We start from the raw sequence: 115,343 nt of genomic DNA, 5'->3' as shown, positions 1-115,343 counted from the left end.
CTTTAGGCTTTGTTCCTGTTTCGCCCGTAGAAAGATTGCTGCAAAAGCTGTAATCTCCAAAATTCAGCTTAATGAAAGCAAAATCGCTTAGCATTTCGCACATATTGGGACAATATTCTGTACAAGCGTAAAATCCGTACTGCCCAGATTCTGTTGCCGTATAAGAGTCACCTGTTTCTCCCGGAATGATACACGGATCTGATGGCGACGGCGGATTGCTCCCCGGAACACATTTAAACCAAGTATGAACTCCGTAAACCAATGGAAATCCGTCATTAAGCTGTACAGAAGCTCCGTTACAAACGTTGTATTCTCCATTCACTTCCTCGAAGGTTCCCGGCTGGAAATCTGCCATCAAAAACGGAAGTCCATAAGCGTAACCATCCGCTAAAATCGACGTACTTTCCGCTGTACAGTCTCCCTCAGTAACTTCAACTTTAAAATTATACAGCATATCATCATTTCCATTAATGGTTAAGTTCTGAGAAGTAGCTCCCGCAATCGGAACCCACGGATTTGGATTTGGAGATTGCCAATACCATTCTTGCTTATACCATTGATAAGTTGCATAAGTCTGCGTTGTAGAAAGCGTTTCCGATTCCGAGGTACAGAAAACGACTTTGTCGGGAAACATTGTTCCCAATCTTGGACTTGTGATTACAGGTGTGCATTGCTGTGCTTTTAGATTTAAAAAACTTAAAACCAAAAGGCTGAAAAAAATTAGTTTTGTCTTCATATAGAGTAAATATTTGTGGTTTGGTGTTATGAATTGCTTTAAAATTTCAAAATGTAAAGGCAAAATTTTCCTGAACTCATTAAAATTTAATGGGTTTAAAATCTTCTCGACTTTTATTTATCCGAAATTAATCTAGCAATACTCTGATCCCGAATTTCAAATTGAAATTGACCGGTTTCTCCTTATAAATAGTATTCAATGAACTCTTATCATTGAAGTGATACCCAACTCCCGGTTCTGCATAAATCCCGATGTTTTTTATTACTTTTAATTGCAATCCGACACCGCCATTTACCGAAAATTGGGTTGGTTTTTCACTTATATCTTCGGTTGTTTCATCTTTTGAAACGCCTTCAACAACATATTGGGTTTTGATATTTCCTGAAACGGCTTTTTCTACCATTCCTCCTGCTGTAACATAGCCTGTAAAAGCACCTTTTTCAATCACATTATAATTTACCTGCACCGGAATTCCCACATAATGAATCTCCTGATCGCTTTTAATGAAATTGGAACTACTTCCGGTAGTGAGTTCAGACGAAAGCTTTGTGTAATTTACACCTGTTCCAACGGATAATTTCTTGCTTAATTTATAATTCACAGAAGCTCCGAAAGTGATCGGCGTTTTATGTTTTATCGTTGCATCTACTTTTTTGTCCTGATTCTTTAAAAGGATTGCCATTAAAGGATTTTCTCCATACTCTTCCATACCCCAGACTTCGGGAAGGCTTAGTGTTGTTCCGTTTAAAGTAGCATATCCGGGAAACTGTTCTGTCGAGTTGGAGGAAGCATTTCCGGTCAGTACCCCTACCGACCAGGCTTTATTTGTTTTATGATTAGCTAACTTCCTATCTGCTTTCTCAAGTTGCTCCTTCCATTCTCTTTCCTCCTTCGTTAGGAGTGGATGAGTTTCTGTCTCTTCATTCTGTTTCGTTCCTTCAATAGCATTCCTGTTTTGTTCCTGAGCAATGTTTTCTTTGTTCTGATTGAATAAATTCTCTGCTGTATTTTCTTTTTTATTCTCAGGAATTATATTTTCCCAGACATCGGCTCCGGTATTTTTTGTTTTATTAATTATTTCTTCAAAAATATTTTTGACCAGATTTTTGTTTGAAATATTTGAGTTAATCTTCTCTAAATCACTTCCTTGTTTAAGAGAATTCTCAACAGCTGTTCTCTTTTCTTCATTTGATGGATTTTGAGGGTAAGAACTCGTTTCTGATGGTCGGTTTTGGGTTTGGTTCGCATATATTGGCTTTTTTGAGGGTTCTTTTTCACCATTAAAGTCCAGTAATTTTCCTACTGTAAAGAACATTGCAATCACAGCTGCAACCCCACCAATACGATATCCCCAAGATTTATAATTAAATTTCGAAACAGCTTTTTCCTTTGCTTTTACATCATTTATTCCAACAACAACTCCCTTCGCATCATCCTCATTGAATAATTCGTCTTTGATATCATCCCACAATCCTTCAGGAACCTGCTCCTGATGATCTTCCATTTTACTGCGCAGATCATTTAACCAATCATTACTCATATTGCGCTGTTTTTGACATTTTGTATTCTTTTATTTTCCGGGCAAGAATTGCTTTTGCCCTATGAAACTGCGATGCCGAAGAATTTTCTGCAATTCCCAGCGTTTCCGCAATTTCTTTATGACTTTTCTCCTCGAAAACATACAGATTGAAAACCGTTCTGTAGCCATCGGGAAGAGACTGTATCATTTTCATAATAGTTGCCTGAGATATTTCCTCAAAATTTGGCTCTTCATCTTCCTGTACATCAGCAATTTCAAAATCATCTGAAACAGTTTTCAGTTCCGTGTTTTTTTTGATGTGCTTTAAAGATTCATTCACCACTATTCTTGTAATCCACGCTTTCAAAGAACCATTACCTCTATATTCAAACATCTCGATCGATCGAAACATCTGAATAAAACTATTTTGCAACACATCGTGAACATCTTCTTTATCAATCACATATCGTGAACAGACATAGGTAAGACTGCCTGAATAAACCCCGAAAAGTTCTTTCCAAGCCGCTTCTTCCTTTTTCAAAAGGCGGTTTACCAAAATCTGCTCCTTACTTTCTTCCATGTATTAATTAAGATAGCATCCCAACATATTCATCGACTAACTACTCTGCAAAGATAGGCAGCCTCAAATTGAGGCTAAACCTACTTGACAAATAACCATTACTTAATTTTTAACACTAATCGGGATATCATACTTAATCGTCTGATAAGGGGTCAACTCTACTCCGTCAACGGTTATTTTTTCTGCTTCAAAACCAAATCTCATCGACCAGTCGTAGCCCACAAAGAAGCCTTTTTGTTTAGCAACCAGTTTCACAACTGCATTTTTTGTCGTTCCGTCTACCGGAATCTGGATGGCTAAAGTTTTTGGCTCAAAAGTAAGTTCTACAACATTCTGGTCTGTATTTAATTTAGATTTATAATCCAATTTATATTCTACTTTCCCGATGTGCGCCAAAGCTGTGTCTGCTTTTACGGGATCCGTCACAATTGTTTTTACAATTTCTCTCACTGGAAAATCCTTGAAAGTGACAATTGTATCTTTTGCTGTAAAATCAATGATCTTTTCATTAAATTTTCCTCCCTGTGAAGTTACCAATCTTGCTTTGTAAGTTCCGTTTACATCACTCAGCTTCACCGGAATTGGCTCATATTTATCATCATTGCAAGACGTTAGAGAAAATCCAAGAACTGCAATTGCCGTCATCATTAAAGATTTAAGTACCGTTAATTTCTTCATTATATTATTTTTAGCATTAAACATTATTCCTTTGAGTACTCATTTATATAAATCCTCTTTTTGAAGAATCTTGCACCGAATTTTAAAAAAAGTTTAAAATAATTTCATAACTAATTGATTTTTAAGTTGAAAAAAAATTCATTTAATTAAAAGCGTTTTATTTTTATTATAATTTTTTAACTACAAAAGAAACAAAAGATTAACACTCAAGTAATTTTAAGTTGAATATGAAACTTTAAATAAGAACACTTAAGTTTATTGATTTTTTATTCTTTGATAAACTTTTGATTACTATTTAATTAAACTAAGAATCCTATAATGACTTTTGTATCTTTTGTGGTAAAATAACTTTACGCCCTTCGATTTCAAACTTTAAATTTTAATACATTTGTTTAAACCTATTTGAGATGAATTTCGAACAAATCAATTGGCATCTTAATGCTTACAAAGAGCACGACCAGATTATTGATGCGGCAAAATACCTTATCAGCTCCTTCAATTTGGAGCATGAAAACTTTGCCGGATTTGGTTTCAGGGAAGAACTTTCCCCGACTTCAATGCTTTTAACGGCAGAAGGTGAGCTGGGAGGACCTCAAAAAGTAATGATTCCAAGGAATTTATTTGATTTTGATTTACATTTAGTCTTGAATATGGTCGCTCATGAAATGCTTCACGTAAGGCAAAAAGCACCCGGACAAGTCATTGAGGATAAAAATGAAAGAGAATTTCAGGCGTATTATGAAATGCTTTTTCATAAAGTTTTCCCACAAATTCCTGATGTTTCCGATTTTCATAAAAAATTCTTCGGTGGTAAGGCTTTAGAATACTACAGAAGAATGGGCGAAGGCTCTGAGCTTCAACACAAATATGCGGAACAAAAAATAGAAGTAGAACAGTTAATCCACGCACTATCATGACAATAAAACCCGAAATCTCATGGGCAGATTTTGAAAAATTAGATATAAGAACAGGCACCATCATTTCCGTAAATGATTTTGAAAAAGCGAGAAATCCGTCTTATCAACTAGATATTGATTTTGGAGATTTAGGTATCAAAAAATCTTCCGCGCAGATTACTTCATTATATCAAAAAGAAGATTTAGTCGGAAAACAAATTTTAGCCATCGTCAATTTTCCTAAAAAGCAGATCGCCAATTTTTTCAGTGAATGTCTGGTTTTGGGAGTTTATGGTGAAGATAAAAAAGATGTTACCCTTTTAACACCTTCATTGCCGACAAAAAACGGAATGCAGGTTGGTTAATTTAATTATAATTTAATAAAAATTGATTTAAACTAAATCTATAGATTTTGGATTCTATCAGGTTTAAATTTGATCGATTAAAGAAGAAATTTAATGATACAAAAAATTCCAATAGAAAGAATTTTATTCCTTGATATTGAAACAGTTCCAGGCTTCGAAACATGGGAAGCTTTATCCGAAACCGAGCAAATGCTTTGGGATAAAAAGACAAGATTTCAAAGAAAAGATGAAGTTTCCGCAGAAGAATTTTATCCGGAAAGAGCCGGAATTATGGCAGAATTCGGTAAAATTATCTGCATCACCATCGGAATGGTCGAAAAAAATGACACGCTGAAAATCAAAAGTTTTGCAGATGACGATGAAAAGAAGATGCTGTTAGAATTTGGTGAAATATTTAACAGTCAGAGACTTCGTGATGTGATTCTTTGCGCCCACAATGGAAAAGAATTTGACTTTCCATGGATTGCAAGGCGGTATTTAATTAATGGAATTATGCCTCCGACTCCTTTCCAGATGTTTGGGAAAAAGCCTTGGGAAATACCTCACATTGACACCATGGAACTTTGGAAATTCGGAGACTATAAAAGTTTTGTTTCGCTGGAATTACTGGCACATCTTTTCGGAATTCCGACTCCTAAAGACGATATCGACGGCTCAATGGTTTCATCAATCTACTACATAGAAAAAGACTTGCAAAGAATAGTTGACTATTGTGAAAAAGATGTCTTAACTTTGGCAAATGTTTTCCGACGTATGCGTCAGGAAGATTTGTTGAAAAGGTATATCAATTTAGATTAAAAAATGAAATTTACAGACGATCAGATTGCTGACATCGGTGAGGAAATCATCGGTGTTTTAAAAACTGTGTATGACCCTGAAATTCCGGTAGATATCTACGAATTGGGTTTGGTTTATGATGTTCAGATTTCCGATGATGCGGATGTGAAAATTATAATGACACTTACAACACCCAACTGCCCCGTTGCAGAGACACTTCCACAAGAAGTAAAAGACAAAGTTGCAGAGGTAGAAAACGTGAAAAGTGTTGATCTTGAACTTACTTTCGAACCAAGCTGGAATAAGGACATGATGAGTGAAGAAGCCAAATTTGAGCTGGGAATGCTTTAATTTTGGATTAAAAATAAAATAGGCTGTCAGTTTTGGCAGCCTTTTATTTTACTTTCAAACAATATTTTTTTGAAAATTTTAAATTTCTTTAATTTAAACCATTAAGATCAATTAAGTTGTTAAGAATATTAGGTGATTTGCTTAAATAAACTTAACTTCTTAAACCATTCCTTAATGGTTCAAATATTTCTATTAAACCTCTCTCGCAATCTCTTTTCCTTCCCTTCTACTCCATTCGCTCCAGGATCCGACGTATAAATTCGGTATTGGGAAACCTGCATAATTCAAAGCTAAAATAGTGTGGCAAGCCGTTACTCCCGATCCGCAATGAATGATTAAATTTTCCGGTTTATCTTTCAATAATTCTGTATATTTTTCTTTTAAAATTTCCGGTTTTAAGAAATTTCCATGTTCATCCAAATTTTCAGAAAAAGGAATGTTGATTGCTCCAGGAATGTGTCCTGCGATCAAATCAATAGGTTCAGATTCTCCATTGTAGCGATAAGCATCTCTTACATCAATTACCGTTGATGAATTGTTTATTAATTCATTTTCAACAGTTTCCAAAGTTGAAGTAGGAAGAAGCCAGTTTTCTTTTTTTATTACTTCTGATTTTTCGAAAATTTCTCCACCTGCTGAAAACTCAACATTTTCTTTTTCAGCATTTTGAAATCCACCATCTAAAACCTGAACATTTTTTAACCCAAAAGATTTCAACATCCACCAAGCTCTTGCCGCAGCATTTGAACCGTTTTTATCATCATATACAACAACATGCGAATCTTCTGAAATTCCTAGATTGGAAAGTGTTTCTGCAAATTTTTCCACACTCGGAAGCGGATGTCTTCCACTAAAAGCAGCATCCTCGCCAATTTCCGCCAAATCTTTATCTAAATCGATGAATCTTGCACTTTTAATATGCTTATTCAAATAATTTTGATGAGCATCTTTCCCTACTCTTGCATCTAAGATGATGAGATTTTCGGTTGGGAGGTTTTTAAATTCAGATGGAGTGATTATTGGTGACATTTTGTTGATTTTTTTGGTGGTTTTAAATATATTTTGGCTAAAGCCTATTTGTGTTGTAATAATAAAGCGGACTAAAGTCCGCTCCTATTGATTTTTATTCACTTAAAATATAAAACCTCAGAAAAGCTCTAAGGTTTTAAAATATTTACTGATAAATGAAAATCATGGTCTGTACCAAATCCGGATGAAGACTTTTCGCAACAGGGCAATTGTGCGCCGTTTCCTCTATAAAAGCTTTCTCTTTATCTGAGTATGAGCCTGAAAACACAAAATTGCATACAATTTCACCAATTCTTCTTGGTTCAGTTTTCATAATCTTTTGAAGGTTGCAATAAGCTCCGTCGATATTGATATTTTTTTCTTTACCTAAAATGGCAATGGTTGTAAGTGCACATTCCGCCAAAGAAGTCGCGCACAGATCGGTTGGAGAAAACTTTTCTCCTTTTCCGTGGTTGTCTGTCGGAGCATCACTTTCAATAAGAGTTCCGGATTGTAAATGCTCTGCCGAACATCTTAAATCTCCGATATATGTAACTTTTGAAGTCATTTTTATAATTTTAATTAAAATTCAAGAAGACTATGTCTTAAAAATGAAAAATATCTTTCGCTTTATTGTATGAACTTTCGAAATTCAGCAAATTCAATTTATGAGGAGCCTTTTCCACACTCATAAAATTGATCACCTGTTCTGTCGGCATATTTCCAACCAGATCATCTTTTGCCATCGGACAGCCTCCGATTCCTTTGATTGCACTGTCGAATCTTCTGCAGCCCTTATCATAAGCCGCTTTCAATTTAGAATAAGAATCTTCATAACGATTATGAAAATGTCCTCCAAAATTAATCTCAGGATATTTTGAAGGTATTTTCTCGAACAAAAGAGAGATCGTTTCTGGTGTCGCAACTCCCGTTGTATCAGACAATAAGATATCTTTAATTCCAATTTCCGAAAATCTCTGTGCCCAGAAATCTACATCTTCCCATTTCCACATTTCGCCATAAGGATTCCCGAAAGCCATTGAAAAATAGATGTTTAATTGTCTGTTTTCACTTTTTACCAGCTCCAACATTTTAATAATTTCCGTAAAAGCTTCCTCCTGATTTTTATTGGTATTTCTATGTTGAAAAGTTTCGGAAATAGAAAACGGGAAACCGATGATATCTACCGATTGATGCTTTAAAGCTTTTTCAGCACCTCTGTAATTGGCTACAATCGCGGAAACCTTTGTATTAGATCTGGATTTATCGATATTTTCAGCAACCTCATCAGAGTCTGCCATTTGTGGGATCGCTTTTGGAGATACAAAACTCAGACAGTCCAATACATCAAAACCAACATCCATCAAAGAGTTGATATAATCTATTTTTTTATCTGTGGGGATAAATTCGCCCCAACCCTGCATTGCATCACGCGGACATTCAGTAAGAAACATTTTACTTTTAGATTTTCTCAAATATAATAAAACTAAACAATTTAGTATACGACATACACGAATCTAACATTATTTTGATTCTCAAATGTTTATATGTGATTTATAATTTCGATCATAAATATTCAGCGCCGAATACATTCTCTGAAATCACAATTCCGTTAAGAAATCTTAATTAATTTAATTTCTTAAAGAAAATGTATACTTTTGTTGCATGAACATTCTCAGACTGTTGCTTACTATTTACTTTATGGTGCTATCTTTAGTACCATGCAGTGATGTTCATGCCCAGTCTCCGAGCATTAATGAAGTTTTGCAGGTGACTTTTCAGACGGATACGCATTCGAAAGATAAAAGTGATGTTTGTTCGCCTTTATGCTCTTGCAATTGCTGTCAAATTACAGTAACCTCTTTTAAATCTGACCCTCTTATTGAGTTTCCTGAGCAAGTTCAAGCTTATTTTTCTAAGAAAATTCTTTTCCGGAAGAACAACTTCGCATACCAAGTCTACGATCACATTTGGCAACCGCCTAAGATTTAATCAATTGATTTTAAACATTTCATGAAACTTTGCAATATCGTTGCAGAGATCTTCGTGATATTTTTGCATCCTATTACTTTTAATGATAGAGATTGCACTTTCAATTAAAATTAATTGATTGTCTGCTTTTTACATCTTTGTTAAGCGAAGCGCCTTTGTGAACCTAAAAACAAATTAGCTGTTAAAGAAAATCTTCGTGTCCTTTGTGTTCAAAAAACAGACAATCACAAATTAAATCTCAATTTGTGTTAGATAAAATTATAAAATTCAGTATCAAAAACAAGATTGTCATTGGTATTATGACCTTGTTATTAATTATTTGGGGAACCTGGAGCACATCCAAATTACCCATCGATGCTGTACCTGATATCACCAACAATCAGGTTCAGATCATTACCGTATGTCCCACTTTGGCAGGTCAGGAAGTAGAACAACTGGTTACTTTTCCGATCGAACAAAGTATCGCTAATATTCCTGATATCGAGGAAACCAGAAGTATTTCAAGATTCGGATTATCCGTTATTACTGTTGTTTTTAAAGAAAATGTTGATGTTTATTTTGCCCGACAGCTCATTAATGAACAATTAAAGCAAGCCTCAGAAGAAATTCCGAAAGGTGTGGGAACTCCTGAATTGGCTCCGGTAAGTACCGGTCTTGGCGAAGTTTATCAGTATATTCTTCACCCGAAAAAAGGAAGCGAAAAAAAATATAACAGTAAAGAATTGAGAACCATGCAGGACTGGATTGTCCGCAGACAACTCAATGGAACACCCGGAGTTGCAGAAATCAACAGTTTTGGCGGTGAATTAAAACAATACGAAGTCGCTATCAATCCCGATCGTTTGAAAGCAATGGGAATCAGTATTACAGATATCTTTACGGCTTTGGAAAAAAATAATCAAAATACCGGTGGAGCTTATATTGATAAAAAGCCAAACGCGTATTTCATTCGCGGAATTGGGATGGTGACTTCGTTGGAAGACATCAAAAATATTGCGGTAAAAAATGAAACAGGGAGTGTTCCGATTTTCATTAAAGATGTTGCGAATGTTGGTCTAGGTCACGCTGTTCGTTATGGTGCATTGACTTACAATGGAGAAGTAGACGCTGTTGGCGGTGTTGTTATGATGCTAAAAGGAGCAAACAGCAACGAAGTGGTTCAAAAAATCAAAGAAAAAATTCCGACCATTCAGAAGTCGCTCCCCGATGATGTTGTGATTGAACCTTTTTTAGACAGAACAGATTTGGTAGGAAGAGCCATCAATACTGTCGAAAAAAACTTAATTGAAGGCGCTCTGATCGTCATTTTCGTACTCGTTCTTTTCCTCGGAAATTTCAGAGCAGGATTGATTGTAGCTTCAGCCATACCACTTTCTCTTTTATTTGCCTTGGGAATGATGAATGTTTTCGGAGTGAGCGCTAATTTGATGAGTTTAGGTGCGATCGATTTTGGGCTAATTGTCGACGGAGCTGTGATTATCGTTGAAGCCACTTTGCATCATTTAGGTTTAAGAAAAAGTGCCAAAATTCTTACGCAAGCTGAAATGGATGAGGAAGTTTTTCTTTCTGCCTCAAAAATTCGAAGCAGTGCAGCGTTTGGAGAAATCATTATTTTGATTGTTTACATTCCTATCTTAACATTGGTTGGTGTTGAAGGGAAAATGTTTACACCAATGGCAAAAACTGTAGGATTTGCGATTTTGGGAGCATTGATTCTCTCATTGACCTACATTCCGATGATGAGCGCTTTGTTTTTGTCTAAAAAAGTATCAAACAAAGAAACTTTTTCGGATAAAATGATGGATAAACTGCAGAAAATTTATCAGCCTTTATTAGAAAAAACATTAAAAGTAAAATATTGGCTGGTTGGTGCAACCGCAGCTTTATTTGTTCTTACTTTATTCATTTTCAATAAAATGGGTGGTGAGTTCATTCCTCAATTGCAAGAAGGAGATTACGCTTTTCACTGTATTTTACCGCAAGGAAGTTCGTTGACTCAAAGTATTGAAACTTCGATGCAAGCCTCCAGAATTATTAAACAATTTGATGAAGTAAAAATGGTCGTTGGAAAAACCGGAGCAGCCGAAGTTCCAACCGATCCGATGCCGCCTGAAGCCAGTGACCTTATTGTTGTATTAAATCCTCAAAACGAATGGAAAACTAAAAAATCCTATGAAGAATTAGCAGACGAAATTTCCGAAAAACTGGAAACCATTCCCGGAGTATTTTTTGAGAAAAATCAGCCAATCCAAATGCGTTTTAATGAATTAATGACCGGAATTCGGCAGGATGTTGCCGTGAAAATTTTTGGCGAAAATCTCGATTCTTTAGGAATTTATGCAGATAAAACAGCCAAAGTGATTCAATCTGTAAAAGGAGCAACTTCTCCGCAAATTGAAAGAGTGAGCGGACTTCCGCAAATTAATGTGGAATACGACAGAACCCGAATGGCAAATTACGGATTGAATATTGAAGACGTAAATAATGCCGTAAGCACCGCCTTTGCAGGACAATCCGCAGGTCAGGTTTTTGAAAATGAGAGAAGATTTGACTTAGTTGTAAGATTAGACAGCCTTCACCGAACGAATATTGATGATGTGAATAATCTGATGATTTCTACGAATTCCGGAGCGCAAATTCCGCTTTCACAGGTGGCGAATATCAGTTATAAATTGGGTCCGGCGCAAATTAGTCGTGAAGCAGGAAAACGAAGAATTGTGATCGGTTTTAATGTAAAAGATCGTGATGTAGAAAGCGTTGTAGAAGAAATTCAGGAGAAATTAGACAAAAAAATCAAGTTGCCTTCCGGATATTATTTTACCTATGGCGGACAATTCGAAAATCTGAAAGCAGCCAGCAAACGATTGATGATTGCAGTTCCGGTTTCGTTATTATTGATTTTCATGCTGTTGTATTTCACTTTCCACTCCTTCAAACAAGCTGCATTGATTTTCACCGCGATTCCGATGAGTGCAATCGGAGGTGTGTTTGCTTTGTTGTTGAGAGAAATGCCTTTCAGTATCAGTGCGGGAATTGGGTTTATTGCATTGTTTGGAGTTGCGGTTCTCAACGGAATTGTTTTGATCGGAACTTTCAATCAGTTGGAAAAAGACGGCGAAACGAACATTTTAAACCGTGTTTTAGAAGGAACAAAAACCCGATTAAGACCAGTTTTAATGACCGCAACCGTGGCTTCATTAGGCTTTTTACCGATGGCGATTTCCACTGGCGCAGGTGCGGAAGTTCAGAAACCATTGGCAACCGTTGTCATCGGTGGTTTGGTAACCGCAACTTTCCTTACGTTGTTTGTTTTACCGATGTTGTATATTATTTTTAATACAAAAATTAATTTTAAAAATAATTTTAGAAAACCTTTTGCATCGATTGTTATTCTAGGTTTTTTAAGTTTAAGCCAGACTTTTAAAGCACAACAAGGAACGTCTTTAACGATTGAAGAAGCAACACAAATGGCATTGAATAACAATCATTTAATTAAATCTAAAGACCTCGACATTCAATCCACGGAAGCGTTGAAATCAACAGCGAACGAGCTTCCGAAAATGAATTTTGATGCACAATTGGGGCAATATAACAGTCGCAAATTTGACCAGTCTTTTTCGATTTCGCAGAGTATCCCGTTTCCTACTTTGTTTAAAGCCAGAAAAGAGTTGATAAATGAAGAAATTAAAGGCAAGCAAATCAACAAAGAAATTTCGGTGAATGAATTGGCAAAACAAGTTCGAACTTATTATTATCAGATTGAATATCTGCAGTATAATCAATCAAAATTGAAAAATTTAGACAGTCTTTATCAGGATTTTATCCGAATTGCGACGGTAAGATTTAAAGCCGGAGACATTAAAAAGATTGAAATTAATACGGCTGAAACGCAAAAAGGAGAAATTAATTTACTGCTAAAACAAAATGAAGTGTATTTGATGAATGCCTATAAAAATTTAAAGACAATATTAAATACAAACGAAAATATTGAAGTTCCCTTTAATCGAAATTATGAACCCTTGAAAGCTGATTATGTTCTAGATAGCGCTTCAATTGCAAAACATCCTACTGTGAAAGCTTTTTATCAGGAAATGGAAATTGCCGAAAAGAATAAAAATGTCGAAAAATCGCAAGGTCTTCCTGAATTTACCATCGGATACACCAATCAGTCTTTGATTGGTTTTCAAAATGTAAATGGGATGGAACAGTATTTCAATGGCGGAAATAGATTTCATTCCGCGACAATTGGTGTTGCGATTCCTTTGACTTTCGGAGCGACAAAAGCGAGAATGCAGTCATGGGAACTTCAAAAACAAATGGCGGAATCCAATGCCAAACTTCAGCAAAAACAATTGGAGACTCAATTGGAAAATGCTTTCAACCAATATCAGCAAGATGTAAAACAGTATGAATATTACGTAAATCAAGCCATTCCAAATGCTGAAAAAATTACAAAAGCAGGACAATTGGGTTATAAAACCGGCGAAATTTCTTATGTGGAATATCTTTTTGCACTGCAAACCGCAACCCATATTCAACTTAAATATCTGGAATCTATTCAGAAAGTGAATGAGTCCGTAATTATCATCAATTCAATAATTAATCAATAAAATGAACATCAAATATCATATTTTATCTCTCGTTTTCATCTCTTTTTTTGCCGTGAGTTGTGGAAAAAAGGTAGCATCAGAAGATCAGGGAGAATTAAAAACCGAACAAACAGAAGCTAACCACGAAGAAGCACCGCAAACCATCGCTTCTCTTACCGAGGAGCAGATGAAATCGGTCGGAGTGACGTTACAAACCGTCGAAATGAAAGAATTAACCTCAACCATCAAAGCCAATGGGTTGTTGAGGGTTCCGAATAACAGAAAAGCAACCGTGACTTCTCTGTACGGCGGAGTTATTAAAACCATCAATGTACAGATTGGGGATTTTGTGAGAAAAGGTCAGGTTTTGGCAACGATCAGCAATCCGGAATATATTCAGTTACAGGAGCAATATCTTATGGCAAACAGCCGAATTGCCTTTGCCGAGCAGGAATTCAGAAGACAAAAAGAACTTTTCGATAACGATGCAGGAGCGAAAAAAAACCTTCAAAGTGCGGATGCAGAATTGAAAAGTTTAAGAACTCAAAAATCATCGTTGCAGAGACAGTTGCAGATGATGGGAATCAGTCCGGGGAAAGTAAATAATAGAAATCTGCGATCGGGTTTGGTGATTACCTGTCCAATTAGCGGAACGATTAGTAATATTAATGCACAAATTGGAAGCTATGTTGATGTTTCTTCGCCTGTTTTAGATATTATTGATAACAATTCGATTCATCTTGATTTACAAGTTTTTGAGAAAGATTTACCCAAAATGAAAGTCGGACAGATCGTTCATTTTAAACTCACCAATAATCCTGAAACAGAATATGATGCAACGATTTACAGCATTGGTTCTTCATTTGAAAATGAGAGCAAAACAATATCCGTTCACGCCAATGTTACGGGAAATAAATTGGGTTTAATCGACGGAATGAATATCACCGGAATTGTAAGCTTAGACAAAAGCACAACTCCCGCAATTCCTACGGATGCTATTGTAGAAGCAGATGGAAAATATTATGTTTTTGTTCAGACCAATAAAAAAGCGGAAGAACATTCCGAGGAAAAGGGCAACGAAAAAGAATCCCAAGAACATTCAAAAACAATGAATTTTGAGAAGATTGAAGTTGTGAAAGGTTCATCGGATATGGGTTATACGGCAATTACTGCGGTAAATTCAATTCCTGACAATGCTAAAATTGTGGTAAAAGGTGCTTTTTTTGTGAATGCAAAACTGACGAATTCGGGAGAGCATGAACATTAAGAATAGTTAAAGCTAAGAACTTTTTACGTTGTATATTTGTAAAAATTTAATCTAATAATGAGCGCAATAGAATTCAACCCATTGTGGAAAGAAAAATTACTGAATCGTTTTCTTAGTTATGTAAAAATATATTCAACGAGTGACGCTGAGAGCGAAACAACGCCTTCTACGGAAAGACAGTGGGATATCGCAAACTACATTGTTGAAGAACTGAAAACGATCGGTCTTGAAAATGTATCGATTGATGAGAACGGTTATATCATGGGTTACGTGCCTTCAAACCTTGAAAATGATGACAAACCGACGATTGGATTTATTTCACATTATGATACTTCACCGGATTTCAGCGGGGAAAATGTAAAACCGCAGGTTTGGGAAAATTATGACGGAAATGATTTGGTTTTAAATCAAACAACAGGATTTACTTTATCTCCTTCAAAATTTGAAAGTTTAAAAAAATATATCGGTCAGACTTTAATTACAACTGACGGAAACACTCTTCTTGGAGCAGACGACAAAGCGGGTTGCGCAGAAATCGTGACTGCTGCGGAATATCTGATTGCTCATCCTGAAATTAAGCACGGAAGAATTGCCGTTGGATTTACGCCTGATGAAGAAATAGGAAGAGGTGCACATAAATTTGATGTGGCTAAATTCGGAGCAGAATTCGCTTATACAATGGACGGTGGAGAAGTTGGAGAACTGGAATACGAAAACTTCAACGCGGCTGGAGCTGTTGTGAAAATCCACGGATTGAGCGTTCACCCAGGTTATGCGTATGGAAAAATGATCAATGCTGTTCTTTTAGCTGCTGAATTTGCTCAATCTCTTCCAGCAAATGAAACTCCGGCAACAACAAAAGGTTTTGACGGGTTTTATCATTTAATGGACTTAAATGCAGATATTTCTGAGGCTAAGTTACAATACATCATCCGTGATCACGATGCTGATAAATTTGAGGCAAGAAAGAAATTCATGGAAGAAAAAGTTGCTGAATTTAATGCAAAACACGGAGCTGGAACGGCTGAAGTTGAAATTAAAGAGCAATACAGAAACATGAAGCAGCAGTTTGAAGGAAAAATGCACATCATTGATATTGCAGCAGAAGCGATGAAAGAAGCCGGAATCGAGCCGAAAATCAAAGCAATTCGAGGAGGAACTGACGGAGCGCAATTGTCTTACATGGGACTTCCTTGTCCGAATATTTTTGCGGGAGGAATTAACTTTCACGGACCTTATGAGTATGTAGCTTTGGAAAGTATGGAGAAAGCAATGGAGGTAATTTTGAATATTGCGAAAGCGTAATATTATTCTATAAAAGTTAAAAGGCTGTCTTTGAGACAGTCTTTTTTATTTGCGATCATAACAAAGTAAAAATATTACAATTCATTTAAAAAATTATGGTCTGATTTTTGAAAACAAACTATAAAACAAAAATTTAAAAAATGAAAAAGAGATTATTTTCAGCTGCAGTGATTCTTTTATTTGGAATTGGTGTATCTGCACAAAAAACCGAGCCAGTAAAGCAAGAAATAAAAAAAGATGCTAAAAAAGTAGGAACAGCCGTTAAAGATGGCGCAGAATGGACCGGAAAAACAGCCGAAAAAGGCTATGATGCCACAAAAAAAGGTGTAAAAAACGCAGCAAACTGGACTAAGAAAACCGCTAAAAAAGGAGCAAATGCTATAGATAAAACTTATCAGGACGCAAAAGCGGATATTAAGAAAAATTAATGATCAAATAAATCTGATCATAAAAAAACCACTGCAATTGCAGTGGTTTTTTTATATTTAAATTAGGATAAATCTATCCCTGCTGATTTCCCAAAAAAGCATCCCAACCCTGCGCCGTCAAAGCAACTAACTGATTAGAACCTCTCGCAACCATAAAATTACCATCCTCTTTTTCAACGGCATGACCAATAATGGTAAAATCCGGGTGATTTTTAATTTTATCAAAATCATTTGGTGAAATCGTGAACAATAATTCGTAATCTTCTCCTCCACTTAAAGCCGTCATGACAGGATTTAAATTAAATTCATCCGCCGTCGTGATCGTCAGATTATCCATCGGAACTTTTTCTTCGTACAATCTGAAACCAACATTTGACTGATCCGAAAGGTGTAGAATTTCCGAAGCCAACCCATCCGAAATATCAATCATAGAAGTTGGTTTAATGTCTAATTGCTCCAGAATTCCCTTTACATCTGTTCTTGCTTCAGGCTTTAGCTGTCTTTCAAGAATATAGTCATACCCTTCCATTTCAGGCTGCATATTCGGATCTGCCAAGAAAACTGCATGTTCTCTTTCCAAAATCTGAAGCCCCATATAAGCACCTCCCAAATCACCTGTTACCACAAGCAGATCGTTTGGTTTTGCTGTACTTCTTCTAACAATATTTTCTTCGTTCTCGATTCCGATTGCCGTGATGCTCATTACAAGTCCTGCATTAGAACTCGTTGTATCACCACCGATTAAGTCAACTTTATATATTCCACAAGCCGCTTGAATTCCGGAATAAATTTCTTCCAAGGCTTCCACCGGAAAACGATTTGAAACGGCCAAAGAAACCAAAATCTGTGTCGGGGTTGCATTCATTGCTGCAATATCGCTAAGATTCACAACAACTGCTTTATAGCCTAAATGTTTCAACGGTACATATCCCAAATTGAAGTGCACACCTTCTGCCAGAACGTCCGTCGTTAAAACAACTTTTTTATTTTCAGGATTAATGACTGCTGCATCATCTCCCACTCCAAGTTCCGAAGATTCATTGGATAAAGGAAAAAATTCGGTTAGATGTTTAATTAAGCCAAATTCTCCTAATTTGGAAATCGGCGTTAATTCCTGTTCTTTATCTTCAAACATATCTTTTAATTAAAATAATGAGTAATTGGTAATGAGTCATACTAAACTCAAAACCCTTCTAAGCAAACACCGACGGATCAATATTTTCCGGACGGAAAGGCAATTTTTTGAAATCTTCTCTCGTCAGAACCACCGTGTTCGGAGTTTTATATTTATTGATCGCTTCTACCACATCATCCGGCGGGGTTGTCATTTTTCTCAGCATCGTATCGATCCAAACACCTGTAGCTTCAGAAGTTGCACAGTGTTCTCCTTCCGGAGTGTAAAATTTGTGAACAAAACGATAGATAGAACAATCTTCCGCACATGCATCCACCTCAAGGCTTACGATAACCGTTTGATCTGCAAATATTTCTTTGAAAAAAGAAAATCTTTCGTGCATAATCACAGGACCAATTCCCCAACGACTCATTTGCGTAACTCCCATTTTTTCCAGCTTCATGAAAGCCATTCTTGTTTGTGCACAATATTGAACGTAAGATGAATTTGCTAAATGTTTGTTGGCATCGAGATCACTCCAACGAACTTCGAATTTATGGTAGAATATCATTTAAATTTTGTTTTAATAATGAACTTTAAATTTCTTCACCACAAAAGTCACAAAAGTTTTTTAACACTTTAGAACAAATAAGTTAAATTAAATCGCATAGAAGTTCACATAAGAAGAAAATCAAAGATTTTCAAAACTAATGTGTTCTTTTTTACTATTAAAAAGCAACTTAAAAAACTTTTGTGACTTTTGTGGTTAATAATTTTCAGCGTTATGATTCATAAAAATTATATTCTTCAAAATTACTCAAATAAGATGGTTTATAAAAATTGTAGTTTTGTAAAAATAATCTTGAGCATAAGATTAATAAAAATATGAAACGAATTATCATTATCGGAGGCGGTGCAGCGGGATTTTTTGCGGCATCCAATCTAGACGAAAAAAAATATAAAATTACCATTCTCGAACAGAATTCAGATGTCCTTCAGAAAGTTAAAATTTCGGGGGGAGGTCGTTGTAATGTGACTCACGCTTGTTTTGATCCGAAAGAACTGGTTCAGTTTTACCCTCGTGGAAATAAGGAATTATTGAGTGTTTTCACCAAATTTCAACCTGGAGATACGATGGATTGGTTCGATCAACGTAAAGTTTCGTTGAAAATAGAAAATGACAACAGAATTTTTCCGGAAAGCAATTCTTCACAAACAATTATCAATACTTTTTTGAATGAAATTCAGAAAAAAAATGTTGAAGTAAAAACAAAATGCTCTGTCAAGGAAATAGAAAAAATTGATGAAAGATATTTAGTTAAGACAAGCTTAGGCGATTTTGAAGCCGATTTTGTGATTTACACAACCGGAAGCTCTCCAAAATCATTAAAAATGATCGAAAATTTAGGTCATAAAATTGTTGATCTGGTTCCGTCTCTTTTTACATTTAATATTAAAGATGATTTGCTAAAGGACATTGCTGGAACAAGTTTTGAAATGGCAGAAACCTCTATTCCGAAGCTGAAAACAGAAGAGAGCGGACCTATGATTATTACACATTGGGGACTTTCGGGACCTGCCATTTTGAAAATTTCCGCGTGGGAAGCAATTAATTTGGCGAAAGTAAAATATAACTTTGAAATCGCGGTTAATTTCATTTCAAAATCGATGGATGATGCAGAAGAATTGTTTCAGAATTTTAAACAATCGAATCCAAAGAAAACCATCGGACAATCGAAAATTTTTGAGGTGACGAATCGTTTTTGGCAGAGAATTTTGGAAGTTTCTAAAGTTGATTTAAATAAACAGATTGCTCAGATTTCAGGAAAAGAAATGCAGACGATTCTTGAAAACTTGTGTAAAAAGAAATTCAATGTTACCGGAAAATCTACTTTTAAAGATGAGTTTGTGACTGCGGGAGGTGTTGATTTAAAGGAAATTAACTTTAAAAACATGACTTCAAAAATTCTGCCTAATTTTTACGTTGCCGGAGAAGTCCTTAATATTGATGCGGTAACCGGCGGATTTAATTTTCAGGCTTGCTGGAGCGAAGCTTGGTTGATTGCGCAGGATTTAAACAACTTATAATAAAACAAATATGAAAAAAATTATTTTACTTTCATCACTAGTATTGTCATTCTTTGTATTCGCTCAGAAGAAAAAAGTGTCAGATTGGACTTCACTTGTACAATCTTTAAATGTGGAAAATAAACAAAACTGGAAATTCCGTGCTTCGGCAAAAATCAGAAGAGATGAAAGAGGAGATTCTCAATGTGCGATTTGGGCAAGAGTTGATAAACTGGATAATACTGTTGGATTCTTTGAAAATCAGGCTTATTCCAATATAAATGTTACTCCTGAATGGAAAAAATTCACCATTGAAGGTACGATTGATTCGAATGCAAAAACTTTAAATATCGGTGCTTATACAAAAGGCAACGGTGATTTTTATTTTGATGATTTTCAACTTGAAGTAAGCAGTGGAAAGAATAAATGGATTCAAGTTCCATTGAAAAACAGTGGTTTTGAAGAGGATCTAGCTGTTGATAATATTTGGTCTGAAGGAATTGGAAGAAATAAAATCGTAAATGTGAAAAACTTCACGATTACAACTTCAGAAAATAAACCTTTTAACGGAAAAAAATCATTATTGATAAAGGGCGAAAATATTATCGGAAGCATGCCTAACGGGAAGTTTGCAGACGTAAACGGGATCAAAATGTACTATGAAACCTACGGTGAAGGAGAACCTCTGTTGATGCTTCATGGAAACGGACAGTCTATCAGCGCATTTATGAATCAAGTCGACGATTTCTCAAAAAAATATAAAGTAATTATCGTTGATTGTAGAGAAAGGGGAAAATCTACCTATGATAAAACGAAAGAGCTAACTTTTGATATTCAGGTGGAAGATTTGAAAAAATTTTTAGATCAGCAAAACATTAAAAAAGTAAAAATTCTTGGCTGGAGTGATGGCGGTATTTTAGCAATTTTAATGGCATTAAAGTATCCTGATTTAATCGACAAAATTGCTTGTTCTGGAGCAAATATTTTTCCGGAAGGTCTGAAAGATGACGAGATAAAAGATCTAAAAGAAACTTTAGCTCGACTTATCAAGGAAAATAAGGATCATAAGAATGATGTGTATATTGATCTTTATAATTTGGACCTTAAATATCCAAATTTAAAATATGAAGATTTGAAAGCAATCCAATGTCCATCATTAATAATGGCTGGGGATAAAGATGTCATAAAAACAGAGCATACAGTAAAAATTGCAGAATCGATTCCTAAAGGTCAATTGGCAATTATTCCGAATTCATCACATTCTGTGGTTGTGGAAAAGCCTGAGCTTTTCAATTCGCTAGTGATGGATTTTTTTGATGATAAATAATAAACACTAAATGATCTCAGTCAAAAAAAATATTTCGAACACTTTAAAAATCCTTTTAATCATTGGGTTCGGATATTTTTTTTGGCTGATGCTAAAAATTACTTTAGAATATATTCCGATTAAAAAGAGTGTCAGTTTTTTGATGATTAAACAATCAGAAGTTACTGCCAGAAAAGAATATCTTTACTTTTTCTACACTCATGTTTACACAAGTATTTTTGTTTTACTGACCGGATTTTTGGCCATTCTCAGAAAAGATTTTAGATTAAAGAGTTTTCATAAAAATGCAGGAAAGATTTATATTTTTATGATTTTACTTTTTGCTGCTCCATCGGGAATTTATATGGGATTTTTTGCAAATGGCGGAATATACTCCAAAATTTCTTTCCTGATTTTGGGTTGTCTTTGGTGGTTTTCAACATTTAAAGCTTACCAATTAGCACGACAGAAAAAATTCAAAGAGCACAAACAATGGATGTGGCGAAGTTTTGCGCTTACGATTTCAGCTATTACATTGAGAATGTGGAAAGTAATTATTGTATATTTATTTCACCCGAATCCTATGGATGTTTATCAAATCATTGCTTGGTTGGGCTGGATTCCCAATATTATTTTAATTGAATATTTAATCATAAAAAAATATCTATGAAATCGCTTTTCTATTTCTTTTAAAGCAACTTGTCATTAAGCGATTACATGTAACTATTAAAAATTAAAAATCAATAACAAATTACATATGAAAATTTTAAAATTAACATTGATTTCTTTATTTACGATCACTTTAATCGGTTGTAAAAAAGATGGAAAAACAACAGATTCTTCGAAAGATAGTCTTACAGCAAAGAAAGATTCGGTTGTAGCTCCGGAAATTCATAAGGAATATTATGGAATTTACATGGGAGAATTTGCAGGAAAAGCCATGCTGCAGTCCGAAGATGGCGAAGAATATGAAGGTGTTGATTATAAAAAAATTGCTTTAAAAATCAATCGAATTACAAAAGACAGTGTTTATGGACAAAGCATTGTGAACGGAAACCAAAGACCATTCAGAGGTGTTTTTAATGATGCTACAAAATCTTTTGTTTTGGATGAACCTGGAAATGACAAAACCGATGGTAGATTTGAAGTAAAATTAAACGGTGACAGCTTAACAGGAAACTGGAATGTTTTCAATAAATCTGCTGTAAAAGCTCCTGTGAAGACTTTAAAGCTGATCAAAAAAGAGTTCGTTTACAATCCCAACTTCATGTTAAGTGAAGACAACGACCTCATCGATTGGGAAAATCCGAAAAATTTTGTTGAAAAATATACCGATGAAGAAACCGGAAAAACAGAAAAATATACGACCTCCAAAAATAGAGTTGCTTCTGATGCTGTATTCAAAATCAATGCTTCGAAGCAGAAATTAACGGAAAAAGACCTTAAAAACCTTCGAAAACTGGACATGGAAATCATCAAGAATTCTGTTTTTGCGAGACATGGTTATTCCTTTAAAAAAGCAACATACAGAAACTTTTTCGAGCAAACAGACTGGTATATTCCTGTGTCTAATAATGTAGATAATGATCTTTCGCCGATGGAAAAGGAAAATGTTGCATTGTTGAATCGTTTTATAAAATATGCGGAGGATAAATATGACCAATTTGGAAGGTAATTAATTTACACTATTTCTTCTTTTTGATTATTAATTTTCACAAAAAGAAAAAGCAGCAGACATCCGACTGCATAACACAAAATATCAATCCATGAGAAAGAATTTCCGCTTACAATATACATTAGGCTTCCCGGTTGGAAGCCTAATCTTTCTGCAATATTGAAGTATTGTGCAAACTCAACAACACAAGAAAAAATAAGAATTCCAAGAATCAGTTTTTGGTCATTAATTTTAATAAAACTTTTAACGAAAGTGTATAAAAGCATCACTACAATCACGTCTCCAAGATAGGCTCTGATGAAGAAAATATCTTTTAATTTGGTTGCTATTAAGATTTCAATTAAGAAAATGAGGATTGTTGCAACGAAATATTTTAAACTGAATTTGAATTTCATCTTTATGTTTTGGGCTAAAGCTATTTTGATTTTGTTATTAAAAAAACGGGCTAAAGCCCGTTCTCGTTGAAATATTTGTCAAATATATTATTTTTTAACTTTTACAGTACAACCGATTGCGACTGTTTTTGTCATTTTTATCGGTTCATTTTTAATCAAAGCATTTACTGCGTCCTGAACATAATATTCTGAAACATCGTTTGGATTTTCGTAGTTATTGTCGATAGCTCCGATGTATTTTACGATATTTTTACCATTTTCTTTTTGAAGAAGGAAAACGTGAGGCGTTTTTGTAGCTCCGTATTGAGGGAAAATTTTTTGCCCTTCATCCACCAAATATGGAAACGTAAACCCTTTCTGCTTTGCCCTGTCAATCATTTGTTTGTAGCCGTCTTCTGGCTGCACGGACGGATCATTTGGATTAATTGCAATGACAGGATATCCTTGAGATTTGTATTTTTTATCCAGCTCAATAATTCTGTCTTCGTACTTTTTTGCGTAAGGACAATGATTGCAAGTGAAAACTACGATAAAACCTTTGGCAGAATTAAAATCGCTTAGAGAAACCATTTTTCCGTCAACATTTTTTAATTTAAAATCTGTTGCTTCATCTCCTACTTCATAACCTTTTGCTGCTGATTTTGTTTCCTTTTTAGGTTCGTTTTTATCTTTATGTGTTGTTGTAAAACTCAGTAAGCCAAGTCCGACAACAAAAGCGACCATTAAAATTTTAAAATTTTTCATGATAATATTTTGTTTAATTTAAATTTTTCACAATTGTACTTTCAAGATCTTCCTTGCTCATCTCGCCATCGTTGAAATGTACTTTTTCGCCATTTTTATAGAAAATCGTTACGGGAATATTTCCATCCCAATCCTTCTCAAAGCGCGGAATCCAGGTATTCATCCTTTTAATATCATCCAATAAAATAACTTCTGCTGTAAGATTTTTAGTTTTAATAAATTTTAAAACTCTTTCTTTATCAACAGCTCTGTCAAGAGAAACCAAAATCATTTTAAATTTAGGATTATCAGTATATTTTTTATTGATTTCCATAAAATGTGGAAGTTCTTTCACGCATGGAGCACAAGTCGTTGCCCAAAAATTCAACACCAAAAGTTTATCGTTTTCCTGTTGAATTCTTTTTTCAAGTTCTTCATATTTTACAATTGAAACAGCGGTTTGTTGAGCTTTAAAAATGATAAAACCTGTAATGAGAAATAGTATTGTAATGAAATTCTTCATATTCAAAATTAATAAATTATTGTTATTCAACATTTAATTAAAGATTGTTAAAAAAATATTTTTAACATTTTCCGTCCCGACATAGTCAATTATTTCCTTTATTTTTGAATTGAATTAATATTACTAATAAAACAACATGAAAAAATTCTATCTTTTACTTCCATTTTTAGCTGTAATGTCTTGTTCAACCGTAGCAGAAGATACCTCTGATTTCGATAATCCTATTTTGGTTACAAAAATGGTTCAGGACGGAGATAATTATACGTTCAGTTATAGTGGCGCGAAGATTACGGAGATGAGAAACACAACCGATAACTGGAAAAGAGTATTTACTTATTCTGGAGATCTTATCACAAAATTTGTTGATACTCTACCGGATAATTCAACACAAACTACAACGATCACTTACAACAGCAACAATAAAATCACCAAAAAGACAACTGTTTACAGTGCTGTTCCTAGCCAAACAGACACTACAACTTACACTTACATTGGGGGTGATAAGATAAAAATCATTACTACAATTGCTGCTACAGGCTCAACAAAGACCTATACCAAAGATGCAGTTACCAACCCTGATAATTCGCTGAAAAATTGGGAAGAAAACGTTTCATGGGTTCAGGGTTCTACAACAACAACCGGAAATGGAACTTTGCAGACAATTACATATGATGGAGGAAGCTTTCCTTTTAAAAATGTGACGGGTTACACAAAGTTATTATTGGTAACGGAAGATCTTAATGTATCTAACCGAAATGTTTTGCGATACAAAAACATTATTACCTATCCCGGAACTGGAAATGAGTATACCAATTTCCAATCGAGCTACGAATACCACACCAATGGTTATCCGAAAAAAGACGTCCGAGATTATTATGATGAAAATGATATGGCTACAAGTTCAGAAATTACCACGTACGAATACAATCATTTATAATATCAAGAGAGCTTCGGCTCTCTTTTTGCTTTCCAAAAAAGGATAACTTATTTTTGTCATTATGAAACCAATACTATTCTTTTTAAGTCTGTTTTTTAGTACGGCGATATTTGCTCAGGAATTCAGCAATGTAACACAACTTCCTGATTATGCGATTTTAAAAACAAAAATGAAACTCGATGACGGCGTTTATACCAAAGCAGATACTCCGGCCGAATTTCCGGGAGGAATGGAGACTTTTAAAAGAAAATTTGCAGAAAGCATGGATGTAATTGATGTAAAATCAAATAAAATTGATACCCGTGTTTATTTCATTGTTGAAAAATCCGGGTATGTAAGATTTGTAGCCGCAACAGGAAGTGATAAAAAACATTCACAAGCCGCAGAAGTTGCCGTAAGAAGATTATTTGTAAAATGGAAACCGGCAATGATCAACGGAGAGCCAGTACGTTTTCTTTATACTTTTCCTTTATCTTTGAAGAAATATTAAATTTAAAATAGATCACAAAAAATCTCAAGAAAAACTCTTGAGATTTTTTATTTTATTTCTGAATAAAGAGATTCATTTATTTTAGAATAATTTCACTAAAACTCTAAAACACTCTCAAACTTATTTACCAATCATTTTCTTTATCGCATTCAGCTTCATTAAAGCCTCAATCGGTGTCAAAGTATTAATATCTATTTTCGTCAGTTCCTCACGGATATTCTCCAGAACAGGATCATCCAACTGAAAGAAAGACAACTGCATATTTTCTTCTGTTACTCTTTTAATTTCGGAAGAGCCACCACTTTGAGAACGGCTTGCTTCCAGCGTTTTTAAAATTTCATTAGCCCTGTTAACAACTTTCGATGGCATTCCCGCTAATTTTGCCACATGAATACCGAAACTATGCTCACTTCCACCCGAAACCAACTTTCTCAAGAAAATAATATTCCCCTTATTCTCCTGAATGGAAACGTGAAAGTTTTTCACACGTTCGAAATTCACTGTCATTTCATTGAGTTCATGATAATGCGTTGCAAATAAAGTCTTTGCCTGAGTCGGATGCTGATGAAGATATTCTGCAATTGCCCACGCAATAGAAACCCCGTCGTAAGTAGAAGTTCCACGACCGATTTCGTCTAAAAGAATTAAACTTCTCTCGGAAATATTATTTAAAATATTCGCCGCTTCATTCATTTCAACCATAAAAGTTGATTCACCGGCGGAAATATTATCCGTTGCTCCTACCCTTGTAAAAATTTTATCTAAAACTCCGATCTCAGCATATTTTGCCGGTACAAAACTTCCGATTTGTGCTAAAAGACAAACAATGGCAGTCTGACGAAGGATCGCCGATTTACCCGCCATGTTCGGTCCGGTAACCATAATAATCTGCTGAGAATCTTTATCTAAGAAAATATCGTTCGGGATATATTTTTCGCCTAAAGGAAGCGCATTTTCAATGATCGGGTGTCGTGCTTCTTTTAAATCAACAGCGAAACCATCATTCAGAACCGGCTTTGTATAGCTCTCAGAAACAGCAAGTTCCGACAAACCGACTGCCACATCCAACTGTGCAATAATTTTGGAATTTTCCTGAATCTGGTCGATATAAATCATTGTTTCAGAACAAACATTTCGGTAGAGTTCGTTTTCTAAAACTCCAATTTTTTCTTCTGCTCCAAGAATCTGATTTTCATATTCTTTCAGCTCTTCTGTGATGTAACGTTCGGCATTTACCAACGTCTGTTTTCTCAACCAATCACTTGGAACTTTATCTTTATGTGTATTTCGAACTTCAATATAATATCCGAAAACATTATTAAAATCAATTTTAAGACTTGTAATTCCTGTTCTTTCAATCTCTCTTTGGCACATTTCGTCCAAGAAACCACGACCTTTAGATTGAAGTCCTCTCAATCGGTCTAGTTCTTCGGAAATTCCTTCTTTAATAACATTTCCTTTTGCTAAATTCACAGGAAGCTCGTCATTTAAATGATTTTGAAGACATTTTATCAATTCATCTTGGTCATACAGAGGTTCAAGCCAAGCCAACACATCAGCATAAGGATGAAGCAATGCTTTGATTTGATGAATATTAATTAAACTCTGACGAAGATATCCCAATTCTTTCGGTGAAATTTTCTCTGCAGCCAATTTTCCCATCAATCGATCCAAATCTGATATCGATTTTAATAATTGGGAAATATCATATTTAAGATGATCATTTTCGTTTAAAAAATCAATTAAAGAAAGCCTTCTGTTGATTTCTTCGACTGATTTTAAAGGTAAAATAATTCTTCTTCTCAACAATCTTCCTCCCATCGGAGTTGAAGTTTTATCGATAATATCTAAAAGAGATTTTCCCTGTGGATTGCTTGGATAAACGATTTCAAGATTTCTCAATGTGAAATTATCCATCATTAGAAAATCCTCCTGTGGAATCACCTGAATTTTTGTGATGTGAGACAGTAAATTGTGATGTGTATCTTCAACTAAATAAGCAAAAATCGCTCCTGCTGCCGTAATGGCCAATGGCTGATTTTCAACACCAAAACCTTTTAATGAATTGGTTTTAAAATGACTGGTCAGTTTCTCGTAAGCGAAATTATATTGATAAGCCCAGTCTTCAAGCTTGAAAGCATTTTTATTTTTAATCTGTTCCGGAATCTGAACACTTCTCTGATAAATAATCTCACTCGGATCAAAAGTATTGACGATATGCAGTAGTTTTTCTAAATTCCCTTCACTCACCAAGAATTCTCCCGTCGAAATATCCACCAAAGCAATCCCGAATTTCTCTTTTTCCTTATGAAGAGATAACAGGAAGTTATTCTTTTTTGAGTTTAAAACCTGGTCGTTGAATGTAACTCCGGGTGTTACCAGTTCTGTAACTCCTCTTTTTACAATTCCTTTGACCGTTTTTGGGTCTTCCAACTGGTCGCAAATGGCAACTCTCATTCCTGCTCTTACCAATTTTGGCAGGTAAGAATCTACGGAATGATGCGGAAATCCAGCCAGTTCGATGTGCCCTTCACCGTTGGCTCTTTTCGTTAAAACGATTCCTAAGATTTGAGAAGTTCTAACCGCATCCTGCCCGAAAGTTTCGTAAAAATCCCCCACTCTGAATAGTAAAAGCGCATCAGGATATTTCGCCTTGATGGTATTGTACTGAATCATTAACGGGGTTTCTTTCTTCGCTGCCTTTGCCATTAAAATCGTTCTTAAAAATTAGGTCGGTAAAAGTATGAAATAAAATAGTAGAAGTAAAGTTTTTGAAAAACTACATTTATGGTTTCTCTCAGATTTCACAGATTTACACAGATAATTATGCAGAATTAAAGCATAAATATCTGTGTTAATCTGTGGGAAATAAAATTATATGGCTTTTTTAGCTAGAGCTTTTGAGCTTTTTTCGTAAGCCCATTTCTGCTTATAATTCACCCACTTAGCTTTAAAAATCTTCCGCATTAATTTATCTGTATATCTCATAATGAAAACATGATACAGCATATTAGCAAAAACATTTGGTTTATTCGGAAGCGCACGAAGCGACATTGAAAATCCTGGTTCTAAATATCTGTTGAAATGCCAAAAAGCTCCCGGAATAAAAAGCGCATCACCATGTTCCATGAAAATTTCAAAACCTTTAGCATGTTTTAAAGCCGGAAATTTCTCATAATCCGGATTTTCGTAATTTACCTCGTAAATGGTATGAACCGATAGCGGAACTTTATACAAAAAAGCAGATTGCTTTTGATCAAACAATAAAATTCTCTTTTTCCCTTCAAAATGAATATGAAGAAAGTCTCCCAAATCCACATCGTAATGCATCAAAACATGGGCTTCGCTTCCCCCGAAAAATAAGGTCGGCAGCCGCTTGAAAAATTTCATTCCTAAATCCGGATAAGTAAAATTCTTTAACAGTTCCGGAAGACGATCGGTAATGATGTAAAAGAAAATTCGGAGATCAGAAGGGTTGCTTTTTATCGTGTCAATATAGTCCTTCATTTTCATTTTTGTGACTGGTGCATCTGTACTTTTGTTGGCATCTGCAGGTTTATTATCGTATAACGGAACTTCCTGTTCACCAGCCTTTTCGCGAATAAAATCGAAGTTCCATTTATCGAAAGCGTCCCATCGGCTCGCGAAATTTTTAATCAAAAGAGGTTTATGCTTTTTGAAATAATTTTTCTGAAAATCTTCTTTACTGATATCAGTGACAACATCTACGTTTTCGAGGATCATTTTGATTTGGTATTTAAAATGAGAGCTAAAAATAGTGTTTTTTTGAATTTTGGGGAAATTTTGAGGGTAAATTTATCTTTCCCTGATTTTATATAATGTCATTCAGAACGAAGCAAAAGCGAAGTGAAGAATCTATTTTTAACACTATGTTCGCAAGCATTTATCTTAAATTTTTCGTGTATATTTTCCGATCACAAAGGCACTTCGTTCAGCAAATGATAGCAATAGCGTATAGTTTTAGACAAAATTTTAAGATTTAGTAAAGTCCTGTAAAACGAAAATTTTATATTTGTAAGACAACCTTGTTTATGAGAGCCTACAACACCAAACATTTCCTGAAAATTCTTTTTAGTTTACATAAAAGTGACACGCTAAAAATCCTTTTTCCGAGCATGATTTTGGTGGGATTGTACTCTTGGGGAATTCAGTATTTGGAAGTCGAATACCTGCATCTTACCTCAAAATCTGGAGTGAGCAATGTTGGTTTGATACATTCTTTATTAGGTTTTGTGCTTTCTTTGCTATTGGTTTTCAGGACGAATACCGCTTATGATAGATGGTGGGAAGGCAGAAAACTTTGGGGAAAGTTGGTGAATGACACACGAAATTTTGCCATAAAGATTAGTAATATTTTGGATGATGACAGACAAAGTATTGAACAAATTGCCCGGTTTTTGAAATTTTATCCACATTTTTTAGCAAAACATCTTTCTCAGGAATCGACAAGATTGGCTTTGGACGAAGATTATTCTGAAATTGAAAAATCTTTGAAAAATCACGGTCCGAGTGAATTGGTTATTCTTTTAACGCATAAATTAAATCAATTAAAAAAAGAGGGAAAAATTTCAGAGATCGAAATGCTGTATTTGGACACTCAACTTTCAGGTTTTCTGGAGGTTTGCGGAGGATGTGAAAGAATTAAAAACACCCCAATCCCCTATTCTTATTCTTCTTTCATCAAGAAATTTATCATTTTGTATGTTTTTGCTTTGCCAATTGCTTATGTCGTCAATATTGGTTTTTTTATCATTCCGTTAACGGTTTTTGTGTATTATGTTTTGATGAGTTTGGAATTGATTGCCGAAGAAATCGAAGATCCTTTTAACAACGACGAAAACGATATTCCGATGGAAACTATTGCCCAAAATATTGAGAAAAATGTTCATCAAATTATGCTAAAAAAATAAAATCAACCTCTTAGAGATTGATTTCTTTTAATTCGCCGTCTTGTTTTATTTCAACAAATTTACTTTCTCGATTTCCTGCGTTATAGCCATAGAAAAACGTTTGATAAATTGGAGTAGAATACAAATATCCACCGTAAGCGTTGTAAGCATCGGATTGTCCGGTTTGTTGCTGGTAACTTGCCGTTGCTGTGAAATTAACGATCGTTTCTAAATAATATTTTCCCGGTTTTAATTTTTCAAATTTAAATCTTCCGCGATCATCTGTTAAAGCTTCAATTCTGTATTTGAAAGCTTCTTCGGACATATAAACCGTAGTTTTTTTGTTTTCATACTTTTTTCTCATGCTGTAAAACTCTTCAAAATAAGGTGTTACCGGAAAAAGCATTACGACAGTTCCTTTTTTAGCATAATGTTTTTCTGCTAATAAAGGCTTGATTCCCCAATTGTTTTTCTGTTTGGTTGAAGCCACACCTTCGATCGTAGAATTTCCAAAACCGATCATATTTTGCGCCAGTTTTTTATCGAAAAAAGCTTGTGGGTAGTATGTATTTTGTGCCTTGGTAAAAGTAAAAGCTGATACCATGGTCATTAAAACGAGTGCATTTTTCATAGCTCATATTTTAGCCAAATATAGGTATTTTATAAAAGAGAATAAATACCCATATTTGGGGAGTAAAATGTTAAAATTTTATTACATAAACAATTATTAACGAAAAATAATTAATGTATTATGAGTTTTAAGCCTTTGTTTATCTAAAATAAACAAAACTTTTGCATTTAAACAATTAGATCAATTCAACAAATATTAATTTTAAACTAAAAAATCAATTATGAAATATTCACTTTTATTGGCTGTTTTTTCTTTTTCGGTGATGACAGCTCAGAAACCATGTGGATTTAAAGACGGATTACAGGAAGGATCTTGCAAACAATTTTTTGATAACGGACAAGTAAAAGAAATTGCCGAATGGAAAAAAGGAAAGCTGGAAGGCGACGCGATTTTTTACTACGACAACGGAAAAGTTCAGGCAAAGGGGGAATACAAAAAGGATTATAAAGTAAAAGAATGGCAATATTTTGATAAAAACGGAGTTTTAACCTCAAAAGAAATATTCAGAAATGGCGAGAAAAATATTTATGATAACAGCTTAACTGCAACTTTTTATAATTCTTCGGGAGTAATAACAGAGATTTCAAATTTTAAATTTGGTAAATTGCAGGGCGAAAGTAAACTTTTCTATGAAAACGGAAAATCTGTAAAGCAAATCGGTTTTTATGACAACGGAATTGCTACAGGAAAATGGAAAATGCTTTACCCATCAGGGAAAATCCAAAGGGAAACGGAATTCGTAAATGATAAATGGAACGGAACTAGAGTTCATTACCGCGAAGACGGAAGCATCGAGAAAACAGAAGTTTACAAAGACGGAAAATTAATCTCAACAAAATAAGAAATTGGTACACAAATTAAAGCTGGAAGAACTCAACAGAATAGATGTAGAAACTTTTAAATCTGTGGAAAAAATTCCTTTGGTGGTAGTTTTAGACAATATCAGAAGTATGCACAATGTGGGTGCAACTTTCAGAACGGCTGATGCATTTTTGGTTCAGAAAATCATTCTTTGCGGAATTACCCCGCAACCCCCTCACCGTGAAATTCACAAAGCGGCTTTGGGAGCGACAGAAAGCGTGGATTGGAGTCATGAAAGTGATATCAACGTTACCATTAATGATTTAAAATCTCAAGGTTTTGAGATGGTAGGAATCGAGCAAACGACAAACAGCCAAATGATTACAGATTTTACGATTGATAAATCTAAAAAATATGCTGTAATTTTAGGAAATGAAGTAGAAGGAATAAGTGATGAAGCGTTGCCAAACATCGATTCATTCATAGAAATTCCTCAATTGGGAACAAAGCATTCTTTGAATGTAAGCGTTTGTGGAGGAATTGTAATGTGGGAGTTTGCAAAGGCTTTAAAATAAAAAAACTGCATGTGCCTAATAGACAGTGCAGTTTGAAATAAATCTAATAAAAAGTAAAAATGAAAGGCGACAAAGATACTTTTTTTTTCGTCACAAACAAATTTTAAAATTGCTTTTTTTTAAATCTACAAAAAAAAGTAGGTGTTTCAGAAAAAGTTTCGTTTAATTTTTTATAAATTAGCACAATGTTTATCAAGGACTATATCTCAAAAGACTACCCGTGTTTTAGCCTGACTGACTCGATAGAATCAGCAAGGGACATGTTAGAAGCATTTGGATATTCTCATATATTCATCAAAAAGTCCCATCACTTTTACGGAGCGCTTGCTCAGGATTTTCTTTACGAAGAGGACGGAATTCTGAAAGATCTGGAACATCAGATTGAGCGTTTTGCTATTTTGGAGGATAACAATATTATGGATAGCATTCGTTTGTTTTATACATTCAATTCTAATGTGATTCCGGTTATCAACAAGGCAGAAAAGTATTTGGGATATATCAGCTGTGAAGATATTTTCCAGGATTTGTCGAAATATCCTTTGTTTTCGGAGTCGGGAGCCATTCTTACCGTGGAAGTTCCGACCAGAAGATATTCGATGACAGAAATTGCCAATATTGTGGAAAGTAATAATTCTAAATTTTATGGTGCTTTTATCAGTTTTATGTCCGACGAAGTAATTCAGGTGACAATAAAGATTGGCAATGAAAACCTAAGTTCTATTGATGAAACATTCGACCGATATGATTATAGAATTGTGCAGAAGTATTATTCTGATGAAAAATCAGATTTGTTTCAGGACAGATTCGGATTTTTCCAAAAATTCATAGAAATATAAAAACTAATGAAGGCAGCCATTTATTCTCAGAAAAAAGATCTTGATACTTTTTTATATTTAAGCAAATTTATTTCCGAACTGGAAAACAGAGGTGTAAAATCTGTTTTGTATGATGAGATGGCGGAAGCACTTCAGTTTTCAAAAATATTTGAAACGTTTAATAACAAACAGGATCTTCTGGATAAGGAAGTCGACCTTTTCTTCACTTTTGGCGGAGATGGAACGATTGTAAATTCTTTAACCTTTATTGAAGATCTTGAAATTCCGATTGTTGGTGTAAATACAGGAAGATTAGGATTTTTGGCAAGTTTCACCAAAGAAGAAGCCTTCAAAGAGCTCGATTCTATTTTAAAAGGAGACGTAAAAACAAGCCGTCGCTCTGTGATTCAAGTGGTTTCGCCTGAACTGGAAGATTTTTTCCCATATGCCTTAAATGATGTTACCGTTTCCAGAAAAGAAACAACATCGATGGTAACGGTGGATTCTTATATTAATGATGAATTTTTAAATGTTTTCTGGGGAGACGGTGTTATCGTTTCAACTCCGACGGGTTCTACAGCTTATTCTTTAAGTTGCGGCGGACCGATCATCTCTCCAAACAACGAAAATTTCGTCATCACACCTATTGCTCCTCACAACTTAAATGTAAGACCTTTGGTGGTGAACGATAGTGTTGAAATTAAATTTAAAGTAGAAAGCAGGGTTTCACAATATTCTCTATCGCTGGATTCACGACTGATACATATAGAAACAGATAAGGAAATCGTCATCCGAAAGGCAGATTTTCAGATTTTGCTGGTTCAGCCCAATGATTTGAGTTTCTATGAAACCATCCGCCAGAAGCTACTTTGGGGGAGAGACAAAAGAAATTAACGATATTCTAAAAATTATTACCTTTACAGGAATTTAAAAACACCCTAATAAATTTTATTAAAAAGCAAAACATGAGCAGAATTTTCCCGGCAGGAGTTGCCACAGGTCAATTAGTTACTGATATTTTTCAGCATGCTAAAGAAAACAAATATGCATTACCAGCAGTAAACGTAATTGGTTCTAGCAACGTAAATGCGGTTTTGGAAACTGCAGCAAAACTAAACTCACCTGTTATCATTCAGTTCTCAAATGGTGGAGCTGCTTACAACGCAGGAAAAGGATTAAGCAATGACGGACAAAAAGCTGCTATTTTGGGAGCAATTGCCGGAGCAAAACATATTCACACCTTGGCAGAAGCTTATGGAGCAACTGTAATTCTTCACACAGACCATGCTGCAAAGAAACTATTGCCTTGGATCGACGGTTTGATGGATGCTAACGAGGAGTTCTTCAAGCAAACAGGAAAATCTCTTTATTCTTCTCACATGCTGGATCTTTCTGAAGAATCTTTAGAAGAAAACTTAGAAATTTCTGCTAAATATTTCGAAAGAATGGCTAAAATCGGAATGACTCTCGAAGTAGAAATCGGAGTAACTGGTGGTGAAGAAGACGGTGTTGATAATTCAGATGTTGATAACTCTAAATTATATACTCAACCGGAAGATATCGCTTACACTTACGAAAAATTGAAGGCTGTTTCTGACAACTTTACAATTGCAGCAGCTTTCGGAAACGTACATGGAGTTTACAAGCCAGGAAACGTGGTTCTTACACCAAAAATTCTTGATAATTCTCAGAAATATGTTCAGGAGAAATTCGGAACAGCTGAAAAACCTATCAATTTCGTATTCCACGGTGGTTCTGGTTCTACTTTAGAAGAAATAAGAGAGGCGATCGATTACGGTGTAATTAAAATGAACATTGATACTGACCTTCAGTTTGCTTATACAGAAGGAATCAGAGATTATATGGTAAACAATATTGATTATTTGAAAACTCAAATCGGAAACCCTGAAGGTGAAGAAAAACCGAACAAGAAATTCTACGATCCTAGAGTTTGGGTAAGAAAAGGTGAAGAAACTTTCTCTAAGAGATTGGTTCAGGCTTTTGAAGATTTAAATAACGTAAATACGCTTAAATAAATTATAGATGATAATTGATGAATGATGGCTTATCTAAAAGTCTGTCATTTATCTTCTTTCATTTATTTATATTAATTATATTACAATATGGCATTCGAGTGGTTTAAAAGACAGGCAAAAAACATAACAACCTCTACTGATGAAAAAAAGGATGTTCCCAAAGGTCTTTGGCATCAGACTCCGTCAGGAAAAGTGGTAGAACACGATGAACTGAAAAGAAACAACTATGTTTCTCCTGAAGACGGATTTCATGTAAGAATAGGAAGTGCAGAATTTTTTGATATCCTTTTTGATGGTGGTAAATTCACAGAACTGGATGCTAATGTTGAAAGTATTGACATCCTGAACTTTAAGGATACTAAATCTTACACAGACCGTTTAAAAGAGGTAAAAGCGAAGACTAAACTTACAGATTCTATCAGAAATGCTGTAGGAACCGTAAAAGGAACTGAAATGGTGGTTTCTTGTATGGATTTTGCTTTCATTGGCGGATCTTTAGGTTCGGTAATGGGTGAAAAAATCAGAAGAGCAATTGATTATTGTATCGAGAAGAAACTTCCTTACATGATTATTTGCCAGTCTGGTGGTGCAAGAATGCAGGAGGCAACATATTCTTTGATGCAGTTGGCTAAAGTTCAGGCGAAATTGGCTCAGCTTTCAGAAGCGGGACTTTTATACATCGCTTATCTTTGTGATCCAACTTTCGGAGGAATTACGGCTTCTTTTGCAATGACAGCAGATATCATCATGGCAGAACCGGGCGCTTTAATCGGTTTCGCAGGACCAAGAGTTATCCGTGAGACCATCGGTAGAGATTTACCAGAAGGATTCCAGACTTCAGAATTCCTTCAGGAAAAAGGTTTCGTAGATTTCATCGTGAAAAGAACCGAAATTCAGGATACAGTAGCTAAAACAGTAAATTTATTGGCTGTAAAAGCTTAATAATTTGTAACAAAATACATCAATCTCTCTCTAATTCGGGAGAGATTTTTATTGATGAGAACTTTCAGAATATTTTTTAATACGATCCGAACATTAAGCTTTAAAAAGATTTGCCATCTTTTATCGCTGGTTCTTCCCCATCCTATTTTCTCATTACTGAGTTTTCATGCGACCATTCAGGCATACACCATTGCTCAGAAAAAATTTCCTAAAACGGCATCCAACAACGGCATCGGAAACGCTTTCAGACACGCATTGTGGTGCTGTTTTATCACGATGTACTGTTCTAAAGTTTCTTCTCCTGAAAAAGCACTGGATTTCTGTAAAAGAATCACCGATATGCACGAAGAATTGTTTCCCAACAAACCTTTAGAAACCAAAATGGATCTTCATAATAATAAATTCGGGATGGATTATTATAGAGAGCTATTACCTGGAATTCACCGTCAGTTTTTCGAAAAAAGTTTTTTTATCGATGGTCTGGAAAAGAAAATGAAAGATGCAAAAGTTCTGAAAAGTGTGGATGATGATTTTGATGGCTTTTTGGTTTATCTTGATGAAAAGTAATAGTTTTATTTAAATTTCAATTATTTTCAACGTTTTCACTGCTCATTCCGAGTGATGTGAAGAATCTATTATTACAAATATAAGTTTTGGCTAAAGCCAATTCTCATGTTTACGAATCTTAAAACGGGCTAAAGCCCGTTCCTATCGATGGAAAAATCCTTAAAAACCTTCCCTTTTTTTGTAATCTGAACTTTTTTTGATAAGTTTAAACAATTATAATTTAATCAAATGGTTCTCAGCAGAATTTGGTCGGCATTTATTATTGTTGCCATCGCTATTGCAAGTATAAAATACATTTCATCAAGCCATTACAAAACCATTTTCAACGATATGGTGGTAGGAAAAGGCGGCGATACAGTACAGATTGCAACACAAAAAATGAATACACTCGCTCCGGTCGTGCGGGACAGTTTGACGAAAAAGTCCGATTTTGCAGACAGCAGAATACATTACAAAACAGATTCTTTAAAACAAGATGTGAAAATATACCGCGTTCAGGAAGCGGACGGAGTGATTGGAACTTCGGAAACAGCTGTAAAAATCTGCCTTGGTTTAATTGGAATTATGACCTTATTCATGGGCTTCATGAGTATTGCAGAAAAAGCAGGCGGAATCAATCTTCTGAGCCGATTAATACAACCTTTTTTCTCAAAATTATTTCCTGATATTCCGAAAAACCATCCTGCTTTTGGACATATGCTGATGAATTTCAGCGCCAATCTTTTAGGTTTAGACAATGCAGCAACACCTTTCGGTTTAAAAGCCATGGAAAGTCTTCAAACTTTAAATCCAAATAAAGAAACGGCAAGTAATTCGCAAATTATGTTCCTTTGTCTTCACGCAGGAGGAATGACTTTGATCCCTGTTTCAATTATTGCGATTCGCGCTTCGATGGGTTCAAAAACACCGACGGATATTTTTCTTCCGTGTATGATTGCGACTTTTGCAGCGACTTTAGCGGCAATGATTATCGTATCTCTATATCAGAAAATCAATTTATTAAGACCTATCGTAATTGCTTACGTTGGTGGAATTTCGGCTGTTATTGCTTTGTTAGTTTTGTATTTGACTCAATTGAGCAAAGATGAGCTTGATGATTTCAGCAAAGTTTTAAGTAACGGATTGATTCTTTTTATATTTTTAGCAATCGTTTTGGGCGCTGTTTACAAAAAAATCAATGTTTTTGATGCTTTTATTGAAGGGGCAAAAGAAGGTTTCACAACCTGCGTGAAAATTATTCCATATTTAGTCGGAATGTTGATCGCTATTTCTTTATTGAGAACTTCCGGAGTTTTTGACGTAATTATCGATGGGATGAAATGGGTAGCAAACGTTGCACAATTCGACCCTCGATTTGTAGATGGACTTCCAACCGCTTTAATCAAACCTTTATCCGGCTCCGGAGCCCGTGGAATGATGGTTGATACAATGTCGACTTTTGGAGCAGACAGTTTTCAGGGGAAATTGGCGGCAGTACTTCAGGGAAGCTCAGACACGACGTTTTATGTGATTGCGGTTTATTTTGGAGCGGTAGCCGTGAAGAATACGAGATACACGGTAATTGCCATGCTTTTGGCGGATTTGGTGGGTGTTATTACTTCGATTGCTTTGGCTTATTTGTTTTTTGCATAGAAGTTGCTAGTTGTTGGCTGCTAGTTAATTGTTATAACAGCAAAACACAATATGAGCTATACAAAACTTGACATTTACAACACTTCGTTCGAATTATTCATTGAAACTCATCGACTTACTTTTAATTTACCAAAATATGAAACTTATGAATTAGGAAGTCAATTGAGACGATCTGCAGATTCAATTGTTACAAATATTGTAGAAGGTTATGGAAGAAAAACTTACAAAGGTGAGTTTATTCGTTTTCTAATTTATTCACAAGGAAGTTGCGATGAAACCATTTGTCATTTATCAAAACTATCAAGGCTTTATCCTGAATTTAATTCAGACTTTGAAAATAAAGCGCAACAATACAAACTTTTAGGAGGAAAAATAAATAACTTTATAAAATATGTTCAACTCAACTGGCGCACATAGACAAGCAACCAGAAACGAACAACAAGCAACAAGAATATGATCACAGATAAAGAATTCACATTAAGACTAATACGTCAATTAACTCAAGCATTAGAAAAACTGATTTTAGATAAACCGGAAGAAAGTTTAATGCAAAAAGAACTGGATTTTGAATCTTTAATGAAAGATATTTTTAAATTTGACTTCACGACTCTTTCATCTAAATCGAAAGAAGAAATCATCGAAGTCGTTAACGAAAGACAGGAAAGAGACCACAAAGATTATTATGAAATGTTGGGAAATCTTTTCTACTTCAACGGAAAAGCAACTCAAAACAATGAATTTTTAGATAAAGCAAAAACGTTCTACGAATTGTATCTTCAAACCAGTGGAATATTTGCGCTACCCGTTATCAACAGAATTTCAGAAATAAAAAAAGCACTTGAATAAAGTGCTTTTGTATTTTAGAATGTAATTTTATACGTTCCGGTGGAAGATGTGTTTGCTTTTTCAGCTTTCACATATTTCTTCACCCAGGCAACCGCATTCGAGCTTATACAAGGATCTGAAGTTCCGCCCGATCTTCTGGCAGAAACTACGTTTCCGGCTTTATCTACTGTGTAAGCAACTGTAATTGTTCCACTTGCAGTACAGCTGTTTGCAGGTTGTGCACCTCCTCTTCCCATCGTTCCCGGAATAAATCCTACCAATTTTCTATCGATTCCGACTTTACTGTCTCCGTTTCCGTCACCACCTAAAGGATCTCCTGCATTTCCAATTCCATTACCATCTCCTTGACTTCCCGCTTTCGTTCCTCTTCCTTTTATTAAATTTCCAATTGCGGCTGTTCCTTTTCCATCTCCATTCCCGGTTTTAGAATTGGCAGTTGTTGCGCCTGATTTTTTAGTATTTTTTGAGGCAGAAGTACTTGTTGCTGTTGCTTTATCCGATTTTTTGGATTCTTCTTTTTTAGGAACTGTAACTTTAGAATTATTTCCTGTGATTATTTTTTCCTTTGCTTCTGATTTTTTTGTTTCAGGTTGTGGCTCAGGCTTTACAATTGTTTTCGTCTCAGGAACAGGTGTTTCTACAGGTTCAGGAGTTACTTCTTCTGTTGCTGCAGCCAGGCTTCCAGGTTGATCTGCAGGTTCTTCAACTCCGTTTCCGTTTCTGTTGTCCCCAAAATTCACCAGCATGGTTGTTACAATTTCGGGTTGCTCATCAAGCTCGGGTTTTAGTTTATATAAAAAAACAAACAACAGGATCGCAGACCAAATCAGGATCGAAAGCAATGCGCTTTTCAACCTGTCTTTGTTTTGTTCGTCTTTATTGATAATCTGGCTTCTCATTTTAAAATGATCCTTTCCGAAATTTTCGGGTTTGTTATTTATCTTTAACCGTTGCAATGGCAATATTAAATTTATGTTTTTCAGCAATTTCCATTACAAAAACAACATCTTTATGCATTGTATTTTCGTCGGCTCTTATTGTGAAAGATTTGTTTGTCTGGCTTGTTAATTTGCTCACAATATCCGCTTCAAGCTGATCTCTTGTCACCGGAATATCATCTACAAAATAAGATCCGTCCGGTTTTATGCTTACCGTCAGAGGATTCGGAATATTATCTTCAACAGCCCCTGTTTTTGGCAACTTTACGTCAATTGCACTTTGGTTTGCCGCGGAAGAAGTTACCATAAAGAAGATCAGCATCAGCAAGATAACGTCTGTCATCGCTGCTAAACTGAATTCCGGATTCGCTTTATTTCTCCTTTGAATTTTCATAAGAAAAAATTATAAAGGTTTGTTGATAAGATCTAAAAATTCTCCCGACATATTTTGTGCCTTTAATACAAATTTATCAATTCTTGTTAATAATAAATTGTAGAAAAAGTTTGCCGGAATCGCCACCGCAAGACCTACCGCTGTCTGTCCCAACGCTGTATAAATACCCTCTGATAAAGTTTTTGGTGAGAAAGAACCGCTTGCGTGAGATAAATTAAAGAAAGCGATAATCATCCCGATAACCGTTCCCAAAAGTCCCAACATTGGAGCAATACTAGGAACCACCGCCAAAAGATTCAGATTTTTCTCCATATTGGCTACTTCTACCTGAGCTTGAGATTCCATTGCGCTTACAATGTCTGAAACAGGTCTTCCCAATCTTGAGATCCCTTTTTCTAAAATTCTTCCTTCCGGAGAGTTTTGTCTTTTACAATAGTCCAATGCGGATTCCATTTTACCTTCTTTAATGAAGTCTTCGATGTTATCCATAAAGTTAGAATCTGTCTTTGAGGTTAATCTTTTAATAAAGAAAAAACGTTCAAAAAACAGATAAACGGAAAACACACCAAGCAATAACACGGTAACCATCACTATTTTAGCGAAAGCTCCTCCGTGGAACATGATTTTCCAAAATGAGAATTCTAAATCGTCTGCCGCCACTGCAGGAGCAGCAACCTGGGCAAATAAAATCTGAGTAAGTTCCGTTAACAGCATTTAATGTGTATTTTTTATAAAGGTTTTAACGACAAAAATAGTGGAATATTATGAATTGAACTCTTAAAAATTGCTTAAAAACAACTTAAAATTTGTTATTTTCGTAAACAGCAAATTTCTTTCCAAAAAAGTATTTGAAAAGAAATTTGATATAAAGAATGAGAAAAAAGATGAAAATTAATCTTCGTCTATCTCAATTTCGTCCTGCTTGAATTCGCATTTCAGCTTAAAGGGAAGCGGAGTATCCGATCCGGTATAGAAATCATCAATGGTTCCCTCCCACATTACCTGCAGTTCCCCTTCTTCATTTTTCTCGAAGTGAAGCTTGTTATCATAAATGAATGCTTCTTCATCATCGAAAAGATCTACTTCTGTGTAGGTATCTTCCTCAGAATCATTGATGTTGATAATTTTTCCTTCGATATCACCTGAATCGATCGGAAAATCGAAAACTTCCATAGAAAGTTGTGGAAAGTTGTACTGCAAAGAATCATCGTCTACATGATCCAGACTGTCATCCGTAATGATTTCAACCTCTAAAAAGTGTTGTTGGTTGCTGTAAACCGCTTTACAATAAGTGTTTCTGATATTGTACTTTAGCGTTTCGTCCGGATGGTAAATTTTTAAAATCCCTTTCATTATTTCTTAAAAAAAGAACTGTAATAATATGATTGTTAAACGTTTTAAGCAAAGATAAAAAATAGATTGAATGTGAAAAATTTTTTGAAAATAATTTTTAAAAAATCCGCTTTAATTATTAATTCTGCATATTCCAATATTACTTATTTTTGTTTTCATAAAGAATTCTGAAAAAATGAAAAACATTATATCGAAAAGTATTCTGGGACTGGGCTTGGCTTTAAGCCTTATTTCATGCAAAAAATCCGATTCCCCACTTACGAAGGTTACGCCTTCCAATATCGATTCTATTGCTTCAAATTATTATGAGCAATATTTGAAATTATATCCTTTGGATGCGACTTCACAAGGTGATCTGAGGTACAACGATCAGCTTCCGATCAATATAGATAAAGATTTTATTTCGGGGGAAGTTGCTTTTTACAATTCCGTTCAGAACCAACTTGAAAATGTGGATTACAAAAGTCTTTCTGATGAAGACAAAGTGGTTTACGACGTACTGGATTTTACTTTAAAAGACAAGATTCAGGCGTATGCTTATCATCCTGAATATATTCCTTTCACGCAGTTTGGCGGACTTCCGCTGAATTTTCCTTTGTATGGAAGCGGAGAAGGCAGTCAGCCCTTTAAAACAGAAAAAGATTACAGCGATTGGCTAAAAAGAATGGAAAAATTCCCTGAGTGGATGAATGCTGCAACCGAGAATTTCCGCGAAGGAATCAACAATAAAATGGTTTTACCTAAAAAACTGATTGTCAAAATGATTCCACAGATGAGAGCTGAGGAAATTACAACAACAGATTTAGAAAAAAACATTTTCTACGGCCCTGTTAAAAAGTTTCCAAAAGACTTTACGAAAGAACAGAAAGATAAATTTACGGAACTTTACAGAGAAGCTATCACCAAAAAAATCATTCCGGCTTATATCAAAATGGGAGATTTTTTAGAAAAAGAATATCTGCCAAAAGGAAGAGATACAGATGGTTACAATAGCTTACCAAACGGTAAAGAAATTTATCAGTATTATGCAAAAAGCTGGACAACGACCAATAAATCTCCTGAAGAAATTAATAAAATCGGACTTCAACAGGTTGCCATGCTTCGTGCCGAAATGGAAAAAGTAAAGCAACAGGTTGGTTTCACAGGAACATTGGAAGAATTCATTAATTTCGTAAAAACAGATCCGAAAGCAATGCCTTACAAAACGTCAAAAGAAGTTTTGACCGCATTTAATGGTATTTTAACGAAAATTACTCCAAAGTTAAAAACAATGTTTTCCGTAACTCCAAAAACAGGATTTGAGATCAGACAAACAGAAAAGTTCAGAGAAGCAAGTGCGAGTGCTGAATACATTCAGGGAACTCCGGATGGAAAAAGACCGGGAATTTTCTATGTTCCCCTTCCTGATCCATCGAAATTCAATGTGACTTCCGGAATGGAATCTTTGTTTTTACATGAAGCCATTCCGGGGCACCATTATCAGGTTTCTTTGCAGCAGGAAAATACAAAACTTCCGAAATTTATGAGATTCGGTTGGTTTGGAGCTTATGGTGAAGGTTGGGCGCATTATTGCGAGACTTTAGGCCCTGAATTCGGTTTATACACAGATCCTTATCAGAAAATGGGATATTTAAGCGACCAAATGTTGAGAGCCGTAAGATTGGTTGTCGACACAGGACTGCACACCGGAAAAATGACAAGAGAAGAAGCAATCAAATATTTCTTAAGCAATATTTCTTACGACGAAGCCGGAGCAACTGCCGAAGTTGAGCGATATATGGCAATGCCTGGACAGGCTTTAGGGTATAAAATCGGTTCTTTGAGAATCCGTGAATTGAGAGAAAAATACCAGAAAGAGCTTGGAAATAAATTCAATTTGGCGAGTTTCCATGATGAAGTTTTGAGTCAGGGTTGTCTTCCTTTGGATGTTTTGAACAGAAAAATGGAGCTTTGGGCGAAGAAGCAGAAATAGTTTTCACCGCAAAAGATTCAAAAGATTTCTTTACTTAAGATCATTAAAAAGAAAGCATAAGCTTTTGAAAACTTTTAATTCACTTTAATTTAAATATTTAAAGAAATCTTTTGAATCTTTTGTGGTAAAATTTAAATTAATAAAAAATACAACGAAGAAAAATGTTTACAGTAGAACAAATTGAAAATGCTCACGATAAAGTAAAAACAGGAGCTGATTTTCCGAATTACATTCAGGAAATCAAGAATATGGGTGTGAAATCTTTTGAAACGTGGGTAAAGGACAGTCACACCGAATATTTTGGAGAAAATGACTTTAAAACAACTTCACAACCTCAATATGAAGATTTAACGATTGCTGATGATTCTGATAAAAAAAAGTTTGTACAACAATTAAAAAGTCATCAAAGAGGAGAAACAGATTACATGAAATTTTGCCAAGATTGCGCAGAAACAGGAATCGAAAAATGGATTGTTGATCTGGATAAATTCACTTGTACTTACTACGATAAGGCAGGAAACGAGATTTTGTTGGAGGAAATTCCGCATTAAAATATTAAAGTCGCAAATTAATTTTGTGGCTTTTTTGTTTAGCTTTACATTTTAATTTTATTTTGGTGAAAATACTTTATTTCGTATTATTTTTTTATCCTTTATTTAATTTTCAATCCCAAAAATTAAGTAGAATTGATTCATTAATATCGACAAAAGATCTTGAAAATTTTATTAGAAACGACGAAAATAAAATAAATTATTTTCTAACCGTAGATGATAAAATTAATTATGACCGGTATTGCAATGTTATTGCAGACAGCTTAAAATTAAAACAAACTTGGGGGAAAGCAGACTTTGACAATAACGGATTAACAGATGTCTTAGTAACAGGAACCGATTCTGAAGGAGCAAAAACGATTTATATTTTAGACAAAGGAGACCATTTTGAATCGAAAAATGTAAGTAAAGGTAAACTTTATGAGCAATGTGAGTTTTCTGCTGTAAAGAATAATAAAATAGAATATTACAGCGTAAAAGTCCTAGATAGATATGGAAGTTTGAGTAAACTAATCAAAGAAAATCTAATTTATAAAAATGGAGATTTTATTGAAGAAAATCCCAATCCCAAAAGACACAACATTCTAGAAATAGAATTTATAACAAGAGGATCTCATTGGGATCGTTCTACAACCAAAATAGAAATAATTTCAAATCGAGATATAACTTGGACTCTTGATGATGACGAATATCGCAAAACTTATTTTTCTCAACTCTCAAAAGAAAAATTTAAAGAAATTATTGACTTATTAAATTATATTGATTTTGAAAATCTTGCGGATGATTATAGTGTTGGCTACTCTGATGCAGGAACAACAACTTTAAAAATAACTTACGATAATTTAAAAGTAAAGACAATCAATGATTATGGTGGAATGGGAACAAGAGGATTACGAAAGCTTTATGATTCCCTTTTAGATTTAAAGAAAACTTCAAACAATAACAATTAGAAAAAATGATAATAGAAAGTCTAAAATCCCTATACACAAGAGATTTAAATAAATTAAAATTGGAAATCGAATCTTATCAAAACGCAGAAAACCTATGGAAAATTGATAAAAACATTCTAAATTCTGCAGGAAATTTAACCCTTCATTTGGTTGGAAATCTAAGCCATTTCTTTGGTGCGATACTCGGAAATTCCGGATACATACGACAGCGCGACCTTGAATTTTCTTTAAAAGACATTCCAAGAGCAGAATTGATCGAGAAAATCGAAGGAACGCTTGAAGCCGTAACCTCAACACTTGATAAATTATCTGCAGAAGATCTTGAAAAGAACTATCCGCTTGAACCTTTTGGTCATCCTATGACAACCGAATATTTTATAATCCACCTGATTGGGCATCTGGAATATCATTTGGGACAGATTAACTATCATAGAAGGTTACTGGATAATTAATATTATGATTATCATCCTTGTCAAGGTTTAAAACCTCGACAAGGACATATAAAAAGAACTTTTTCTATTTCTCTTCTTTTTCAAACATCATTTTCGTAATGAAGTCCTTCTCGCCTTTTCCTCTCGCCGGAGAATATTCTCTTCCGTAAAAAATGATTTGAAGATGAAGCTTGTTCCAAACCTCTTCTTTCCAGAGCTTTTTTGCATCATTCTCGGTTTCAACAACGTTTTTTCCTGAGGTGAGCTTCCATTGCGTCATCAGCCTGTGAATGTGTGTATCGACCGGAAAAGCAGGAAATCCGAAGCCTTGGCTCATCACTACGGAAGCCGTTTTGTGACCAACTCCGGGAAGCGCTTCCAATTCCTCGTAAGTTTGTGGCACCACCCCATTATGTCTTTCCAGTAAAAGCTCTGCCATTCTTTTCAGATTTTTTGCTTTCGTATTGGACAATCCGATTTCTTTAATCAATTCCTTTATTTCAAATTCTTCCAGCTTCGCCATTCTCTGAGGTGTTCCGGCCACGGCGAAAAGTTCCGGTGTTACCTGATTGACTTTTTTATCAGTGGTTTGTGCAGAAAGCGCAACAGCAACCATCAATGTATAAGGATCGGTATGATCCAACGGAATCGGAACCTGAGGATATAATTTTTCTAATTCTGTCTGAACAAGCTCGGCTCTTTGCTTTTTTGTCATTTAACCATTAAATTTGAACAAAATTAAAATATTATGTTGAAAGTTGGAGACAAATTACCACAATTTGAAGGAACAAATCAGGACGGGGAAACGATAAATTCTGAAAAATTAATTGGAAAAAAACTGGTTATTTTCTTTTACCCACAGGCAAATACTCCGACTTGCACCGTTGAAGCGTGCAATCTGAGTGATAATTATTCTAAACTTGAAAAAGCAGGATTTCAATTGTTGGGTATCAGTGGAGATTCTGTAAAAAAACAAAAAAATTTCCACAGCAAATTTGCTTTTCCTTATGATCTTATTGCCGATGAAAGCCACGAGATCCTGGAAAAATTCGGAGTCTGGCAGGAGAAAAAAACGTTTGGAAAAACCTACATGGGAATCGTAAGAACTACCTTTATTTTTGATGAAAAAGGAGTTTGCACAAGAGTAATTGAAAAAGTAACTTCGAAAACTGCGGCTGAACAGATTTTGGAATAGTTCTTAAGACACTAAGAACACGAATATTTTTACAAATCTCACAAATTATTGGTGCTATTCGTGAAAATATTTGTGAAACTTGTGTTTAATTACTCTGTTTCGTAATACATCAATTCCTCTGTATCATTGGGAATGGTAACGTATTTTTTGAACTTTAATCCTAATTTTTCGATTAATTTCTGAGAAGAAAAATTGTTTTTTGTGGTAATTGCCGAAATCTTTTTTTAAACCAAAATCGTCCATTCCGATTGATTTTACTTTGATAGCAGCTTCAAACGCGTAACCTTTTCCTTCAAATTCATCTAAAAGCGAAAATCCAATATCTACAACATTCAAACCTTCTCTTTCAAAAATTCCTACTCCCCCTATTTTATGATTTCCTTCTTTGGTAACAACTAAATAGTTTCCATATCCCAACTTTTCAAATTGAGGAAGAAATCTGTTTTTAATATAATTTTCGGCATCAGAAACCGTCTTTAAATTACGATCTCCGATGAATTGAATAAACTTCGGTCTGTTATAAAGATCAAGAATAAATTCTCCATCTTCCAATGACATTGGACGAAGGATCAATCGTTCTGTTTCGTAGATTTTATCTGCGTTTTGTGGTTCTTGTTGATTTTTTAGGCTCATCTTTTGGTTCTTCTTTTTTCTCGATTTTTAAAAGCCTTGGATTGTTCGTACATTTCTTATTGTAAAGCTCGATATACGACCCATTATCTTTAATATCGGTAATATTTCCGGATGATCTATTGATCGTTAAAGTGAAATGTTTCTTTTGATAAGGACATTCCTTTGAAGTCAGTTTTCCTAAATCTAAGTAATAATTGGATTTATCTTCGGTATAGCTTCCCGCGAGATCTTTAAATTCTTCATCAATAAAATAGCCGTCAACCGCTGCAGCAATTACTGCCTCTTGAATATCATCAACCTTTCCTATAAAGGTTTTTAAACCTTCCATAGTCGTAATATATTCGGTTTTTGCTCCCGCTGAATAAACGATATAATAAAATTCACCTTCCTCAACTACACCAATGTTAAAACCTGATGACTGAGTTACATAATCTGTTTTCGGACCTGATTGTTTTAAAATTTGATCTTTTCCATAGCTGCTGTGAATCAGCATCCAGGAAGATGTCTTGATATTGGGAACAATGCTCTGCAAAATACTGGAAACATTAGAGAACTGCTTTTTCTCCTGAGCTTGAGAAACCATTCCTATACCTAAAAAAGCAAATAAACTAATTTTGAATAATATTTTTTTCATAATTCTCAGAACGCAGAAACTGTACCATTTATTTTACATGAATTTATCCCCTTTCTTGAGATTCTTAAGATCTAAAACATAATCCTTGATCAATTGATCGTGATCTCTCGGGCAAATTAGCAAAACTTTTTCCGTATCAACAACAATAAAATCTTTTAAACCATCAATAACGACAGCTTTATTATTGTTTTTAACATGAATAATATTACCTTCTGTGTTGTACGTTAAAATATGTTTTTGTTTTACGGCATTTAGGTTTTCATCCTTTTCCGTATTTTCATAAACAGAAGTCCATGTTCCAAGATCGCTCCATCCCAAATCGGCAGGAATTACGTAAACATTTTTAGCTTTTTCTAAAATTCCATTGTCAATTGATATTTTCTGAACTTTAGGATAAATCAATTCAATACAGCTTTTTTCACTGTCTGCATTGTATTCACAAGCCATAAAGTGTTGTGTCATTTCTGGTAAATAGGTTTCAAAGGCATGATGAATAGATTTCACATTCCAAATGAAAATTCCGGCATTCCAAAGAAAATCTCCACTTTCTAGGAAACTTTTTGCAATTTCAAGTATTGGTTTTTCTGTAAATGTTTTTACTTTATAATAATCAGAATCCTTCTTATCTACAAACTGAATGTAGCCATAGCCTGTATCAGGTCTTGTTGGAGTAATTCCCAATGTTACCAGATATTCATTTTTAGAGGCAATATCGAAAGCCAGTTCTACCTTTTCTAAGAATGTCTGTTCTTTTAAAATCAAATGATCTGCTGGTAAAACAATCATTGTTGCATCAGGATCAATTTCTGCGATTTTATTCGCCATGTATAGATTACAAGGTGCGGTATTTTTCAACAAAGGTTCTCCCACAATATTTTCTTGTGGAATCTCCGGTAATTGCTGATGAGAAAGCTCAACATACTCCTTATTAGTAATTACAAATATGTTTTCCTTAGGAATTATCTTACTGATTCTGTCGTATGTCTGCTGAATCATTGTGCGCCCAACTCCTAAAATATCCTGAAACTGTTTCGGAAATTTCTGCGTACTCATTGGCCAGAATCTGCTTCCGATCCCTCCCGCCATAATCACGCAATATCTATCTGATTTTGACATTCTTAAGTGCATTTTTCTACCCTCGCCAATGGTTTGAAAGAATATTTCCTTCCGGTAACGAGATTCTTACAAAGATAGTTTTTTTTAATTAGACCTTCTAGCAAATACTTTTCGTTTCGGTAAATAAAGAAATCTCCTTTCTGCAGTTTTTCAATAAACTGAAGGTTATCGTCCTGTTTCTCAATATGAAAATATTTAACCAAATCCGGACTTGCCATAAAATTGGCTTTCGGAGATTTAGAAAACTTTACAATAATTGGTCTTAATTTTTCCTCATAAACTTCCAGACTCTGCAGAAGCATTTGCCTAAAGGTTTCTTTCCATTCATTTCCGTGTGGAGAGATTCTTCTGCCATATTTTTCGAAAGCAATGAGATGTGCCAATTCATGAGTTAGCACAAAGAAAAAAAGTTCAGGAGCCAACGTGGAGTTTATCGTAATTTCATGAGAATGATCTGGAAGTTTACGATAATCTCCCAACTTAGAATTCCTGTTGCGTGTAATTTTTATATGAATATAATAATCTGCAAACCAGATTTTTAAATATTGTAAAGTGTTTTGTGGTAAATATTTTTCTAAAGATTGAATAGACATTTTACAAACTTAGTGGAATTCCTGCATAGAAATTCAACAATTTAAGACTGAAAAGATAATTAAATTTAGCCTGAGCCACAGAACCTTGCGAATTTGCGTAGTTGTTTCTTGCAACATTTACATCGTAGATTGTGGATCTTCCTGCCGCATAGCTTTTATCTGCAAAATCGAGAGCCAGCTTTGTACTTTTCTCAGCCTGAACAGCAGATAAATAAATTTCATAATTGGCATCAGCATCAAACTGAGCCTTCTGAACATTCTCTTTTACAGCCTGTTTCTGTTGAAGCAGGGTAGTTTTAGCAACGCTCTCACTCAATTTTGACTGCTCAACCTGTAGCTTGGTAATTCCTTTATTAAAAATAGGAATATTCACAGATATACCTACATTCTGACCGAAATTGTCGTTGTACTGACTAAAAAAGGTAGGATCAATAATCGGGTTACCAAACTGATCGCGTCTTGTTAAAATATTATTGTAAAAGCTTCCGAGTCCTGCACTCGCCGTAACCGTAGGCCAAAAAGCCGTTTTTGACACCTCCGTCTGTGCCTCTGCAGCCCTGATTCTGCTTTCTGCTGCCTTCACCTGTGGCTGAGTTTCGTAAGCCGTCGTTAAAACCTCATCAACAGAATGTAATTGAGAATCCAATTGGTCCGGAACGTTCACGTCCTCAACATCAAATTCTTTATAATCCGGAAGCTGTAACAATTGAGCCAAAGCAAATAAGCTTCTCCCAACATTTACTTCAGCCGTTTTTAGATTTTGCTTTTCCCTTGCCCAAGCTGCATCCGCTTCTGCTAAAACCGTCTGAGCCGTAGTCCCGACATTTGTTGTGATTTTTGCTCTCTCATATTGTTTTTGAGCATTTTCAACGGCTGCTTGTGAAATCTTTACAATCTCTTTATTTAAAAGTGTTGTTAAATATTGTTGAGCAATCTGGAGAGAAATATCATTTTTAATGGTTTCGATATCATACTGGCTAGCTTCTACATCAAATTCAGTCTTTCTGATGGTTTTTTCCAGTCTGCCATTGTTGTAAACCAGGATGTCTGCTCCAATACTGGCACTGTTGCTGAATCTGTCGTTTCGGATACTTCCCGTTCCCAATGACGCCTGTCCGAAACTCACCGTATTTCCGACGCTTGCGGAAACTGAGGGAAGATAGCTTTTTTTAGCAATTTTAAGATTCAGATCCTGATTTTGTTTCGAATATTCATTTTGGATTACCTGAAGATTATGTTTGGTCGCATAATCCACGCATTCTCTCAAAGACCATTTTTTCTGGGCATTGACAGCCAGGCAAGTTAAACCCAAAATAATAGTCAAAACTTTTTTCATATTAAGATTTTTCCAATTAGACGAATCAAAAATAAAAAAGTTACAGTTTTCAAAAATTATTGTTTCATTTTAATTAAACTTTTGAGAATTTTGTATCATGACAAATGCACAATATCAGGAAGCTGTGGAATGGCTCTTCGTACAGGCTCCCAATTATCAGATCGACGGACAGAAAGCATATAAACCCGGATTAGACAACATTACGAGACTTTGTGAATTCTTTGGAAATCCTCAGGACAAAATAAAATGTATTCATATAGGTGGAACAAACGGTAAAGGATCTTCAAGCAACATGCTGGCTTCGGTTTTACAGGAATCTGGTTACAAAGTTGGTTTATATAACTCACCGCATCTCATTGATTTTACGGAGCGTATCAAAGTAAACGGCAAGAATTGTGATAAAGAATTTGTCTTTAATTTCATTCAAAAACTAAAAAATCTGCCGGAAGATATTCGTCCTTCTTTTTTTGAATTTACTACGATTATGGCTTTTGAATATTTTTATCAGCAGAATGTAGATTTCGCAATTATTGAAGTTGGTTTGGGAGGAAGATTGGATTCTACGAATATCATCAAACCATTGGTTGCTGCGATTACGAATGTTCAATTAGATCATCAGAATATTTTAGGAGATACAATCGAAGAAATTGCAGGAGAAAAAGCAGGAATTGTAAAGCCTCAAATTCCAATCATTTCCGGTGACGAAAATGAAGTAGTGAAAAATATCATTAAAAATAAAGCAGAGAAAGAAAATGCTCCATTTATTGACGCAACTTTATTAAAAACGGATTTGAAATCTGACTTAAAAGGAAATTATCAAGAGAAAAACATAAAAGTTGTTTTAAGCTTAATTGAAGAATTAAGAAAATTAAATGTCCCAATTTCCGATCAAAATATTGAAAGAGGACTTTTAAGTGTCCACAACAATACAGGATTTATCGGTCGCTGGTTTGAATTTTCGGAAAATCCACTGACGATTTGTGATACAGGACACAATCAGGCTGGTTTGGAATACGTTTTTGCTCAATTAAATTCCATTGAAAAACACAAACACATCGTTTTGGGCTTTGTTAATGACAAAAAAATCGATGAAGTAATGAAAATTTTACCTGGAAATTCCGAGTTTTATTTTGCAAAACCCTCCATTCACAGGGGAAGACACCCTCAAGACTACGAAGATTTACTAATTGATGCGAAAATTTTTTATAAAATTTTCGATTCTGTACAGGAAGCGTATCTTTCTGCAAAAGAACGATGTACAGACGAAGAAATGATTTTTATCGGCGGAAGTAACTTTGTAGTCGGAGAATTTTTAGAAAAAAATTTGGAGATTTCTAAATAAGTCGTATATTTGCACCACTCTAATCGAGGAAACAACGATAAAGAGGGTTCTTAGCTCAGTTGGTTCAGAGCATCTGGTTTACACCCAGAGGGTCGGGGGTTCGAATCCCTCAGGACCCACAGAAAAGGAAACGAAACCTTTCAAAAAAATTCGGGTTCTTAGCTCAGTTGGTTCAGAGCATCTGGTTTACACCCAGAGGGTCGGGGGTTCGAATCCCTCAGGACCCACAAAAAATCTCTCTTTTTAAAGGGAGATTTTTTTATTTAATTTCATTTTTGAATTATTTGTTATGCCCGGGCGCGTAATGCTTCGCAGATTTAGCTCCGGTTACTTTCTTTACCTGTCCTGGAGGAAGACCATGGTTTCCATTCGATTTTAAAGGAGTGCAGGAAGCCAAGAATAATCCTGCTATAACTACAATCCCTACTTTCTTCAGTGTTTTCATTACTGTTTTTTTAATTGATTATCATTAAAACATTATGCCATACCCTTTGTTTTATGCTTAATTTTAATCAATATTTTTAAATTTCATCCATTTATAAACAAATCATTAAATTTGACAACCAAATTTTAATGTTGAATGGAAAAAAGGAATCAAACATGGACATTTTAATGTCAAAAAAGGAAATTCTAAGAAGATTAAACACCCTCCGAATAAAACCTTCAGGCTTACAGCAAAGGAAATATGGCGTTTCTGTAAAATATTTCTCTGGTAATGAGCAAACTCCGTCCAAAAGAATTGATTATGAAGTTACGACTGATTTAAATATTGATGATTATAAAGGAATTTTAACGATCAATAAAGAAAACATTTTTTACAACCAGCATGAAGCAGAAGGAATCAGTGAAATTCTGAACAATTCCATTTCCAATGCGCTCTACCCTCTTCAAACCCATCTTAATGAAAAAGGACTGTCTACCAACGAAATTTTTAACATTGAAGAAATAAAAAAACGTTGGAAAAATGAAAAATCCAAACTTTTAGAGAACTATTCAAGTGTGGCTTTGGATGAGTTTTTTAATGCCATTGACAAAAAAATTGAAGATATTTCAGGTTTAGAAAAAGGTCTTCAAAATGATTGGTTCTGGAATCTTTTCTTTCATCCGAAGTTCATTAATTATGGAGAAACAAGAAAAGCCAAAGCAGCTTTATTTTTATCAATCATTCCCTATCAGCCTGCTGTAAGATTTCCCGGAATTCAAACGATTAATAAAATTCCGACGGATTATCATTCTTTTGTAATTGATTTTCAAAGTGAAGAACTTCATGCAGATTATTATTTTATTAGAAATATTTCAGGAAAAACAGACTATTTCATGTCTTTAAAGGTAATTTTCGATCTCGATGTTTATCATCATTTTCCGATGCATATTAGAGTTTATTTTGAAGTGTATTCTAAGGATTTAAATGGAAATAAAAATTTCATCAAAAAAATAAATTACACCCAATATCAACAAAACACAGAAGAATTTAAACATAAAAAATTAGACAAAAGCAGTCCCTTCATCACCGGAGGACTTGTCGTTTCCGAGCCTAATAAATGGGGTTTTTACAAAAACGAATACGAAAATGACTGGTAAAAATCTAATTGAATAAAAAACACTAATTTTACACACCACACAAATTTTATTAATATGTCTTTAAAGCAAAAAGTAGTACAGGGAGCCTTGTGCCAATGTCAGTTTGGTACTGCTCCGGATAAATTAAAGGTACTTACTCAAAAAAAATATTTCGTTAACGACCTCAACGGCAATTCCAAACTCGCCGCTACTCATAAAGATATCGGAACAACTTTCGAGAAAAATACATTCGGTTCATGCAAAAAAATGAATAACGCACCATGTTCTGCGATTGTGACAGCATGGAGCGGGTATTATGAAAAAGAAAAATATTCTCCACCTGATGGCTATATTTTGCTGGAAGACAGCAAAGCAACCTGCCCTGTTGGCGGAAAAGACTGCATCAGCATTATCAAATCCGGACAAATCGGGGAACCTTCTGAAAACAATATAAAAAATGCCGACGACGAACTTCAGTCTCATGTGAATCCTATAATTGACATGAAAAACTTTAATGGAAACGGAGACTATAAATTCGGATTTTAAAAGATGGGAACAGCCGGAATAAAGAAAGCGCTCATCAAAGAGCCGAAACAGAACGTAAAACCATACGGAAGCGGATTTATTGTAGAATTGGGACATTCTCAAAACTCTTTCACTGCATATATTGATAAAACCTGTCTTGGGAAAGGCACACAAAACCCGGAAAACACCATTAGTAAAGTTAAATGGTTATTGGTTCGGGAACACCTGTGGTCTGCCTATAAAGCTTTAAATCCAACATTAGGTCCAAACGATTTTTTTGAAACGCTAAAAACTCAGGATCATAAAATTCTTGAGGGAAATAATAAAGAAGTCTCTGTTTCAGACATCAAAAATGGCATTGGAAATATTGGTGTTATTCACATCCTTATTCCATACAGTGTTTATCCGGAACTTAATGAAACCGAGGCCATAAGAGTTGTCGTTTTAGACAAACCACAGGTTTTGTACTGTCATTTTAAATTTCCGAAAGGCGGTTACATTCCTTTACAAAATACCGAGAAAAAAGCAGCTTACGGACAGACTGTGGATGTGGAAATTTACACTCACCTGCTTCCAGATTTTAATAACAGATTAGACAAATTTGTTTTTGATGTTGAATTAATTAACAAAGGAAAAGCCGTCGCCACACAAAAAAATGTTGAAATAACAAATCCCGGGCAATTTGTTTATAACGGAAGAAAATCTTTGAGATTTACTCTCGATCCGGAATGGCAGAAAAATCATAATGCTCAAAAACAGGATGAAAAGTTTTATTTAAGACTAAAAGGAAGCATCGGATTTACCGCTCCTGTACTTATTCCTGCAGGTGCAAAACAACCAACCGGACATTATGATTCTGAACAGGCAACCGCAGACTGGACAAGACTGGAAAACGGAAAATGGGTGTATGATACTTCAAGAGAATTACTCGTTCCTTACGATACGATGAGCTCACTTTTCGGACAGTTTGAAGTTCAGAAAAACAATCAGATTCAATATATTGGAGATATCCGGTATACCAAAAGAGAATATGATCCTTGCGGGTATTCTAAAATTTCAATTAAAGATGAAGATGACGGAGACAGACCTGCCTTAGTTATTTTTGATGAAGAAGACACCAAAAATCCGATCGATAGAACGAGCCAGATATTTGGAATTACAACCGGAGACAAAAGGAAAAATATTTCGATTACTTTAGATAAATTATCAACAAAAGATACCTTTTGCCAAGGTTTGCTTTTAGACGAAGGGCAAAAACATAGTGTACAAACCAATGTTTTTCAGGTAGAAAAGGTTTATGCCGCTCAGAGAGACAATGATGGTTTTGATACACGGAAAGATAACACACACAATCAACAACAGAAAAATGCAGGAATTGCAACCACAGATCAAAATAAAAATGACAGTGATGTTATAAAAACCGATAAATCTTATAACCCTTCCGAAGCACAACATTGGCAAGCCGGAGTTGATTACAAATTTCAGGGAGATAACAAGATGATTATCATGCCGAAGTATAATTACAACAAAACCTTTTTGCAAAGCAAATCTGCATATGCTTCAGGTGAAGTTGATTTTCTTTGGATGTTTAATTATTTTATTTTAAATGATAATCTCGCTCAAAATTATTTTGTTCCGATAAGCACTTGCCGATACCCAAATCAGATTGCGAAAATTAAAGTATATCCCGATATCGAATGGGAAGTAGCCTTTATGATTACCGTTGGTACAGGATATTCAGGAAAATTGAAATACCGTCGGGAAAGACTGAATGGATATCATCAAAACTACAATTTCAGATATTTAACCCGGGAATTAAATATTGATGCGACAAGATCCTCTAATCTTGGCTGGACTTTAAAAGCCAAAGCCGTAGAAAACGGAAAAGAGCACGAAATCGGAATTGAAAGCATTAAAAAAGTAATTGATACAGGCGTTGCAGCATTTAATATGACTCAACAATATCTGGAAATTTTCAACCCGAGAAATAGCGACGGAACATCGAGTCTGGCTCAATCCAGACGCGTTATTGAAATCGATTTTGCCATTGATCCACCCAACGTAGGCTTTGCTCTAGGCTGGAAATTTGGGAAAGCCAGCAATAATGAGATTGTTCCGATCTATACCGGAGGTTTACGTGCCGATCCTTTGATTGGATTAACGGTTTCTGTGGATTTAGTTCCATTAATTAAATTTTTAGGTCCTATCGGAAGAGTCATCAGCTGGATTGTTCAGTTCATAGAATGGCTTTCAAAATCAGATCTTTATATCACTTTTGAAATTGCTTTCCCTGTGAAAGCAGATTTGAGTTTATCTTACAACCGCGTTGATGGTTTCAAAAATAAAGACAAACAAAAAGTATGGTTAGAACCCGGCGTTACGCTTCGTGCTGGTTGTAAAAGTAACGAAGTAGTTTTTATTCCAACAACGACTGCTGCCGGTGTTACCGAAACAACCGAAGTAGAAAAATGGAAAGTCGAAGGAAACGTAGCAACATCTTTAACTTTTGAAAAGGAATGGGGATTTGATCTAAACCAAGGAAAATATTACGAAAAATCTTCTGTAAATTTTAAAGGTGCTAAAATGACGATCGTTATCAGCGAACTTATAAGCAGAAGACAAATTAATTTTAAACCTACCCATCAGCAGGTTTTCACTATTATTGAAGAGCCAAAAGATCCAATATATGATTCAGGAAAAATATACATTGATGAAAAAAAGAAGTAAATTTTTATTCGCCATTATTTGTGTTTTGTTTGTTTACAGCTGCAAATCTCAGGAAAAAGAGAATCCTAAAACCTTAGGAAGCAGCAATTTTGATCTGGAAAAGATTTCTTTTAACGAAGATCCCACTACCCTTTTCGGGAAAAATAAATATTATAAAACATCTATTAAAGACGATAACAACAGCGATATTGCCTACAATTATATCATCAGTAAAAAAGAAAATCCCCATGTGAAAGTTTCGCTGGGCAACACCGATATAAGCAAATATAAATACGATTTTAAGGTAAGCAAAGACAATAAAATCATTGGCGTTACCACTTCTTTTACAACCAGCGAAGACTTAAAGGATAAGATTATTAAAGACCTGGAAAGTCAGTTCAGCAAAAACAGAGTGGATATCAATCAGATATATGACAATCCATCAATTTATCGTTGGCAGACTCCTGATAAAATCATTCATTTTACGTATTCGGAATTTGAAGGAGATCACATTTACAACATTTCAATCGTCAATAGAAAATTCGGTTGCGATACTTTTCCTTTAGAAAGAGTTTTTGTCGGAGAAGATATTTGTTTAAAAAAATACACCAAAAAGTAATTAATCATGTATACAAATCCATTCTATCTTGCAGAATTGCAGGTAAGAAATTGTCAGGTAGAATTACTCATTAATGACGTTACTTGTTTCGATCATTATAAAGAAGGCGGAATGGCGGTTGACTGGCCGATTAATGCCTATATTCTAAGCTCAGGAAAACAGTTTTTCACCATAAAAGCCAATTGCTTCGAAAACGAAACTAATATCAGTAAAAAGGCTTCTATTGATTTAAAAATTACCTTGCGCGATGCTTTTGATTTTTCGAAGCCCAAACAAATCGTAAAACAACATTTTCACATCTCTTTTGAAGATAAAGAAACTCCAATGTATGTTTCAGGAGACTTTTTTGAAGCAGAGGTTCCGTACAAACTCGAAGGCTGGAAAAATTCTTTTGATTTTTCAGACTATATTCATGGCGAAAACTCGGTGAAAGAAGGTTTGATTAATGAATTGAAAAATACTTACGAAACATTTCATCAAATCATTAAAAACCGCGATACACAAACATATAACAGCTTAAATAATCAACGTTTCCAAGAAATCACAACTTCTTTTTACCTTACAGAAGAAGAGAAAAAAGATAGACAGAAAACGATTTTAAATTCATCAAGGCAAGATGTAGAAAAAATTGATTTCTCAGAATACTCTTTGAATTTTTATGGTGATAAAAGCCAAGTTGTCGGGCTTAAAGCGTACAATCAGCCTCCGGGATTTGTTTTCGAGAATGATGAGGGAATGATAATTACGGAATTGGCGTTATTTCATCTTAAAAAAGGAGACAACAAATTATCTCTCATTCGATAATTGATCAATATGAGCTTCATTACTATTACTCAAAAAGACCAATTTCTCTGTCTGGAAAGCCTTTTCATGGCAGAGAAAATTAGCTTCGACTCTATTGAAGATGTTTTGATTTTTCACGTTTCCGAACAGCAGGATCTGAGAGTTTATATTTTTCTTAATAAACCGATTATTTATGAATTAAAATCCGAAAAGTTTTTTAATAAAATTCTGTTTTCAGTCTTTAAAATTTTCAATAAAAATCCATTGGAAATCAAGACTCAGCTGGAGAGAAATAATCTTTTAACGCTTTTGAAATTATTGGAGAACAATTTAAATAATGTCCTAATTCCAAACGATTTAGACAACAGTATTCTTTGGAGAACAGTTGATAATGGAATTCAGATTCCGAGAACTAAATTGATTTACAGTAAAAATAACCTCAGCTTAACTGAAGTCATGAGAAAGCACAAAATTTTAATAGATAAATAGCTTTAAAACAAACCATAAAAAAGCCTTTCGATTTGATTTGAAAGGCTTATAATTTATTAATTTTTTCGACAATCTTCTGAACATCAATCTCTTCCAGACACGCCCAGTCGCCTCGATAACATTCTTTATCTCCAAAAACAGAACACGGTCTGCAAGTCAGGTCTTTTACCTGAACAGCATCATCTTCGCGCTGCCCAAACCCAAGAAACCCTGCGTAAGGGTGTGTTGAGCCCCAAATAGAAATACACCTCGTTCCTACCAGACTCGCCAAATGCATATTCGCCGAATCCATGGAAATCATCAATTCCAGTTCAGAAATTTTTTCCAATTCCTGTGTAAGACTCAATTTTCCGGATAAACTGGATGTATTTGGGATCTCTCTCTCCCACTTTTCTAAAGTTTCGGTTTCAGATTTTCCACCGCCAAAGAAGTAAATTTTATATTTTTGAGATAAAATTCTTGCTAATTCATACGATTTTTCCAAAGGAAGCATCTTTCCCCGATGCTGAGCAAAAGGCGCAAAACCAATCCCTGATTTGTTGCTTGAAGTTGGCCTTAACTGATGTGATAATTCCATTTTAAAACCCATTTCACGAAAAACATCGGCGTAACGTTCAACAGTCTTTTTCAATTGAACTTTATCTAAATTCCAGACATCTGTCAGATGCTCTTTTTCCTCCTTTCCTTTGTTGATTTTAAATACTTTAAACCCTTTTCTGCGATAAATTCTGTCCAAAATTTTCGTTCGGATCACATCATGAAGATTCGCAATTAGATCGGGCTTAAATTCTTTACTTAATTCATTCGCCAATCTGTTCAGTCCAAAAACTCCTTTGTAATCATCAAGGTTTACCCCTTTGAATATAACATTCGGAATATCAGCAAATAAAGCTTCAAAATTTTTTCTGGAAACCATCACAATTTCCAAATCAGGATTTTGCTCCAGAAACTCACGGAACACAGGCGCTGTCATCGCGACATCACCAAAAGCGGAGAAACGATATGCTAAAATTCTTGTCACAACTACGATTTCAACTGATAGGCAACCGCGTAAAATTTAATTTGCTTTGTCATTGCCATCAAACCGTTGGCTCTGGAAGGAGAAAGAAATTCCTGCAACCCGATTTCAGAAATAAAATCAAAATCAGAATCCAAAATTTCCTGCGTAGAATGACCGCTGTAAATACTCACCAAAAGAGAAACGATTCCCTTCGGCAAAATACCGTCGGAATCGGCATCGAAAAACAATTTTCCATCCTTAAATTCAGCATCGATCCAAACTTTGCTCTGGCAGCCTTTGATCAGATTTTCTTCAGTTTTCTTATCATCAGAAATACCTTTTAGTTCTTTTCCAAGATCGATAATGTATTCATATTTCTGTTCCCAATCTTCAAGAAACGCAAATTCGTCGATAAGTTCCTGCTGTTTTTCTTTAATGGTCATTTTAACTAATTTCTTTCTGCAAAGATACTAAATTATGCTTTAGGCTTGAAGCGGTATGCTATAAGCTAGTTAATGACACTAACATTTGGCTTACTGCCTATTGCTTAAAGCTTACAGCAAAGTTCGAAGCTCTTTCAAAAACCTGCAACAACTTCACCTCTTCATTTTCCCAGCAAAGAATATTCGCTGCTTTTTCCAATTCCGGTTGATAATTTTCCCTTCCTCTATTCAAAATTGTTTGAATTGCCAGAGCGATATTTTCCGGCTCATGATTTTTAATAATTTCTCCAATGTCAAATTGTCGCTTAATATTCTGCATTTCAGGAAGATTTGACAGAATTACCGGAACTCGCGCCTGAATGCAATCCAAAACTTTATTCGGTAAAGAATAAAAGTAACTTTCACCCCCGTTTTCTTCGATGCTCATTCCGCAATCGACCGTAGGAGTGATTTTTCTTAAATCTTCCGGCAACAATTTTCCTAAAAACTGAACTTTTTCCTGAAGATTTTCTTTGATAACCAATTCTTCGTATTCCTTTTTCTTTGGTCCGTCTCCAGCAATTTTAAAAATTACGTTATTTAAATGATGCATAGCTAAAATCGCCTTATCAATTCCGCGAAAAGGATTGATGGCACCTTGATACAAAAGAATTTTAGGATTGTTTTCAGGAATTTCTTGTTCAAAATTTAATTTTCTTGGTGCATTTTGAACTACAACAGGATCAATTCCGTATTTGTTTTTAAACCAATTGGCGTACCCGGAACTTGCCGTAATCATGAATTTAATTTTCGGAACTAAATTTTTTTCAAGGTAGCGCCACAATTTTTGTGACATTTTGCCCTGAATTGCAGGCATTTCGGAAAAAATTTCATGACTGTCAAAAATTAACGGAATATTTAATTTTTTAGCCAACACATAATTCGGAAGCAAGGCATCCAGATCATTGGCATGAAGAATAGTATTTTTATCCGCTTTTTTCTTTAATTCATGGTATAATTTCCAGTTGAATTCGAAGTAAGCGGTTTTTAAACTTGTTGAAATTAATTTAATTCTCGAAAAAGAATAAGGTCGCGACATTTTTTCTGCGCCGTTCCAATCATTTCCAATGAGTTCAACTTCATATCCGTTTTCATATAAAGTCCTGCAAACCTTCTCTATACGCTGATCTGTACATAGATTGCTAAACGCAGAAGTAATGATTTTTTTTCGCTGCATTATTTCTTTTTATCCACTAAAAGGTAGTAAATTTGTATAAGACAGATCAAACCATTTGGAATGATTACCGGCCACAGCATTCCACTAAAGATACCATAAATGACGAAGCAGATACAGCCAATCATGTTGACGATTCTGATTTTTCTAACATCTTTCAATATGAAACTCAGTACAATAAAAAGTGAAGCGGAATATCCGATATAAGCAGCAACTTCGGGATTCATGAGGGAAAATTTAAAGATAACAAACTTAATCATTTTCAATAAGATAATAAAATTTTTTCTGCCATAAAGTCATTTATTGATTTTTGGTAAAATATTTGTAATTTAGATAATGAATAAATGGCAATGTTGCTTTTATTCTAATGAGATATATTATGGATTATAAGTTTTCACAAGGTTTGAGCCAAGTGTTCAAACAAAGCAAAAGCGAAGCTAAAAGGCTGAAAAGTGAATTTCTTAATACAGAACATCTACTTTTAGGTATTATAAAAACGGAAAACTCTGCAAAAGAAATCCTTCAAAACCTTAATGCGGATTTAACACAAATCAGAAGAAAAATTGAAACTCTAAATACAGCAAGTCTAAATCCTATTTCTGAAGAGGTTACTAATATTTCTTTCACCAAGATGGCAGATCATGCCATTAAACGTGCGGAATTAGAATGTCGCCAATATAAAAGTAATGAGATTAATACCGTTCATTTACTTTTAGGCATTCTATACAAATATGAGGATCCTACTTCAAATATTCTGGGAGCTTACGACATCGATTATGAAGGAGTTTCAAAAGAATACCAAACAATGCTTAAAAATTCCGGACAAGCGCCACAAATGAGTGCTTATGACGACGATGACGAAAGAGAGGAATTCGAGCAAATGAGAAAGCCTACAGGAAATTTAGGTTCTGCTAAAAGTAAAACGCCAACTTTGGATAACTTTGGTAGAGACTTAACTTCGTTGGCAAGGGACGGAAAATTAGACCCAGTAATCGGTCGTGAGAAAGAAATTGAGAGAGTTTCGCAAATCTTATCGCGTAGAAAGAAAAATAATCCGCTTCTTATCGGGGAGCCTGGAGTTGGTAAATCTGCGATTGCTGAAGGTTTGGCATTAAGAATTCAACAGAAAAAAGTGTCGAGAGTTCTTTACGGAAAACGAGTTATCACTCTTGATTTGGCAAGTTTAGTTGCCGGAACAAAATACCGTGGTCAGTTTGAGGAAAGAATGAAGGCCATCATGACCGAGTTGGAAAAAAACAGAGATGTCATTTTATTCATTGATGAGCTTCATACCATTGTTGGTGCAGGAAGTTCAACAGGAAGCTTAGATGCATCCAATATGTTTAAACCGGCTTTGGCAAGAGGTGAAATTCAATGCATCGGGGCAACAACTTTGGATGAATACCGTCAGTATATTGAAAAAGATGGTGCTTTAGAAAGAAGATTCCAGAAAGTAATGGTGGAACCGACTTCTATTGAAGAGACTATTCAGATTTTAAATCAAATCAAAGATAAGTATGAAGAGCACCACAATGTAATTTATACTCCAGAGGCGATTGCAGCGTGTGTCAATTTGACATCAAGATATATTACAGACCGTTTCTTACCGGACAAAGCAATCGATGCGATGGACGAAGCTGGATCTCGTGTTTATATTAAGAACATGAAAGTTCCTACTGAAATCATTGATTTTGAAAAGAAAATCGAAGATATCAAGGAAATGAAACAGAAAGCTGTAAAAGCTCAGGATTATCTTGAAGCAAGAAAGTTGAAAGATGAAGAAGAAAGACTTCAAATGGAACTGAATTCTGCTCAGGATAAATGGGACAAAGATGTGAAGGAGAAAAAAGAAACCGTAACAGAAGAAAATGTAGCGGAAGTAGTTTCTATGATGAGTGGCGTTCCAGTAACCAAAGTTGGTAAAAACGAGCTTGATAAACTGGCCGGAATGGATGGAAATCTAAACGGAAAAGTAATCGGACAAGAAGATGCTGTGAAAAAAGTTGTGAAGGCAATTCAAAGAAACAGAGCGGGTCTTAAAGATCCGAACCGTCCGATTGGTACTTTCATTTTCTTAGGAACAACCGGTGTTGGTAAAACTGAGTTGGCTAAAGTAATGGCAAGAGAACTTTTCGAATCTGATGAATCTTTGATCAGAATCGATATGAGTGAATACATGGAGAAATTTGCGGTTTCCAGATTGGTTGGAGCGCCTCCGGGATACGTTGGATACGAAGAAGGCGGACAATTAACAGAGGCTGTAAGAAGAAAACCTTATGCAGTGGTTCTTTTGGATGAGATTGAAAAAGCTCACCCTGATGTATTCAACATCTTATTGCAGATCTTGGATGAAGGTCACGTTACAGACAGTTTAGGTAGAAAAATTGATTTTAGAAATACAATTATTATCCTTACTTCAAACATTGGTACCAGAGATCTTAAAGATTTCGGAGACGGTGTAGGATTCGGAACTTCTGCGAAGAAAACATCTTCGGATTCCAGAGCAAGAAGTACCATCGAAAATGCACTTAAAAAAGCATTCTCTCCTGAATTCTTAAATAGAATTGATGATATTGTAATCTTTAATTCTCTTGAAAAAGATGATATTAAGAGAATCATTGATCTTGAATTGAATAAGCTTTATACAAGACTTGAAAAACTAGGCTATAAAGTTGAATTAACTGATGAAGCTAAAGACTTTATTTCTGAAAAAGGATGGGATAAAGACTTCGGAGCAAGACCATTGAAGAGAGCAATCCAGAAATATATTGAAGATTTATTGGCAGAAATGTTGGTAAACAAACAATTGAATGGAGGAGAAACCGTGGTTCTTGATTTGAATGAAGCAAAAGATGCTTTGGCAGGAAAAACTTCAAAGCCTAAAAAATCGGCGGAAAAGTCTTCTCAATCATAAATAAATAATTTAATCATAATGAAAAAGCATCGGGAATTTTTTCGATGCTTTTTTGTTTTTATTATTTTTTTGCCACGAATTCACGAATTTTAAACACAACCATTTATAATTCGTGAATTCGTGGCATATCAAAATTAAAGTCCCACTACAAATCCAATGTTCGGAACTAAACCACTGGAAAAAATACTGGAATTTTCTTTCCAAAGAACATTATACATCAAACCAAGCTGTAAGTAAGAATTGTTTCCGATTCTTTGCATATAACCGCCTCCGAGATACAAAGCATCTTCATCTGCTTTAGCTTTAAAATCGTAAAATTTGTCTTTATAATTGATGAAATAATGCTGATAATTGGCACTTACATAAAAAGTTCTTGCAATATAATAATTCAAAAACGGACCGACTCCAAACATTGTCGAACTGTATGAATTAGATTTCTGCCAGGAAACACTTCCCAAAAGTCCGCCTTCAAGATCATCAGTAAGTCTGTAACCAACTCTTGGAGCGGCTGAAAGATTAAAATAATTATTGCTTCCGAAACCAACACCAATTCCGCCTCCGAAAGTCCAGCGATTGTTATTTTCAGGAGAAGCACCAACTGCAACCTGCGAAAACATCGCACCCGAAATCAGTAAAAATAAAGGAATAATAAACTTTTTCATATTAAATTGTTTTTATCGATGTTTAAAATTATGGTTTTTTTCCGAATTTATTTAGTTGTATTTTTGCCGGGTCAAACTAAGAACTCCCGTTAAGAGTTTCGTAAAATTGAAATACAATGAAAGTAGTAGTAGGCCTTTCCGGAGGCGTAGACTCGAGTGTAACAGCCTATTTGTTACAACAGCAAGGTCATGAAGTAGTGGCTTTGTTTATGAGAAACTGGAATGATGCTTCGGTAACATTGGAAGACGAATGCCCTTGGATCGAAGACAGTAATGACGCCTTAATGGTTGCACAAAAGCTTGGAATTCCGTTTCAGGTGATCGATATGAGTGATCTTTACAAAGAAAGAATCGTTGATTACATGTTCGATGAATATCAGAAAGGGAGAACTCCCAATCCTGATGTTTTGTGCAACAGAGAAGTGAAATTCGACGTTTTTATGAAAACAGCAATGTCTTTGGGTGCAGATAAAGTAGCAACCGGACATTATGCAAGAGTGGATTCAACAATTGATGAAAATGGAAAAGAAGTGTTTCATTTGTTGGCAGGAAAGGATAATAATAAAGATCAATCTTATTTCTTATGCCAATTAAGTCAGGATCAATTATCTAAGGCCTTGTTTCCTATTGGAGAACTTACAAAGCCTCAGGTAAGAGAAATAGCAAAAGAAATTGGTTTGGTAACAGCTGATAAAAAAGATTCTCAAGGATTATGTTTTATCGGAAAAGTGAGTCTTCCTCAGTTTTTACAACAGCAATTGGTGCCGAAAGAAGGTGAAATCGTAGAAATTTTCAAAGATTCTCCGCTTTTTGCGCAGGAAAAACCTGAATTTTCTTCAAAACAGGAAGAATTAGAATTTTTAAGCAAAAAAATCAATTATAAAAAAACGGACGGAAAAGTTATCGGAAAGCATCAGGGTGCTCAATTTTTCACGATCGGACAAAGCAAAGGGTTAGGAATCGGCGGACATAAGGAAAGCTGTTTTATCATCTCCAGAGATATGGAAAATAATATTCTTTTCGTAGGTGAAGGACATCAATTTCCGGGATTATTGAAAAGAGCCTTGAAAATCGATAATTCTGAACTGCATTGGGTTCGCGAAGATTTAAGATTGAAAAACGGTGAATCGATGGACGTAATGGCAAGATTCAGATACAGACAGCCTTTACAAAAGGCAATTTTATATCAGTTTGAGGATGCTTTTTATGTTGAATTTGAAGAGCCGCAGTCTGCCATCGCGGAAGGTCAGTTTGCCTCTTGGTACAATGGCGAAGAATTGTTGGGAAGCGGTGTAATTGCATAGTTTTCTTAATTACTTTAATATTATTTGTCATTTTTGATGGCAAACGTTATATATTAAACGTCATAGGTTTTTGAAACCTATGACGTTTTTTTATGCTATCGCAAGTTCCTAACCCCGACTGGAATGACATCCTTTTGGGTTGCGGCGGAGCGAAGCGGAGCCGTAACCCAAAAGAAACAGTACTTCGGCAGACTCAGCATAAGTTTCAAGCGGGAAATAGCTTCAAATAAAAAAATACTAAAAATCTCAATCGTCGATTAAATTTTATCATTCATCTATAAAAAAATATGAAACTTCTATAAGCCCCTGTTTACAGTGTTTTCAGGCATATCTATTGTTTAATCTTAAGTAAGAATAACAAAACAGAATATCAATTTAAATTTTATTATTATGAAAAAGTTAGTTTTAGTAGCAGGATTATTTATCGCGTTTTCAGCTAATGCACAATATAGATACGACGACAGAAGAAACGATAAAATCGAATTTCACCAAGATCATAGAAATTTTGACGGGTTGAGATTAACACCTTCTCAGGAAAGGCAGATTTTTGCACTTTCAAAACAAAGATTGACTAAAAGAGAATACGACATTCGTCTTAGCAGAATCCTGAGCAGAGCACAATATGCACAGTATCAAAAGCATGACTTCGGGAAAGACAGAAGAGTTGCTGTGAACCGAGGTTTTAGAAATTAATAAATTCTCACTATTTATCTCAAAGTCTGAAAATATATTTTTCAGGCTTTTTTGCTTTTCTCTGTAACATATTTTGAATTGTTCTACTTACCTGATAAATAATAATTTAAAAATATCGATTATGAAAACTACTTTAAGAAAATTATATGCTTTTACCAATCAGATCCTAATGGCAGTTGTTGCAGCTATTTTTGGATATAATTTGTGCTTGGCAATTTCACAACCTGAGAAAGCAAATCTTACCATTAGTATTATTTTGTTGGCTTTAACTTATTATGCTTGTAAAAAATACGGCTATAAAATCGATAGCGAGAAAGCTGGTTTAAAATAAAAAACAAAGAGGTCTGAATATTTCGGACCTCTTCTCACATCTAAATTTTAGCTTTAAATGACATTCAATTTAAAACTGGTAATTAATTGATTATAATAAATTGTGTTGAACTTGTATGAGCCGAAAAATATCCTAAAGCTCCATTACTGATATTACTTGGAGGATTTGAAGGAATAATATCTCCAGGATTATTTTCTGCACTTGAATTTGGAAGAACTTTAAAATAATTATATATTGGTTGGTCTACAGACTGCAGCTCTACAAGTACAGTATCATTTTTCTTTAGCTTATAATTGCTCATTATCGGAGCACTGATTGTTTCGCCATTTTTAGACTGATCAGAAACCACCTCATATTCTATTGGTCTTAATCTTCCTGTCTGGCTTTTAAAAACATATTTATTTCCTGGTGTTGAAGGATCTGTAAAGGTAGGAACCACCATAATAATATCCTCGCCTAAGATTTTCATGGTTTCTTGCTCCAAACTATCCAACTGAACAAATTCCGGCATTGTGCTTGTTGCTTTGTACGAAACTCCGTCGACAGTAACCGTCAATGTATAAGTGTCACCAGGACTTGTATGAAAATTTTGTGTTTTGTAAACTTTATCTGCAGAATCATAAACAAGCTCTTCTGTTTGTCCGTGGTTGTCATTAAGAGTAACTTTAGCGTTAGAAACTACAGGATAATTATCTGTATTACTCATTGCATTGATAGATCTCGACACTTTTATTTCGTAAGGTCCATCTTCATCGGTAACATTTCCTTCAATTACAATTTTACCGCTCTTGTCCTGCAATGGTATATCTACATATTTATCCTCTGCATCACAGCTTACAAGAAGAATAATGAATGACACTATTCCTAATATTTTTTTATTTATCATCATATTGCTTTTTAAAATTTAAAATCTAAACCTATGCTTGGAACAAATCTGAATAATACAGTTTGTTTGGCTCTTATTATGCTTGGATTGTTTTCATCTGTTTTAAAATCAATCGTATAAGGGTTAGCTCTACCGTAAACATTGTAGGCTCCTATAATTAAAGTCTTCTTAAATCTTCCCGCATTTTTGAATTCATGACTTACACTAAGATCCAATCTATGATAAGCAGGCATACGACTGCTGTTTCTTGCACCATACTCCAGCATTGTCTGTCCGTCCAGATCATATTTCGCAACAGGATAGGTTACTGCATTTCCGGTACTGTATACAAAGGCACCCGAAAACGTCCATCTTGGTGTAAACTCATAACTTCCTACAAGAGATAAGTTGTGTGTCTTATCATTTGTTGCATTATACCATTCACCATTGTTGATCCCATCTATTTTTCGTTCAGATTTTGACAAGCTATACGAAAGCCATCCCGTAAATTTTCCGGTTGTTTTTTTAGCTAAAATTTCCAAACCGTAAGCTCTTCCAATTCCGTTATGTAAAAGATTTTCCTGAAAATTGTCTTCAAATAGAGCTGAGTTTACATCAAGACCGTCTTTATAATCGATAATATTAGACATTTTTCGATAGTAAATATCTGCGCTTACCTCATATCCTTTTTTAAGTTTTTTTACATATCCTAAATTCAATTGATCTGAAATTTGAGGTTTTGCCAGATTAATCCAAAGATCATTCAGCTGAATTCCTGTATTCGGACTTAAAGTCTGGATTCCCTGTGTGTTTCGGATGTAGCTTGCATTGATGCTGTTATTGCTATTAAAATTATAATTCAGCATTATTCTCGGCTCCACATAGACATTGATTTTATCCGTTTCCTGAAACTTTTCAATTCCCTTGCTTTTCGAATTATATGAGGAAAATCTTAAACCATAATTCACAGAAAATTTGTCCGTGATTTTGTAATCATCATTAATGTACACAGCATTTTCCCACATTGTTCTTGCTGTTTTCAAAAATGGAGATTCTATAGATTCTGATAAATTAGGAGTATCAAAATAATAATTTGAAATTTGGAAACCATACTTTAAAGAATGTTTTGGAGAAATAAAATGCGTAAAATCCTGTTTCAGAATTAAGTTTCTTACATTTGGATTAAGATCAAACTGCAAATCCATTTTTCCGTCCAGCTTCATTCTGTAATCATAATTGCTGTAAACTAATGATGTTTTGGAAAATAACTTATCCGAAACTACGCTATTCCAACTTAAAGACCCTATTTTGTTGCCCCAATTATACCTAAAATCATCAACATTAATTACATCTCTTCCCATATATCCAGACAAATAAATTGTATTATTTTTATTGATCTGATAATTTACTTTTGCATTTAAATCATAAAAATAAAGCTTCATTGGACTTGAAGTATCACTACTTTCATTATTCGAATCATCCCCATTGCTTCCTCCACCGAATAAATCTAAAAAAGATCGTCTCGCTGAAATAATAAAAGAAGATTTTCCTTTTACAATCGGTCCTTCAACACTCAATCGTCCACTTACGGTACTGATTCCTCCGGTTGTAGTAAACTGTTGATTGTTACCATCTTTCATTTTTACATCAATAATAGAAGACAGTCTTCCACCGTATTGAGAAGGCATATTTCCTTTGTAAAGCGTAACATCTTTTAGAACATCGCTGTTAAATGTACTGAATAGCCCCATCAAATGAGAATTATTCAAAATAGGAGCTTCATCCAACAAAATAAGGTTTTGGTCTGTATTTCCTCCTCTTACACTTAATCCCGTAGATCCTTCTTTCGCAACAATACCAGGAAGATATTGTAATGTCTTAATGATATCGCGCTCACCCAACAAAACCGGAAGCTTTTTAACTCCCTGAATGTCTACCACTTCTGCACCTGATTTATTTCGAAAAGAAACCATTTTGTTTTTCTTCGGATCATTGATGATAACTTCCTGAATCAGTGTTTCGTCATCTTTTGCAAGCGACCAGTCAATCTTTTTGCTTGAATCTAAATGAACTTCTTGACTAGAATTTTTATGTTTACCATGGGTAATAATGATTGTATAATCATTTTCTGGAAGAGAAACAGAATAAAAGCCGTATTCATTGGTTTCAATACTAATTTCAGGTTTTTCTTTTACGGTAATTATCGCTCCTGAAATAAGCTCACCTGTATCTTTGTCTTTAACAAATCCGTTAATAGAATAGTTTTTTTGAGCAAAGGAAAAAATGGACAAAAAAATTGCCATTGTTGTTATTTTCATCATTGTCTGTGTTTGTAATGTTGCAAATATATACAGATTTTCAACACTTTAACTAATACAGCAAAAAAACAGAATTTCCTTTGTTTTCTTTTGTTTTTTTGTTAAAAACAATTTATAGGTTTAAATTTTTCATTAATAACATTTATTAAAATAATAACGTTAATCAAATTTTTATTTTATCTTTTTGAGGAAATAATAAAAATATTGAAATATTTAATGAATTTTAACTTAAATGAATAAATAATTTAACCTTTTGTTAAATATTTTAACTCTTTTTCCTTATAATATAACATAAAAGTCACCATAATAATAGCTTCAAAAATTAAAATAATTACTAAAAAGAGAATGAAAAATCATAAAACATATGATTATTTCGAAATATTTTTAAAAAAATTGAAAATAAGAAGCAAATAAAAAGGTAGAAGTAATAAATAGAGTGAATGATGATTTTAGTTTTAAAGTCTTGTCACATCATCAATAAACAAAAATCAGCTTACCAACCAATCTTTAAAATCCTTCACACGATCGCGGCTGACTGTGATTTCTTCCTGTGGCTGAAATTCCAAATCGACCTTATAATTGGGAGATGTATGAATGTTTTTGATATAATCTGAATTGATGATAAACTGCCGATTGACGCGGAAAAACTTCTTTTCGTCCAGGACATCTTCCAACTCATCCAATGTAAAGTCTGAAGGATAGGTTCTTTCCTGAGTCTGCAGGTAAACAATTTTATTTTCACTAAAAAAACAGCTTACTTCATGCGTCTGAACAATTTTCAGATTATACCCTATTTTTACTAAAATTCTGGAAAGCGTGGTCTTTTCCTTTTTAATTAATTGCTTAATTTCCTGCGAATTGACCGAACTATCTGAAGGAATAAATGATTTAAATTTTTCAATTGCTCCCGCAAGATCTTCATCCAGAATTGGCTTTAAAAGATAATCGATACTGTTTAGTTTAAAAGCCTTCAACGTGTATTGATCAAAAGCGGTCGTGTAAATAATGAACCCTTTTGTCGGAAATTTTTCAAAAATATCGAACGACAGACCGTCACCCAAAACAATATCCGAAAATATCAGTTGAGGATGCTCATTATTAGAAAACCATTCCACGCCTTCTTCTACAGATTCTATTTTTGCAACGATTTCAATTTCAGGAAATTCGCTCAGCATTCTTTCCAGTTTTCTTGAAGCAGGCTTTTCGTCTTCGATAATGACAGTTTTGATCATTGAGTTTTCGTTTTAGCTTTTAAATTTGAATAAAAATAAGTAAAAGTTACCGACTTTTAAAATTGAATCGGATCTTTTGTTTTTCTCATTTCCTTTTCCATTACGCTTCTTTCCCATTCAGAATCCAGGATGAATAATTTCACCGCTTTTACCGTTAAAATAATTCCCCAGATTACCAAGATGATGGATCCGTCCCAGAGTGAAAAATTGAAGATCCCTTTTTCAAAAATATCATCAAAAAAAATGATAAATGCGACGATACCGAACCATAAAATGCTTTTGTAGAATTTCTTTAGTTCTTTTACTCTTTGTTGTGCCTGATCGTAGTTCATTGTATTAATTTTTAAAAGGTTATTGTATTTTAATTAAAGTGTTTTATTGTATTTCTGATCTTCATCCATCAGTTGTTTAATCTTCTTTTCTTCCCATTCTTTACCAATTCCGAAAGTGTTAATTCCATGTGCTAAAAGTCCCATTCCCCAACCTGCCATTGGCCAAAAAAACCATAAATATTCAGGTGCTGTTAAAAGATTCAGAACTGCTAAAAACGGAATGACCAAACAATATGAAGTAAGATTTCCGTAGAACCCTCTCAGTTCTTTTACTCTTCTTGATGCTTTTCTGTAAGCGATAGTTTCTTTGTTGATGTAAGTTTCCATATTTTTAATTTTTAAAGATTAATTGTTTGTTTTTGTTGAGACAAATGTAGGACGAGAAACAGCTTCAAATCAATTTTATATTACCGAATCGTAGAATATTGATACTGAATTGTAAAAATCTTGATTGAATGGAATTCGAAGTTTTCTATTCTTCCAAATTTTCTTTATTTAAGAGTTTGAGCCGCTTTTGTCATTCCGTAGGAATCTAAACAACAACACCTTGATATCATTGTCGAGATTCCTACGGAATGACAAACTTATGCATGAATTTCTCCAGAATGAATCTACCTATCTACTTTAATAAATAAACGGGATAAGTTTTTTAGTTTTTCTTCGATACTCCAAATATTCTTCTCCGAATTGTTCGATTAAAGCCTTTTCTTCCACTTTAATTCTGTAACTGAATGCAATCAATGGCGGAATAAATGCTAAAACCAATGACAGCCAATTATTTAAATACAAGCCAAGACCAAGTGAAGTCAGCAAAGAAAAAGCGTAAGAAGGATGTCTCAAATATTTGTAAAAACCTTCTTTTTTGATTTGATGATCTTCGCGAATCGTAACATCAACCGTAAAATATTTTCCTAAAGATCTGATTATGATGAATCTTAAAATAATTCCGACTAGAATAAAAAATTCACCCAAATAGAAAATCCAAACCTCATCGGTAATGGGAAATTTTGTAATATAAGAAGCTGTAACTGAACTCGCAATCGAAAAAACGATTACAATCCAAAGTAAATTTAAAGTGGATTTATCCTTGTCTTTCTTGTCTTTCTCACCTGATTTTAAAATCCTTTTGTAAAGAAATTCACTTAGAAACCAAGCAAACATCGAAAAGGTGAAAAGTGTTTGTAATGCATTCATTTTTAATTCAATTTAAAATTAAACGACAAAAAATCCCAACTCAAAAAGTCAGGATATTATTTAGAAATTATTCTTTTGCTCTTTTTCCATAAGTTCTTTAATCTTTCTTTCCTCCCAGTTATTGCCCAACAGAAAGTTCGGAATAAAAACACGCATTCCGTAAAAGATCACTCCTAATCCCCAGAAAAACGGCAGTGAGAAATATTTTAACTGCCAAATCGTTTCTCCCGGTTTTAATTCCTGATAATTAAGATATAAAATAAAAATATTCACTGCGAAATAAATGAATGTAAACACATAAAAGCTTTTTATTTTTTTCACTCTTCTCTCCGCTTCTTTGTATCTGATGTCGTCTTTGCTAATATTTTCCATGATGATGATTTTTATCGTTTGTTTTGTTTTTCTAAAATTTCCCTTATTTTTCGGTCTTCCCAATTTTTTCCAATGGCAAAAACACTCATTCCATGCGCTACAACACCGATTCCCCAACCCAACATGGGAAAGTAAAACCAGATATGTTTTGGGCTTGTAACAAGATTTAAAATGATTAAAGAAGGAATCACAATACAGTAAGAAATAAGATTTCCATAAAAACTCTTGATTTCTTTTACCCTTTTTTGCGCTCTTTCATAAGCTTTATCTTTATCTTCAACTTTAACATTGATTTCATTTGGTTTAGAAGAAAGAACCGGAAGTATTACTTTAAAATAATCTTCGGATTTTTCGATGAAAACATTTCGTTTCGTCAGCAAGGAATATCGCTGAACAATATTCGCCAAACCGATTCCTGAGCTTTCTTTTATTTGTTCGCGAACCTGCAAATTGTTCTCAATGCAAAGGGTATCATTTTCAGAAAAAATTCTGATGATTAATGGCTTTGATGAAGTCGCAAAATTATGTTTGATACAATTCTCCAGTAATAACTGCAACGACAACGGAACAACAAATCTTCTTAAATCTTCTTTTTTAACATCAAAAACAAAATCTACACTGTCTTCAAACCTTGTTTTAAGCAAATCACAATAGGTTTTTGCAAACTCCAGCTCGTCTTCAACAGTTACTAATTCCTTGTCTTTTTGCTCTAAAACATATCGATAAATCTTAGACATTGAAGCGGTAAATTTCTGTGCCTGCTTAGGATTTTCATCAATTAAAGAACTTAAAACGTTTAAAGAATTAAACAAAAAGTGAGGATCCAATTGATTTTTTAAACTTTCAAATTGCGCGTTTGCTGATTTTGCAATCAATTTCTGCTCTACAACTTCCTTTTTGGATGTTTTCCTCAACTCTTCCATAAAACCTTTTGCATGAAGGAAAGCCGAGATCAGCAAAGCGATATTAATCATAAACCAATTAGAAGTATTGTATTTACTCGAAAAAAATTCTTCTGTTGTTGCGGCTTTTTGTATTACCACAAAATTCATGTAATTACAAAAATAAACAAGAATGAAATTCGCAATCAAAATTGAAATAATGCTTAAAATTGCTCTTGTTTTCGTCGTTTCAGACCAAGGAAACTTTCGATTGAGAAAGTCGTTTATAATGCCGTTTCCCAATCCGAGAACGAAGGAATACATAGTGGAAACCAAAAGTGTGATTCCAAAGTTTTTAAATGTCTTTTCGTCATTAAAAACAAAAAAGAAAAACAACGCCGTTCCTAGCGATACCCAAAGTAATATGATGATGGCTTTACGTTTCATTATAAGTTTCTTGGTTCAAAAATAGTGGATATTAAAGGTATCAAAAATTATTTTTCGCCGAACCGTCGTTTTTCTTGACTGAACTGCATAAAAAAACCTTCCCCAAAATCGGAAAGGTTTAAGATGAGATATTAAAAAAATATTATTTTTTAGCTCCGTTTACGAAATATTCTGCTTCAGATTTACCCCAGTTTGGATCTAGTGCAGTTTTCGGAGTGTATGAGTTGAATTTAGCCAAAGCATCTTTGAACTGCTCGATTCCTTTAGTCTTGCTTCCTCCGTATTGTTCTGGAGTAAAATAGGTATCTTCAGCTTTAATCAAAGCGATTCTTGGGTTGTTTGGATCTAGTTTTTCTGCTTTTTTCATTTCTTCCGTAGCCTTTGCTCCGTCTGTCATGTATCTTTGTTGAGGATTCACCATCATTCTCAAAGAAGCTGCCATTTTGCTAAGTAAATGAAGTTCTGCATTATCAGTCGGTGCAACGTGAGAAGCAGCATCGATGTATTTTTGAGCCTGACCTGCAATGAAATCAAGATCCTGAGTTTTTCCTTCTCTCATTAATACTCTGCCTTTTTGGATATTTGCCAATGCGGCATAATAGAAAGGCAACCAATTATTTTCATCTTTTCCTGCGATTCTGTGAAAATTATTCGCAACGGTTGTAAATTCTTCAGAAGTTTTAGACGTTTCTATTTTTGCGATGTTCTCTGTCATTGCTTTTTCGTAATCACTTTGTGCGAAAGCTGTTAAGCTTACAAAAGCCAATGCAAAACTTAATAGATATTTCTTCATTTTTTTTATTTTTTAGGGTTATATTTTACTTAATTCAAAGATATGTATTTAATTTTATATAATTAAATCATTAAATAGGTGATTTGTTTAAACTTTTACAAATTGTTATTAATTGCATCTTCCGTTTTATCTACTCCAAAGCTGATGAAAGCCCCGATAAAAACGAATGTATTTACTGGTGGAACGACTGCAGAATTTCTAGATCCGTCTATTGAAAAATTGTACCCGTAAATATTTTTTGATCCTAAAATATTCGATATACTTAACACCAAAACGGTAAATGCTTTTGCATCTTTTTTACCTAAATTCGGAAGATAATTAACACTAAAATTCAAAGCGTTGTAATCTTTTAAACTTCCTTCGTGTCTTACAAAATATTTTTGTTCACCATTTGCTTCCTGTGTTGCAATGTCGTAATAAGGTCGACCTTTTGCGTAAGTATAAGAAAGATTAAACCCTGTTTTCCATTTCGGAACAAATCTTTTTGCAACGGCAGAAATCGTGTGTTCTGAGGCGAAATTTGGTTTTAAACTTACCGGATAATTCATAAAATCTCTTTTTGAATCTAAAAATGAATAACTGATCCAATAATCAAAGTTTTCAAATGTTTTTTTATCTCTCCAGAATAGCTCTAATCCTTTTGCATAACCATAACCATTGTTATTATCCGCAGTCTGAACATATTGATTTTGTCCATCGATGTATTGAAGATTTTTAACTTTCAATAAATCATCATACTTTTTGTAAAAAGCTTCCAATCTCAAACTTCTTCCATCCACGGCTCTTTGAACCTGAAAAATATAATGTTGAGATCGCTGAAAATCCAATTTTGCAGGTCCGTTGATGTATTTGCTTTCAGGATTTTGATAGAAAAGTCCGTAAGCAAATGAAGTCGTCCAATCTTTTGCAAAACGGTAAGCCAGAGCTAAACGCGGTGCAATATTGCTTTTCTCAAGATAAGATGAATACTCCGCTCTCACCCCTATTTTTGCAGATAAACGATTGCTGAAACCTAAATCTGTTTCCACAAAAGCCGATGAAATTAAGTCTTTGTAATTTTTTTCTACAAAATCATTGAAGTTGAGTTTTTCACTAGTGCTATTTAATTCAAAACCACCTCGTAATGCGCTGATTTTATTAATTTTTCTTTCTAAAACGGCTTTTACGTTGATATAATTTCCGTCTGTCAATAATTTTGTTTTCCCAGTTTCGGCATCACCTTTTTCCGTTGAAAAGTTAAGATCGGATCTATTGAAAGAATAAGAAGCTCCCGCATTCAACAAGTATTTCCCGAATTTTTGTTTGAAAGATAAATTGTGATACGTGTTTTTTCCTTTCAATTTAACTAAAGACAAATCGTAATCTTCTGGCTCTAAACTCGGAGTTTGTACCCCCATATTGTTGGAATCGTACATTCCGTAATATTTAAAAAATCCACCTGATTTTGTTTTAATTCTAAAATTAAAATCGCCATTTAAGCCTTCAGGAGCATCAATAAAATTGGTATTAAAATTAAAAACCTCCTGCATCAATTTTAAATTTGAATATCCCAAAGTTGCTCCAAAAGAATAGTTTTTATTTTCACTTAATTTTTGAAATCCCGCGTTTAAAAAGATGGGAGAAACTCCAAAATCGTAAGAACTTTGATCCGGAAGATCAACACTTTCCAACATTAAAGCACCCGAAAGAGCCTGTCCGTACAGCGCAGAATATCCTCCACTTGAAAAAACATTTCCTTTAAAAAGCGACGTATTAAAACGATCTCTTCCCGCAATTCCCGGAACTGAATTGGAAAAATAATTATTGATTAAACTTCCATCCATGAAAATTTTAGATTCTGTTCCTGTTCCACCTCGAATGAAAAGACCTTCTGATTCGCCAACCTTCTGAACTCCAGGAAGATAAGTTAATGCCGAAGAAATTTGACCGTCCGCTCCGGCTGTAGTGTAAATATCAATCGGTGTTAAAAGTGCTGTTGCTCTTTTTCTGTCACTGGCTTCGATAGATCCTGCAGAGACTACAACCGCATCGATTTCGTTGATCTGTTCTTTCAGTTCTGCGTTGACAGAAACCTCCTGATTTTCAATAGTTATTGACTTTTCTACATCAATGTATTTTGGATGTGTGAAAGTCAATACTTTGTTTCCTTTTTCTGACGTTTCGAAAGAAAAATTCCCGTTGGAGTCGGTTGTCGCACCGTCGTAAGTGTCTTTTAGTGTTACGTTTACCTCTCCTACTCCTTTATTTCTGAATGTTACTTTTCCCGAAATTTTGGTCTGAGCAAAACTCAGAGCAAATGAGAAAAAAGAGATGAGAAATAATAATCTTGTTTTCATAGTTGTTTTTATTTCGATTCAAAAATAGGATGAATTTTTGTTGCGATTAAATTTTTGTTGCTGAGTTGTAGATTTTGGATTCTGAATGGCGGATTTTGAATTTTTTTATGTGAAAATCTTAATTCGTTGTGAAATTATTTACCACCCGTCAAAAATTCTTTGAATTTTCGCCACCCCTTCAAAGGAGGGGAATTTCCTTTGTGATTGACTTGCTTTTTAATTAATAGGAATACAGAAATCGACGATCATTTTTCCTTCCGGATGTTCTTTGAAATTCGTGTGATAAATCTCAAAAGGAAAGGCTTTTCTCACGGAATAATTGTTTTCTTTCATCCATAAAAAGAGGGAAACCCAGCATTGTTCAAAGTCATTTAAAGTGACTTCTCCACTTCCAACGATGAATTTTCCGGCTTCGATGGTTTCTAAGAAAACTTCGCCTTCTTGTTTTTTTAATTTCTCATCCAAAAGCATACATGCATGAATTCTGACTTTATCCGGTGGCGTTACTTTAAAGCTGTCGTGATAAACAGAAATCATTTTTACATTATCTCTTGGGAATAGATTTTTGCTTTTAGCCCAATCAATTAGAATATTGTAAGATGATTCTACATTGGCAATTCCGAGGCTCATTACGGCAGCCAGATTCATTTCGGAAAGATCTGTTACTTTAATTTTTAAATTCATATGTATCCAGTTTAATAGGTTTTCGATATTGCAAATGTATTGGTTGAAAACTGTGTCTATTTGTCCGTTCTTGCTGTGTTTAGACTGAATTTTATGAAAATTTTCAGGAACTGATTTACGAAATTCCAAAGGTGATTTTCCGTAATGTTTTTTAAAGGTTTTATTAAATATTGAATGATTTGAAAACCCGAACTGGAGGTAAATATCTTTCAGGTTTAAATTCTTTTTTAAGGCTAAACAAAAAGCACTCTTTTCCATTCTTTTGCGAATGATATAACTTTGAACAGTTTCATTTGTAATTAGCCTAAAAATCCGATGAAAATGGAAAGGAGAATACGCAGCAACATCTGAAATTTTTTCTAAAGAAAGCTCTATATCAAGATTATTATCAATGAATTGAATGGCTTTTACGATTCTTTTTTTATACTCTTCCACCTTTAAAGTGTTTCTGGCAAAGGTATCAAGATTGATGGAAAATGATTTGTCTTTTATTGCTAATTATGAAAAAACCACTGAAATCATAAAGCGTTTCGGGAAATCTTTTTTAAATTTATCGTAAAATCACTTTAAATCATTTAAAAATGAGAGGTAAAACATTAGCATTATTGGCTGGATGTACCCTTTTTGCGGTTTCTTGCGGAACTTCAAAAACGTACCAAGTCCTGTCTAAAAGCAACACACAAACAGGAGGGACGGCAAAGTTTACTCAAAATGGAGATGAAGTTATCATGAAGCTGGACGTAACAAACCTTACGCCGGGAATTCATGCGGTACACATTCACGAAAAAGGTGACTGTTCTGCTGCAGACGGAACTTCGACAGGAGGACATTGGAATCCTGCAAAAGACGACCACGGAAAATGGGGTGCTGAACACTTCCACATGGGAGATATCGGAAATCTGGTAGCCGACCAAAGCGGAAATGCAACGTTGACATTTAAGACCAACAAGTGGTGTCTTGGATGTGCAGACGAATCTAAAAACATCATCGGAAAAGGTATGATTGTACATGCTGCAGCCGACGATTTCCATACTCAACCCACTGGAAATGCAGGAGGAAGAGTTGGATGTGTGGAGATTAAATAATTCCAATTTTTATTAAATAAAAAAGCGTTGTCTGAATTTTCAGGCAACGCTTTTTTTATTTATTAATCTTTAAATTAAGACTTAACACTCATATCCGCAATAATGTTCATTGCTTCCTGAAGGTACGTGTCTTTTCTAAGATTTTTGATCCACATTTCAGATTTTTTCTTGAATGCTTCATCTTTTTTCTCTCTTTCGATTTCCGCAGGATACATCATGAATTTCAATCCGTTATCGAATTTCGTCAACACTTTGAATTTTTCTATCTGAGCTTTTCTCTGCTTCATTAATTCATTAAATTTATTAATATTCAATGTAATATTCTCTTCTTTATCCAGCTGCTCTCTCCATTGTGCCGATTCTAATAACAACTGATAATTGTTGTTCTTAGCCATTCTTGATGCGCTTTTTGCTTCTAATGCTTTGATATCAAAATAATTTAATTTTTTGAAATTGGTAGCAGGAATTTTATCCCAAGCCAATGCATAATCATCATATCTTTCGCCGATTTCAGCATAAGTAAAGAAATCTTTCATCTGAATATCCGAAACGATACCTTTTCTTTGTGTAGATTCACCTGTAATTCTGTAGAATTTTTGGATTGTCAGTTTCAAAGATCCAAAATCATCTTCAGTATTTAAGAATCTGTTTAGATCAACAAAAGTCTGAACTGTTCCTTTTCCGAAAGACTGAGGCGAACCGATAATCATGGCTCTGCCGTTGTCCTGCATTACTCCTGCCAAAATCTCAGATGCAGAAGCAGAAAGTTCATTTTGCATGATAACAAGCGGTCCTGTCCAAATAGGCGTTTCATTCTTATTCTTTAAAGTCTGAATTTTTCCGTTTCCGTCTTTAACCTGAACATATGGTCCTGCTTCCATAAAAAGTCCCATAATATCTCCTACTTCCGTCAAAGAACCACCACCGTTATTTCTTAAATCTAAAACAATTCCTTCGATGTTTTGTTGTTTTAATTTCAGGATCTCATTTTTGATATCATCAGAAGCATTTCTTCCGTTAGGATTCTCAAAATCAGCGTTAAAGCTTGGTAAATTGATGAATCCATATTTTTTCCCGTTTGGAGAATTTACCACAATACTTCTTGCAAAAGTATCTTCAATAGCCACCTCCTCACGAATCATTGTAACGTCTTTAATTGTTCCGTCTTTTTTCTGAACCGTCAACGTAACAGGCGTTCCTTTTTCACCTCTGATTAAACGTACGGCTTCGTCAGAAAGCATTCCTACAACGTTTACAGCGTCTTCTTTTGGTTTAGATTTAACTTTTAAAATCTTATCACCTTCAGAAAGCTGTTTCGATTTCCAGGCTGGAGCGCCTATCGTTAAAGCTCCCAGATAAAGATTCCCTTTTTTCTCCTGAATAATAGCTCCTATTCCGATTACTTTTCCTGTGAAATTGGTATCAAAATCTTCTTTATCTTTTGGAGAATAGTAGTTGGTGTGCGGATCGAAAACTTCTGTATAAGCGTTCATATATACCGTGAACCAATCCATTTTTTTCTCTTTTTGAATCTTGTAAATGTCTCTTTTACAAGATCTTTCACCTCATCAGTTGCTTTTTTAATTTTAGCTTCCTGAGTAAGAGGCTGATACTTAATTGTATCTTTTAAATTGTATTTCTGAACAGAATCTTTCTTCTCTTTCTGAGCATCTTCTTTGCTGTTCATCGACTCAATTTCCTGAAGAATATTGTATTTGATGAATTTTTTCCACTCATTATACTGCTCCTGTTTGTTGGCAGGAACTTTTTTCAGTTTTGGCTCAAGAGTCAAAGCTTCATCTTCTTCAAGATTAATTGGCTTACTGAAAATATCCTGAGTAATTTTATCTATTTCATCCACTCTTTGATACAATCTGTCGATCGTCAGTTTATAAAATGTAAGATCTCCCTGATTGATATAATCATCAAGTTTCGTTTCGTGCTTACTGAATTCATCCATATCAGACTGCACAAAATATCTTTTTGCAGGATCTACCAACTCAAAATAATGCTTGTAAACATCTTTAGAATAGGCATCATTTATTGGTTTTGGGCTGTAATGTAAATAGGAAAGAGTGTTTTTTACGCTCACCATTATCGTCTGCATCTTTTCGTCATCATTCTGAGGCGAGTTGAAACAAAACATTAGACTTGTTAATGGAATTAGGAGTAAAAATTTATTTAGCTTAAAATTTTTCCACATAAATCGGTAATGTATTTTTATTAATTTTTTTAAAGTATCTCAATTAGTAGTAATTTTTAAATTACTGTTACAAACTATCAAATTTAATACCTTATTTGTAAATATCGATTAGTTTTGAGCACAAATTTATCATTATAAAATGAGCCCGATATACATTTAATTCCTTCTTAAGAATATTTTAAGAAAAATATTTCATGAAATTATTCCTCAATGAAATTTTATTTTGCTTTAAAGATTTACAACATTATTAAATCATTAAAAATAAGACATTTACACATCATTCAAAACCTTTAGATTGTTTATTAAATATTAATTAAGTTTTAATAATACTTCTATTTTGTTAAATATTTATTCTTAAAATTAACATTTTTATCATTAAAATTTATTTTTAATTTTAATAATTACAAATTTTTAATAATTTTATATAAAGTCTAAAGACCGTGGAAGACATCATTAAAATATATACAAACTCCCTGAAATCCTTTTGCCCAGAGCTTACAGGTGAGGAGCTTGATATATTTGTTTCCAAGCTTACATTCGTGGAAATGAAAAAGAAAGATATTTTCCTTGAAGCCGGAACTGTTCAAAAATCGATTGGCTTTATTTCCAAAGGTTTGGTGAGATCTTATTACCTCGATCATCGCGGAAACGAAATCAATGTCGGTTTTTATGCAGAAAAAGATTATGCGACCCATTATCCTGCCTTTGTTTTTCAAAAACCCAGCAATTATACCATTCAATGCCTTGAACCAACGACTTTTGCGTGTCTTTCTTACGATGATATGCAATGGATGTACAACCAATCTCATCATATCGAAAAATATGGTCGTCTTGTGTCGGAAGAAATTTTAAAAAGACAACAGGAACGTATCGAAAGTTTCATTTTTCAGACTGCAGAAGAGCGATATCTTCAGTTTATGAAAAACCATTCTGCTTTGTTCAATAGAGTTTCTTTATCCCATCTTTGTAGTTTTTTAGGCATTGAAAGACAATCTCTTACTAGAATTCGTCAAAAATTAGCCCATAAATAATTTTTGACACATTTGTGTCAGGTAATGCTTTCTTTTCTTTGGCAACTTTGCAGTATAAAATTAACAACTGCAAGGATTTACATTTTAAAACAACTCAAAAATCATTAAAAAGTTGAATTTAAAATATTTCTTGCCAAAAATAAAACATCATGACACATCAAAAACATTTGAGCTCAACATCAGCTCGTTACAATCCGGAAAAAGGATTTAGAATTCACCTTTTGGTTTTTTTATTAGCAACACCACTTATTTGGTTGATCTGGTACTTAACAGACAGAACATACATTTGGCCTCTTTGGCCTACACCAGCTTGGATGACGGGAATTATTTTCCACTTTCTAGGAGTTTATTTTTTCAAAAACTTTAAAAACAAATAACAATGGAAACACAAAATAATACATTCAGACGTATTGTGACGGGTCACAATTCTGAGGGCAAAGCAATTATCATTAATGATTCTTCAACCGTAAATTCATATTTGGTGGGAGGAAAAGGAGGACCAACATTTTTTGAAGTTTGGCATACGGTAGAAACTCCGGTTTTGATTCATCCTCAACCTGATGAAATTGATGAAGCCCATTTAATCTTACCTCCACCCAAAAACGGAACAAGAATAAGAGTGATAGAATTTCCACCGGAAGGTGACGAGATACGAAATTTAACGGAAAAAGAAGCCGCAGAAAAATTCAAATCCATGGGAGACGAAAAAGCTTCAACCTCATCAGAAGGCGCTCCTCACCCATTGATGCACCGCACGGAAACTTTGGATTACGGAATTGTTTTGGAAGGCGAAATCACTATGATTTTAGATCAAGAAGAAACGACCATAAAAGCGGGAGATATTGTGATTCAGGTTGGAACAAATCACGCTTGGGCAAACAGATCAGGGAAAATATGTCGAATGGCTTTTGTGTTGATTGACGGACAATTTACAAACGATTTTAACCTTAAAAAATAAAAATCATGCGTTTACAACCATTATCTCCGAAAAGTCTGAATTCAGAATTGCGATTTGTGCATGATGAAATTTCAAATTTAATTACCAAAAGTCAGGAACAAGCTTCTATGATAAATGAAGAAGGCGCCTTGCTAGGACCATTTCCGGCCATGTTACACTTTCCACAGTTTGGAATTCCGGCCTTAAGTTTCATCAGAACACTCGATACATTTGCGACATTAGATAAGAAAGTTCGTGAAGTTGCAATTTTAACTGTGGGAAGCACATTCGGAGCTCGTTTTGAACTATATGTTCACGAAATTATGGCAGAAGCATTTGGCTTTTCTAAAAATACAGTCGCATCGCTTTCGTCAGGAATTCGTCCGGAAGGTTTGAATGAGCAGGAATCTATTGCTTACGATATTGCTTATACTTTAACTCATGGAAAAATTGTTGCCAACTCGACATACAATCATGCGGTGGATGTTGTGGGAAAAGAAGCCGTTGGAGAACTTTTCTTTTTGATTGGAAGTTACAGCCTTATCGCAATGATTTTAAATGGATTCGATATTCCCGCTCTCTAATTTACTTATACAAACAATAATTTAAAATATTTACAATGAAAACAATGTTTTTAACGCTGCTTCTCGCAGTGTTCACACTCTTCATGTCTTCATCTTGCACGACAGATGACAGTGAAAACCCGACAGTAATGCCTCAAACTTATGTATTGGTTCACGGTGCATGGCAAGCTCCTTACGTTTGGAATACGATAAAGGCAAACCTTGAGAAACAAGGTCAGAAAGTAATTGTGGTAGAATTACCGGGGCATGGTTCGGATAATACACCGACTCACACTTTAAGTCTGGATGTTTATGCCAACAAAGTAATTGAAGCGATGAATAAAACCAACGAAAAAGTAATCTTGGTCGGTCACAGCATGGCTGGAATGGTCATTTCCAATGTTGCGGAAAAAGCACCTTCAAAAATCAAAAAACTGGTTTATATCGGTGCTTTTCTACCTGAATCTGGTCAGTCTTTGGGAGATTTAGCGATGTTGGATCCGGGTTCTCAGTTGGGAGGTTCTTTGGTACAATCTGCAGATCAATTGACATTTGATGTAAAAAGTGAAAATCTGGTTCATCTTTTCATTAATGATGGTTCACAGACGGTAAAAGATTTGGTTGTAAATAATTATCGTCCGGAACCGGCTATTCCATTGGGGAATAAAGTGACTTTAACTGCTCAAAACTTCGGAAGCGTTCAAAAAGTTTATATTAAAACGCTTCAGGATATTGTGATTTCTCCAAATTTCCAAAATCAAATGATCGCAAAAGCAGGAATTTCGAAAGTTTATGAAGTGAATACAAGTCACTCTCCCTTCCTGTCGAAACCGAATGATGTTTCGGATTTATTAATCAAGATCGGACAATAATTAAATACAATAAGAGAAGCAACCGATCAAAACTACGGTTGGTTGTTTCTTTTACAATTGAATTAAACGGTTGTTTGTGATTCTCGTCACACGTTTTTAGTGATTCCCGTCCTTTCACAGCAACGCGCACCTCAGTAAATTTGTAATATAAAATTGAATATCAGTAAACTAACTCAAATAATTCAATTTAAAAACACATTAATTACTAACCCTTTAAAACCGAAATTATGATTAAAATAACTAAACTTCCACCTCTACTTTTCTCGTTGTTTTTTTTATTTCTTTTCTCGGGAATATTAAAAGCTCAACACTCAGAGACAATTGGAAAGCTGACAAAATTTGAAGTAAAAGCAGAATATCTGGACGAATTTAAAGAAGAATTAAGCTCTTACGTAAAAACATCAATTTCAAAAGATGGAAACATCATGTCGGAAGCTTATTTCGAAAAAGAAAAGCCATCTGTTTTATGGTTGATCGAACGATGGAAAAACGTGAAAGAATCAGAGATATTTACTCAAGATTCTCAAGCGAAAAAGATCAATTCTTTAGCAAAGAAAGCTTTAACGCAGCCTATTAAAATCATTAAAGTAAAAGATCTTGAGCCGCTTTCAAAAGAAGAATGGCGAAGAACTTCGAGAAAAGAAGATAATCAACTCACCATCATGCTGTTTGTAGATGCAAAACTAGGGACGCAACAAAAATTTAAAGATGTTTACCATGTTGCAATGCCTCAATTTCGAAGCGAACCGGGAGTTGTGACTTATCAACTTTCTGAATTTGAAAATGATCCGACACAATTTGTCACTTATGAAAAATTCCGTGGAGATGATGCTTTTCAATATCATTTGAAATTCCCACCTATTCAGCCTGTTATCGATTATTTAAATACAAATATCAAAGAACAGCCTTTTCAAAAAGGACTTCATAACCTGATTGAATTCGCTCCTTTAACTCGTGAATGAAACAATTTTAATAAAATAATTAAACCTAAATAAAATGAAAACAATTTACAAAACCCTTTTAGCATCTATCATTGGAATATTTGCTATCTCAAATCTAAATGCACAAACAAGAATTAAAACAGAAAAAATGAATCAATTAAACCAAGTAAATGAGTTAGAAATCGTTAATCAGCTTTCTTCTCAACCCGCTGTTGTCAACATGCCAGTTTCTCAACTTTTAAATGCTCCCGGAAACGAAGCGTTGAGAGATTTTTTCTTCAAACCAGTGAAAGATAAAACAGTTTTAAAAGGTAAAAGAATCGCGGTAATTGCAGCCGATGGCTTCGAAGAAATTGAATTATTGGGACCAGTTTGGTACTTCAAACAACTGGGCGCTCAGGTAGATATCGTAGCTCCAAAATTCAATCCAGCTCCTGCAAGATACGGTTTAGTTTATCCTGAAATGTCTAAAACTCACATCATGGCGATCCAATATTTGCAGCCTGTTGGTTGGATTAAATTCGATAAAACTGCCGATCAGATCAAAGTAAATGATTATCACGCTGTATTTATTCCTGGTGGAGCTTGGAATCCGGACAATCTTCGTTATGACAAAGATGTTATTAAATTCCTTCAAGACTTCAATAAATCTGGTAAACTGATTGCAGCGATCTGTCACGCTCCAGTTGTATTGGCTTCCGCTGATATCTTAAAAGGAAGAAAACTAACCGGTTACTGGAATATTCAGGTTGATTTGAAAAATGCAGGTGCAACAGTTGTTGATGAGCCTGTGGTTACAGACGGAAACATCGTTACAAGCCGCCACCCGATCGATGTTGCAGATTTTTCAAGAGCCGTGGAAAATTGGTTGTTGAAAAATTAATGATAATAATCACAGAGAATTAAGTTAGTTTTTATGTGAAGTGTTTATTGGAGAGTAGTTGATTTTACCATAAAAGTAAATCTTCTACTCTTTTTTTAGTTCATTTATACAAAAAGAGGGTTTAGATACCACAAAACGGTATTTTGGAGGAAGATGGTCTTATAGTTGTAGAATCCTTCGCATCAAATAATCACAAAATATAATTTATTATGGAAACGAAAACAGCAACGAAGAAAACGGCTGCCAAAAAAACAGCTCCTGCAAAATCATCTTCAAAATCTCCTGCGAAAGCAACAGCTAAAACCGCTGCGAAAACAAGTGCAAAAACTCCTGCTAAAAAGAATGCGGCGAAAGAATTGAAAGATCTTTTTGAAGATTCTTTAAAAGATATTTATTGGGCAGAAAAAGCACTGGTAAAAGCTTTGCCTACGATGATGAAAAATGCAACTGATCAGAAGCTGAAGGATGCCATTCAAAATCATATTGCAGAAACCGAAACTCATGTACAAAGGCTTGAAGAATGCTTCAAAGCATTAGGAAAAAAAGCACAGGCAAAGAAATGCGATGCAATGCAAGGGCTTTTGGATGAAGGGAAAAGCATTATTGAGGAAACAGAACCCGGAACTGTAAGAGATGCAGGAATTATCGCAGCAGCACAAAAGGTGGAACACTATGAAATTGCAACTTACGGAACTCTTGCGGCTTTTGCCAAAGTGCTTAAAGAAAAAGATTGCATGAAACATCTTTTAAATACATTAAATGAAGAGAAAAAATGCGATGAACTGTTAACAGAAGTTGCAGATACAAATCTTAACAGCAAAGCGGTTAAGTAAAAATAAGACACCAAAATTAAGAGAGGCTTTTTAAAGTCTCTTTTTTTTATCCATTATTAAAGTGTTAAAAAAATCAAAAATGTGGTATTTTTTTCTTAAAATATTCAAAATATGGTTTACTATTTGTAATTGTTTACGAAGTAGTTTGATTAAATCATTGTTGAACAGTAATAATTTGATATATGATAATTAGTGAAGATTTATTATTAGCGTATGGTGCAAATTATGAAACCTTCGAAGTAAACCAAACTATTTTCTACGAAGGTAATTTGCCGAAGTTTTATTTTCAGATCGTAAATGGTATTGTTGAGCTCAACAATTATCATGAAGACGGTAAGGAATTTACCCAGAATATCCTTTCGGACGGACAAAGCTTTGGCGAATCTTTTTTGTTTGACGATAAGGTGTATCCCACCAATGCCACGGCAAAATCCACCTGCAAAATTTTAAAACTTTCTAAAAATGATTTTTTTAATCTTTTGAATCGGAATCCGGAAGTATCATCCAAAATGTTTCGTTGTTTGGCGGACACGCTATATAACAAGTATATCATGCTTTTTAATATTGCGTCTCCCGACCCTTCTTCGAAAATAAAAACAGTGATGGATTGCCTTAAAGGGAGTGACAGTGAAAAATATTCTTTCCAGGTTCCGTTGACAAGGCAGCAACTGGCGAATTTAACGGGTCTACGTGTTGAAACCGTGATCAGGACGATCAAGAAAATGCATCAGAATAATTTAGTAAGGCTGGAAAACAGAAAAATTTTTTATTAAAATTCTTGTTGGTTAATCTCAGACCCTTTTACTATAAAATACTTAGGCAGCAATGTCTAAGTATTTTTTAATTAAATTAATCTTATATCATATTTGTATTGAATATTTATTTAGATTTGAGTATCAATACACAAAAAATATCCAATGTTTCTGATTGAAATTCAATTCAAAGAATAATAAAAAAATTACATTGTATATTTGTTAAAATTAAAATTTTATATGGAAAGACCTCTTATTCTGGTTACTAATGACGATGGAATTACGGCACCTGGTATCAGAAATCTTGTTAGTTTTATGAACGAAATCGGAGAAGTAGTTGTTGTAGCTCCCAACTCTCCACAAAGCGGTAAAGGTCATGCCATTACTATCAATTCTACCTTAAGCTATGAAGAAGTGCATCTTGATGGACCACAAAAAGATTTTTCTTGTAGCGGAACACCTGTAGACTGCGTAAAAATGGCTCTTGATAAAATTCTTCCAAGAAGACCGGATATTGTTGTTTCAGGGATCAATCATGGAGCCAATTCTTCGATTAATGTTATTTATTCAGGAACGATGTCTGCAGCCGTTGAAGCGGGTGTAGAAAATCTTCCTGCGATTGGATTTTCCCTGCTGGATTTTAGTTGGGAGGCCGATTTTACACAAGCTAAAGAGCATATTCAAAATATCGTTAAAAGAACATTAGAAAACCCGATGCCGAAAGGAATTGTTTTAAATGTAAACATTCCAAAGCTTCCAAAAGAAGATATTAAAGGCGTAAAAGTCTGCAAACAGGCTCACGCAAAATGGGAAGAAAGTTTTGATGAAAGGGTAAATCCGCACGGAAAAAAATATTACTGGCTGACAGGATACTTCAACAATATGGATGACTCTCCGGATGCTGATGAAACGGCTTTAGCAAACGGGTATATTTCGATTGTCCCTGTAAAATTCGATCTTACAGCGTATGAGTATATGAAAACGCTTGAGGAGGTAATGAATTTTGATTAAAATTAAAATATTGGCGTAAATTTTTTACGCCTTATTTTTTCTTTCTCACGCAGATTTTGCAGATAATGCAGACTTTTTGAAACATTAATGACGACATAGGAAAATGGAGCGTTAAGAAAATTAATTCTGTGAACGTTAAAAAAATTCTACTGTTTGAGCGCGAGACAAAATTCGAATCGAAGAACAAATCTTGAATTCGCGCGAGTTTTAGAATTTTTAGAGAACAGAATTAATTTTTAGCGGAAGTTTCCAAGTCTTGAACTTTTGTTTCTTTTGTTTCAAGACAAAAGAAATCTAGAATAAAACCTTATCCTCTTTTCTCAGCTCTTCCAAATATTTACTCTTGTCATCACGATAAAAAAGATTCATCGTCTCAAAAGGAATCAATTTTAAATCTTTATTGACAATATGAACGCAGGATTTTTTCACAGCACGAACGTCAAAATCATGGGCATCCATAAAATTCATAATAATAATTCTGAAAAGATTATCATAATCCAAATTGGGTGCGGAAACCTCAGGAAGACAACACAATAACTGGTTTACTTTAGGCTGAACTTTATCTACGGAAATTCCCGTACTAAAGATATCTAAAAGCTGCATTTTCAATCCTGTATCCTGTTCGTAAACAATTGTATTTCTGGTTTCATTGTTCAGCAAATCAGCAGGATTGATATATCGTGTCAAAGGAATCGTTTCACCTTCTAATTTTAAAATATATCCCATCGCCAAAGCATCTGGATTACAAGGAACCGGAATAATATCATCCGAATTCAGCAGTGGAAATTGGTTTAAAATTTCCTGCCTTACTTCCGTTAAAGTTATTTTTTCATGCGCAGAATCATCCCGGTTTCTACCTGCAATTTCAACAGGTTGGAAAGTAATTCCACGAACGCATTTCTGTTTCAAAGCAAAATCTATAATCTTACCAATTTCATCAATATTTTTATCTTTTTGAAGGACGATTACAAGAGTTGTTGAAAGATTTAAAGCATTTAATTTTTCCAAGGCTTTCATTCGAACATCCGTAAGATCTTTTCCTCTAAAATCATGTAAAACTTCTGGTTTAAAAGAATCAAACTGCAGATAAATCTCAAATTCAGGAGCATACGTCGCTAATTTTTCTGCAAAACCCGGATCATTGGCAATTCTTACACCATTGGTATTCAGCATCAGATGTTTGATCGGTTTTGATTTTGCAATATCCATTATTTTAAAAAACTCAGGGTGAATCGTCGGCTCTCCTCCACTGATCTGAACGACATCTGGTTCCCCCTCATTTTTAACAATAATATCAAACATTGCCTCAATTTCTTCCAGACTTCTGTGGCTTCCGTAATGCGGTGAAGACATGGCGTAACAGGTAGGGCAAGTTAAATTACAACGATCCGTCACTTCCACAATAGAAAGGCAGCTATGTTGTTCATGATCAACACATAAACCACAATCGTAAGGACAGCCATATTCTACATCTGTTCCAAAATGATGTGGCATTTCCGAGGCCTTGTTGTAGTTTCTGATATTCTTGTAATAGTGGACATCGGAAGCAATTTTTGTTTTAAAAAATCCATGATCCGGACATCTTTTTGTCATGAAAACGGCTTCGTCCTCAATAATAATTTTTGCTCCGACTCTTTTAAGACATTCCGGACAAAGACTGATTGTATAATCGTAATACGTATAATTTCTTACTGGCATAATAATTTCTAATTTATAAAGCTCCTCCGCAAATCACTCCGCTAATTATCAAACAGATTAGCATGGAAATAGTGACCGTTTGCCAAAATTGTTTCTTTGAAAATTCTTCATTCCTCCAACGAAAAATAGCTTCCGTAATTTTCCCAACTAAATATGAAATTCCAAAAATAGTTCCTCCGAATATCAAAAGTATTGCTAATATGCTAATTAATAAATCCATTCTTACTGCTTTTACATTCCACCACAAACAACACCGCTGATCAGTCCGCCTACAAGCATGGATATGAGAACCGTCATCCAAAACTGACCGGTTGAAAATTTCTTTTTGTTGCTTAATTCGTAAATAACTTTTGTGATTACTGCCACAACAAGTGATACTACAAAAACTACAACGAAAATTAAGGCAATAATCATTATCGCAAGACCTTCAAGGTTTCCTACTTCCAGCAATGTCAGTAATTTCATGATTTAATATTTTAAAGTGAAGTTACAAATTTTGTTTTTCTCAATTTTAAAAAATAATAAAAAATGACTGCTATACAAACAAGCTGTATGGTTCCTAAATTACCTACAATTTCCATTCTTGGTTTAATAAAATCCAACATCAGCCGAAAACTGAAATAACATATCATAAACACCTGAAAAACAAAACCTGAAGGATATATATTTTTCTTCTGAATCATTTTTAAAATAATCCATAAAATAATTAAGAAAGCAATTTCATACAATGCAACAGGATGTCTCAGATATTGGTCTCCCAAATGCATCCCAAAAACAGAATCGGTCGGGATTCCATACGTTTCTTCATGAATTCCGGTTAAAAAGCAGCCGATTCTCCCGATAATCATTGCCAACATCAAAGGATAAACAATCAAATCTCCAGTACTTTCTCTGTGTCCGACAATTTTTTTTGCCAATTCTACGCCGATCAATCCAAAAGCCAATCCTCCAACGATTGTATTATTTGTCCAAATTCTTTTCAGATCGAAATGTTCAAAAAGCGTATATGGATTTTCTAGGTTTCCAATCAATTTAGAGCCAATTAATGCTCCCGCTGTTGCGCCAATTAATATGGCAGCCGAAGTATTGAAAGACATTTTCTCCTTCGATTTTCTTTTTAAATAAAAATAATAACGCATCCCGATAAAAATTCCTGCCGCTTCAAAAAGCGGATGCGCAAGAATTGTTTTACCAAAAATGTGAAAAGTAACCGGAAAATCCATAGTTTCAAAAATATAACATTTCAAATTATAATGCGAAAGTATTGATATTTTTTGCCCCGAATTCACGAATTTTTTAGCTAAACCTGCAATAAACTATTTTCGATAATCTATTCGTACATTCGTGGCATTTATTTATGAAATCTTTTTTTATAATCATTTGAGTAATCTATAGCATCTCTATTTTCTTTTAAATATTTCTTAAAATCATTTCTTTTAACTTTTCTAACAATCTTTTCACTAAATTTAATTAAAATAGTTTTCCAAATTATGAGAATAGAATATGATATAAAACTGGGTTTTAAGGATGTAATGTTCCGTCCGAAACGTTCAACATTAAAATCCCGTTCAGAAGTTGATTTAGAAAGAGAATTTACCTTTAAGCATACCCAAAAGAAATGGAAAGGAACTCCCATAATTGCAGCCAATATGGATACAGTCGGGACTTTCGAAATGGCGATAGAATTGGCAAAAGATAAAATCATCACAGCGATTCATAAGCATTACACCATTCAAGAATGGAATGAGTTTTTGAATTCCCAACCCGAAAGTATTCATCAATATATTGCTTTAAGCACCGGAACGGGAAAAGCGGATGAAGAAAAAATAAAAACGATCCTCGAATTGCACCCAAAAATCGAGTTTCTCTGCATCGATGTAGCCAATGGTTATTCCGAGCATTTTGTCGAATTTGTGAAGAAAGCAAGAGCCAATTTTCCAGATAAAATTATTATCGCAGGGAATGTGGTAACCGGAGAAATGGTTGAAGAACTCCTTTTGGTAGGCGCAGACATCATCAAGGTTGGAATCGGTCCCGGTTCCGTTTGTACGACACGGGTGAAAACTGGAGTCGGATATCCCCAACTTTCCGCGATTATAGAATGTGCCGATGCAGCGCATGGTTTGGGCGGACATATCATTGCAGACGGTGGCTGTAAAGTTCCGGGAGATGTTGCCAAAGCTTTTGGTGGCGGTGCAGATTTTGTGATGTTGGGAGGAATGTTTGCCGGTCATGACGAAAGCGGCGGCGAAATGGTAGAAGAAGGTGGTAAAAAGTTTAAACTTTTTTACGGAATGAGTTCCAAGACAGCGATGGATAAACACTCAGGAGGTGTCGCAGAATATCGTGCCTCTGAAGGAAAAACAGTGAAAGTTGCTTACAAAGGCTCTGTATCAGATACAGTAAAAGACATTTTAGGAGGTGTCCGTTCCACTTGTACATATGTTGGTGCTTCGAAATTGAAAGAATTGTCAAAAAGAACGACATTTATCAGAGTACAGGAGCAAGAAAATCAGGTTTTTAAAGATTAATAATTGAATCAAATTTTTAACATACTAAATGGCGATTGTCTCGCCGATCAGTTGAAGGAAACAACGATTGGCGGCGCGATGATTGTTTGTAAGGAAGCTTTAGTTATCGGACCTTTATTTGCTGAAAATCTAAATGTTTTCTGGAAAATGAGATCTGAATTTATTGCAAAAGAATATCATGTTGAAGCAAGCGATTATTTTGATAAAACCTTTCCTGAATTTGAAATGATTTTAAATATCCCGGACGAATCGCAAGTCAATCTTTGGTTTGAAGATGATCTATTTTGTCTGGCAAATATGTGGTTTTGTATTTCTTTACTTTCAAAAAATAAGCGTTTAAAATTGTACAGAATTTTTCCAAAAACATCAGAAAAAGATCATTGGAAAGGTTTTTCTGTTTCCACAAATTCCGACTTGGAAGAAGCTTTACAAGCTAGGATTTTATTTAAAGAAAATGATATTGATTTGGCTTTACAACTTTGGAAAGCTTATCAAAGTAAAGATAGAAATCAATTAAAACAACTTTCTAAAAATCAATCAGATTGTTTTCATTTTTTGGATGAAGTTATTGAGGTTTATTTGAACAATCATTTTGAAGTTTTCATTAAAAATTTAGTAGAAAACGGAACAAAAGATTTTAATTTAATCTTTGAAAAGTTTCAGAAGAAATTTGCAATGTTGGGTTTTGGAGATCTTCAGGTGAAATCGATTTATGATAAAATTTTAAAAGAAAAAACATAAAAAAATCCGTCAATGAGACGGATTTTCATTTATAATCTTAGTTTGAATTTTTCTTAAGACATCAACATTCCTCCATCAACATTCAAAGTCTGACCTGTCACGTACGCCGACATATCGCTTCCGAAGAATACACAAGCATTTGCAATATCATTCGGCTGTCCGCCTCTTTTCAATGGAATTCCGTCTCTCCAGCCCTGAACTGTTTTTTCGTCTAGAACAGCCGTCATTTCAGTTTCGATAAATCCTGGAGCCACTACGTTGCAACGGATGTTTCTCGAACCTAATTCAAGTGCTACAGACTTTGTAAATCCAATTACACCTGCTTTAGAAGCCGCATAATTTGCCTGTCCTGCATTTCCTTTTATTCCAACTACAGAACTCATATTGATGATAGATCCCGATTTAGCCTTCATCATCGGTTTAATAACCGCTTTTGTAAGGTTGAATACAGAATCTAAATTTACTTTAATAATTGCGTCCCAATCGTCTTTAGACATTCTCAACAGAAGGTTATCTTTTGTGATTCCCGCGTTGTTTACCAAGATATCGATCTTACCGAATTCAGCGATCACGTCATCTACTAATTTTTGAGCTGCATCGTAATCTGATGCATCAGATTGGTAACCTTTAATGTGAGTTACAGAACTCAAAGTCGCTTCTAATTCCTTCGCTTTGTCTACAGATCCGGCATAGGTGAACGCTACTTTTGCCCCTTGTTGAGCGAAAACTTCAGCGATTCCTTTACCGATTCCTCTTGTAGCTCCCGTGATTAGCGCTACTTTTCCTTCTAATAGTTTCATATTTATGACAATTATTTCTTTTATAAGTTCCTAGCTTTTTGAAAAGTTGGCTAAGATAATATATTTAATTTTGTTAAAATTAAACGGTGCGCAAAGATATTATAAAATGCTATTCAATGCATTTTAAATCACTATTTTAATAAAATTTTATGACTGTTTTTTGTCATGTGCAATGACAAATTAGGGATTAATTTACCTTTTGTTCAGTAAAATTAATATATTCGGAATCTTTCCCTTTTATAAGTTTAATGCCTTTTCTGTCGGTAGTATATTTATCGTAAATCACTTCTGCTAAAGGTTCTCCTTCATGATTGCTTACTCCAAATTTATTTCCTCTTTTAACAACAAACTCATTTTCGCCTAAGAAAGTAAAAATATCATCGTATACAAAAGGAACGATTTCATTTCCCTGCTCATCGAGCATTCCGTAAAGACCTTCGCTGTTGGCTCCGACCAATGCAGGATACATATCAAGAGGTTTAATGGAAATAAAATTCTTCAGTTCTGTATATTTTTTGTCTTTTGGAATAAATTTATAGAAAACATCATTTTTACTGACAATCAGACTGTTTGGAAATATTTTCTCTATTGAATAATCTTCGTCTAAAACAGTTTTTAAATCTTTGTCAACCAGTTTTTCCTGATCCTCTTTTCTTAAATAAAGATATTTTTCACCGTCAATATTCAAGCCTTCTATTCTGTCATATTCTTTTGGAAAGACAACTTCCCCGTTCAATTTAATAACGGCAGCTTTCAGTTCTTTGCTGTCCTGAGAGGTTTTAAACAAACCATTAAAAAGTGGGTTTACATAATGATAATCAAGATCATACACCTTCCCTTCTTTCTTTGAAAATATGCTTACTTTATCTTCTTTTGTAAGATAAATATATTCTCTTCCCACAAAAGCCTGTTCGAAAATTTCGTCTGCTAAAACATTTTCCTTTTCATCAATAATTCCATATTTACTTTTAGAAGTATCAAGCGTCACTAAATAAGGAAACGCATTGATATTGTCTACGTTATGATTAGAAATCGTGCTTAAGGTTTTTCCATTATTATCGATAACTTCCCCAGATTTTTCACCTTTTATAAGATACGTTCTGCCTTTGTAAAAACGCAAATCTTCTGTGAATTCTCTGTCTGAAACCTGTTTTCCATTAAAATCATAAATCAACCAAACTCCATTTTTTTTAACGAAAAATCTACTCTCGCTTCCAAATTCTATTTTATCTGAACCCGAAATAATCTCTTTTCCATTAAAATCATACACACAATCTTTTCCCTGTTTGGAATAGATCATTCTGTTTTTATTTTCCCAAGTCCTGAATTTAAAATTATCTAAAGGGAGCAATTCTTTCCCTTTTTCGTCAATTAAAGCTGTTTTTCCGTTAGAATTTCCTGATTTTACCTTTAAAATAAATCGATTTTTCCAAATCTGAGAAATTTCGCTTTTAGAAGGATAATCAAAAGTAATATTGCCTAAAGAATCTACGATTGCTGTTTTTCCGGTTTTGGCGTAGGTAATCATTCCGTAACCTTTGGAATAGGAACGCACCTCTTTGCCCAGTTTTTTTGATAAAAGTATCTGTTTGTACTGATCCGTCTGTCCAAGGCAAACAGATGAAAACAGCACGAAAATTATTTTTTTCAACTAAATAGAATTATTTACGATGAGCACAATCTCACCTTTTAAAGTTTTGCTTTTTGAGAATTCAATTAATTCATTGATAGTCCCGCGTTTAGTTTCCTCAAATTTCTTTGAAATTTCTCTGCTGAGACTCACTTTTGTTTCTTCACCAAAGAACTCTTTTATCTGTTCCAAAGTTGTATTTATTTTATGCGGACTTTCGTATAAAACGATGGTCTTTCTTTCTTCTGCCAATTGCTTCAGTTTCGTTTGTCTGCCCTTTTTTTGAGGTAAAAATCCGGCAAAAAGAAACTCATTATTCGGCAATCCAGAAACCACCAGTGCCGGAACAAACGCCGTTGCTCCGGGCAAACAAATCATATCGATATTATTGTCTGCACCTGCTTTTCCAAGCAAATAACCCGGATCTGAAATTCCGGGAGTTCCTGCATCGGTAATGATGGCGATATTCTGACCGTTTTTAAGATCCGTAATCACCTTTTCCGTTTGCTGATGCTCATTATGCAGATGATAAGATTTTAAAGGCTTAGAAATCTCGAAATGCTTCAAAAGAATTCCGGAAGTTCTTGTGTCTTCACATAAAATATAATCAACCTCTTTCAAAACATTTACCGCTCTGAAAGTCATGTCTTCCAAGTTCCCGATCGGTGTAGGAACAAAATAAAGGATTCCGCTCAAAATTTAATTTATAAAAATTTGTTCTCCACCAATATCCAAAGTCTCTGAGCGTATTCATCTACTTTACTCCATTTTTTGTTGTAATAAAGGTCGCTCAAATATTCTTTCGCCTCTTCCAAAGTCCTGAAACTATTGAGATGACCAACAACTTCATTCAGCTCAGACTGGCTTCCTCCGAATAAGGTTTTAGTAAAGGCAATCCTGTCGTTCAAGTCTAGTCTAAACTCAGGTTTTGGCTTTTCCGCTTCCATAAAATCGGTTGGAATATTGGTTTTTAAAATACTTCCCGTATCTTCTTTTTTCTCAACGGGAACTGGTTTTTCTGTTGGCATTTCTCTTTCAAGATGATCGTCGTCAAACAATGACTGAACCGCTTTCATCCCTTTGATATTGGCCAGTTTTATCTTTTTCTCCTGATGATATTTCTCTAGATTTTCGAAGCTCTCATCCGAAGGGTGATTTTCTTTCTCGATTTGAGGTTTATTAATCTCAACAATCTTTCTTCTGTCGTTGATTTCAGCTAAAATTGTCTGCTCTTGTTTTTCTTCAATGGTAGCATCATGTTTTATTTCTGCTAGAATATTATCAACATTAGAAGTGTCGGTCGCCATTTCTCCTTGTTCCATCGAAATATTGGAACTTACATACTGTTCTTCCACTTCTTCAACCAAGATTTCTTCTTCATCTTCTAAAATTTCAGTATCAAAAATACTTGGAATTGCTTCTTTTGAATCTTCATTTTTTACTTCAGATTCAAAATTATCCTGAATTTTTTCCTCTTCATCAAAATCATTCAATTCACCTCCGTCGTTATCCGAAACCTGATTTTCAAATTCATCAATTTCATTTAACTGATTATTAAAAATCGCTTCTTCTTCCGTTGTTTCTTCATTAAACATTCCTTCATGAATGTCATCATCATTTTCAGGTTCAGAATCTGCTAAAATTCTTTCTTCATCAACAAAATTCAATGTACTTCCACCGTAATCCGAAGGTTCGTTTTCATCAATTTCATTCAATTGATTATTGAAAATAGCTTCTTCTTCCGTTACATCATTCTGAATTTTCGTTGTTGAATTTTCAATGATTTCCGGTTCTGAATTTTCTTCTGCAAAATTAACTAAAGTTTCGTGAAGTTCACCCTCAACAATCTCATTTAATTGATTATTGAAAATTGCCTCTTCTTCAGTGACTTCGCCGGAGAAAGAATCGGTCTCATTTTCATCGATTTCATTCAATTTATTATTAAAAATCGCTTCCTCTTCTGTCACTTCGTGCGTTAAATCATGAAGTTCCGTTAAAGAAATTACCTGAGAAAAATTTTCTTTATTCTCTGAAACCGACGAAATATTTTCATTTCCGAAATACTCAATGTTTTTTTCGAGCAAACGAAGAAATGAAATCCTGTTAGCAAGCTCGTCTACAAGATCTTGCTTGGACAATAATTCGTCTACATTGCTTATTTTATCCAAAATACCAATGATATTCTTGGATTCAAAAAAAATCTTTTCCTTTAAATCTTGGATGTTCTGCATATAAGAATCTTGTTAAAATTGCTTACTTTTGATGTTGAAATATACGGCTAATTTAACAAATGTTTTTAGAAAATACAATTAATCATTCCAAACAAAGCGGTTGGATGGAAGTTATTTGTGGCTCAATGTTTTCCGGAAAAACCGAAGAGTTGATCCGAAGGCTGAGAAGAGCAGAAATGGCGGGGCAAAATGTGGAAATTTTTAAACCAAAACTGGATACAAGATATTCGGAAGAGGACGTTGTTTCTCACAATCAAAATAAAATCCGAAGCACAGCGGTGGAAAATCCCAGTGAAATTCTTTTACTGGCTTCCAATTGCGATGTTGTTGCCATCGATGAAGCTCAGTTTTTCGATGAAAGTATTGTTGATATCGCCAATCAATTAGCTAACAACGGAGTCCGAGTGGTGATTGCCGGTCTCGATATGGACTTTTTGGGAAGACCTTTCGGACCAATGCCCAATCTGATGGCGACTGCAGAATATGTAACAAAAGTGCACGCCATTTGCAGAAGAACCGGAAATCTTGCTAACTATTCGATGAGAACTTCTTCGGGAAAAGATCTTGTAGAACTCGGAGAGACAGAATCTTATGACGCAGTAAGCCGAAGAGTTTTTGTGGATGAAGTTTTGAATAAAAAAAATAATTAAATTAGCTTAAAAGCCAAAGAAGGCTAAAAAAATAAAGCAGAAAGGGTACCAATGAATTACACAGTAAATCAAATTGCAAATATCACCAATGCAGCTGTTATTGGAGACGATAGTTTAATGATTAAAAACATTGCTTTCGACAGCAGAATTATTTATTCTACCAAAAACACCGCGTTTATTGCAATTAATACTCATAAAAATTCTGGAGAAAAATTCATTGAGGCTGCGATTGATAGAGGTATTAACGTAATTATTTCTGAACATCAATATCCTCATTTTGAAAATATTACATGGATTATTGTTGAAAATTCTGTGGAATTTCTTCAAAAATTAGCAAAATATCATTTCGAAAATTCAAATTTAAAATCGATCGGAATTACGGGAAGTAACGGTAAAACTATTTTAAAAGAATGGTTGTATCAATGTCTTTGGAATGAATTCCCTACTGTAAAAAGTCCGAAAAGTTTCAATTCACAAATTGGACTTCCGCTTTCTTTGCTTCAAATAAACGATTCTCACAAACTGGGAATTTTTGAAGTGGGAATTTCCAGACCGAACGAAATGGATAAACTCTCAACTATTTTCCATCCGCAAATCGGTTTGTTGACTCATATCGGAACTGCTCATCTTGCGAACTTCAAATCGGAGGAAGAATTGATTGATGAAAAAATTAAACTCTTCAAAGATTCTGAAGTTATAATTTTCAATGGTGACAACTTATCAGTTGATAAAAAAATAAGAGAATTATATTCTGATAAAAAATTAATCTCTTACGGTTTCAAAGATTATAACCAGGTTTACTTTAAAAACAATATTTCGAAAAACGAAGATGTTGTTGTACAATATTTCGACGAAAAAATATCTTTTCCCGTTCATCAAAGAGACGAAGCGACGTTAACCAATGCTTTGGCTCTTGTAACGGTCTTAAAGGAGTTAGGAGTCGAAAATAAAAAGATCGTCGAAAAAATCAACGCTCTGAAGGCCGTTGAAATGAGGCTTGAAGCCATCGAAGGAATTAAGAATAATATTGTGATTAACGATTCTTTCAATCTCGACCTTGATTCACTAAAAACAGCTCTTCAATTTTTGAATGAATATAATAAGCCGAAGAAATCTTTGGTCTTGACTGATATTGTCGGCGTGAATTCAAATTCAAAAGAATTGTATGAAGAAGTTTCGGATTTGGTGAACGAACAAAAATTTGATTCTTTATTTTTAATCGGAGATGAAATATCAAAATTTAGTGAATTATTTAAAGCTAAAACTTTTACTTTTATTAATACTCAGGAATTAATTGATAGCAAACATCATACTGAACTCGAAAATCAGATTATTCTGCTAAAAGGAGCAAGGAAATTTGAGATCGAAAGATTAAAAGATATTCTTGAGCTCAGAAAACATGATACGGTTTTAGAAATTAATTTAAATGCGATTCTTCATAACATCAATTATCATAAATCTTTACTGAAACCAACCACAAAAATGATGGCAATGGTGAAAGCAAATTCTTATGGATTAGGAAGTTATGAGATTTCAGAGTTTTTACAGCATCACCATATTGATTATCTTGGAGTTGCTTTTGTTGATGAAGGCGTTGAGCTTCGAAAAAAAGGAATTACCGTTCCTATCGTTGTTATGAATCCAGAACAACACAGTTACGAAACAGTGATTGAATATAATTTAGAACCGGAAATTTACAGTTTCAGGGTTTTAGAACTATTTTATCAGGCTGTTCAAAAATCCGGTTATGATAAAGAATATCCTGTTCATATAAAATTGGAGACGGGAATGCATCGTCTTGGTTTTAAGGAATATGAATTGGATCAACTAAGCCAGACTTTAAATAATTTAAATCTGAAAGTTCAAAGTATTTTCAGCCATCTTTCGTCTTCAGATATGCCGACTGAGAAAGAATTTACTTTAAATCAGTTAAAAACTTTTGAAAAAAATTCAAGCTATTTAATAGAAAAATTGGGCTACACTCCTATCCGACATATTCTGAATTCATCTGGAATTACAGCATACACCGATCATCAATATGACATGGTGCGAATTGGTATCGGAATGTTAGGAGAATCACCAAATAGTGAAATACAGAAACAATTACGATCTGTTGTAAGTTTTAAAACCGTAATTTCACAAATATCTATGGTTGATAACGGAGAATCCGTTGGTTACAGCCGTAGATTCAGAACAGACCACAAAACAAAAATAGCAACGATTCCTGTTGGATATGCAGACGGAATTCCAAGATTGATTGGAAACCAAATCGGAAATGTAGGAATCAATAAAACTCTCGCTCCGATTGTGGGAAGCATTTGTATGGATATGATGATGATCAATGTAGACAATGTTCCAAACGTGAAAGAAGGCGACACCGTGACTGTTTTTAATGCCAAACCAAGCCTAAAAGAATTCGCGGATTACTGCAAAACAATAACCTATGAAGTTCTAACCTCTATTTCACCTCGCGTGAAACGGATTTATGTAAAAGATTAGCCTATGAGAAAGCTCCTGATCCTATTATTTGTATTTCAACTGCTTTTGATTCAATCTCAAGTGAAGAAAGATCTTGTGATTCCTAAAAATCCAAGAATCGGACTTTCGCTTGCTGGTGGAGGAGCTAAAGGATTTTCTCACGTAGGAGTTCTTAAAGTATTGGATTCCTTGGGAGTAAAGGTAGATTATATTGCCGGGACAAGTATGGGAGCCATAGTTGGTGGATTGTATGCTTCAGGATATTCCGGAAAGGAAATTGAGAAGATTGTAATGGATACAGATTTTTATTCATTAATTCTTGATCCAAAAGCCAAACGTCAGGAAACTTCTTTTTACAATAAATCGGTTGATAAATATCTTTTATCCATTCCTTTAAAAAACGGAAAAATCACACTTCCTTCTTCCATTAGTTCGGGACAGAAAAATGTATATCTTCTAAAAGAACTTTTCAAAAATGTCTCTAATGTAGACGACTTTTCTAAACTCCCTATTCCCTTCATGTGTGTTGCTACCAACCTTGAAAGTGGAAATATGCAAATCTTTGAAAAAGGAGATTTGGTACAATCTATTATGGCGAGTTCAGCATTTCCTTCGTTGATGGATCCTGTGAAAATTGGAGACAGTATTTATATCGACGGAGCAATGAGTGTAAATTATCCTTCAAAACCTTTAAAAGATAAGGGGATTGATATAGTAATTGGAGTCGATTTAAATCAAGACTTATCAAGCAGAGAAGATCTAGGAAATATTATTGCTATTTTGAATCAGGTTATTGATTTTGGTATTAAAAAAGATACAAGAAGACAATACAGATATACGGATATTAATATCAAACCCAATCTAAAAGGTATGACCGCCACCAGCTACGATGATAAGAAAAAAATTCTGGACAGTGGCTACGCAGAAGGTTTAAAATACTCCAAAATACTGGACGAACTTCCGAAGCGACCTTTTGATCGTCTTAGACAGCGTGTAAATCCAATATATTCCAACGTCTATAAAATAGACAGTGTTTCGATAGAAGGCGGCAGAATTTACGGTAAAAACTATGTTCTCGGGAAAATGGGATTGCGCCTACCCTCTCTTCAAACCTATGGAAGCATTAATAAAAGAATCGACAAACTTGTTGCCACCAACAATTACAAATTTATCAACTACGATATTATTCCGGAAAACGACGCCAATTATCTCAAGCTTTATGTCACCGAAGATGATGCAAGACATTTTTTAAAATTCGGACTTCATTACGACGAAATTTTCAAAACCGGATTACTGGTTAATTATTCAGCAAAAAGACTTTTATTCAGAAACTCAAATCTCTCGTTAGATGTTATTGTGGGGGATAAACCGAGATATTACTTAAACTATTTTATTGATAACGGTTACATTCCTGGATTTGGATTATATTCATCTGGAATGAGCTTTAATTTAAAAGACATAAACAACAATGAAATAGACAAATGGGAATGGTTGCGCAACGAAGCCTACATCCAATCCATTTGGAAGGATAAATTCGCCGTAGGAGGCGGAATAAGCCACGATTACTTCAAAGCTGAAGCCAATGGAACAAACCAGCGAGTAAGCCGATTTTTGAATCCTTATGTATTCTTAAAAAGCGACACTCAAAACGACAAGGACTTCCCTACACGCGGAATCTATATCAATGCGGAAGGAAAAGTTATCGATTTAATGAAATCTGAAGTTAAAAAAAGATTAGTTCAAATAAAAGCAGATATAAGAATCAATATTCCATTAACAAAACAATTCTCATATCGACTTAATTTGTATGGAGGAATAACTCTGGGAGAAAACCTACCTCAATTTTATCAATACAGATTGGGTGGAATTTTCGAACAAAATATTCTTAATTTCAGAAGTTTCTCAGGATTTTACTTTGGACAATTAGCGACGAATAACGTGGTGTTAATTTCAAATGATCTTCAATTCAAATTCAACAAAAATTATTTTGTAAGCGGAAATTTCTCTTTTGCAAATCTTTCCGACGATATTACTTTTGAAGATGCAGTAAAATTAAATTACAGCTCAGTAGGATTGAATATTGGTTACAAATCTCCGTTCGGACAAATAAAAATCAATTTCAGTCATTCTCTTAAAAATAATCAAAAAGGCATATTCAGTGTTATTTTAGGACACTGGTTTTAATTAAAACAATGATACAATTCTTTTACGAAAACTTACCAGAAACGGTAAATACAGAATACAAAAAATGGCTGGAAGATATTATTCTTTCAGAAGGAAAAAAGCTTGGCGAGATCAATTATATATTCTGCGACGATGAATATTTGTTGAAGGTAAACCAAGATTATTTGCAGCACGATTACTATACTGACATTATTACATTTGACTATGTAAAAGGAAAGACGATAAGCGGAGAGATTTTTGTATCTTTGCAGCGGATTTCCGATAACGCTTCTACTCTATCCAAAGATTATGAAGAAGAATTAAGACGAGTTTTAGCTCATGGCATTCTTCATCTTTCAGGATATAAGGATAAAACCGAGGACGAAGAAAAGTTGATGCGAAATAAAGAAGATCATTATTTAGCAAAATACAAATAAAGAATTTGGAGATTCAGAGACAGAGAAATAAATCATTTCAAAACCTCTAAATCTCTATTTTTTTAGGAGCTATTTCCCGCTCTCCGCACTCGCTGTTTTCTTTTTTTCAAAAAGAAAACGAGCTCAGACAAATGCTGCGATCGGGGCTAAAACAAGACACAAAACAAGCGATTTAGACTTGTTAATTTAAAGAATGTTTCACGTGAAACATTTGTAAAAAAGAATAAAATTTAAGGCTTAAAACAAGCAATAAAAAAATGATTTCAGAAATATATGATGTAATCGTAGTGGGTGCCGGTCACGCAGGATGTGAGGCTGCAGCTGCAGCTGCAAATCTGGGTTCGAAAACTCTGCTCGTTACAATGAACATGCAGACCATCGGACAGATGAGCTGCAACCCCGCGATGGGTGGAATCGCAAAAGGACAGATCGTAAGAGAGATCGATGCAATGGGAGGATATTCAGGAATTGTAGCAGATAAATCGGCTATTCAATTCAAGATGCTGAACCTTTCAAAAGGTCCTGCAATGTGGTCGCCAAGAACACAAAATGACAGAATGCTTTTCGCAGAAGAATGGCGTTTAGCATTAGAAAACACTCCAAATCTTGACTTCTTTCAGGATATGGTAAAGCAGCTTATTATCGAAAATGGTAAGGTTGCAGGAGTCGTAACTTCATTAGGAATCGAGATAAGATCCAAATCTGTAGTTCTTACAAATGGAACTTTCCTAAATGGTTTGATCCATGTTGGAGACAAGCAATTGGGAGGAGGAAGAATGGGCGAACCAAGAGCTTTCGGCATCACTGAACAGTTAGTTTCTTTAGGTTTCGAAGCAGGAAGAATGAAGACCGGTACTCCACCGAGAGTAGATGGAAGAAGCCTTGATTACTCTAAAATGGAAGAACAAAAAGGAGATGAAAATCCTCAAAAATTCAGCTATTTAGATACACCTAAATTAACCAAACAATTAAGTTGTCATATCGTTTATACAAACGAAATTGTACACGATATTTTACGTGAAGGTTTCGACAGAAGCCCAATGTTTAATGGCACAATTCAAAGTTTAGGCCCAAGATATTGTCCAAGTATTGAGGATAAAATCAACCGTTTTGCAGAGAGAAACAGACATCAATTATTTGTAGAACCCGAAGGTTGGAAGACCGTAGAAATCTATGTTAACGGATTCAGTTCTTCTCTTCCGGAAGATGTTCAGATCAAAGCAATGAAACATATTCCGGGATTTGAAAACGTAAAAGTATTCCGCCCAGGCTATGCTATTGAGTATGACTACTTCCCTCCTACTCAATTGAAGCATACCTTAGAGACAAAAATCATAGATAATTTATACTTTGCAGGGCAAATTAACGGCACAACCGGTTATGAAGAAGCAGCTGGACAAGGTTTAATTGCTGGAATTAATGCTCACAATAAAGTTAAAGAAAAGGATGAATTTATCCTTAACAGAGACGAAGCATATATAGGAGTTTTAATTGATGATTTAATCACAAAAGGAACAGAAGAACCTTACAGAATGTTCACTTCTAGAGCAGAATACAGACTTCTTTTAAGACAGGATAATGCAGATATCAGATTAACTCAAAAGGCTTTTGATCTAGGTTTAGCAAAAGAAGACAGATTACAAAGAGTAAACGAGAAAGTAGCTAAAAGTGAGGAACTTGAGAACTTTCTTCGAGAAACTTCTTTAAAGCCGGGAGTAATAAATCCTATTTTGGAAACCATTGAAAGTAGCCCTGTAGATCAGGCTTACAGAGCGGCACAGATTCTTACAAGACCAAATATGACACTTGAAAAACTTGATGGAATAGACTTTATTAATGAAGTTTCTTCGAAATTTGACGACGAAGTAAGAGAACAAGCTGAAGTAAATATCAAGTATAGAGGCTATATTGAAAAGGAAAAAGAAAACGTTGCTAAGCTGAACCGCCTAGAAAACATTAAGATTCCGGAAGATTTCGATTATACTAAAATATCAAGTCTTTCCGCGGAAGCGAAACAAAAGATGTCTAATGTAAGACCAAAAACGATTGCTCAGGCTGGAAGAATCAGTGGGGTTTCGCCTGCGGATATCAACGTTTTATTAGTCTATTTAGGAAGATAAATTGAAAATGTTTCACGTGAAACATTCTTAAAATAAAAGTAAAAATTAAGGTATTTATGAGCTTATAATAAACTCTGAATATCTTAATTTTTAATTTAAAAGAAACAAATTAAATGAAAATAAAAGATCATTTTCTTTCTCAAGAAATATTTGAAATCAAAGAAACAGAAACAAAAGGAGTTTTCAAGACCTCCCCTATTCCATCAAATATTTCTAAATATTATGAAAGCGAAGATTATATTTCCCATCATCAGGATTCTGGAAGTTTAAAAGAAAAGCTTTACAAATTTTTACAATCTTTCAATTTACAGTATAAAAAAACAATTCTTTTGGACAGAATAAAAAAAGGCTCAAGAGTTTTGGATTATGGTTGTGGTGCAGGAGAATTTGTAAAATATATAGAAAATGATTTTAAAACTTTCGGTTTTGAACCTGATGCAGATGCAAGAAAAGCTGCACAAAGTAAAATTTCAAAAGCAACAATTTTAGATAATATCAATTCTATTAAAGATAAAAGTCTTGATGCAATTACACTATGGCATGTTTTCGAGCATGTGGAAAATCAGGATGAGATGCTTGAAATTTTTAATCGTAAATTAAAAGAAAAAGGATTATTAATTATCGCCGTTCCCAACCCCACTTCTTACGATGCAAAACATTATAAAGAATATTGGGCAGCTTACGATGTACCAAGACACATTTATCATTTTTCTAAAAACGGAATGGAAAATCTTATTTCTAAGAAACCAAATTGGAAAATGAGAAAGATCAAACCATTGGTTTTAGATTCATATTATATCTCCATGTTGAGCGAAAAATACAAGAAATCTCCTCTTTTTTGGCTAAAAGCAACGATCTACGGAACGATTTCTAATGTAAAAGCCCTTTTTTCTAACGAATTTTCAAGTTTGATATACATTATCGAAAAAAAGTAGAAAATCGAATTTTGACCTATTTCTGAAGGTCAATTTTTCGCATTTTTGGAATAAAAATCAAAAACTCGGTAAAATCTTCCGGGTTTTATTTTTTTAAGCTCTCCCCTACTCCATAACTTTTCTCAGATTTTTTTTGAAAAGAGAAATTTTTGAAAAATCACTTCAGTACTATCAAATTTTGTTAGTAAAAAGTTAGTAACCTTAAAAACTGAAAAGAATTTTATGATTTGATCGAATTCAAAATTTTTTACCAAAAATTCAAATTTGTTTCTAAGAAGAAAAAATTGGATAGTAGTCGATTTATATTATTTTATAAAAAATCAAAATTTTAAAATTTAGTTTCCTACGGAATGACAAACTTTGGAAATAATCAATCCTAAAAATTTATTACAAACAAAATGTGAAAAATCTTATAAATTATTTTTTCTTATATATTAAATTTAAATATCATCAAAAAAATTTTTCTCTTCAATTTTCATCTAAAATTGTGAAAGTTGTTTTTTAAAATTTTTAGAAAAATAAATTTCCAAGATTTTTTAAAAAACAAAAAAAAATAAAAAAGTCCACTGAAAAATTCAGCGGACTTAAAATTTATAAAATTTTATTTTCTTAATTATTGATCGCAGCAACTCCCGGAAGTTCCAAACCTTCCAAACTTTCAAGCATTGCTCCACCACCGGTAGAAACATAACTTACTTTTTCACCATAACCAAATTGCTTCACAAAAGCAACACTGTCTCCTCCCCCAACTAAAGAGAAAGCTCCAAGTTTTGTTGCTTCAGCTATACTTTCACCAAGCGCAATTGTTCCCGCAGCAAAGTTTGACATTTCGAAAACACCGATCGGGCCGTTCCAAAGAATTGTTCTTGAATCCAATAACACATCATTGAACTGATCTCTGGATTTTGGACCCGCATCCAATCCCATCCATCCTTCAGGAATTGCATAAATATCTGCCTCTTTTCTGTCCGCATCATTACTAAAACTTTCAGCGATGATTGTGTCAGACGGAAGATAAACTTTTACATTATGTTCTTTTGCTTTTCCTAGAATTTCAAGAGCTAGAGGCAATTTATCTTCTTCAACCAATGAAGTTCCGATCTTTCCGCCAAGAGCTTTAATGAAAGTAAACGCCATTCCACCTCCGATAATTAAATTATCAACAGCAGGAAGAATATTTTCTATAATGGTAATTTTAGTTGAAACTTTTGATCCTCCAAGTATCGCTGTTACAGGACGTTCCCCTGATTTTAAAACTTTATCAATTGCCTGAAGTTCTTTAGCCATCAGTAAACCGAAAAATTTAGTTGAAGGAAAAAACTTAGCAATAACAGCTGTTGAAGCGTGTGCCCTGTGAGCTGTACCGAAAGCATCATTTACATAAGCATCGGCTAGTTTAGAAAGTTGTTCAGCAAAACCTTCATCGCCTTTCTCCTCTTCATTATGAAAACGTAGATTTTCTAATAAAAGAATTTCACCAGATTTAAGTTCAGAGGCTGCTTTTTCAGCCTTTTCTCCAATGCATTCGTCAACAAACTTCACCTCCTGCCCCAAAACATTAGAAACTTCCTCTACGATGTGCTTCAGAGAAAACTCATCTTTTACCTCACCTTTCGGTCTTCCCAGGTGAGCCATTAAGATAACAGAACCACCATCTTTTAGGATTTTATCAACCGTAGGTTTTACAGCCACGATTCTCGTGTTATCTGTAACTTTCAGTTGGTCGTCCTGCGGAACATTGAAATCCACTCTTACAAGAGCCTTCTTTTCATTAAAATTGAAATCATTGATTGTTTTCATATGTACATTTTATTTTTCTCGGTCACATGGAATCGACTTTTCTTTGAAGCTGCGCAAAAAAATTCGGCAGGTCGATTTCATACATTTCTTTCGATTTTCGTTTCACAAATGTAAGATTTTAAAATTCCGGAAAAAAACCAAGCTTTGAAAAGTTTTCAAAAAGTTTCCCGCACCCATCCATTCATCAATCAACATATTTTCTTCTCTTTAAAAAAAAGAGAAATGATAGTGTTGTTAAGTGTTTGTTATTTCGGGGATAAATTTAATCGAAATACTTTTTTACATTTAATTTTTACGTAATTCACAATTTATGTACAATATAATATACTGTAAATATGAAATTTATATTGGTTATCAACAATTATGGATAACTTTTCCCCAGTATCGTTTCTTAATAACCGATTTATGGAAAAAGTATATAATTATCCCCGAAAACTTTGTGAAAAAAAATGTTGGAATTTTTGGAACTAATTTCCATTACAAAATTTTCTCATGTTACGAAACTTTATTTTTAGGAGTTTTTTCAACAGTTACTCACAAGCGTTTTCACAATTAATTCGCAAAAATTTAAGACTTATCCACATTATACTTAAATTTGTGTGGAAATAAATCTAATAAGGCTAAATAGAAGTATTATGAAAAGAAAAATCGCTATCGCTGCAGACCACGCTGGATACGAATACAAAGAGATTGTTAAGAACTATCTTTCAGAAAAGTTTGAGGTTCAGGACTTTGGCACGTTTTCCACAGACAGTGTGGATTATCCGGACTTTGTTCATCCTGCCGCAACATCTGTTGAGAATGGTGAAAATGAGCTTGGAATTTTGATCTGCGGGAGCGGAAACGGTGTACAGATCACGGCGAACAAACATCAGAAGATTCGTTGCGCTCTTTGCTGGATGCCGGAGATTGCTTCACTGGCAAGACAGCATAATGATGCGAACATGATTTCGATTCCTGCGAGATTCATTTCTAAGGAACTGGCGATTGAAATTGCAGACAAATTTTTGTCAACTGATTTTGAAGGTGGAAGACATCAAAACAGAGTTGATAAAATAGCATTTTGCTAATATATAAGGGCTTGTAAATCAATTTGCAAGCCTTATTTATTTTTTATTTTGTATCTTTGCAACGTCCAATAGAATTTACCATTCTATGATTTCCATTTAAGCCTATAGAATATTAAAACATATTTAATAAAAGGTTTTTCTCCTCTCTTCTCCATATTTGTATTAAATTTATACAAAACTAAAACTTCCGTTGTAGAATAATTGGAAGGAAAATTGTTGGTTTTATTAAATAAATAAACTTTTAAACTGAAATTATCTTAGAATTTATGGAGATAATTTTAAAATAGTTTTAATTAAATATTGAAACTATAACATAATTAATTACAAAATTAAAATGGCAAAAAAAAGAAAATATATAAGTCAGAAAAATGATCATAAACTGAGAGAAATCGGAAGATTGATCCTAAGATTTATGAATGAAAATTCCACGAAAATCTATAATTACAAACAGATTGCGGATGGGATTGATTATAAAAATCCAAGACAAAGAGAACTTGTGATTCAGGCGTTGCATAAATTGCAGGCCGATGAAAGAATTAAAGAAACTGAAAAAGGAAAATATATCGTCAATCTTAATATAAAAGGAACATTAACAGGAACTATCGATTTTAATCAGTCTGGAAATGCTTATGTAAGTGTTGAAGGATTGGAAGATGATATTTTTATTCATTCAAAAAATGTGAAAGATGCGTTGCAGGGCGATAAAGTCTTGATTGTAACCTATACTTATAAAGGAAAAAAACTGGAAGGTTCGGTTTTGGAAGTTTTGGAAAGAACAAGAACGGAATTTGTTGGAACTTTACAAGTTGTTCCGCACAAAGATTTCGGATTTGTGGTTTGCGATAAAAAGACGATTAATACAGATATTTTTATTCCAAAGGGAAAATTCGGAGGAGCTGAAGATGGCAATAAAGTCATCGTAAAAATGACAGAATGGAAACCGGGAGATAAAAATCCTGAAGGTGAAATTATCCAGGTTTTGGGAGCTCCGGGAGAGCACGAAACTGAGATCCACTCTATTCTTGCAGAGTACGGTTTACCTTACGCTTTCCCTGAAGAAGTGGAAAGAGATGCCGATAAAATCGATAGAAGTATCAACGATGAAGAAGTTGCAAAACGTTGGGATATGCGTGGAATTACGACTTTCACAATTGACCCGAAAGATGCAAAAGATTTCGATGATGCCCTATCAATAAGGAAATTAGAAAACGGAAACTGGGAAATTGGTGTTCATATTGCAGACGTTTCACATTATGTTGTTCCGGGAACTATTTTAGATGATGAAGCTTATCAAAGAGCGACTTCGGTTTATTTGGTAGACCGCGTTGTACCCATGCTTCCCGAAGTTTTAAGTAACGATGTTTGTTCGCTTCGTCCACACGAAGATAAGTTTACTTTTTCTGCCGTTTTTGAATTAAGTGACAATGCCGAAATCAAAAAACAGTGGTTTGGCAGAACAGTCATTCATTCCGACAGAAGGTTCACTTATGAAGAGGCTCAGGAAAGAATTGAAGGAAAGGATGGCGATTTCAAAGAAGAAATTTTAGTTTTAGATAAACTGGCGAAAATCATGCGTCAGAAAAGAATCAAAGACGGAGCCATTACTTTCGACAGAAGTGAAGTTCGATTCAATTTAGATGAAAACAACGAACCGGTTGGAGTTTACTTTAAAATCAGTAAAGATTCCAATCATTTGATCGAAGAATTCATGTTGCTGGCAAATAAAAAAGTATCTGAATTTGTTTCGTTAAATAAGAAAGGAGACATCACTCAAAATACCTTTATATATAGAGTTCACGACGATCCGGATCCAGCGAAATTGGAGTCTTTGAGAGATTTTGTTTCCACTTTCGGATACAAAATGGATCTTGCCAATACCAAAAAAGTAGCAGAATCTTTAAACAGACTATTGCATGATGTAAAAGGAAAAGGAGAAGAAAATATGATTGAAACTTTGGCGATGCGAAGCATGAGTAAGGCAGTTTATTCTACCGAACCAATCGGTCACTACGGTCTAGGTTTCGATTATTACAGCCACTTTACCTCTCCTATCCGTCGTTATCCAGATTTGATTGCGCACAGATTGCTGCAGCATTATCTGGATGGTGGAAAATCGCCGAATAAGGCTGAGTTGGAAGATAAGGCAAAACATTGCAGCTCTATGGAAAGATTGGCAGCCGATGCAGAAAGAGATTCGATAAAATTCATGCAGGTAAAATTCATGGAAAAACACTTGGGAGAAACTTTCAGTGGTGTGATTTCCGGAGTTGCGGAGTTTGGTTTCTGGGTTGAAATCCCTGAAAATGGTGCAGAAGGTTTAATTAAATTGCGAGATTTGGTTGATGATTCTTACATGTACGATGCAAAAACTCACGCTGTGTACGGAATGAGACACGGTAAAAGATATCAATTGGGAGACAATGTTCAGATCAAAGTAGTGAAAGCGAATTTGATTCAGAAACAATTGGATTTCAAGATTGTTGAATAAGAATATAATTAATAATAAACCGCTACAATTGGCGGTTTTTTTATTTTCAATCTTAATTATAATAGAAAATAATATGAAATTTCTGCATCTTTGGTGTTAATTTTCTTATTGATTAATTAAAACATAAAGGCTAACTTTGTATAAAAGGGATGAAATTTATGTTTCATTTTAAAAAAACTATTGAATGTTTGAACTTATATTATCTGCGATCATTTTAGGATTCATGTTGAGTCTGGTTTTTATAGGACCAATCTTTTTCCTTTTAATAGAAACCAGCTTTTCCAGAGGTCCGAAACACGCTTTAGCGCTGGATATTGGAGTCATTTCCGCAGACCTTCTGTGTATTTTGGCAGCTTATTATGCGAGTGCAGATATTGTAACGTTGATCGACAAACATCCTGGTTTTTATAGAATTACAGCCATACTTATCTTTGTTTACGGTATTGTTATGATGGTCACAAAAACCAAAATGCATATGCCCGGCGAAGAAAGAATCATCAATCAGAATTATTTTAAAACCTTTATAAATGGTTTTTTCTTTAATCTTTTAAATGTTGGAGTCATCCTTTTTTGGCTGGTAACCGTTATTTCCGTTCGAAATCAATATCCTGATACGGGTAATTTTATTTTATACATTGGAATTGTAATCGGAACTTATCTCTTAATAGATTTAATTAAAATTTTCCTTGCAAAGCAATTCCACGATAAATTAACACAAACATTAGCCAATAAAATCAGAAGAATTGTTGGTGGAATTCTTATCATATTCAGCTTCTTTATCTTTTTACAGAGCTTCAAAAAATTCAATCAGTTTGATAAGCGTTTGGAAGAAGCCGAAAAGACAGAAGTA

The 115,343-nt window shown here is 34.4% G+C and carries 115 protein-coding genes, 2 tRNA genes and 1 pseudogene (2 of these 118 running past the window's edge); 66 read left to right on the top strand and 52 right to left on the bottom strand.

Annotated elements, in window-relative coordinates; translation table 11 throughout:
* The 4 genes from ACKX2A_RS12100 to ACKX2A_RS12085 all read right to left on the bottom strand — a co-directional run.
* Positions 1-736, bottom strand: the 5' portion of a protein-coding gene (locus tag ACKX2A_RS12100) for a T9SS type A sorting domain-containing protein (protein WP_415324928.1). 239 nt of this gene lie to the left of the window's left edge; the window shows 736 of its 975 coding nt (coding positions 1-736); the start codon lies at positions 734-736; its stop codon lies beyond the left edge, outside the window.
* 127 nt (positions 737-863) lie between these two features.
* Positions 864-2,276 (bottom strand): outer membrane beta-barrel protein, encoded by a 1,413-nt coding sequence (locus tag ACKX2A_RS12095; RefSeq protein WP_415324926.1) that lies wholly within the window; start codon positions 2,274-2,276, stop codon positions 864-866.
* Positions 2,269-2,835 carry an RNA polymerase sigma factor gene (locus ACKX2A_RS12090; protein ID WP_415324924.1) on the bottom strand — a complete coding sequence of 189 codons (567 nt, stop codon included), beginning with the start codon at positions 2,833-2,835 and terminating at the stop codon, positions 2,269-2,271. Before ACKX2A_RS12090 ends, ACKX2A_RS12095 begins: the two co-directional genes overlap by 8 nt.
* A gap of 102 nt (positions 2,836-2,937) precedes the next feature.
* A complete protein-coding gene (locus ACKX2A_RS12085; protein WP_415324922.1) occupies positions 2,938-3,513 on the bottom strand; it encodes a DUF4840 domain-containing protein in 576 nt (191 codons plus the stop codon).
* Positions 3,514-3,920: 407 nt separating this feature from the next.
* On the opposite strand from ACKX2A_RS12085, the gene ACKX2A_RS12080 reads away from it, so the two are divergent.
* The 4 genes from ACKX2A_RS12080 to ACKX2A_RS12065 all read left to right on the top strand — a co-directional run bounded on the left by ACKX2A_RS12080 (position 3,921) and on the right by ACKX2A_RS12065 (position 5,902).
* Positions 3,921-4,430, top strand: coding sequence for a hypothetical protein (locus ACKX2A_RS12080; protein ID WP_415324921.1), 510 nt, complete (start codon positions 3,921-3,923; stop codon positions 4,428-4,430).
* Positions 4,427-4,774, top strand: a complete 348-nt coding sequence (locus ACKX2A_RS12075; protein ID WP_415324919.1) for a tRNA-binding protein — start codon at positions 4,427-4,429, stop codon at positions 4,772-4,774. Before ACKX2A_RS12080 ends, ACKX2A_RS12075 begins: the two co-directional genes overlap by 4 nt.
* Before the next feature lie 93 nt (positions 4,775-4,867).
* The gene (locus tag ACKX2A_RS12070) at positions 4,868-5,572 is read left to right on the top strand and encodes a 3'-5' exonuclease (RefSeq protein WP_415324918.1); all 705 of its coding nucleotides are present in this window, start codon (positions 4,868-4,870) and stop codon (positions 5,570-5,572) included.
* 3 nt (positions 5,573-5,575) lie between these two features.
* Positions 5,576-5,902, top strand: a complete 327-nt coding sequence (locus ACKX2A_RS12065; protein WP_072962257.1) for an SUF system Fe-S cluster assembly protein — start codon at positions 5,576-5,578, stop codon at positions 5,900-5,902.
* Between the two features lie 192 nt (positions 5,903-6,094).
* Here the strand turns inward: ACKX2A_RS12065 and ACKX2A_RS12060 are convergent, their stop codons facing one another.
* From ACKX2A_RS12060 to ACKX2A_RS12050, 3 genes are all read right to left on the bottom strand, one after another.
* Positions 6,095-6,931 carry a sulfurtransferase gene (locus ACKX2A_RS12060; protein WP_415324915.1) on the bottom strand — a complete coding sequence of 279 codons (837 nt, stop codon included), beginning with the start codon at positions 6,929-6,931 and terminating at the stop codon, positions 6,095-6,097.
* A 145-nt stretch (positions 6,932-7,076) separates the two neighbouring features.
* On the bottom strand, positions 7,077-7,478 hold the full coding sequence (locus ACKX2A_RS12055; RefSeq protein WP_415324913.1) for an OsmC family protein: 402 nt from the start codon (positions 7,476-7,478) through the stop codon (positions 7,077-7,079).
* 37 nt (positions 7,479-7,515) lie between these two features.
* Positions 7,516-8,364 carry a hydroxymethylglutaryl-CoA lyase gene (locus ACKX2A_RS12050; protein WP_415324911.1) on the bottom strand — a complete coding sequence of 283 codons (849 nt, stop codon included), beginning with the start codon at positions 8,362-8,364 and terminating at the stop codon, positions 7,516-7,518.
* Between the two features lie 211 nt (positions 8,365-8,575).
* On the opposite strand from ACKX2A_RS12050, the gene ACKX2A_RS12045 reads away from it, so the two are divergent.
* The 5 genes from ACKX2A_RS12045 to ACKX2A_RS12025 all read left to right on the top strand — a co-directional run bounded on the left by ACKX2A_RS12045 (position 8,576) and on the right by ACKX2A_RS12025 (position 16,491).
* Positions 8,576-8,902: a DUF6660 family protein gene (locus ACKX2A_RS12045; protein WP_415324909.1), complete on the top strand. Its 327-nt coding sequence runs from the start codon at positions 8,576-8,578 to the stop codon at positions 8,900-8,902.
* Between the two features lie 245 nt (positions 8,903-9,147).
* Positions 9,148-13,512, top strand: a complete 4,365-nt coding sequence (locus ACKX2A_RS12040) for a CusA/CzcA family heavy metal efflux RND transporter (RefSeq protein WP_415324908.1) — start codon at positions 9,148-9,150, stop codon at positions 13,510-13,512.
* Position 13,513: 1 nt separating this feature from the next.
* Complete coding sequence (locus ACKX2A_RS12035; RefSeq protein WP_415324906.1) at positions 13,514-14,758, top strand: efflux RND transporter periplasmic adaptor subunit; 1,245 nt, start codon at positions 13,514-13,516, stop codon at positions 14,756-14,758.
* A 57-nt stretch (positions 14,759-14,815) separates the two neighbouring features.
* Positions 14,816-16,063 carry a peptidase T gene (gene pepT, locus ACKX2A_RS12030; protein WP_415324904.1) on the top strand — a complete coding sequence of 416 codons (1,248 nt, stop codon included), beginning with the start codon at positions 14,816-14,818 and terminating at the stop codon, positions 16,061-16,063.
* 140 nt (positions 16,064-16,203) lie between these two features.
* The gene (locus ACKX2A_RS12025; protein ID WP_415324903.1) at positions 16,204-16,491 is read left to right on the top strand and encodes a hypothetical protein; all 288 of its coding nucleotides are present in this window, start codon (positions 16,204-16,206) and stop codon (positions 16,489-16,491) included.
* A gap of 73 nt (positions 16,492-16,564) precedes the next feature.
* Here ACKX2A_RS12025 and thiL read toward each other — a convergent pair whose 3' ends face one another.
* Positions 16,565-17,626: a thiamine-phosphate kinase gene (gene thiL, locus ACKX2A_RS12020; protein WP_415324901.1), complete on the bottom strand. Its 1,062-nt coding sequence runs from the start codon at positions 17,624-17,626 to the stop codon at positions 16,565-16,567.
* 58 nt (positions 17,627-17,684) lie between these two features.
* Positions 17,685-18,176 carry an acyl-CoA thioesterase gene (locus tag ACKX2A_RS12015; RefSeq protein WP_415324899.1) on the bottom strand — a complete coding sequence of 164 codons (492 nt, stop codon included), beginning with the start codon at positions 18,174-18,176 and terminating at the stop codon, positions 17,685-17,687.
* Positions 18,177-18,490: 314 nt separating this feature from the next.
* Between ACKX2A_RS12015 and ACKX2A_RS12010 the strand changes: the two genes are divergently transcribed.
* From ACKX2A_RS12010 to ACKX2A_RS11995, 4 genes are all read left to right on the top strand, one after another.
* Positions 18,491-19,693, top strand: coding sequence for an NAD(P)/FAD-dependent oxidoreductase (locus tag ACKX2A_RS12010; RefSeq protein ID WP_415324898.1), 1,203 nt, complete (start codon positions 18,491-18,493; stop codon positions 19,691-19,693).
* Positions 19,694-19,703: 10 nt separating this feature from the next.
* Entirely contained in the window at positions 19,704-20,999 is a 1,296-nt protein-coding gene (locus ACKX2A_RS12005) for an alpha/beta fold hydrolase (RefSeq protein WP_415324896.1), read from the top strand.
* A 142-nt stretch (positions 21,000-21,141) separates the two neighbouring features.
* Positions 21,142-21,648, top strand: coding sequence for a DUF2306 domain-containing protein (locus ACKX2A_RS12000; RefSeq protein WP_415324895.1), 507 nt, complete (start codon positions 21,142-21,144; stop codon positions 21,646-21,648).
* 87 nt (positions 21,649-21,735) lie between these two features.
* Positions 21,736-22,653 (top strand): YARHG domain-containing protein, encoded by a 918-nt coding sequence (locus ACKX2A_RS11995; RefSeq protein WP_415324893.1) that lies wholly within the window; start codon positions 21,736-21,738, stop codon positions 22,651-22,653.
* Between the two features lie 5 nt (positions 22,654-22,658).
* On the opposite strand, the gene ACKX2A_RS11990 is transcribed toward ACKX2A_RS11995, so the two are convergent.
* From ACKX2A_RS11990 to ACKX2A_RS11980, 3 genes are all read right to left on the bottom strand, one after another.
* On the bottom strand, positions 22,659-23,048 hold the full coding sequence (locus tag ACKX2A_RS11990; RefSeq protein ID WP_415324891.1) for a DUF2809 domain-containing protein: 390 nt from the start codon (positions 23,046-23,048) through the stop codon (positions 22,659-22,661).
* An 87-nt stretch (positions 23,049-23,135) separates the two neighbouring features.
* Positions 23,136-23,792 carry a thioredoxin family protein gene (locus tag ACKX2A_RS11985; RefSeq protein ID WP_415324889.1) on the bottom strand — a complete coding sequence of 219 codons (657 nt, stop codon included), beginning with the start codon at positions 23,790-23,792 and terminating at the stop codon, positions 23,136-23,138.
* A gap of 13 nt (positions 23,793-23,805) precedes the next feature.
* Positions 23,806-24,294 (bottom strand): TlpA family protein disulfide reductase, encoded by a 489-nt coding sequence (locus ACKX2A_RS11980; RefSeq protein WP_415324887.1) that lies wholly within the window; start codon positions 24,292-24,294, stop codon positions 23,806-23,808.
* Between the two features lie 136 nt (positions 24,295-24,430).
* Here ACKX2A_RS11980 and ACKX2A_RS11975 point away from each other — a divergent pair, with 136 nt between their 5' ends.
* Entirely contained in the window at positions 24,431-25,231 is an 801-nt protein-coding gene (locus ACKX2A_RS11975) for a hypothetical protein (protein WP_415324886.1), read from the top strand.
* Between the two features lie 61 nt (positions 25,232-25,292).
* Positions 25,293-25,721, top strand: coding sequence for an energy transducer TonB (locus ACKX2A_RS11970; RefSeq protein ID WP_415324884.1), 429 nt, complete (start codon positions 25,293-25,295; stop codon positions 25,719-25,721).
* A 120-nt stretch (positions 25,722-25,841) separates the two neighbouring features.
* On the opposite strand, the gene mutS is transcribed toward ACKX2A_RS11970, so the two are convergent.
* Complete coding sequence (mutS, locus tag ACKX2A_RS11965) at positions 25,842-28,430, bottom strand: DNA mismatch repair protein MutS (protein ID WP_415324882.1); 2,589 nt, start codon at positions 28,428-28,430, stop codon at positions 25,842-25,844.
* Between the two features lie 165 nt (positions 28,431-28,595).
* Positions 28,596-29,465, bottom strand: a complete 870-nt coding sequence (locus ACKX2A_RS11960) for a cupin-like domain-containing protein (protein WP_415324880.1) — start codon at positions 29,463-29,465, stop codon at positions 28,596-28,598.
* A gap of 308 nt (positions 29,466-29,773) precedes the next feature.
* Here ACKX2A_RS11960 and ACKX2A_RS11955 point away from each other — a divergent pair, with 308 nt between their 5' ends.
* Positions 29,774-30,652, top strand: coding sequence for a bestrophin family protein (locus ACKX2A_RS11955; RefSeq protein WP_415324878.1), 879 nt, complete (start codon positions 29,774-29,776; stop codon positions 30,650-30,652).
* Between the two features lie 10 nt (positions 30,653-30,662).
* Here the strand turns inward: ACKX2A_RS11955 and ACKX2A_RS11950 are convergent, their stop codons facing one another.
* Positions 30,663-31,262: a hypothetical protein gene (locus ACKX2A_RS11950; RefSeq protein WP_415324876.1), complete on the bottom strand. Its 600-nt coding sequence runs from the start codon at positions 31,260-31,262 to the stop codon at positions 30,663-30,665.
* Positions 31,263-31,482: 220 nt separating this feature from the next.
* Here ACKX2A_RS11950 and ACKX2A_RS11945 point away from each other — a divergent pair, with 220 nt between their 5' ends.
* From ACKX2A_RS11945 to ACKX2A_RS11900, 10 genes are all read left to right on the top strand, one after another.
* The gene (locus ACKX2A_RS11945) at positions 31,483-32,103 is read left to right on the top strand and encodes a toxin-antitoxin system YwqK family antitoxin (RefSeq protein ID WP_415324875.1); all 621 of its coding nucleotides are present in this window, start codon (positions 31,483-31,485) and stop codon (positions 32,101-32,103) included.
* Positions 32,104-32,107: 4 nt separating this feature from the next.
* Complete coding sequence (locus tag ACKX2A_RS11940) at positions 32,108-32,638, top strand: RNA methyltransferase (RefSeq protein WP_415324873.1); 531 nt, start codon at positions 32,108-32,110, stop codon at positions 32,636-32,638.
* A gap of 260 nt (positions 32,639-32,898) precedes the next feature.
* The gene (locus ACKX2A_RS11935) at positions 32,899-33,474 is read left to right on the top strand and encodes a CBS domain-containing protein (RefSeq protein ID WP_415324871.1); all 576 of its coding nucleotides are present in this window, start codon (positions 32,899-32,901) and stop codon (positions 33,472-33,474) included.
* Between the two features lie 6 nt (positions 33,475-33,480).
* Positions 33,481-34,347, top strand: a complete 867-nt coding sequence (locus ACKX2A_RS11930) for an NAD kinase (RefSeq protein WP_415324869.1) — start codon at positions 33,481-33,483, stop codon at positions 34,345-34,347.
* A gap of 71 nt (positions 34,348-34,418) precedes the next feature.
* The gene (gene fbaA / locus ACKX2A_RS11925) at positions 34,419-35,489 is read left to right on the top strand and encodes a class II fructose-bisphosphate aldolase (protein WP_415324867.1); all 1,071 of its coding nucleotides are present in this window, start codon (positions 34,419-34,421) and stop codon (positions 35,487-35,489) included.
* Positions 35,490-35,576: 87 nt separating this feature from the next.
* Entirely contained in the window at positions 35,577-36,431 is an 855-nt protein-coding gene (gene accD / locus ACKX2A_RS11920) for an acetyl-CoA carboxylase, carboxyltransferase subunit beta (RefSeq protein WP_415324865.1), read from the top strand.
* Positions 36,432-36,485: 54 nt separating this feature from the next.
* Positions 36,486-36,998: a DUF6973 domain-containing protein gene (locus tag ACKX2A_RS11915; RefSeq protein WP_415324864.1), complete on the top strand. Its 513-nt coding sequence runs from the start codon at positions 36,486-36,488 to the stop codon at positions 36,996-36,998.
* 228 nt (positions 36,999-37,226) lie between these two features.
* Complete coding sequence (locus ACKX2A_RS11910; protein WP_415324862.1) at positions 37,227-38,630, top strand: nucleoside recognition domain-containing protein; 1,404 nt, start codon at positions 37,227-37,229, stop codon at positions 38,628-38,630.
* A gap of 51 nt (positions 38,631-38,681) precedes the next feature.
* Positions 38,682-39,047 (top strand): four helix bundle protein, encoded by a 366-nt coding sequence (locus ACKX2A_RS11905; protein WP_415324861.1) that lies wholly within the window; start codon positions 38,682-38,684, stop codon positions 39,045-39,047.
* A 36-nt stretch (positions 39,048-39,083) separates the two neighbouring features.
* On the top strand, positions 39,084-39,476 hold the full coding sequence (locus ACKX2A_RS11900; protein ID WP_415324859.1) for a hypothetical protein: 393 nt from the start codon (positions 39,084-39,086) through the stop codon (positions 39,474-39,476).
* A 14-nt stretch (positions 39,477-39,490) separates the two neighbouring features.
* On the opposite strand, the gene ACKX2A_RS11895 is transcribed toward ACKX2A_RS11900, so the two are convergent.
* The 4 genes from ACKX2A_RS11895 to ACKX2A_RS11880 form a co-directional block, all read right to left on the bottom strand.
* Positions 39,491-40,375 (bottom strand): ferric siderophore ABC transporter substrate-binding protein, encoded by an 885-nt coding sequence (locus ACKX2A_RS11895; RefSeq protein ID WP_415324858.1) that lies wholly within the window; start codon positions 40,373-40,375, stop codon positions 39,491-39,493.
* A gap of 34 nt (positions 40,376-40,409) precedes the next feature.
* Positions 40,410-40,808, bottom strand: coding sequence for an ExbD/TolR family protein (locus ACKX2A_RS11890; RefSeq protein ID WP_415324857.1), 399 nt, complete (start codon positions 40,806-40,808; stop codon positions 40,410-40,412).
* Positions 40,809-40,817: 9 nt separating this feature from the next.
* Entirely contained in the window at positions 40,818-41,522 is a 705-nt protein-coding gene (locus ACKX2A_RS11885; protein ID WP_415324855.1) for a MotA/TolQ/ExbB proton channel family protein, read from the bottom strand.
* Positions 41,523-41,699: 177 nt separating this feature from the next.
* Positions 41,700-42,161, bottom strand: coding sequence for a hypothetical protein (locus tag ACKX2A_RS11880; RefSeq protein WP_415324854.1), 462 nt, complete (start codon positions 42,159-42,161; stop codon positions 41,700-41,702).
* Positions 42,162-42,336: 175 nt separating this feature from the next.
* On the opposite strand from ACKX2A_RS11880, the gene ACKX2A_RS11875 reads away from it, so the two are divergent.
* From ACKX2A_RS11875 to ACKX2A_RS11860, 4 genes are all read left to right on the top strand, one after another.
* The gene (locus ACKX2A_RS11875) at positions 42,337-44,133 is read left to right on the top strand and encodes a DUF885 domain-containing protein (protein ID WP_415324852.1); all 1,797 of its coding nucleotides are present in this window, start codon (positions 42,337-42,339) and stop codon (positions 44,131-44,133) included.
* Positions 44,134-44,294: 161 nt separating this feature from the next.
* The gene (locus ACKX2A_RS11870) at positions 44,295-44,684 is read left to right on the top strand and encodes a DUF1398 domain-containing protein (protein ID WP_415324850.1); all 390 of its coding nucleotides are present in this window, start codon (positions 44,295-44,297) and stop codon (positions 44,682-44,684) included.
* 65 nt (positions 44,685-44,749) lie between these two features.
* On the top strand, positions 44,750-45,634 hold the full coding sequence (locus ACKX2A_RS11865; protein ID WP_415324848.1) for a hypothetical protein: 885 nt from the start codon (positions 44,750-44,752) through the stop codon (positions 45,632-45,634).
* Between the two features lie 5 nt (positions 45,635-45,639).
* Positions 45,640-46,086 carry a DinB family protein gene (locus ACKX2A_RS11860; protein ID WP_415324846.1) on the top strand — a complete coding sequence of 149 codons (447 nt, stop codon included), beginning with the start codon at positions 45,640-45,642 and terminating at the stop codon, positions 46,084-46,086.
* Between the two features lie 64 nt (positions 46,087-46,150).
* On the opposite strand, the gene ACKX2A_RS11855 is transcribed toward ACKX2A_RS11860, so the two are convergent.
* A complete protein-coding gene (locus tag ACKX2A_RS11855) occupies positions 46,151-46,780 on the bottom strand; it encodes an endonuclease III domain-containing protein (protein ID WP_415324845.1) in 630 nt (209 codons plus the stop codon).
* A gap of 33 nt (positions 46,781-46,813) precedes the next feature.
* Between ACKX2A_RS11855 and bcp the strand changes: the two genes are divergently transcribed.
* Positions 46,814-47,260: a thioredoxin-dependent thiol peroxidase gene (gene bcp / locus ACKX2A_RS11850; RefSeq protein ID WP_415324844.1), complete on the top strand. Its 447-nt coding sequence runs from the start codon at positions 46,814-46,816 to the stop codon at positions 47,258-47,260.
* 123 nt (positions 47,261-47,383) lie between these two features.
* Here the strand turns inward: bcp and ACKX2A_RS11845 are convergent, their stop codons facing one another.
* From ACKX2A_RS11845 to ACKX2A_RS11825, 5 genes are read right to left on the bottom strand one after another with little or no spacing between them, the layout of a single operon-like run.
* Positions 47,384-47,893, bottom strand: a complete 510-nt coding sequence (locus ACKX2A_RS11845) for a GNAT family N-acetyltransferase (protein ID WP_415324842.1) — start codon at positions 47,891-47,893, stop codon at positions 47,384-47,386.
* On the bottom strand, positions 47,853-48,527 hold the full coding sequence (locus ACKX2A_RS11840) for a hypothetical protein (RefSeq protein WP_415324840.1): 675 nt from the start codon (positions 48,525-48,527) through the stop codon (positions 47,853-47,855). Before ACKX2A_RS11840 ends, ACKX2A_RS11845 begins: the two co-directional genes overlap by 41 nt.
* Positions 48,528-48,560: 33 nt before the next feature.
* Positions 48,561-49,643 (bottom strand): mannose-1-phosphate guanylyltransferase, encoded by a 1,083-nt coding sequence (locus ACKX2A_RS11835; RefSeq protein ID WP_415324838.1) that lies wholly within the window; start codon positions 49,641-49,643, stop codon positions 48,561-48,563.
* Positions 49,644-49,645: 2 nt separating this feature from the next.
* Complete coding sequence (locus tag ACKX2A_RS11830; protein ID WP_415324836.1) at positions 49,646-50,236, bottom strand: SprT-like domain-containing protein; 591 nt, start codon at positions 50,234-50,236, stop codon at positions 49,646-49,648.
* Position 50,237: 1 nt separating this feature from the next.
* The gene (locus ACKX2A_RS11825; protein WP_415324835.1) at positions 50,238-51,572 is read right to left on the bottom strand and encodes a TolC family protein; all 1,335 of its coding nucleotides are present in this window, start codon (positions 51,570-51,572) and stop codon (positions 50,238-50,240) included.
* 97 nt (positions 51,573-51,669) lie between these two features.
* Here ACKX2A_RS11825 and ACKX2A_RS11820 point away from each other — a divergent pair, with 97 nt between their 5' ends.
* The 3 genes from ACKX2A_RS11820 (at position 51,670) to ACKX2A_RS11810 (ending at position 53,141) form a co-directional block, all read left to right on the top strand.
* Entirely contained in the window at positions 51,670-52,914 is a 1,245-nt protein-coding gene (locus ACKX2A_RS11820) for a bifunctional folylpolyglutamate synthase/dihydrofolate synthase (RefSeq protein WP_415324833.1), read from the top strand.
* A gap of 44 nt (positions 52,915-52,958) precedes the next feature.
* Positions 52,959-53,033: transfer RNA gene (locus ACKX2A_RS11815), tRNA-Val, on the top strand.
* A gap of 33 nt (positions 53,034-53,066) precedes the next feature.
* Positions 53,067-53,141: transfer RNA gene (locus ACKX2A_RS11810), tRNA-Val, on the top strand.
* Between the two features lie 53 nt (positions 53,142-53,194).
* Here ACKX2A_RS11810 and ACKX2A_RS11805 read toward each other — a convergent pair.
* Positions 53,195-53,359, bottom strand: coding sequence for a hypothetical protein (locus ACKX2A_RS11805; RefSeq protein WP_415324831.1), 165 nt, complete (start codon positions 53,357-53,359; stop codon positions 53,195-53,197).
* Positions 53,360-53,526: 167 nt separating this feature from the next.
* Here ACKX2A_RS11805 and ACKX2A_RS11800 point away from each other — a divergent pair, with 167 nt between their 5' ends.
* The 6 genes from ACKX2A_RS11800 to ACKX2A_RS11775 are packed head-to-tail and all read left to right on the top strand — an operon-like array spanning position 53,527 to position 59,596.
* A complete protein-coding gene (locus ACKX2A_RS11800) occupies positions 53,527-54,495 on the top strand; it encodes a hypothetical protein (RefSeq protein ID WP_415324830.1) in 969 nt (322 codons plus the stop codon).
* Between the two features lie 54 nt (positions 54,496-54,549).
* Positions 54,550-55,020: a DUF4280 domain-containing protein gene (locus ACKX2A_RS11795; protein WP_415324829.1), complete on the top strand. Its 471-nt coding sequence runs from the start codon at positions 54,550-54,552 to the stop codon at positions 55,018-55,020.
* Between the two features lie 3 nt (positions 55,021-55,023).
* The gene (locus tag ACKX2A_RS11790; RefSeq protein ID WP_415324827.1) at positions 55,024-57,726 is read left to right on the top strand and encodes a hypothetical protein; all 2,703 of its coding nucleotides are present in this window, start codon (positions 55,024-55,026) and stop codon (positions 57,724-57,726) included.
* Entirely contained in the window at positions 57,710-58,324 is a 615-nt protein-coding gene (locus ACKX2A_RS11785; RefSeq protein ID WP_415324826.1) for a hypothetical protein, read from the top strand. Before ACKX2A_RS11790 ends, ACKX2A_RS11785 begins: the two co-directional genes overlap by 17 nt.
* A 6-nt stretch (positions 58,325-58,330) precedes the next feature.
* The gene (locus ACKX2A_RS11780; protein WP_415324824.1) at positions 58,331-59,128 is read left to right on the top strand and encodes a hypothetical protein; all 798 of its coding nucleotides are present in this window, start codon (positions 58,331-58,333) and stop codon (positions 59,126-59,128) included.
* Positions 59,129-59,137: 9 nt separating this feature from the next.
* Positions 59,138-59,596, top strand: a complete 459-nt coding sequence (locus tag ACKX2A_RS11775; RefSeq protein WP_415324822.1) for a hypothetical protein — start codon at positions 59,138-59,140, stop codon at positions 59,594-59,596.
* A 46-nt stretch (positions 59,597-59,642) separates the two neighbouring features.
* Here ACKX2A_RS11775 and ACKX2A_RS11770 read toward each other — a convergent pair whose 3' ends face one another.
* The 4 genes from ACKX2A_RS11770 to ACKX2A_RS11755 all read right to left on the bottom strand — a co-directional run bounded on the left by ACKX2A_RS11770 (position 59,643) and on the right by ACKX2A_RS11755 (position 62,479).
* Positions 59,643-60,617, bottom strand: a complete 975-nt coding sequence (locus ACKX2A_RS11770; RefSeq protein ID WP_415324820.1) for a glycosyltransferase family 9 protein — start codon at positions 60,615-60,617, stop codon at positions 59,643-59,645.
* A 2-nt stretch (positions 60,618-60,619) separates the two neighbouring features.
* On the bottom strand, positions 60,620-61,039 hold the full coding sequence (locus tag ACKX2A_RS11765) for a SufE family protein (protein WP_415324818.1): 420 nt from the start codon (positions 61,037-61,039) through the stop codon (positions 60,620-60,622).
* Positions 61,040-61,136: 97 nt separating this feature from the next.
* Positions 61,137-62,255 (bottom strand): glycosyltransferase, encoded by a 1,119-nt coding sequence (locus ACKX2A_RS11760; protein ID WP_415324816.1) that lies wholly within the window; start codon positions 62,253-62,255, stop codon positions 61,137-61,139.
* Entirely contained in the window at positions 62,255-62,479 is a 225-nt protein-coding gene (locus ACKX2A_RS11755) for a uroporphyrinogen decarboxylase (protein ID WP_415324814.1), read from the bottom strand. Before ACKX2A_RS11755 ends, ACKX2A_RS11760 begins: the two co-directional genes overlap by 1 nt.
* 152 nt (positions 62,480-62,631) lie before the next feature.
* Between ACKX2A_RS11755 and ACKX2A_RS11750 the strand changes: the two genes are divergently transcribed.
* The gene (locus ACKX2A_RS11750; RefSeq protein ID WP_415324812.1) at positions 62,632-65,166 is read left to right on the top strand and encodes an ATP-dependent Clp protease ATP-binding subunit; all 2,535 of its coding nucleotides are present in this window, start codon (positions 62,632-62,634) and stop codon (positions 65,164-65,166) included.
* Positions 65,167-65,300: 134 nt separating this feature from the next.
* On the opposite strand, the gene ACKX2A_RS11745 is transcribed toward ACKX2A_RS11750, so the two are convergent.
* Positions 65,301-65,828 carry a hypothetical protein gene (locus tag ACKX2A_RS11745; protein WP_415324810.1) on the bottom strand — a complete coding sequence of 176 codons (528 nt, stop codon included), beginning with the start codon at positions 65,826-65,828 and terminating at the stop codon, positions 65,301-65,303.
* A 116-nt stretch (positions 65,829-65,944) separates the two neighbouring features.
* Between ACKX2A_RS11745 and mnmA the strand changes: the two genes are divergently transcribed.
* The 3 genes from mnmA (at position 65,945) to ACKX2A_RS11730 (ending at position 68,156) form a co-directional block, all read left to right on the top strand.
* Entirely contained in the window at positions 65,945-67,132 is a 1,188-nt protein-coding gene (gene mnmA, locus ACKX2A_RS11740) for a tRNA 2-thiouridine(34) synthase MnmA (RefSeq protein ID WP_415324808.1), read from the top strand.
* Positions 67,133-67,522: 390 nt separating this feature from the next.
* A complete protein-coding gene (locus tag ACKX2A_RS11735) occupies positions 67,523-67,825 on the top strand; it encodes a hypothetical protein (RefSeq protein WP_415324806.1) in 303 nt (100 codons plus the stop codon).
* A gap of 121 nt (positions 67,826-67,946) precedes the next feature.
* The gene (locus ACKX2A_RS11730; RefSeq protein WP_415324805.1) at positions 67,947-68,156 is read left to right on the top strand and encodes a hypothetical protein; all 210 of its coding nucleotides are present in this window, start codon (positions 67,947-67,949) and stop codon (positions 68,154-68,156) included.
* A gap of 82 nt (positions 68,157-68,238) precedes the next feature.
* Here the strand turns inward: ACKX2A_RS11730 and ACKX2A_RS11725 are convergent, their stop codons facing one another.
* The 11 genes from ACKX2A_RS11725 to ACKX2A_RS11675 all read right to left on the bottom strand — a co-directional run bounded on the left by ACKX2A_RS11725 (position 68,239) and on the right by ACKX2A_RS11675 (position 80,045).
* Positions 68,239-69,015, bottom strand: a complete 777-nt coding sequence (locus ACKX2A_RS11725; protein WP_415324804.1) for a DUF4249 domain-containing protein — start codon at positions 69,013-69,015, stop codon at positions 68,239-68,241.
* 38 nt (positions 69,016-69,053) lie between these two features.
* Positions 69,054-71,342 (bottom strand): carboxypeptidase-like regulatory domain-containing protein, encoded by a 2,289-nt coding sequence (locus ACKX2A_RS11720; protein ID WP_415324803.1) that lies wholly within the window; start codon positions 71,340-71,342, stop codon positions 69,054-69,056.
* Between the two features lie 485 nt (positions 71,343-71,827).
* Positions 71,828-72,571, bottom strand: a complete 744-nt coding sequence (locus tag ACKX2A_RS11715) for a LytR/AlgR family response regulator transcription factor (protein ID WP_415324801.1) — start codon at positions 72,569-72,571, stop codon at positions 71,828-71,830.
* 56 nt (positions 72,572-72,627) lie between these two features.
* A complete protein-coding gene (locus ACKX2A_RS11710; RefSeq protein ID WP_415324800.1) occupies positions 72,628-72,903 on the bottom strand; it encodes a 2TM domain-containing protein in 276 nt (91 codons plus the stop codon).
* A 33-nt stretch (positions 72,904-72,936) separates the two neighbouring features.
* Positions 72,937-73,230, bottom strand: coding sequence for a 2TM domain-containing protein (locus ACKX2A_RS11705; RefSeq protein ID WP_415324798.1), 294 nt, complete (start codon positions 73,228-73,230; stop codon positions 72,937-72,939).
* 297 nt (positions 73,231-73,527) lie between these two features.
* Positions 73,528-74,097 carry a methyltransferase family protein gene (locus ACKX2A_RS11700; protein WP_415324797.1) on the bottom strand — a complete coding sequence of 190 codons (570 nt, stop codon included), beginning with the start codon at positions 74,095-74,097 and terminating at the stop codon, positions 73,528-73,530.
* A gap of 60 nt (positions 74,098-74,157) precedes the next feature.
* Positions 74,158-74,469: a 2TM domain-containing protein gene (locus ACKX2A_RS11695; protein WP_415324795.1), complete on the bottom strand. Its 312-nt coding sequence runs from the start codon at positions 74,467-74,469 to the stop codon at positions 74,158-74,160.
* Positions 74,470-74,480: 11 nt separating this feature from the next.
* Positions 74,481-75,797 (bottom strand): 2TM domain-containing protein, encoded by a 1,317-nt coding sequence (locus tag ACKX2A_RS11690; RefSeq protein ID WP_415324794.1) that lies wholly within the window; start codon positions 75,795-75,797, stop codon positions 74,481-74,483.
* Between the two features lie 142 nt (positions 75,798-75,939).
* Positions 75,940-76,590: a hypothetical protein gene (locus ACKX2A_RS11685; protein WP_415324793.1), complete on the bottom strand. Its 651-nt coding sequence runs from the start codon at positions 76,588-76,590 to the stop codon at positions 75,940-75,942.
* Positions 76,591-76,685: 95 nt separating this feature from the next.
* Entirely contained in the window at positions 76,686-78,926 is a 2,241-nt protein-coding gene (locus tag ACKX2A_RS11680; protein ID WP_415324792.1) for a TonB-dependent receptor, read from the bottom strand.
* Positions 78,927-79,142: 216 nt separating this feature from the next.
* Positions 79,143-80,045, bottom strand: coding sequence for an AraC family transcriptional regulator (locus ACKX2A_RS11675; protein ID WP_415324790.1), 903 nt, complete (start codon positions 80,043-80,045; stop codon positions 79,143-79,145).
* A gap of 146 nt (positions 80,046-80,191) precedes the next feature.
* Here ACKX2A_RS11675 and ACKX2A_RS11670 point away from each other — a divergent pair, with 146 nt between their 5' ends.
* Entirely contained in the window at positions 80,192-80,695 is a 504-nt protein-coding gene (locus ACKX2A_RS11670; protein ID WP_415324788.1) for a superoxide dismutase family protein, read from the top strand.
* A 74-nt stretch (positions 80,696-80,769) separates the two neighbouring features.
* On the opposite strand, the pseudogene ACKX2A_RS11665 reads toward ACKX2A_RS11670, so the two are convergent.
* Positions 80,770-82,898: pseudogene (locus tag ACKX2A_RS11665) on the bottom strand (carboxy terminal-processing peptidase).
* A gap of 545 nt (positions 82,899-83,443) precedes the next feature.
* Between ACKX2A_RS11665 and ACKX2A_RS11660 the strand changes: the two are divergent.
* The 10 genes from ACKX2A_RS11660 to surE all read left to right on the top strand — a co-directional run bounded on the left by ACKX2A_RS11660 (position 83,444) and on the right by surE (position 90,721).
* Positions 83,444-83,929: a Crp/Fnr family transcriptional regulator gene (locus ACKX2A_RS11660; RefSeq protein WP_415324787.1), complete on the top strand. Its 486-nt coding sequence runs from the start codon at positions 83,444-83,446 to the stop codon at positions 83,927-83,929.
* A gap of 149 nt (positions 83,930-84,078) precedes the next feature.
* Positions 84,079-84,306, top strand: a complete 228-nt coding sequence (locus ACKX2A_RS11655; RefSeq protein WP_415324785.1) for a 2TM domain-containing protein — start codon at positions 84,079-84,081, stop codon at positions 84,304-84,306.
* A 2-nt stretch (positions 84,307-84,308) separates the two neighbouring features.
* Positions 84,309-84,887: a cupin domain-containing protein gene (locus ACKX2A_RS11650; protein ID WP_415324783.1), complete on the top strand. Its 579-nt coding sequence runs from the start codon at positions 84,309-84,311 to the stop codon at positions 84,885-84,887.
* Positions 84,888-84,892: 5 nt separating this feature from the next.
* Complete coding sequence (locus ACKX2A_RS11645) at positions 84,893-85,450, top strand: carboxymuconolactone decarboxylase family protein (RefSeq protein ID WP_415324781.1); 558 nt, start codon at positions 84,893-84,895, stop codon at positions 85,448-85,450.
* A 35-nt stretch (positions 85,451-85,485) separates the two neighbouring features.
* Entirely contained in the window at positions 85,486-86,301 is an 816-nt protein-coding gene (locus ACKX2A_RS11640) for an alpha/beta fold hydrolase (RefSeq protein WP_415324780.1), read from the top strand.
* A gap of 227 nt (positions 86,302-86,528) precedes the next feature.
* Positions 86,529-87,263 (top strand): putative quinol monooxygenase, encoded by a 735-nt coding sequence (locus ACKX2A_RS11635; RefSeq protein ID WP_415324778.1) that lies wholly within the window; start codon positions 86,529-86,531, stop codon positions 87,261-87,263.
* A 34-nt stretch (positions 87,264-87,297) separates the two neighbouring features.
* A complete protein-coding gene (locus tag ACKX2A_RS11630; protein WP_415324776.1) occupies positions 87,298-88,125 on the top strand; it encodes a DJ-1/PfpI/YhbO family deglycase/protease in 828 nt (275 codons plus the stop codon).
* Between the two features lie 209 nt (positions 88,126-88,334).
* Positions 88,335-88,958: a ferritin-like domain-containing protein gene (locus tag ACKX2A_RS11625; protein WP_415324774.1), complete on the top strand. Its 624-nt coding sequence runs from the start codon at positions 88,335-88,337 to the stop codon at positions 88,956-88,958.
* 182 nt (positions 88,959-89,140) lie between these two features.
* Positions 89,141-89,731 (top strand): Crp/Fnr family transcriptional regulator, encoded by a 591-nt coding sequence (locus ACKX2A_RS11620; RefSeq protein WP_415324773.1) that lies wholly within the window; start codon positions 89,141-89,143, stop codon positions 89,729-89,731.
* A gap of 219 nt (positions 89,732-89,950) precedes the next feature.
* Entirely contained in the window at positions 89,951-90,721 is a 771-nt protein-coding gene (surE, locus tag ACKX2A_RS11615; RefSeq protein WP_415324772.1) for a 5'/3'-nucleotidase SurE, read from the top strand.
* A 294-nt stretch (positions 90,722-91,015) separates the two neighbouring features.
* Here the strand turns inward: surE and ACKX2A_RS11610 are convergent, their stop codons facing one another.
* From ACKX2A_RS11610 to ACKX2A_RS11595, 4 genes are read right to left on the bottom strand one after another with little or no spacing between them, the layout of a single operon-like run.
* The gene (locus ACKX2A_RS11610; RefSeq protein WP_415324770.1) at positions 91,016-92,419 is read right to left on the bottom strand and encodes a radical SAM protein; all 1,404 of its coding nucleotides are present in this window, start codon (positions 92,417-92,419) and stop codon (positions 91,016-91,018) included.
* A 13-nt stretch (positions 92,420-92,432) separates the two neighbouring features.
* Entirely contained in the window at positions 92,433-92,639 is a 207-nt protein-coding gene (locus ACKX2A_RS11605; RefSeq protein ID WP_415324768.1) for a hypothetical protein, read from the bottom strand.
* Between the two features lie 11 nt (positions 92,640-92,650).
* Positions 92,651-92,884, bottom strand: coding sequence for a hypothetical protein (locus ACKX2A_RS11600; RefSeq protein WP_415324766.1), 234 nt, complete (start codon positions 92,882-92,884; stop codon positions 92,651-92,653).
* An 11-nt stretch (positions 92,885-92,895) separates the two neighbouring features.
* Entirely contained in the window at positions 92,896-93,642 is a 747-nt protein-coding gene (locus tag ACKX2A_RS11595; protein WP_415324764.1) for a prolipoprotein diacylglyceryl transferase, read from the bottom strand.
* Positions 93,643-93,909: 267 nt separating this feature from the next.
* Here ACKX2A_RS11595 and ACKX2A_RS11590 point away from each other — a divergent pair, with 267 nt between their 5' ends.
* Together ACKX2A_RS11590 and ACKX2A_RS11585 are read left to right on the top strand one after the other, a co-directional pair.
* Positions 93,910-94,950 carry a GMP reductase gene (locus ACKX2A_RS11590; protein WP_415324762.1) on the top strand — a complete coding sequence of 347 codons (1,041 nt, stop codon included), beginning with the start codon at positions 93,910-93,912 and terminating at the stop codon, positions 94,948-94,950.
* A gap of 3 nt (positions 94,951-94,953) precedes the next feature.
* A complete protein-coding gene (locus ACKX2A_RS11585; RefSeq protein ID WP_415324761.1) occupies positions 94,954-95,691 on the top strand; it encodes a DUF1835 domain-containing protein in 738 nt (245 codons plus the stop codon).
* 53 nt (positions 95,692-95,744) lie between these two features.
* Here ACKX2A_RS11585 and fabG read toward each other — a convergent pair whose 3' ends face one another.
* The 4 genes from fabG to ACKX2A_RS11565 all read right to left on the bottom strand — a co-directional run bounded on the left by fabG (position 95,745) and on the right by ACKX2A_RS11565 (position 100,352).
* The gene (fabG, locus tag ACKX2A_RS11580; protein ID WP_415324759.1) at positions 95,745-96,491 is read right to left on the bottom strand and encodes a 3-oxoacyl-[acyl-carrier-protein] reductase; all 747 of its coding nucleotides are present in this window, start codon (positions 96,489-96,491) and stop codon (positions 95,745-95,747) included.
* A gap of 187 nt (positions 96,492-96,678) precedes the next feature.
* Positions 96,679-98,124, bottom strand: coding sequence for a WG repeat-containing protein (locus ACKX2A_RS11575; protein WP_415324757.1), 1,446 nt, complete (start codon positions 98,122-98,124; stop codon positions 96,679-96,681).
* Positions 98,125-98,142: 18 nt separating this feature from the next.
* Positions 98,143-98,817: a 16S rRNA (cytidine(1402)-2'-O)-methyltransferase gene (gene rsmI, locus ACKX2A_RS11570; protein WP_415324756.1), complete on the bottom strand. Its 675-nt coding sequence runs from the start codon at positions 98,815-98,817 to the stop codon at positions 98,143-98,145.
* Positions 98,818-98,825: 8 nt separating this feature from the next.
* Entirely contained in the window at positions 98,826-100,352 is a 1,527-nt protein-coding gene (locus ACKX2A_RS11565; protein WP_415324754.1) for a hypothetical protein, read from the bottom strand.
* A gap of 59 nt (positions 100,353-100,411) precedes the next feature.
* Between ACKX2A_RS11565 and ACKX2A_RS11560 the strand changes: the two genes are divergently transcribed.
* From ACKX2A_RS11560 to ACKX2A_RS11535, 6 genes are all read left to right on the top strand, one after another.
* On the top strand, positions 100,412-101,002 hold the full coding sequence (locus tag ACKX2A_RS11560; RefSeq protein ID WP_415324752.1) for a thymidine kinase: 591 nt from the start codon (positions 100,412-100,414) through the stop codon (positions 101,000-101,002).
* 51 nt (positions 101,003-101,053) lie between these two features.
* Entirely contained in the window at positions 101,054-103,501 is a 2,448-nt protein-coding gene (locus ACKX2A_RS11555) for a bifunctional UDP-N-acetylmuramoyl-tripeptide:D-alanyl-D-alanine ligase/alanine racemase (RefSeq protein WP_415324751.1), read from the top strand.
* 3 nt (positions 103,502-103,504) lie between these two features.
* The gene (locus ACKX2A_RS11550) at positions 103,505-105,664 is read left to right on the top strand and encodes a patatin-like phospholipase family protein (protein ID WP_415324749.1); all 2,160 of its coding nucleotides are present in this window, start codon (positions 103,505-103,507) and stop codon (positions 105,662-105,664) included.
* 8 nt (positions 105,665-105,672) lie between these two features.
* Positions 105,673-106,080, top strand: a complete 408-nt coding sequence (gene ybeY / locus ACKX2A_RS11545) for an rRNA maturation RNase YbeY (protein WP_415324747.1) — start codon at positions 105,673-105,675, stop codon at positions 106,078-106,080.
* Between the two features lie 257 nt (positions 106,081-106,337).
* Positions 106,338-108,200, top strand: coding sequence for a tRNA uridine-5-carboxymethylaminomethyl(34) synthesis enzyme MnmG (gene mnmG, locus ACKX2A_RS11540; protein ID WP_415324745.1), 1,863 nt, complete (start codon positions 106,338-106,340; stop codon positions 108,198-108,200).
* Positions 108,201-108,313: 113 nt separating this feature from the next.
* Positions 108,314-109,135, top strand: coding sequence for a class I SAM-dependent methyltransferase (locus tag ACKX2A_RS11535; protein WP_415324743.1), 822 nt, complete (start codon positions 108,314-108,316; stop codon positions 109,133-109,135).
* Between the two features lie 609 nt (positions 109,136-109,744).
* Here the strand turns inward: ACKX2A_RS11535 and ACKX2A_RS11530 are convergent.
* A complete protein-coding gene (locus ACKX2A_RS11530) occupies positions 109,745-110,935 on the bottom strand; it encodes a phosphoglycerate kinase (protein WP_415324741.1) in 1,191 nt (396 codons plus the stop codon).
* A 635-nt stretch (positions 110,936-111,570) separates the two neighbouring features.
* Between ACKX2A_RS11530 and rpiB the strand changes: the two genes are divergently transcribed.
* The 3 genes from rpiB to ACKX2A_RS11515 form a co-directional block, all read left to right on the top strand.
* The gene (gene rpiB, locus ACKX2A_RS11525; RefSeq protein WP_415324740.1) at positions 111,571-112,005 is read left to right on the top strand and encodes a ribose 5-phosphate isomerase B; all 435 of its coding nucleotides are present in this window, start codon (positions 111,571-111,573) and stop codon (positions 112,003-112,005) included.
* A gap of 334 nt (positions 112,006-112,339) precedes the next feature.
* Positions 112,340-114,493, top strand: coding sequence for a ribonuclease R (rnr, locus tag ACKX2A_RS11520; protein ID WP_415324739.1), 2,154 nt, complete (start codon positions 112,340-112,342; stop codon positions 114,491-114,493).
* 184 nt (positions 114,494-114,677) lie between these two features.
* Positions 114,678-115,343: the 5' portion of a LysE family translocator gene (locus ACKX2A_RS11515; RefSeq protein ID WP_415324737.1), read on the top strand. Its footprint extends 21 nt past the window's final position; only the first 666 of its 687 coding nucleotides appear in the window; the start codon lies at positions 114,678-114,680; its stop codon lies beyond the right edge, outside the window.

The sequence above is a fragment of the Chryseobacterium sp. MMS23-Vi53 genome, assembly GCF_047651245.1.
Lineage (GTDB): Bacteria > Bacteroidota > Bacteroidia > Flavobacteriales > Weeksellaceae > Chryseobacterium.
Note: the sequence above shows the minus strand (reverse complement) of the source record. Positions and strands in the feature narration are given on the sequence as shown.

What these genes read in the sequence shown, in the direction of transcription:
- ACKX2A_RS12095 (WP_415324926.1), bottom strand. Translation starts at nt 2,276, where the DNA reads ATGAGTAATGATTGGTTAAATGATCTGCGCAGTAAAATGGAAGATCAT.
- ACKX2A_RS12090 (WP_415324924.1), bottom strand. Translation starts at nt 2,835, where the DNA reads ATGGAAGAAAGTAAGGAGCAGATTTTGGTAAACCGCCTTTTGAAAAAG.
- ACKX2A_RS12085 (WP_415324922.1), bottom strand. Translation starts at nt 3,513, where the DNA reads ATGAAGAAATTAACGGTACTTAAATCTTTAATGATGACGGCAATTGCA.
- ACKX2A_RS12080 (WP_415324921.1), top strand. Translation starts at nt 3,921, where the DNA reads ATGAATTTCGAACAAATCAATTGGCATCTTAATGCTTACAAAGAGCAC.
- ACKX2A_RS12075 (WP_415324919.1), top strand. Translation starts at nt 4,427, where the DNA reads ATGACAATAAAACCCGAAATCTCATGGGCAGATTTTGAAAAATTAGAT.
- ACKX2A_RS12070 (WP_415324918.1), top strand. Translation starts at nt 4,868, where the DNA reads ATGATACAAAAAATTCCAATAGAAAGAATTTTATTCCTTGATATTGAA.
- ACKX2A_RS12065 (WP_072962257.1), top strand. Translation starts at nt 5,576, where the DNA reads ATGAAATTTACAGACGATCAGATTGCTGACATCGGTGAGGAAATCATC.
- ACKX2A_RS12060 (WP_415324915.1), bottom strand. Translation starts at nt 6,931, where the DNA reads ATGTCACCAATAATCACTCCATCTGAATTTAAAAACCTCCCAACCGAA.
- ACKX2A_RS12055 (WP_415324913.1), bottom strand. Translation starts at nt 7,478, where the DNA reads ATGACTTCAAAAGTTACATATATCGGAGATTTAAGATGTTCGGCAGAG.
- ACKX2A_RS12050 (WP_415324911.1), bottom strand. Translation starts at nt 8,364, where the DNA reads ATGTTTCTTACTGAATGTCCGCGTGATGCAATGCAGGGTTGGGGCGAA.
- ACKX2A_RS12045 (WP_415324909.1), top strand. Translation starts at nt 8,576, where the DNA reads ATGAACATTCTCAGACTGTTGCTTACTATTTACTTTATGGTGCTATCT.
- ACKX2A_RS12035 (WP_415324906.1), top strand. Translation starts at nt 13,514, where the DNA reads ATGAACATCAAATATCATATTTTATCTCTCGTTTTCATCTCTTTTTTT.
- pepT (WP_415324904.1), top strand. Translation starts at nt 14,816, where the DNA reads ATGAGCGCAATAGAATTCAACCCATTGTGGAAAGAAAAATTACTGAAT.
- ACKX2A_RS12025 (WP_415324903.1), top strand. Translation starts at nt 16,204, where the DNA reads ATGAAAAAGAGATTATTTTCAGCTGCAGTGATTCTTTTATTTGGAATT.
- thiL (WP_415324901.1), bottom strand. Translation starts at nt 17,626, where the DNA reads ATGTTTGAAGATAAAGAACAGGAATTAACGCCGATTTCCAAATTAGGA.
- ACKX2A_RS12015 (WP_415324899.1), bottom strand. Translation starts at nt 18,176, where the DNA reads ATGATATTCTACCATAAATTCGAAGTTCGTTGGAGTGATCTCGATGCC.
- ACKX2A_RS12010 (WP_415324898.1), top strand. Translation starts at nt 18,491, where the DNA reads ATGAAACGAATTATCATTATCGGAGGCGGTGCAGCGGGATTTTTTGCG.
- ACKX2A_RS12005 (WP_415324896.1), top strand. Translation starts at nt 19,704, where the DNA reads ATGAAAAAAATTATTTTACTTTCATCACTAGTATTGTCATTCTTTGTA.
- ACKX2A_RS12000 (WP_415324895.1), top strand. Translation starts at nt 21,142, where the DNA reads ATGATTAAACAATCAGAAGTTACTGCCAGAAAAGAATATCTTTACTTT.
- ACKX2A_RS11995 (WP_415324893.1), top strand. Translation starts at nt 21,736, where the DNA reads ATGAAAATTTTAAAATTAACATTGATTTCTTTATTTACGATCACTTTA.
- ACKX2A_RS11990 (WP_415324891.1), bottom strand. Translation starts at nt 23,048, where the DNA reads ATGAAATTCAAATTCAGTTTAAAATATTTCGTTGCAACAATCCTCATT.
- ACKX2A_RS11985 (WP_415324889.1), bottom strand. Translation starts at nt 23,792, where the DNA reads ATGAAAAATTTTAAAATTTTAATGGTCGCTTTTGTTGTCGGACTTGGC.
- ACKX2A_RS11980 (WP_415324887.1), bottom strand. Translation starts at nt 24,294, where the DNA reads ATGAAGAATTTCATTACAATACTATTTCTCATTACAGGTTTTATCATT.
- ACKX2A_RS11975 (WP_415324886.1), top strand. Translation starts at nt 24,431, where the DNA reads ATGAAAAAATTCTATCTTTTACTTCCATTTTTAGCTGTAATGTCTTGT.
- ACKX2A_RS11970 (WP_415324884.1), top strand. Translation starts at nt 25,293, where the DNA reads ATGAAACCAATACTATTCTTTTTAAGTCTGTTTTTTAGTACGGCGATA.
- mutS (WP_415324882.1), bottom strand. Translation starts at nt 28,430, where the DNA reads ATGGCAAAGGCAGCGAAGAAAGAAACCCCGTTAATGATTCAGTACAAT.
- ACKX2A_RS11960 (WP_415324880.1), bottom strand. Translation starts at nt 29,465, where the DNA reads ATGATCCTCGAAAACGTAGATGTTGTCACTGATATCAGTAAAGAAGAT.
- ACKX2A_RS11955 (WP_415324878.1), top strand. Translation starts at nt 29,774, where the DNA reads ATGAGAGCCTACAACACCAAACATTTCCTGAAAATTCTTTTTAGTTTA.
- ACKX2A_RS11950 (WP_415324876.1), bottom strand. Translation starts at nt 31,262, where the DNA reads ATGAAAAATGCACTCGTTTTAATGACCATGGTATCAGCTTTTACTTTT.
- ACKX2A_RS11945 (WP_415324875.1), top strand. Translation starts at nt 31,483, where the DNA reads ATGAAATATTCACTTTTATTGGCTGTTTTTTCTTTTTCGGTGATGACA.
- ACKX2A_RS11935 (WP_415324871.1), top strand. Translation starts at nt 32,899, where the DNA reads ATGTTAGAAGCATTTGGATATTCTCATATATTCATCAAAAAGTCCCAT.
- ACKX2A_RS11930 (WP_415324869.1), top strand. Translation starts at nt 33,481, where the DNA reads ATGAAGGCAGCCATTTATTCTCAGAAAAAAGATCTTGATACTTTTTTA.
- fbaA (WP_415324867.1), top strand. Translation starts at nt 34,419, where the DNA reads ATGAGCAGAATTTTCCCGGCAGGAGTTGCCACAGGTCAATTAGTTACT.
- accD (WP_415324865.1), top strand. Translation starts at nt 35,577, where the DNA reads ATGGCATTCGAGTGGTTTAAAAGACAGGCAAAAAACATAACAACCTCT.
- ACKX2A_RS11915 (WP_415324864.1), top strand. Translation starts at nt 36,486, where the DNA reads ATGAGAACTTTCAGAATATTTTTTAATACGATCCGAACATTAAGCTTT.
- ACKX2A_RS11910 (WP_415324862.1), top strand. Translation starts at nt 37,227, where the DNA reads ATGGTTCTCAGCAGAATTTGGTCGGCATTTATTATTGTTGCCATCGCT.
- ACKX2A_RS11905 (WP_415324861.1), top strand. Translation starts at nt 38,682, where the DNA reads ATGAGCTATACAAAACTTGACATTTACAACACTTCGTTCGAATTATTC.
- ACKX2A_RS11900 (WP_415324859.1), top strand. Translation starts at nt 39,084, where the DNA reads ATGATCACAGATAAAGAATTCACATTAAGACTAATACGTCAATTAACT.
- ACKX2A_RS11895 (WP_415324858.1), bottom strand. Translation starts at nt 40,375, where the DNA reads ATGAGAAGCCAGATTATCAATAAAGACGAACAAAACAAAGACAGGTTG.
- ACKX2A_RS11890 (WP_415324857.1), bottom strand. Translation starts at nt 40,808, where the DNA reads ATGAAAATTCAAAGGAGAAATAAAGCGAATCCGGAATTCAGTTTAGCA.
- ACKX2A_RS11885 (WP_415324855.1), bottom strand. Translation starts at nt 41,522, where the DNA reads ATGCTGTTAACGGAACTTACTCAGATTTTATTTGCCCAGGTTGCTGCT.
- ACKX2A_RS11880 (WP_415324854.1), bottom strand. Translation starts at nt 42,161, where the DNA reads ATGAAAGGGATTTTAAAAATTTACCATCCGGACGAAACGCTAAAGTAC.
- ACKX2A_RS11875 (WP_415324852.1), top strand. Translation starts at nt 42,337, where the DNA reads ATGAAAAACATTATATCGAAAAGTATTCTGGGACTGGGCTTGGCTTTA.
- ACKX2A_RS11870 (WP_415324850.1), top strand. Translation starts at nt 44,295, where the DNA reads ATGTTTACAGTAGAACAAATTGAAAATGCTCACGATAAAGTAAAAACA.
- ACKX2A_RS11860 (WP_415324846.1), top strand. Translation starts at nt 45,640, where the DNA reads ATGATAATAGAAAGTCTAAAATCCCTATACACAAGAGATTTAAATAAA.
- ACKX2A_RS11855 (WP_415324845.1), bottom strand. Translation starts at nt 46,780, where the DNA reads ATGACAAAAAAGCAAAGAGCCGAGCTTGTTCAGACAGAATTAGAAAAA.
- bcp (WP_415324844.1), top strand. Translation starts at nt 46,814, where the DNA reads ATGTTGAAAGTTGGAGACAAATTACCACAATTTGAAGGAACAAATCAG.
- ACKX2A_RS11845 (WP_415324842.1), bottom strand. Translation starts at nt 47,893, where the DNA reads ATGAGCCTAAAAAATCAACAAGAACCACAAAACGCAGATAAAATCTAC.
- ACKX2A_RS11840 (WP_415324840.1), bottom strand. Translation starts at nt 48,527, where the DNA reads ATGAAAAAAATATTATTCAAAATTAGTTTATTTGCTTTTTTAGGTATA.
- ACKX2A_RS11835 (WP_415324838.1), bottom strand. Translation starts at nt 49,643, where the DNA reads ATGTCAAAATCAGATAGATATTGCGTGATTATGGCGGGAGGGATCGGA.
- ACKX2A_RS11830 (WP_415324836.1), bottom strand. Translation starts at nt 50,236, where the DNA reads ATGTCTATTCAATCTTTAGAAAAATATTTACCACAAAACACTTTACAA.
- ACKX2A_RS11825 (WP_415324835.1), bottom strand. Translation starts at nt 51,572, where the DNA reads ATGAAAAAAGTTTTGACTATTATTTTGGGTTTAACTTGCCTGGCTGTC.
- ACKX2A_RS11820 (WP_415324833.1), top strand. Translation starts at nt 51,670, where the DNA reads ATGACAAATGCACAATATCAGGAAGCTGTGGAATGGCTCTTCGTACAG.
- ACKX2A_RS11805 (WP_415324831.1), bottom strand. Translation starts at nt 53,359, where the DNA reads ATGAAAACACTGAAGAAAGTAGGGATTGTAGTTATAGCAGGATTATTC.
- ACKX2A_RS11800 (WP_415324830.1), top strand. Translation starts at nt 53,527, where the DNA reads ATGTCAAAAAAGGAAATTCTAAGAAGATTAAACACCCTCCGAATAAAA.
- ACKX2A_RS11795 (WP_415324829.1), top strand. Translation starts at nt 54,550, where the DNA reads ATGTCTTTAAAGCAAAAAGTAGTACAGGGAGCCTTGTGCCAATGTCAG.
- ACKX2A_RS11790 (WP_415324827.1), top strand. Translation starts at nt 55,024, where the DNA reads ATGGGAACAGCCGGAATAAAGAAAGCGCTCATCAAAGAGCCGAAACAG.
- ACKX2A_RS11785 (WP_415324826.1), top strand. Translation starts at nt 57,710, where the DNA reads ATGAAAAAAAGAAGTAAATTTTTATTCGCCATTATTTGTGTTTTGTTT.
- ACKX2A_RS11780 (WP_415324824.1), top strand. Translation starts at nt 58,331, where the DNA reads ATGTATACAAATCCATTCTATCTTGCAGAATTGCAGGTAAGAAATTGT.
- ACKX2A_RS11775 (WP_415324822.1), top strand. Translation starts at nt 59,138, where the DNA reads ATGAGCTTCATTACTATTACTCAAAAAGACCAATTTCTCTGTCTGGAA.
- ACKX2A_RS11765 (WP_415324818.1), bottom strand. Translation starts at nt 61,039, where the DNA reads ATGACCATTAAAGAAAAACAGCAGGAACTTATCGACGAATTTGCGTTT.
- ACKX2A_RS11760 (WP_415324816.1), bottom strand. Translation starts at nt 62,255, where the DNA reads ATGCAGCGAAAAAAAATCATTACTTCTGCGTTTAGCAATCTATGTACA.
- ACKX2A_RS11755 (WP_415324814.1), bottom strand. Translation starts at nt 62,479, where the DNA reads ATGAATCCCGAAGTTGCTGCTTATATCGGATATTCCGCTTCACTTTTT.
- ACKX2A_RS11750 (WP_415324812.1), top strand. Translation starts at nt 62,632, where the DNA reads ATGGATTATAAGTTTTCACAAGGTTTGAGCCAAGTGTTCAAACAAAGC.
- ACKX2A_RS11745 (WP_415324810.1), bottom strand. Translation starts at nt 65,828, where the DNA reads ATGAAAAAGTTTATTATTCCTTTATTTTTACTGATTTCGGGTGCGATG.
- mnmA (WP_415324808.1), top strand. Translation starts at nt 65,945, where the DNA reads ATGAAAGTAGTAGTAGGCCTTTCCGGAGGCGTAGACTCGAGTGTAACA.
- ACKX2A_RS11735 (WP_415324806.1), top strand. Translation starts at nt 67,523, where the DNA reads ATGAAAAAGTTAGTTTTAGTAGCAGGATTATTTATCGCGTTTTCAGCT.
- ACKX2A_RS11730 (WP_415324805.1), top strand. Translation starts at nt 67,947, where the DNA reads ATGAAAACTACTTTAAGAAAATTATATGCTTTTACCAATCAGATCCTA.
- ACKX2A_RS11720 (WP_415324803.1), bottom strand. Translation starts at nt 71,342, where the DNA reads ATGATGAAAATAACAACAATGGCAATTTTTTTGTCCATTTTTTCCTTT.
- ACKX2A_RS11715 (WP_415324801.1), bottom strand. Translation starts at nt 72,571, where the DNA reads ATGATCAAAACTGTCATTATCGAAGACGAAAAGCCTGCTTCAAGAAAA.
- ACKX2A_RS11710 (WP_415324800.1), bottom strand. Translation starts at nt 72,903, where the DNA reads ATGAACTACGATCAGGCACAACAAAGAGTAAAAGAACTAAAGAAATTC.
- ACKX2A_RS11705 (WP_415324798.1), bottom strand. Translation starts at nt 73,230, where the DNA reads ATGGAAACTTACATCAACAAAGAAACTATCGCTTACAGAAAAGCATCA.
- ACKX2A_RS11700 (WP_415324797.1), bottom strand. Translation starts at nt 74,097, where the DNA reads ATGAATGCATTACAAACACTTTTCACCTTTTCGATGTTTGCTTGGTTT.
- ACKX2A_RS11695 (WP_415324795.1), bottom strand. Translation starts at nt 74,469, where the DNA reads ATGGAAAATATTAGCAAAGACGACATCAGATACAAAGAAGCGGAGAGA.
- ACKX2A_RS11690 (WP_415324794.1), bottom strand. Translation starts at nt 75,797, where the DNA reads ATGAAACGTAAAGCCATCATCATATTACTTTGGGTATCGCTAGGAACG.
- ACKX2A_RS11685 (WP_415324793.1), bottom strand. Translation starts at nt 76,590, where the DNA reads ATGAAGAAATATCTATTAAGTTTTGCATTGGCTTTTGTAAGCTTAACA.
- ACKX2A_RS11680 (WP_415324792.1), bottom strand. Translation starts at nt 78,926, where the DNA reads ATGAAAACAAGATTATTATTTCTCATCTCTTTTTTCTCATTTGCTCTG.
- ACKX2A_RS11670 (WP_415324788.1), top strand. Translation starts at nt 80,192, where the DNA reads ATGAGAGGTAAAACATTAGCATTATTGGCTGGATGTACCCTTTTTGCG.
- ACKX2A_RS11660 (WP_415324787.1), top strand. Translation starts at nt 83,444, where the DNA reads ATGAAAAAGAAAGATATTTTCCTTGAAGCCGGAACTGTTCAAAAATCG.
- ACKX2A_RS11655 (WP_415324785.1), top strand. Translation starts at nt 84,079, where the DNA reads ATGACACATCAAAAACATTTGAGCTCAACATCAGCTCGTTACAATCCG.
- ACKX2A_RS11650 (WP_415324783.1), top strand. Translation starts at nt 84,309, where the DNA reads ATGGAAACACAAAATAATACATTCAGACGTATTGTGACGGGTCACAAT.
- ACKX2A_RS11645 (WP_415324781.1), top strand. Translation starts at nt 84,893, where the DNA reads ATGCGTTTACAACCATTATCTCCGAAAAGTCTGAATTCAGAATTGCGA.
- ACKX2A_RS11640 (WP_415324780.1), top strand. Translation starts at nt 85,486, where the DNA reads ATGAAAACAATGTTTTTAACGCTGCTTCTCGCAGTGTTCACACTCTTC.
- ACKX2A_RS11635 (WP_415324778.1), top strand. Translation starts at nt 86,529, where the DNA reads ATGATTAAAATAACTAAACTTCCACCTCTACTTTTCTCGTTGTTTTTT.
- ACKX2A_RS11630 (WP_415324776.1), top strand. Translation starts at nt 87,298, where the DNA reads ATGAAAACAATTTACAAAACCCTTTTAGCATCTATCATTGGAATATTT.
- ACKX2A_RS11625 (WP_415324774.1), top strand. Translation starts at nt 88,335, where the DNA reads ATGGAAACGAAAACAGCAACGAAGAAAACGGCTGCCAAAAAAACAGCT.
- ACKX2A_RS11620 (WP_415324773.1), top strand. Translation starts at nt 89,141, where the DNA reads ATGATAATTAGTGAAGATTTATTATTAGCGTATGGTGCAAATTATGAA.
- surE (WP_415324772.1), top strand. Translation starts at nt 89,951, where the DNA reads ATGGAAAGACCTCTTATTCTGGTTACTAATGACGATGGAATTACGGCA.
- ACKX2A_RS11610 (WP_415324770.1), bottom strand. Translation starts at nt 92,419, where the DNA reads ATGCCAGTAAGAAATTATACGTATTACGATTATACAATCAGTCTTTGT.
- ACKX2A_RS11605 (WP_415324768.1), bottom strand. Translation starts at nt 92,639, where the DNA reads ATGGATTTATTAATTAGCATATTAGCAATACTTTTGATATTCGGAGGA.
- ACKX2A_RS11600 (WP_415324766.1), bottom strand. Translation starts at nt 92,884, where the DNA reads ATGAAATTACTGACATTGCTGGAAGTAGGAAACCTTGAAGGTCTTGCG.
- ACKX2A_RS11595 (WP_415324764.1), bottom strand. Translation starts at nt 93,642, where the DNA reads ATGGATTTTCCGGTTACTTTTCACATTTTTGGTAAAACAATTCTTGCG.
- ACKX2A_RS11590 (WP_415324762.1), top strand. Translation starts at nt 93,910, where the DNA reads ATGAGAATAGAATATGATATAAAACTGGGTTTTAAGGATGTAATGTTC.
- fabG (WP_415324759.1), bottom strand. Translation starts at nt 96,491, where the DNA reads ATGAAACTATTAGAAGGAAAAGTAGCGCTAATCACGGGAGCTACAAGA.
- ACKX2A_RS11565 (WP_415324754.1), bottom strand. Translation starts at nt 100,352, where the DNA reads ATGCAGAACATCCAAGATTTAAAGGAAAAGATTTTTTTTGAATCCAAG.
- ACKX2A_RS11560 (WP_415324752.1), top strand. Translation starts at nt 100,412, where the DNA reads ATGTTTTTAGAAAATACAATTAATCATTCCAAACAAAGCGGTTGGATG.
- ACKX2A_RS11555 (WP_415324751.1), top strand. Translation starts at nt 101,054, where the DNA reads ATGAATTACACAGTAAATCAAATTGCAAATATCACCAATGCAGCTGTT.
- ACKX2A_RS11550 (WP_415324749.1), top strand. Translation starts at nt 103,505, where the DNA reads ATGAGAAAGCTCCTGATCCTATTATTTGTATTTCAACTGCTTTTGATT.
- ybeY (WP_415324747.1), top strand. Translation starts at nt 105,673, where the DNA reads ATGATACAATTCTTTTACGAAAACTTACCAGAAACGGTAAATACAGAA.
- mnmG (WP_415324745.1), top strand. Translation starts at nt 106,338, where the DNA reads ATGATTTCAGAAATATATGATGTAATCGTAGTGGGTGCCGGTCACGCA.
- ACKX2A_RS11535 (WP_415324743.1), top strand. Translation starts at nt 108,314, where the DNA reads ATGAAAATAAAAGATCATTTTCTTTCTCAAGAAATATTTGAAATCAAA.
- ACKX2A_RS11530 (WP_415324741.1), bottom strand. Translation starts at nt 110,935, where the DNA reads ATGAAAACAATCAATGATTTCAATTTTAATGAAAAGAAGGCTCTTGTA.
- rpiB (WP_415324740.1), top strand. Translation starts at nt 111,571, where the DNA reads ATGAAAAGAAAAATCGCTATCGCTGCAGACCACGCTGGATACGAATAC.
- rnr (WP_415324739.1), top strand. Translation starts at nt 112,340, where the DNA reads ATGGCAAAAAAAAGAAAATATATAAGTCAGAAAAATGATCATAAACTG.